Annotated in this window: 83 protein-coding genes and 2 pseudogenes; 65 read left to right on the top strand and 20 right to left on the bottom strand. The window is 33.4% G+C overall.

Translation table 11 applies throughout. The features are described from left to right. Positions 1-357 precede the first annotated feature (357 nt). Positions 358-1,497 carry a hypothetical protein gene (locus tag LQU93_RS05670; protein WP_229932912.1) on the top strand — a complete coding sequence of 380 codons (1,140 nt, stop codon included), beginning with the start codon at positions 358-360 and terminating at the stop codon, positions 1,495-1,497. Here the strand turns inward: LQU93_RS05670 and kdsB are convergent. The 6 genes from kdsB to LQU93_RS05640 are packed head-to-tail and all read right to left on the bottom strand — an operon-like array spanning position 1,494 to position 7,340. Then, entirely contained in the window at positions 1,494-2,201 is a 708-nt protein-coding gene (kdsB, locus tag LQU93_RS05665) for a 3-deoxy-manno-octulosonate cytidylyltransferase (protein ID WP_229932917.1), read from the bottom strand. The two genes, LQU93_RS05670 and kdsB, sit on opposite strands and share 4 nt — an antisense overlap. Then, positions 2,198-3,658, bottom strand: a complete 1,461-nt coding sequence (gene thrC / locus LQU93_RS05660; protein WP_229932911.1) for a threonine synthase — start codon at positions 3,656-3,658, stop codon at positions 2,198-2,200. Before thrC ends, kdsB begins: the two co-directional genes overlap by 4 nt. Positions 3,659-3,667: 9 nt before the next feature. Continuing rightward, positions 3,668-4,513 carry an acetylglutamate kinase gene (gene argB / locus LQU93_RS05655; RefSeq protein WP_229932910.1) on the bottom strand — a complete coding sequence of 282 codons (846 nt, stop codon included), beginning with the start codon at positions 4,511-4,513 and terminating at the stop codon, positions 3,668-3,670. A 26-nt stretch (positions 4,514-4,539) separates the two neighbouring features. Further along, positions 4,540-5,451 (bottom strand): tetraacyldisaccharide 4'-kinase, encoded by a 912-nt coding sequence (locus LQU93_RS05650; RefSeq protein WP_229932909.1) that lies wholly within the window; start codon positions 5,449-5,451, stop codon positions 4,540-4,542. Next, positions 5,444-6,574: a DegT/DnrJ/EryC1/StrS family aminotransferase gene (locus tag LQU93_RS05645; protein ID WP_229932908.1), complete on the bottom strand. Its 1,131-nt coding sequence runs from the start codon at positions 6,572-6,574 to the stop codon at positions 5,444-5,446. The genes LQU93_RS05650 and LQU93_RS05645 overlap by 8 nt, the downstream gene beginning before the upstream one ends. Before the next feature lie 10 nt (positions 6,575-6,584). Further along, a complete protein-coding gene (locus LQU93_RS05640; RefSeq protein WP_418884065.1) occupies positions 6,585-7,340 on the bottom strand; it encodes an NAD+ synthase in 756 nt (251 codons plus the stop codon). Between the two features lie 131 nt (positions 7,341-7,471). Here LQU93_RS05640 and LQU93_RS05635 point away from each other — a divergent pair, with 131 nt between their 5' ends. Both LQU93_RS05635 and LQU93_RS05630 read left to right on the top strand, forming a co-directional pair. Beyond that, positions 7,472-8,077, top strand: coding sequence for an MBL fold metallo-hydrolase (locus tag LQU93_RS05635; protein ID WP_229932906.1), 606 nt, complete (start codon positions 7,472-7,474; stop codon positions 8,075-8,077). A 97-nt stretch (positions 8,078-8,174) separates the two neighbouring features. After that, positions 8,175-10,238, top strand: coding sequence for a TRAP transporter permease (locus LQU93_RS05630; protein ID WP_229932905.1), 2,064 nt, complete (start codon positions 8,175-8,177; stop codon positions 10,236-10,238). A 950-nt stretch (positions 10,239-11,188) separates the two neighbouring features. Here LQU93_RS05630 and LQU93_RS05620 read toward each other — a convergent pair. After that, on the bottom strand, positions 11,189-12,427 hold the full coding sequence (locus LQU93_RS05620; RefSeq protein WP_229932904.1) for a sensor domain-containing diguanylate cyclase: 1,239 nt from the start codon (positions 12,425-12,427) through the stop codon (positions 11,189-11,191). A gap of 141 nt (positions 12,428-12,568) precedes the next feature. Then, positions 12,569-13,837: an O-acetylhomoserine aminocarboxypropyltransferase/cysteine synthase family protein gene (locus tag LQU93_RS05615; protein ID WP_229932903.1), complete on the bottom strand. Its 1,269-nt coding sequence runs from the start codon at positions 13,835-13,837 to the stop codon at positions 12,569-12,571. A 167-nt stretch (positions 13,838-14,004) separates the two neighbouring features. Here LQU93_RS05615 and LQU93_RS05610 point away from each other — a divergent pair, with 167 nt between their 5' ends. The 11 genes from LQU93_RS05610 to acpS all read left to right on the top strand — a co-directional run bounded on the left by LQU93_RS05610 (position 14,005) and on the right by acpS (position 21,857). After that, positions 14,005-14,337 carry a hypothetical protein gene (locus LQU93_RS05610; protein WP_229932902.1) on the top strand — a complete coding sequence of 111 codons (333 nt, stop codon included), beginning with the start codon at positions 14,005-14,007 and terminating at the stop codon, positions 14,335-14,337. Then, complete coding sequence (locus LQU93_RS05605) at positions 14,334-14,960, top strand: HAD family hydrolase (protein WP_229932901.1); 627 nt, start codon at positions 14,334-14,336, stop codon at positions 14,958-14,960. The genes LQU93_RS05610 and LQU93_RS05605 overlap by 4 nt, the downstream gene beginning before the upstream one ends. 16 nt (positions 14,961-14,976) lie before the next feature. Next, the gene (locus LQU93_RS05600; protein WP_229932900.1) at positions 14,977-15,414 is read left to right on the top strand and encodes a hypothetical protein; all 438 of its coding nucleotides are present in this window, start codon (positions 14,977-14,979) and stop codon (positions 15,412-15,414) included. After that, positions 15,407-16,318 (top strand): polyprenyl synthetase family protein, encoded by a 912-nt coding sequence (locus LQU93_RS05595; RefSeq protein ID WP_229932899.1) that lies wholly within the window; start codon positions 15,407-15,409, stop codon positions 16,316-16,318. The genes LQU93_RS05600 and LQU93_RS05595 overlap by 8 nt, the downstream gene beginning before the upstream one ends. Then, positions 16,318-17,571 carry a glutamyl-tRNA reductase gene (hemA, locus tag LQU93_RS05590; RefSeq protein ID WP_229932898.1) on the top strand — a complete coding sequence of 418 codons (1,254 nt, stop codon included), beginning with the start codon at positions 16,318-16,320 and terminating at the stop codon, positions 17,569-17,571. The genes LQU93_RS05595 and hemA overlap by 1 nt, the downstream gene beginning before the upstream one ends. Next, positions 17,568-19,271, top strand: a complete 1,704-nt coding sequence (locus LQU93_RS05585; RefSeq protein ID WP_229932897.1) for a proline--tRNA ligase — start codon at positions 17,568-17,570, stop codon at positions 19,269-19,271. The genes hemA and LQU93_RS05585 overlap by 4 nt, the downstream gene beginning before the upstream one ends. Then, positions 19,265-19,666, top strand: coding sequence for an FxsA family protein (locus LQU93_RS05580; RefSeq protein WP_229932896.1), 402 nt, complete (start codon positions 19,265-19,267; stop codon positions 19,664-19,666). The genes LQU93_RS05585 and LQU93_RS05580 overlap by 7 nt, the downstream gene beginning before the upstream one ends. Next, complete coding sequence (locus tag LQU93_RS05575) at positions 19,644-19,985, top strand: hypothetical protein (protein ID WP_229932895.1); 342 nt, start codon at positions 19,644-19,646, stop codon at positions 19,983-19,985. Before LQU93_RS05580 ends, LQU93_RS05575 begins: the two co-directional genes overlap by 23 nt. Beyond that, positions 19,960-20,898 carry a hydroxymethylbilane synthase gene (gene hemC, locus LQU93_RS05570; RefSeq protein ID WP_229932894.1) on the top strand — a complete coding sequence of 313 codons (939 nt, stop codon included), beginning with the start codon at positions 19,960-19,962 and terminating at the stop codon, positions 20,896-20,898. The genes LQU93_RS05575 and hemC overlap by 26 nt, the downstream gene beginning before the upstream one ends. A gap of 78 nt (positions 20,899-20,976) precedes the next feature. Further along, on the top strand, positions 20,977-21,510 hold the full coding sequence (gene fliL, locus LQU93_RS05565) for a flagellar basal body-associated protein FliL (protein WP_229932893.1): 534 nt from the start codon (positions 20,977-20,979) through the stop codon (positions 21,508-21,510). After that, positions 21,507-21,857: a holo-ACP synthase gene (gene acpS, locus LQU93_RS05560; protein ID WP_229932892.1), complete on the top strand. Its 351-nt coding sequence runs from the start codon at positions 21,507-21,509 to the stop codon at positions 21,855-21,857. Before fliL ends, acpS begins: the two co-directional genes overlap by 4 nt. A 361-nt stretch (positions 21,858-22,218) precedes the next feature. Here the strand turns inward: acpS and dsbD are convergent, their stop codons facing one another. Beyond that, positions 22,219-23,925 carry a protein-disulfide reductase DsbD gene (gene dsbD, locus LQU93_RS05555; RefSeq protein ID WP_229932891.1) on the bottom strand — a complete coding sequence of 569 codons (1,707 nt, stop codon included), beginning with the start codon at positions 23,923-23,925 and terminating at the stop codon, positions 22,219-22,221. An 85-nt stretch (positions 23,926-24,010) separates the two neighbouring features. Here dsbD and ppk2 point away from each other — a divergent pair, with 85 nt between their 5' ends. Continuing rightward, positions 24,011-24,808, top strand: coding sequence for a polyphosphate kinase 2 (gene ppk2 / locus LQU93_RS05550; protein WP_229932890.1), 798 nt, complete (start codon positions 24,011-24,013; stop codon positions 24,806-24,808). 240 nt (positions 24,809-25,048) lie between these two features. On the opposite strand, the gene pgsA is transcribed toward ppk2, so the two are convergent. From pgsA to LQU93_RS05525, 5 genes are all read right to left on the bottom strand, one after another. Next, the gene (gene pgsA, locus LQU93_RS05545) at positions 25,049-25,585 is read right to left on the bottom strand and encodes a CDP-diacylglycerol--glycerol-3-phosphate 3-phosphatidyltransferase (RefSeq protein WP_229932889.1); all 537 of its coding nucleotides are present in this window, start codon (positions 25,583-25,585) and stop codon (positions 25,049-25,051) included. A gap of 355 nt (positions 25,586-25,940) precedes the next feature. Next, a complete protein-coding gene (locus LQU93_RS05540) occupies positions 25,941-26,498 on the bottom strand; it encodes a c-type cytochrome (RefSeq protein WP_229932888.1) in 558 nt (185 codons plus the stop codon). A gap of 626 nt (positions 26,499-27,124) precedes the next feature. Continuing rightward, on the bottom strand, positions 27,125-31,366 hold the full coding sequence (locus tag LQU93_RS05535) for a S6 family peptidase (RefSeq protein ID WP_229932887.1): 4,242 nt from the start codon (positions 31,364-31,366) through the stop codon (positions 27,125-27,127). 182 nt (positions 31,367-31,548) lie between these two features. Further along, positions 31,549-32,979 (bottom strand): type I glutamate--ammonia ligase, encoded by a 1,431-nt coding sequence (gene glnA / locus LQU93_RS05530; protein ID WP_229932886.1) that lies wholly within the window; start codon positions 32,977-32,979, stop codon positions 31,549-31,551. Positions 32,980-33,134: 155 nt separating this feature from the next. After that, positions 33,135-33,914, bottom strand: a complete 780-nt coding sequence (locus LQU93_RS05525) for a histidinol-phosphatase (protein ID WP_229932885.1) — start codon at positions 33,912-33,914, stop codon at positions 33,135-33,137. 119 nt (positions 33,915-34,033) lie between these two features. Here LQU93_RS05525 and LQU93_RS05520 point away from each other — a divergent pair, with 119 nt between their 5' ends. The 16 genes from LQU93_RS05520 to rplS all read left to right on the top strand — a co-directional run bounded on the left by LQU93_RS05520 (position 34,034) and on the right by rplS (position 45,547). Further along, complete coding sequence (locus LQU93_RS05520; RefSeq protein WP_229932884.1) at positions 34,034-34,744, top strand: chemotaxis protein; 711 nt, start codon at positions 34,034-34,036, stop codon at positions 34,742-34,744. Further along, on the top strand, positions 34,741-36,003 hold the full coding sequence (locus tag LQU93_RS05515; protein WP_229932883.1) for a peptidase U32 family protein: 1,263 nt from the start codon (positions 34,741-34,743) through the stop codon (positions 36,001-36,003). The genes LQU93_RS05520 and LQU93_RS05515 overlap by 4 nt, the downstream gene beginning before the upstream one ends. Further along, positions 36,000-36,494: a 5-(carboxyamino)imidazole ribonucleotide mutase gene (purE, locus tag LQU93_RS05510; RefSeq protein ID WP_229932882.1), complete on the top strand. Its 495-nt coding sequence runs from the start codon at positions 36,000-36,002 to the stop codon at positions 36,492-36,494. Before LQU93_RS05515 ends, purE begins: the two co-directional genes overlap by 4 nt. A gap of 10 nt (positions 36,495-36,504) precedes the next feature. Next, positions 36,505-36,975, top strand: a complete 471-nt coding sequence (locus LQU93_RS05505; protein WP_229932881.1) for a DUF3972 domain-containing protein — start codon at positions 36,505-36,507, stop codon at positions 36,973-36,975. After that, complete coding sequence (locus LQU93_RS05500; RefSeq protein ID WP_229932880.1) at positions 36,956-37,366, top strand: hypothetical protein; 411 nt, start codon at positions 36,956-36,958, stop codon at positions 37,364-37,366. Before LQU93_RS05505 ends, LQU93_RS05500 begins: the two co-directional genes overlap by 20 nt. A 440-nt stretch (positions 37,367-37,806) precedes the next feature. After that, positions 37,807-38,661: a glycine--tRNA ligase subunit alpha gene (gene glyQ / locus LQU93_RS05495; protein ID WP_229932879.1), complete on the top strand. Its 855-nt coding sequence runs from the start codon at positions 37,807-37,809 to the stop codon at positions 38,659-38,661. Beyond that, on the top strand, positions 38,661-39,383 hold the full coding sequence (locus LQU93_RS05490; protein WP_229932916.1) for a Nif3-like dinuclear metal center hexameric protein: 723 nt from the start codon (positions 38,661-38,663) through the stop codon (positions 39,381-39,383). The genes glyQ and LQU93_RS05490 overlap by 1 nt, the downstream gene beginning before the upstream one ends. A gap of 15 nt (positions 39,384-39,398) precedes the next feature. Continuing rightward, the gene (locus tag LQU93_RS05485) at positions 39,399-40,109 is read left to right on the top strand and encodes a zinc ribbon domain-containing protein (RefSeq protein ID WP_229932878.1); all 711 of its coding nucleotides are present in this window, start codon (positions 39,399-39,401) and stop codon (positions 40,107-40,109) included. Positions 40,110-40,111: 2 nt separating this feature from the next. Further along, a complete protein-coding gene (waaA, locus tag LQU93_RS05480; protein WP_229932877.1) occupies positions 40,112-41,245 on the top strand; it encodes a lipid IV(A) 3-deoxy-D-manno-octulosonic acid transferase in 1,134 nt (377 codons plus the stop codon). Next, positions 41,242-42,000, top strand: coding sequence for an RluA family pseudouridine synthase (locus LQU93_RS05475; RefSeq protein WP_229932876.1), 759 nt, complete (start codon positions 41,242-41,244; stop codon positions 41,998-42,000). The genes waaA and LQU93_RS05475 overlap by 4 nt, the downstream gene beginning before the upstream one ends. Before the next feature lie 71 nt (positions 42,001-42,071). Beyond that, the gene (gene ffh, locus LQU93_RS05470; RefSeq protein ID WP_229932875.1) at positions 42,072-43,412 is read left to right on the top strand and encodes a signal recognition particle protein; all 1,341 of its coding nucleotides are present in this window, start codon (positions 42,072-42,074) and stop codon (positions 43,410-43,412) included. Between the two features lie 73 nt (positions 43,413-43,485). Beyond that, the gene (gene rpsP / locus LQU93_RS05465; RefSeq protein WP_229932874.1) at positions 43,486-43,719 is read left to right on the top strand and encodes a 30S ribosomal protein S16; all 234 of its coding nucleotides are present in this window, start codon (positions 43,486-43,488) and stop codon (positions 43,717-43,719) included. 3 nt (positions 43,720-43,722) lie between these two features. Beyond that, positions 43,723-43,968, top strand: a complete 246-nt coding sequence (locus tag LQU93_RS05460) for a KH domain-containing protein (protein WP_229932873.1) — start codon at positions 43,723-43,725, stop codon at positions 43,966-43,968. Continuing rightward, positions 43,964-44,494 (top strand): ribosome maturation factor RimM, encoded by a 531-nt coding sequence (rimM, locus tag LQU93_RS05455; protein ID WP_229932915.1) that lies wholly within the window; start codon positions 43,964-43,966, stop codon positions 44,492-44,494. The genes LQU93_RS05460 and rimM overlap by 5 nt, the downstream gene beginning before the upstream one ends. Further along, a complete protein-coding gene (trmD, locus tag LQU93_RS05450; RefSeq protein ID WP_229932872.1) occupies positions 44,491-45,201 on the top strand; it encodes a tRNA (guanosine(37)-N1)-methyltransferase TrmD in 711 nt (236 codons plus the stop codon). The genes rimM and trmD overlap by 4 nt, the downstream gene beginning before the upstream one ends. Further along, a complete protein-coding gene (rplS, locus tag LQU93_RS05445) occupies positions 45,191-45,547 on the top strand; it encodes a 50S ribosomal protein L19 (RefSeq protein WP_229932871.1) in 357 nt (118 codons plus the stop codon). The genes trmD and rplS overlap by 11 nt, the downstream gene beginning before the upstream one ends. Before the next feature lie 2,380 nt (positions 45,548-47,927). On the opposite strand, the gene LQU93_RS05440 is transcribed toward rplS, so the two are convergent. After that, on the bottom strand, positions 47,928-48,176 hold the full coding sequence (locus LQU93_RS05440) for a helix-turn-helix domain-containing protein (protein ID WP_229932914.1): 249 nt from the start codon (positions 48,174-48,176) through the stop codon (positions 47,928-47,930). Between the two features lie 387 nt (positions 48,177-48,563). Between LQU93_RS05440 and LQU93_RS05435 the strand changes: the two genes are divergently transcribed. From LQU93_RS05435 to dnaK, 5 genes are read left to right on the top strand one after another with little or no spacing between them, the layout of a single operon-like run. Beyond that, positions 48,564-49,355, top strand: a complete 792-nt coding sequence (locus LQU93_RS05435) for an HrcA family transcriptional regulator (RefSeq protein WP_229932870.1) — start codon at positions 48,564-48,566, stop codon at positions 49,353-49,355. Further along, on the top strand, positions 49,352-49,888 hold the full coding sequence (gene grpE / locus LQU93_RS05430) for a nucleotide exchange factor GrpE (protein WP_229932869.1): 537 nt from the start codon (positions 49,352-49,354) through the stop codon (positions 49,886-49,888). Before LQU93_RS05435 ends, grpE (LQU93_RS05430) begins: the two co-directional genes overlap by 4 nt. A 1-nt stretch (position 49,889) precedes the next feature. Beyond that, complete coding sequence (gene grpE, locus LQU93_RS10030; RefSeq protein ID WP_472843501.1) at positions 49,890-49,967, top strand: nucleotide exchange factor GrpE; 78 nt, start codon at positions 49,890-49,892, stop codon at positions 49,965-49,967. 13 nt (positions 49,968-49,980) lie between these two features. Then, positions 49,981-50,205 (top strand): hypothetical protein, encoded by a 225-nt coding sequence (locus LQU93_RS05425; RefSeq protein ID WP_229932868.1) that lies wholly within the window; start codon positions 49,981-49,983, stop codon positions 50,203-50,205. A 35-nt stretch (positions 50,206-50,240) separates the two neighbouring features. Next, positions 50,241-52,115, top strand: coding sequence for a molecular chaperone DnaK (gene dnaK / locus LQU93_RS05420; protein ID WP_229932867.1), 1,875 nt, complete (start codon positions 50,241-50,243; stop codon positions 52,113-52,115). A gap of 105 nt (positions 52,116-52,220) precedes the next feature. On the opposite strand, the gene LQU93_RS05415 is transcribed toward dnaK, so the two are convergent. After that, positions 52,221-52,493 (bottom strand): hypothetical protein, encoded by a 273-nt coding sequence (locus LQU93_RS05415; RefSeq protein WP_229932866.1) that lies wholly within the window; start codon positions 52,491-52,493, stop codon positions 52,221-52,223. Positions 52,494-52,671: 178 nt separating this feature from the next. On the opposite strand from LQU93_RS05415, the gene LQU93_RS05410 reads away from it, so the two are divergent. The 7 genes from LQU93_RS05410 to LQU93_RS05380 all read left to right on the top strand — a co-directional run bounded on the left by LQU93_RS05410 (position 52,672) and on the right by LQU93_RS05380 (position 62,204). Continuing rightward, positions 52,672-53,070 (top strand): Rrf2 family transcriptional regulator, encoded by a 399-nt coding sequence (locus LQU93_RS05410; RefSeq protein ID WP_229932865.1) that lies wholly within the window; start codon positions 52,672-52,674, stop codon positions 53,068-53,070. 4 nt (positions 53,071-53,074) lie between these two features. Then, on the top strand, positions 53,075-55,252 hold the full coding sequence (flhA, locus tag LQU93_RS05405; protein WP_229932864.1) for a flagellar biosynthesis protein FlhA: 2,178 nt from the start codon (positions 53,075-53,077) through the stop codon (positions 55,250-55,252). A 13-nt stretch (positions 55,253-55,265) separates the two neighbouring features. Continuing rightward, positions 55,266-56,276: a DHH family phosphoesterase gene (locus tag LQU93_RS05400; RefSeq protein ID WP_229932863.1), complete on the top strand. Its 1,011-nt coding sequence runs from the start codon at positions 55,266-55,268 to the stop codon at positions 56,274-56,276. 2 nt (positions 56,277-56,278) lie between these two features. Beyond that, on the top strand, positions 56,279-56,509 hold the full coding sequence (locus LQU93_RS05395) for a hypothetical protein (protein ID WP_229932862.1): 231 nt from the start codon (positions 56,279-56,281) through the stop codon (positions 56,507-56,509). A 3-nt stretch (positions 56,510-56,512) separates the two neighbouring features. Beyond that, on the top strand, positions 56,513-57,442 hold the full coding sequence (locus tag LQU93_RS05390) for an aspartate carbamoyltransferase catalytic subunit (RefSeq protein ID WP_229932861.1): 930 nt from the start codon (positions 56,513-56,515) through the stop codon (positions 57,440-57,442). A 3-nt stretch (positions 57,443-57,445) separates the two neighbouring features. Next, positions 57,446-58,732 (top strand): dihydroorotase, encoded by a 1,287-nt coding sequence (locus LQU93_RS05385; protein ID WP_229932860.1) that lies wholly within the window; start codon positions 57,446-57,448, stop codon positions 58,730-58,732. Between the two features lie 76 nt (positions 58,733-58,808). Further along, on the top strand, positions 58,809-62,204 hold the full coding sequence (locus LQU93_RS05380; RefSeq protein ID WP_229932859.1) for a DUF748 domain-containing protein: 3,396 nt from the start codon (positions 58,809-58,811) through the stop codon (positions 62,202-62,204). Between the two features lie 618 nt (positions 62,205-62,822). Here the strand turns inward: LQU93_RS05380 and radA are convergent. From radA to LQU93_RS05360, 4 genes are read right to left on the bottom strand one after another with little or no spacing between them, the layout of a single operon-like run. Further along, entirely contained in the window at positions 62,823-64,163 is a 1,341-nt protein-coding gene (gene radA, locus LQU93_RS05375) for a DNA repair protein RadA (RefSeq protein ID WP_229932858.1), read from the bottom strand. Further along, positions 64,138-64,506 (bottom strand): VanZ family protein, encoded by a 369-nt coding sequence (locus LQU93_RS05370; protein WP_229932857.1) that lies wholly within the window; start codon positions 64,504-64,506, stop codon positions 64,138-64,140. Before LQU93_RS05370 ends, radA begins: the two co-directional genes overlap by 26 nt. Then, a complete protein-coding gene (gene ftsY, locus LQU93_RS05365; protein WP_229932856.1) occupies positions 64,499-65,365 on the bottom strand; it encodes a signal recognition particle-docking protein FtsY in 867 nt (288 codons plus the stop codon). The genes LQU93_RS05370 and ftsY overlap by 8 nt, the downstream gene beginning before the upstream one ends. Then, positions 65,365-65,931, bottom strand: a complete 567-nt coding sequence (locus tag LQU93_RS05360; protein WP_229932855.1) for a TlpA disulfide reductase family protein — start codon at positions 65,929-65,931, stop codon at positions 65,365-65,367. Before LQU93_RS05360 ends, ftsY begins: the two co-directional genes overlap by 1 nt. 84 nt (positions 65,932-66,015) lie before the next feature. Between LQU93_RS05360 and LQU93_RS05355 the strand changes: the two genes are divergently transcribed. The 22 genes and pseudogenes from LQU93_RS05355 to LQU93_RS10145 all read left to right on the top strand — a co-directional run. Continuing rightward, positions 66,016-66,684, top strand: coding sequence for a 5-formyltetrahydrofolate cyclo-ligase (locus tag LQU93_RS05355; RefSeq protein ID WP_229932854.1), 669 nt, complete (start codon positions 66,016-66,018; stop codon positions 66,682-66,684). Next, entirely contained in the window at positions 66,617-68,170 is a 1,554-nt protein-coding gene (gene rny, locus LQU93_RS05350; protein ID WP_229932853.1) for a ribonuclease Y, read from the top strand. Before LQU93_RS05355 ends, rny begins: the two co-directional genes overlap by 68 nt. Next, the gene (locus LQU93_RS05345; RefSeq protein WP_229932852.1) at positions 68,167-68,751 is read left to right on the top strand and encodes a lipid-binding SYLF domain-containing protein; all 585 of its coding nucleotides are present in this window, start codon (positions 68,167-68,169) and stop codon (positions 68,749-68,751) included. The genes rny and LQU93_RS05345 overlap by 4 nt, the downstream gene beginning before the upstream one ends. A 2-nt stretch (positions 68,752-68,753) precedes the next feature. Then, the gene (locus LQU93_RS05340) at positions 68,754-69,323 is read left to right on the top strand and encodes a DedA family protein (RefSeq protein ID WP_229932851.1); all 570 of its coding nucleotides are present in this window, start codon (positions 68,754-68,756) and stop codon (positions 69,321-69,323) included. Further along, positions 69,320-70,591 carry a YdgA family protein gene (locus tag LQU93_RS05335; protein WP_229932850.1) on the top strand — a complete coding sequence of 424 codons (1,272 nt, stop codon included), beginning with the start codon at positions 69,320-69,322 and terminating at the stop codon, positions 70,589-70,591. The genes LQU93_RS05340 and LQU93_RS05335 overlap by 4 nt, the downstream gene beginning before the upstream one ends. A gap of 118 nt (positions 70,592-70,709) precedes the next feature. Then, positions 70,710-71,387 carry a F0F1 ATP synthase subunit A gene (locus LQU93_RS05330; RefSeq protein ID WP_229932849.1) on the top strand — a complete coding sequence of 226 codons (678 nt, stop codon included), beginning with the start codon at positions 70,710-70,712 and terminating at the stop codon, positions 71,385-71,387. Positions 71,388-71,498: 111 nt separating this feature from the next. Next, positions 71,499-72,920, top strand: a complete 1,422-nt coding sequence (gene gatB / locus LQU93_RS05325; protein WP_229932848.1) for an Asp-tRNA(Asn)/Glu-tRNA(Gln) amidotransferase subunit GatB — start codon at positions 71,499-71,501, stop codon at positions 72,918-72,920. Then, the gene (locus LQU93_RS05320; protein WP_229932847.1) at positions 72,917-73,807 is read left to right on the top strand and encodes an NAD(P)H-dependent glycerol-3-phosphate dehydrogenase; all 891 of its coding nucleotides are present in this window, start codon (positions 72,917-72,919) and stop codon (positions 73,805-73,807) included. The genes gatB and LQU93_RS05320 overlap by 4 nt, the downstream gene beginning before the upstream one ends. Continuing rightward, the gene (locus tag LQU93_RS05315; RefSeq protein ID WP_229932846.1) at positions 73,804-74,859 is read left to right on the top strand and encodes a glycoside hydrolase family 3 N-terminal domain-containing protein; all 1,056 of its coding nucleotides are present in this window, start codon (positions 73,804-73,806) and stop codon (positions 74,857-74,859) included. The genes LQU93_RS05320 and LQU93_RS05315 overlap by 4 nt, the downstream gene beginning before the upstream one ends. Next, positions 74,856-76,010, top strand: coding sequence for an NAD(P)/FAD-dependent oxidoreductase (locus tag LQU93_RS05310; RefSeq protein WP_229932845.1), 1,155 nt, complete (start codon positions 74,856-74,858; stop codon positions 76,008-76,010). Before LQU93_RS05315 ends, LQU93_RS05310 begins: the two co-directional genes overlap by 4 nt. 124 nt (positions 76,011-76,134) lie before the next feature. Further along, positions 76,135-77,226 carry an aminotransferase class I/II-fold pyridoxal phosphate-dependent enzyme gene (locus tag LQU93_RS05305; protein ID WP_229932913.1) on the top strand — a complete coding sequence of 364 codons (1,092 nt, stop codon included), beginning with the start codon at positions 76,135-76,137 and terminating at the stop codon, positions 77,224-77,226. A 2-nt stretch (positions 77,227-77,228) separates the two neighbouring features. Further along, positions 77,229-79,013, top strand: coding sequence for a nucleoside-diphosphate sugar epimerase/dehydratase (locus LQU93_RS05300; protein ID WP_229932844.1), 1,785 nt, complete (start codon positions 77,229-77,231; stop codon positions 79,011-79,013). Beyond that, positions 79,010-79,900, top strand: a complete 891-nt coding sequence (locus tag LQU93_RS05295) for a PDC sensor domain-containing protein (RefSeq protein WP_229932843.1) — start codon at positions 79,010-79,012, stop codon at positions 79,898-79,900. The genes LQU93_RS05300 and LQU93_RS05295 overlap by 4 nt, the downstream gene beginning before the upstream one ends. Then, the gene (hisH, locus tag LQU93_RS05290; RefSeq protein ID WP_229932842.1) at positions 79,897-80,511 is read left to right on the top strand and encodes an imidazole glycerol phosphate synthase subunit HisH; all 615 of its coding nucleotides are present in this window, start codon (positions 79,897-79,899) and stop codon (positions 80,509-80,511) included. Before LQU93_RS05295 ends, hisH begins: the two co-directional genes overlap by 4 nt. Beyond that, positions 80,508-81,218, top strand: a complete 711-nt coding sequence (gene hisA, locus LQU93_RS05285; RefSeq protein ID WP_229932841.1) for a 1-(5-phosphoribosyl)-5-[(5-phosphoribosylamino)methylideneamino]imidazole-4-carboxamide isomerase — start codon at positions 80,508-80,510, stop codon at positions 81,216-81,218. The genes hisH and hisA overlap by 4 nt, the downstream gene beginning before the upstream one ends. A 69-nt stretch (positions 81,219-81,287) precedes the next feature. Next, positions 81,288-81,653, top strand: a complete 366-nt coding sequence (locus tag LQU93_RS05280; RefSeq protein ID WP_229932840.1) for a chemotaxis response regulator CheY — start codon at positions 81,288-81,290, stop codon at positions 81,651-81,653. Further along, entirely contained in the window at positions 81,653-82,492 is an 840-nt protein-coding gene (locus LQU93_RS05275) for a 50S ribosomal protein L11 methyltransferase (RefSeq protein ID WP_229932839.1), read from the top strand. The genes LQU93_RS05280 and LQU93_RS05275 overlap by 1 nt, the downstream gene beginning before the upstream one ends. A 9-nt stretch (positions 82,493-82,501) precedes the next feature. After that, positions 82,502-84,412: an ATP-dependent zinc metalloprotease FtsH gene (ftsH, locus tag LQU93_RS05270; protein ID WP_229932838.1), complete on the top strand. Its 1,911-nt coding sequence runs from the start codon at positions 82,502-82,504 to the stop codon at positions 84,410-84,412. 15 nt (positions 84,413-84,427) lie between these two features. Next, a complete protein-coding gene (gene pssA / locus LQU93_RS05265) occupies positions 84,428-85,153 on the top strand; it encodes a CDP-diacylglycerol--serine O-phosphatidyltransferase (RefSeq protein ID WP_229932837.1) in 726 nt (241 codons plus the stop codon). A 138-nt stretch (positions 85,154-85,291) separates the two neighbouring features. Continuing rightward, complete coding sequence (locus LQU93_RS05260) at positions 85,292-86,812, top strand: 2-isopropylmalate synthase (RefSeq protein ID WP_229932836.1); 1,521 nt, start codon at positions 85,292-85,294, stop codon at positions 86,810-86,812. A 215-nt stretch (positions 86,813-87,027) separates the two neighbouring features. Next, a pseudogene (locus LQU93_RS10150) lies at positions 87,028-87,130 on the top strand (IS1595 family transposase); the annotation flags it as partial. Between the two features lie 27 nt (positions 87,131-87,157). Further along, positions 87,158-87,349: pseudogene (locus tag LQU93_RS10145) on the top strand (IS1595 family transposase); the annotation flags it as partial. Positions 87,350-87,395 lie beyond the last annotated feature (46 nt).

Here is an 87,395-nt window from a genome sequence, read left to right as displayed (position 1 = left end):
GATTTTCTTTTACGATTACTGCTCTCATTCTTTGGTTTAATGGAAGTTTTTATGCCGAGTGCTTCGCTTGGCTTTTGTCGCTACCATCATTCTTTGGGGCTTGAGAAGTTTCTTAAAGAGAGTACCAAAACACAAGTGGTAATATACAATATAAGGTATATTTTTATTTTGTGTTATTTTAAAAAGCCTTAAATCCAAAGAGTGTTTATTATGTTACATTTTGATATAGATTTTTGTTTGCATGTTTAGATAATAATGATTTGATGATTTTGGTTGGTATTAAATATAAATTTAAGCTATATAAAAGCTTTGTTTAATAAAATTCTTAATTATTATATTTAAATTAAAGTATAGAAAATGGAAAATATATTTTTAGAAGCTTATGACGTTTTTAAGATTTATCCAAGCTCCGGCGGTAAAATTTATACAGATTTTTTGCAAAATAACAAGCGTTACTCAATCACTAGATGTTATTATAATATAGTAATTGACAATGTATTTTTGACATATTCGCATTTGTTGCTTTATGAAGAATGCTTATATATACTTCACTCACAAAACAAACTTATTAAAGGGAATTTTTCATTTAGTATTAAAAAATCTGAGCTTGCTAAAAAATTTAAGACAGATATAACAAAAAGTGCGATTGATACAATTAAAAGATTAAACGAATTAGAGCAGGTAAAGATAAGAATTTTTGTCAAAGATAAAATTGAAAAAGAGCTAAACATAATTGAGTATATAAGTGTCAAGAATAGTGATAAGTATAGTGATATACCAGATGAGATACAGGTTCGATTAAATGCCGAATTTGTTAAATTATATCGTTGTGCATATCTTGATAAGATAGAGTATTTAAATGAATTTTCGCAGGAGCAGGGCGGTTTTGTGAGATATTTTATGCAGCATGAATTAGATGCTGGTGTTAAGACATCTGCTGTTCTTGATAAGATGGGTGTATTTGAGTATGTGCCATTTGGTAGAAAGAAACGTTTTGAGCATGAAATAGCAAATTTAAGCTTTTTTTACAAAAATGAAAGACATTTTGTCAAAGATGGCTATGTGTTGTCTGGTGATAATAATGGCAAATTTGCCAAAAACCAAAATGCTTTTATTATGCTTTATAATATCATCTATGAGCAAGCTAGTAAAAACTACACGAAAAATATCGTGCTTGATGAGAATAATTTAGTTGAGTATTACAAGAGATTTGGGATGTTTTCATCGGCTCAAAGCGTGTTTAAATCGCTTAATAACTTAGAGCTTATGCTAAATAGATCTATTCAAAATGATGAGCTTGATATTGAGTATTTTTCGAGATTTTTTGAGAGTATTGTGTGTAAAAAAGGCAGTAATTTAAAAGTATTTATAGAGCTAAATCAAAAGGGGTTTGAGCATATAATATCTCGTCGTGCAAATTTAGATGCGTGGGATATAGATGCTGCTGAGTATGGCATTAGCACTTATCCCAAAAATGTATCTTGCGTGGTAAATTAAGCAAATTTTGCCAATGCTTTAGCTAAATCATCAGGGCTGTCTATACCTATGCTTTGGCTTTGTATTTGTAACATTGCTATTTTTTTGCCATTTTCTAACGCCCTTAATTGCTCTAGTTTTTCGGTATTTTCAAGCACTGAGTATGGCATCGTGCAAAATTGTTTTAAATTTTTTACCCTATATGCATATATTCCAAGATGTATTTTATAATCGCTAAATTCATCTCTATTAAATGGTATGCGTGAGCGTGAGAAGTATATGGCGTTTGAGTTTATATCTGTGATGACTTTGACTAAATTTTTATCATCTATGTTCTCATTTAAGGCTGATTTATAGCATGAAAACATAAATGCATTATCTATATTTTTGTCGCAAAAGTCCTTAAATTTCTTAATATTTTCAGCCTCTATAAATGGCTCATCGGCTTGAACGTTTATGATTAGCTCATCATCATTTAAGCCTAAAATTTGTGCCGCTTGTCTTATCCTGTCCGTTCCACTTTGATGATTTGTATCTGTCATGACGGCTTTTATGCCGTGTGATGTAGCGATTGATTTTACTTTTTCATCATCTACAGCAACCACTACATCATCGACTTTGCTTACATTTTTGGCTGTTGCAACAAACATCGGCACACCAAATATATCGGCTAAAATTTTATCCTTAAACCTTGTTGAACCAAGACGTGCAGGTATAATTATCATCGTTTTATCCACTCGCTTATACTTGATTTGATCTGATTTTTTTCTACTACGTCAGGGTGTAAAATTTTTGCGTTAAATAGCGAATTTATCGTATGCGGCACCTTTTCTTTATATAAATTTGCTAGTTTGTTTAACCCATCTTTTTCATCTATGGCACTTAATTTGTTTGCTTTTAGCATACTTGGAGCAAATTTTACCCAATGTGCGGTTGAGGTTATGATTGTTGTGTTTTTTGATTTTGCCATTTTAAAGCACGTTGCAGTATGAGGGTCTATCGCATAGCCTTTTTTGGCATATTTTTTTATATATTTTTCACATTTTTTATCACTTGCAAAATCCGCTTCAAAATCTTTTTTGATCTGCTCTAGCTCATCATTGCTTAGTTTGTAAAATTTATTAGTTTTTAAATCGTCCATTAACTCTTTGGTTCTAATTGCTCCAAATTTATCAAAAAGCAGTCTTTCGATATTGGAGCTTATTAGTATATCCATTGCTGGGCTTATAGTTTGAATTAACTTTTTGCCTCTTAGATCATAAATTCCAGTGTTAAAAAACTCAGTTAGGATATTGTTTGCGTTTGAAACGATTTTGATTTTATCAATTTTTGCACCCATTTTTTTGGCATAGTATGCACCAAGTGCGTTGCCAAAATTGCCACTTGGCACGACGATATCGATATATTCGTCGTTTTTTATCACGTTTTGTTTTAATAATCTTGCGTATGCATATGCATGATAGATGATCTGAAACAAAATTCTACCAAAATTTACTGAGTTGGCAGCACTTAAATTTAAGTTTTGCTTCTTTAGAGTTGCCTTAAAATCATCATCAGCAAGAAGTGATTTTAAAGTGCTTTGAGCATCGTCAAAATCGCCTTTTATACCAATTGTTTTTAGGTTTGAGCCTTGCATACATACCATTTGCAATCTTTGAACTTCGCTGGTGCCATTTGCAGGGTATAAACACACTACTTTTATGTTTTTTGCATTAGCAAAAGTTTTTAGCGTAGCTGGGCCAGTATCGCCACTTGTGGCACACATAATTAGATAGTTTTGCCTACTTTTTTGAGCTAGAGAGCTTAAAATTTCGCCAAATGGTTGAAGTGCCATATCTTTAAACGCACGTGTTGGTCCATGATATAACTCATTTACAAAAAGACGCTTTTTAATCTGCTTTAAAGGCACTGGATTTTTGCCATCATCAAAATTTTTATAACGTTTAATGGCCTTTTTAAAAACGCTTTTTTTGATATCAAATTTAAACATTTTTATTATTTTTAGGGCAAATTTTGAGTATTTTAATTCACCTAGTTCTGCCCACAAAGCATCTGTAATGAGTGGAAATTTAGACGGTGCATATAGTCCGCCATGAGCTGAACTTGGCGATAGCAAAGCCTCGCTTAGTTTTACTTTTTGTAGTTTTTCGCCCTTGTTTGCACGTGTTTGAGTTAGCTTCATAATTTCTCCTTACTGTTTTATCATCGTGCCGATTCCATCATCGGTAAATAGCTCCAAAAGCAAAGAATGCGATAATCGTCCATCTAATATATGTGCGTTTGAAACGCCATTTTTCACACACTCTAGTGCCGCATCTACCTTTGGTATCATTCCGCCACTTATTACGCCGTTTTGCTTGAGTTTATCTATCTCTTTTTTATCTAGTTTGCTAATTAATTCGCCGTTTTGGTCTAAAATACCCCTAGTATCGGTTAGAAATATCACTCTTTCTGCTTTTAATGCACTTGCTACTTTTGAAGCACATAAATCTGCATTTATATTGTAACTGTTTGCGTCATCATCTGTGGCTATTGGTGCTATAACTGGCACAAATCCATCTTTTATAAGATTTAATATAAGGGCCGCATTTACATCGGTTATCTCGCCAACATAGCCGTATTTACCGTCATTTAGTGTCTTTGCTTTTAATAAATTTGCATCTTTGCCACTTATGCCAACAGCTCTTGTGCCATTTTTATTTAATAATGCGGTTATCTCTTTGTTTATGGAGCCACTTAATACCATCTCTACGACTTGCATTGCCTCTTTTGTCGTAACTCTAAGCCCATCTATAAATTCGCTTTTAATTTCAAGTTTGTCAAGGTAGTTATTTATCTTTTTGCCACCGCCATGCACGACTACGACTTTTATGCCAACTATTTGAAGCAAGGTGATATCTTTTACAAAATCTTCTTTTAACTTATCGTCTGTTTGTGCTGAACCACCATATTTTATGACAAAAATCTTATCGCGAAATTTCTGAATATAGGGCAGTGCGGATATGATTACGTTAGCAGTTTTAATTTTTTTATGCAAAATTTATCCTTGTTTTAAAGCGGATATTATAAAATTTTTGTCTTTATAAGCTCTTTAAACTCAGGGCTTAAAGTGGTTTTTAGCTTGATGAGTGAGATTGGTAGATTAAATTTTTCTATCTTGACTAAATCTTTTTGTGTTACTAAAAGCGATGTTGCGTCGTATTTGTTTAAAATTTCAACTAGTTCTTGTCGTTTAAAATCATAATGGTCTGGATAAAACTCATGAGCTATACATATCTTTAAATGCTCATTTAACCTACTTGGATTTGCTATAGCTGTTACTAGCACCATCTTTTTGGTTTGATTTTGAATGTGGCTTTTGCGAAAGTGCGTTAGCCCTTCACAAGCGATAAAATCAGCGTATCGATAAAAGCTATGTGGGTATCTATACGCTCCAGCTGGTATGCAAAATTTAAACTTTGGCTCAGGTTTTGGGCGGATTAGTATATTTAATTTTTTGATGTGAAATTTCCCAAATCCATCATCAAGCAAGACGTATTTAGCACCTAGTTCTTTAGCTTTAAGGATTGCTGTGCTACGGTTTTCGCTGACTATTACGTTTGCATTTTTGACATTTTTTGCATACTCCATTGCCTCATCGCCACTTAAATTGACATCTGCTAAAATTTCGCCATGTTTGGCTACAAGTATTAATCCTTTGCTTTTTCTTTTGTATCCTCTAAGCACAACAAAACCGCCACTAAATTCATTTAAAATTGCTATACTAAGCGGTGTTTTGCCACTACCGCCAAGTGTTAAGTTGCCTACGCTAATAACTGGTATATCGTGTGAAATTTCATGTCTAAGTAGAAATTTTAGTTTAATTATTAATGAGTATATAAGACCTAGTGGATAGAGTAAAAAAGCTAGTAAAGTCTCAAAAATATTTGGGCTAAGAAAATATCTCTCAGCCCACTTATGTAGGTTTTTATACACGTGTTTTTGCTATTTGTTTTATCTTATCACAGATATACATTACTTCTTCATCTTTTAGCGAGTTGTATATCGGCAGCGATAGAACTTGCTGGTATGTTTTTAATGCATTTGGATAAGCATTTACCTTTAAGTTATATTTGTTTTTATAGTAGCTTAATAGGTGAATAGGTATATAGTGAAGTGAAGTATGTATGCCATTATCTAGCAATTCACGTGCGAAACTATCGCGGTTTTTGTCTATTTTTATGATATATTGTGTGTATGCGTGATCGCGTTTTTTAATCGGAGTGCTTACGTGTGGGACGTCTTTTAATTCGCGGTTGTAAATTTCAGCGATATGTTGGCGACGTTTTCTAAATGTGTCATATTTTTGTAGCTGAGATAGTGCAAATGCTGCATTTATAGCAGTTATGTCATATTTTAAACCGATATCAACCACATCATACACGTAGCTTAAATTTCCATGACGATCAAGTCCATTTATTAGTGCATGGTTGCGTAAAAGCTGTGCTTTTTGTGCAAGTTCGTCATTGTTTGTTATCATAAAACCAGCCGCTGAGATAGGATTAATAAGCTGTGAATGTATATGAAAACAAGTAAGAATAGACTCTTTTGCTGCTAGTTTTTCGCCATTATAAGTAAGTCCTACTGCCTCGTTTGCATCATCAAGTACTTGTATTTCGTATTCGTCAGCTATTTTTTTTATTTCTGATATCATTGCACTTTGACCTGCAACGTGATTTACAAACACACCCTTTAGTTTTTTGTGATGATTTTTTTGCAAGCACTCTTTTAATGCATTTGGATCGATGTTAAAATCATCTTCGTCTATATCTACAAGTATTGGCTCAGCATCAAAGTGGCGGATAGCTTGTGCTATGCTAGGAAAAGCATTAACCGAGCAGATAAATTTATCTCCGCGTTTTACATCCATAGCACTTAGGGCTAAATGATGCGTTGCGGCGTTTGAACTAGTTGAAACAGCATGTTTTACGCCAAAAAATTTTGTTAAATAACTCTCTAGCTCATGCACGACAGTATTATTTTGGCTACTTAGAGTTTTCTTGATAGCCTCTATATCATTATCATCAATTGTTGGTTTGTAAAATAAAATCTCTTGCATATAGTGTCCTTTATGATATTTTTGCAATTATTGGCATACGACGTTTAAATTCGCTTGAATTTACGCGTTTAAGCACAGTATTTATCAATAGTTCATCGTTGAAATTTTTGATCAAATTTTCATAATTATCGCCATTTACTTCAATAAACTCAAGCACTTTATCAAGCACAGCATAGCTGTATCCAAGATCAGCCTCGTCGCTTTGCCCTTCAAACAAATCAGCACTTGGAGCTTTGTTTATTATTTTCTCATCTATTTGTAAAAATTTTGCAAACTCAAAAATTTCGCTTTTGTAAAGCTCGCCGATAGGATTTAAAGCATATGCCAAATCCCCATAAATCGTCCCATATCCAAGCATTAGTTCGCTTTTATTGCTTGTGCCAACAACCAAGGCATTTATGTTAAACGATGCATCGTATAGTAGGCTCATTCTAATTCGTGCCATTATGTTGCCTAGTCGGTGGTGATTTTTTATATCAAGTGTTGTTTTGTAGGCGTTTAATATATCGTCTAAATTTATCACTTTATGATTTATCTCAAGTGTTTTACATAGGTTGTAAGCGTCATCTAAATTTGTCTGTGATGATGTTGATGTTGGCATTAGTAGTGCATAGGTGGAATTTGGTGCAGCGTGTTTGCATAGTGTAGCTACAACAGCCGAATCAAGACCGCCACTAACACCTAATAAAAATCCATTAGCCCCACTTTTACTAAGATAGTCTTGTAAAAAATTTATAAGTTGGTTTTTTATGTTAGAATAATTAATTTTTCTCATATTTTAAGCCTATGTTAAAAATTTAAACTCTGCGATTATACTAATTTTATTATTAAAGTTATATTTAAAAATAAAAAGATAAAATTCCAAATGAAAATTAAATGTAATGGAAATTCTTAATTATGATGGTATTTAGAAAAACTTTTGGGATATATCAAACAAATTGCTATATCGTGCGTGAAGGCGAACAAGAACTTATAATAGATCCGGGCGAAGGTTCTTGCGAATGGGTTATTAAAAGCGTGAAAAATGCTCGTGCAATACTTCTTACTCATGGGCATTTTGATCACATTTATGATGTGGCGGCATTAAAAAAAGAGCTTAAAGTCCCAATTTTTATACATAAAAATGATGCATTTTTCCTAAGAAGCGATCAAGATTATATGGGATATGAGTGTTGTGAGGCTGATTTTATGGTAGAAGAGGGTGAGTATGTGTATGGTGGATTTAAATTTAAATATCACTATTTTCCAGGGCATACGCCAGGATGCAGTATGATTGAGATAGATGATATGATTTTTAGTGGTGATTTTTTATTTAAAGACAGTATTGGAAGGTGGGATTTTGAGTATTCAAATGGTTTTGATATGCTTAAAAGTGTTGAAAAATGTAAGCAACTTAAAGGCAGATATACCATATATCCTGGACATGGCGAAAGCACAACATTAGAGCGTGAAAGGGAAAATTTTGACGCATATATAAGATATATAAAATCAACCTTAAAGTAAAAATTTACAAAGCCATCGCAAATATAAGCTAATTAAAAATTTTATTTAGTTATAATCTAAACATTTACAAGTAATAAGCAAATATTGGGGAGGTTTAATGAGCGAAAACGTCGAAAAAGAAGAATTTGTTGAGGTCAAAACCCGCGAGATTGATGGCAATTTTTATAATTATTTGGTGGTTTTTATATGTTTTTTATGGTCTGCTTTTCAGCTTTATATAGCTTATTTTCCGCTTAACACAACCATATCTCGTTCTATACACTTAGCTTTTGGTCTTGGTCTTATATTTTTGCTATATCCAGTTAAATTTCACAAATCGGCACATTTTAAGATGCCTTTTTATGATATTGTGTTGTTTGTTTTGGGTGTTTGTTGTGTGCTTTATCCTGCGGTTGATTTTTACGGACTTGCACAAAGACCTGGTGATTATTTACAGCGTGACATTATAGTTGCTTGTATTGCAATTATCATCGTGCTTGAGGCTGGCAGACGTGTGCTTGGACCAGCACTTGGCATAATCTGTGCTATATTTTTAGCATATGATTATTTTGGGCAATACATGCCTGATATCATTTCTCATCAGGGTGCTAGTTTGCAAAAATTAGCAGGTCATATGTTTTTGACTACTGAGGGTATTTTTGGTGTTCCGCTTGGCGTTAGCGTGAGTTTTATATATCTTTTTGTATTGTTTGGTTCTTTGCTTGAACGTGCTGGAGCAGGGCAGTATTTTATAAATGTTGCGTTTGCTATGCTTGGTAAATTTCGTGGAGGACCAGCAAAAGCATCAGTTATAGCAAGTGGTCTTACTGGCATGGTAAGTGGAAGCTCAACAGCAAATGTTGTAACTGTTGGCACTTTTACTATACCGCTTATGAAAAAAGCGGGTTTAAGCAGGACAAAGGCTGGAGCCATTGAAGTTGCGGCTGGGGTTAATGGACAGCTTATGCCACCTATTATGGGAGCGGCTGCTTTTATTATAGCTGAGTTTTTAGGCATGAGTTATTCAAATGTCATGATGGCGGCACTTATACCAGCTTTTGCTTGTTATATATCTTTGTTTTTTATCGTTCATTTAGAAAGTGTTAAGCTTGGGCTTAAGGGTATAGAAGATAGCAAGTATCAATCTAAACTTAAAATTTTCCTTAGCGGTATACACTATCTAACGCCAATATTTGTGCTTTTATATACGCTTTTAATTGCTAAAGAATCAGCTATATCAGCGGCATTTAATGCGATAGGATTTTTGTTTTTAATAATGATATTTCAAGAGCCTGTAAAAAAATTAGCCACGAGAGAAAAGGTTGGCTTGGATGATATCTTGCTTGGTTTTGCTGACATATTTTGGGCTATGGTAGCAGCTGCTAAAAATATGACGACCATTGCAGCTGCTACTGCACTTGCAGGGATAATAGTAGGCTCTATATCTCTTACTGGATTAGGGCAGGTTTTATCTGAGGTGGTTGAGGCTGTTGCTGGAGATAATATTATATTAATACTATTTTTAACAGCACTTATGTCATTAATACTTGGCATGGGACTGCCTACTACAGCAAATTATATAGTTGTTTCTAGTTTAGTTGCACCAGTTATTTATATGTTGGCACTTAAAAATGGATTTTTGATACCATTAATAGCAGTGCATTTGTTTGTGTTTTATTTTGGGATTTTAGCCGACGATACTCCGCCTGTTGGTATAGCAGCATATGCTGCGGCTGGTATCGCCAAAGCAAATCCCATAACAGTTGGCATACAAGGATTTTTCTATGATTTACGCACAGCGATTTTGCCTTTTGCTTTTTTCTTTAATAGCAAACTCTTGCTAATTGAAAGTGTTGATGCCACAAATCCAAGTGATGCTAAAGGTATAGTTTGGATGAGCAATCCGTTTGAGATAGGTCTTGTTTTTGGTATGGCTTTAATTGGGATGTTTGCTTTTACTTCCGTTTTACAAGGGTATTTTGTTAATAAACTTAGAATGTGGGAGAGAGTGCTACTAATCCCAGTAGTGCCACTAGCCCTAGTGCCAAACGTTTGTGCAAAATATTCCATCATACCAAATGAATATTTTGGATACGTCATCGCTGGTGCCATATATGCTTTTGTTTTTGCTACTCAGTGGATTGATCATTTAAGGCTTAAAAAACTTCAAGCAACATCTTAATTTTGGGGATTTTATCCCCATACATCTTTTTAATTTAATCTATTGCATTGATATGATTTTATACAATTGCAAACACATTCTTGCAGTGTTTAACTCTATAATGAGCTAAAATTTAACACAAGTCCATCATAAATTTTCTAGCTATCAAAGTAGATAATGCTATCATCAAGTTCGCTAAATTTTCTTAAAATTGGCAGTAAATATTTGCATATAGATCATGCCATATTTATTTTAGCTACCTTTTATAGCTACGCTAGCGAAGTAGAAACATTGGTTGTTTTTACTGGTTCCACACTCTCTTTTTCAAAGAGAGTATAAGCACAAGATCACGTATTTTAGCATCAAAGTAACTCTCAATCTTTATTTTACCACTAATTTTAGCTATTTTTTGCATTCATTTGCTATTAAAATTTTATTTGTTTTGGCTCAATTTAACTTAAATCAAATAAAAGCAGCTTTAAGTTATGATTTTGTCGATAAAAATAAGTATATATATCACTCAAAAATTTCAGAAGCGAAATTTAAAGAAATTTTAAAACTGTTTTAAAAAACATTTTTTGCAAAAAATAGATTAAACAAATTTAAAAGCATAAAAAGAGATAACTTTTTGTTACACTTAAAAAAGTGTGAGTTTGGATTTAAAACTTGCAAAAATCTCTATCAAATTTTATTAAAACTAATAAGATAAAATAGGGTTAAGTTAAATTGAGCTTTGTTTAAAATATTTACGTAAAGTTACTTCTAAATTCCTATGATTTTTGATATCTTACTTGTTTTTATACCTATATAAAAATATTTCAAAATTTCTTTAAATTCTTTTTTGAAATTCAGAAACTATATATACTTATTTTTTAACTTCGCTACGCTCGTTATTTTTTAAGAACATTGGCAAAATCACCTCTTTAAGAAAGCTCCTTGTTTGGAGCTTAAGTTAAATTTAACCTTTTAGTTTAAGCCATTTTGCTTTGGGTTTTGTGCTTATACATATGAGTATCGGCTTTATGGATAATTCCTTCTATATCTGGATCTTTTGGATTATTTATGGCGTATCCAACGCTTATACCTAGTTTTGTGTAGTTTTGATTTGTTGCATACGTTTTTTCAAGTATTTTAACTAGCTTATCCGCTTCTTTTTGTAAATCAACATCGCATTTGTCACGTATAGCTATAAACTCATCTCCGCCAAATCTGCCTAAAATATAGCCTTTAAGCTGATCTTTGAGTGTATTTGCAGTAGCCATTAGTGCTTCATCACCGACTACGTGTCCGTATTTGTCATTTACATATTTAAAGTCGTTTAAATCCATAAATAAAATACCAAAATTCTTATGTGAGTTTCTATCCATCCAGTCATATATATAGCGTCTATTATATAAACCTGTAAGCATATCTGTATATGCTATTTTCTTAAGCTGTTTTTTGTATAAAAGCTCTTGTGTGACATCTTTTGCCACACCAATCGTTCCCATGATTTTGCCATTTCTATCATGAATTGGTGCTTTTTTGGTTATTAGACTACGTAGCTCACCAGAGCCAACTTTTAGTGTTTCATTTAGCGTAAGCGTCGCATCAGCTCTCATGACATCTATTTCAGACTCCATACATATAAACTCGCCTTGCTCGTAATCCTCCGGACTTAGCTCCCATATAAACAAATGCCCTCTATTTGTGCATTCTTCGCGTGTTTTTCTGTGTCCATCTGGAGCCGATGGTAGTGCGTCTAAAAAGCTGTTGTTAAAGAGTTTATGCCTTCCTATGGTATCTTTTACCCAGATTAAATCATCGGTTGAGTTTATAATAGTCTCAAAAATTTCTTTTTGCTCAAAAAATCTATTGTTAAATTCAATCGTTTTAATTAACTTTTTAAAATAAAATTTTATATCATTTTTATTAGGTTCGCTTGGCCAAATATCGTGTATATCATCTAAGTTTAGAGTATAAAAATCATCTTTGTTAATACAAAGTGTTAAGATGTCTAAATTTTTATTTAAATTTTGCAATTTATCTGTGATGGTTGTAATCTCATGAATTTCTAATTTTGCTATTATATAATCAGCCTTTTTTAAATCAATATTGTCTAAATTTTCATAATATTTTAACACTAAATCTTTTGGAGCCAAATCCAATATAAGCTTGAAATTTTGTTGTGTTAGACCTATTATATATAGGGTTTGTTCGTGTGCAAACACTTTTAATTCCTTAGTTTATAAAATTTTTAAGTATTGTAATTTTACTAAAAGTAATTTAAAAATATATAGGCTTAAAAACTTATTTGAAAATTATAGACAAAATTCATATTGGGAAATTTATTTAAATTTCCCAAATTTACTCTAGGCTTGTAAGGCGTTATCTAAATCAGTTATTAAATCATCAACGTTTTCTATGCCTATGCTTAGTCGTATTACGCCAGGACCCACGCCTACAGCATTTAGTTCATCATCGCTTAGTTGAAAGTGTGTAGTGCTTGCAGGATGTGTTATTAAAGACTTGCTGTCGCCTATATTTACTACAATTGAAAATAATTTAACTGCATTTATGACACGAGTTGCTAATTGCTTATCGCCCAAATCAAAGCTTATAAGACCACTTGCCTTACCATTTTTTAGATATTTTTGTGCTTTTTCATAACTTGGATTGTCTTTTAAAGTAGGGTAATTTACATTTTTTACTTTTGGATGAGAGCTTAAAAAATTTGCTATTTTTTCAGCATTTTCGCATACTTTTGCCATTCTTAAGCTTAACGTCTCAAGTCCTTGTATCATCATAAAAGCACTATGTGGTGCTAGTGTTGCACCAATGTCGCGCAATAAGCATAATTTTATACGTAAAATATAACAATCTAATTCGTCAGGCAGTTGTGCGTATATTAGTCCATGATAGGTATCGTCTGGTTCGTTAAACCACTCATATCTTGGGTTGTTTTTTATTATGCTATTTAAGTGATTTGATGCTGTGATTAATCCGCCAAGGGCTGTTCCGTTACCATTTATGTATTTTGTCGCTGAATACACCGCTACATCGATGCCGTGAGTGTGTGCATCAAAAAGCACTGGAGTTGCGACGGTATTATCAACTATGGTTATAACTTTGTGTTTTTTTGCTATATCTACTATCTTTTGGATATTTGCAACTGAAATTTGCGGATTTGCTAAACTTTCAAAAAATATTGCTTTTGTTTTATCATCTATTAAAGCTTCTAAATCATCGGCACTATCTGCGTCAAATATCTTAGCTTGTATTCCAAAACGTTTAAAAGTCTTAGTTAGCAAAGAACCGGCATAAATTTTTTGTGCTACGATGATGTTATCTCCAGCTTGTGCTAAATTTGCTATAGCGTAAAATATCGCCGCTTCACCGCTTGAAGTGCTAATAGCCATTTTTGCACCAGCAAAGGCTGCAAATCTTGTTTCTAAAACGTCAAGCGTTGGGTTTGTAAGACGCGAATAAATAGGTCCAAATTCTTTTAATGCAAATCTAGCAGCTGCTGTGTCACTGGAGCCAAAATCAAATGCTGCACTCATATATACTGGTACAGCCATCGCACCTGTTCCGCTTTTGGTGTTGTAACCAAAGTGTGTTGCAATTGTTTCTTGATTCATTTTTACTCCCTTATTTTGCTTAATAATTATTTAAATTTTAAATAAAATCATGCTTACTTAAAATTTCATGATTTTATTATAATTAAAGTAAAAATAACGTAAAAAAAATAAAAATTTTAAATTTAGATTTTTTTGGTATCATTTTACCTAAAATTTTAAGTGAAAATATGAGCAATCAAGACGAAAAAGCAAAAAGAGTAAAATACTTAAGAGCATTGGAAAAATTTGCAAAATCAGCCGTAACAAGCCTAAAAAGAGATGATTTTGACGAGAATGAATTTAGGCTTAGAATGAATAAAAATGCTAAAATTTTTGAAAAAGCACAGGCTGTGTATTTAGACAATGCTTATACAAAAGAGCTTGAAAATTTTGTTAATTTGGTGCTTAGTAATGGCGAAAAAACACAGATGATTAAGAGTGCAAATTTGCTTGATAAGCTAAGAAATCAAAAAACATATAAAAAAGAAAAACATAAAAATAGCTATAAGGACGAACATTGAGTAAGGTTATCATATTTGATATGGATGGCACGATTATAGATAGCTCCAAGGCGATTGAGATAACTATAAATGACATAAGGGCCGATATGGGGTTAGAGCCACTTGCAACGGCGTATATAACACGTGTTATAAATGAGCCAGGTAGAAATTTGGCGTTTGATTTATATGGTTTGCAAAATCCAAGCTCGTCGCTAAAAGCTGGTTTTGAGAAAAATTTTAAAAAAAATTACGACTTATATGCTAGATGCTATGAAGGTATAAAAGATTTGCTAAATAGCTGCAAAGACGCTGGATTTAAGCTAGTTTTAGCCTCAAATGCACCATCGCATACTTTGGCTGAAATTTTAGCTAAAAACGAGATATTGCATCTTTTTGATGAGGTTATTGGTGCAGGTAATGGCGTAGCTGAAAAACCAAATCCACAAATGCTTCACTTAGCCGTTGAAAAAACAGGGGCTTTAAAGGCGGTTTTTGTAGGTGATAGCTTAAAAGATGAGATGGCTGCAAAAAATGCTAAAGTGCCTTATATTCACGTTACTTGGGGTTTTGGCACTGCTAGTTCTAATCCTGATTTTTTAGTTGATACAACTCAAAAAGCGTGGGAGATAATAAAAGAAATTTAATTAAAAGTTTGGTTGCGTGAGAAAATTTTTTATATATTTTGCTTTTTTGTGTGTTATAAATAGTGCTTTTGCTACACCGCCTGATTTTAATCCAAGTCATGAGTTTGAGCTAAAAAAAGATGAGTGGGCAAGAGTTATTATAATAGAAAAAGCAAGTAATATAAAAGAGATTTTTGATTTTAGATGGACGCTTTTTGATACGACAAATATCACGGTTCAAAGCTTTTTTAGGCGATTTCCTAGACACATGAGCATGTCGCTTCGCCATGGGCAAAATAGATACGTGCAAAGAATTTTGCCAGATTTTAATAAGCCACCAAATGATGGCGTAAAGCTATATTTAAGCTTTATTGATTTTAAGAATAAAAAGGCGAAATTTCGCGTAGATATACTAGACATACAAAAAAAGATAGATGTGGAGTTTGTGTCCCCACGTAGGAGTGAAAATGAGTAATGAAAATAGTTTAAAAATGATAGATAAAATAATGTCTGATTTCATAAGTGAGCTTGGATATAGCGTAGCTGATGAGATGTTTTTGCATGTTAGTTCAGGCAAAAAACTTAGATCAAAATTACTTTTAAGTATTGCTGGAGATAGCGATAATTCGCTTAAAATTTGTGCAATTATAGAGCTTATACACTTAGCTAGTTTACTTCATGATGATGTGATAGATGATGCCGATACTAGACGTGGCAAACCTAGCATAAACGCACTTTTTGGCACAAAAGATGCCGTAATGCTAGGGGATATACTTTATTCAAAAGCTTTTTATGAATTAAGCAAAATAGGCACACAAATATCAAGTATCATATCTGACGCGGTTGTTAAGTTAAGTATTGGGGAGCTTATGGATGTTAGGCTTGGCGAGAGTTTTAATGATGATAGTAAAAAATATATGCAAATGATATATTATAAAACCGCGATATTAATAGAGGCTACAGCTAGATGTGGTGCAATTTTGGCTGGATATGATGAGAATAAATTTGGTCTATATGGCAAAAATTTAGGACTTGCATTTCAGATTATAGATGATGTTTTAGATATCACTCAAGATAGCATAAAGCTAGGAAAACCAAGCTTAAATGATTATAAAGAGGGCAAAACTACGCTACCATACATACATCTTTATGAAAATTTAAATAAAGACGATAAAGAAATTTTAAGATCTTATCATTTAAAAGAGTTAGATGATAATCAAAAAGCGTGGATAAAGCAAAAATTTACGGAGTTTAAAAGCATAGAAATTTCAATACAAAATGCTAAAAATCTCGGTAAAGAAGCCATTGAAGCGATAAGCGAATATGAAAATGAAAAGTTAAAAGAGATAATTGTTAGCATGATAGATAGGGAGTTTTAATGTATCATCTAAACGTTAGCTTTACGCATAAAAATACTGATATATCGGTGCGTGAGAAACTTGCATTTGATACTGACGAAAAAAAAGAGCAAATTTTAAGATTAATAAAAGCAAACAAAAATATCAAAGAAGCGTTTGTGTTAAGCACTTGCAATAGAGTAGAGGTTTTAGCATATGTAGATGATACAAAACAGGCTCAAGCACATATACTTAGATGTATGGCAATCAGCTCTGGCGTATTTGAAGATGAGCTTTTTGAAAGGGCTGATATATACGAGGATAGTGGAGCCATTCATCATTTGTTTGCTGTGGCTAGTTCGCTTGATAGTTTAGTGGTTGGCGAAACTCAGATAGTAGGACAGCTTAAGTCGGCGTTTAAATACGCATATGATGCTGGATTTTGTGCTGATGCGTTAAATATTCTTGTTGAGGGTGCTACAAAATGTGCTGCACGTGTGAGAAATGAGACGCAAATATCTAAAAACCCAATCTCTGTTTCAAGTGTGGCTGTTGCAAAGGCCAAAGAGATTTTTGGCTCTTTGGAAAATAAAAAGGTATTGATTGTTGGTGCCGGTGAGATGTGTGAGTTGGCAGCAAAACATCTTATATCAAATGGTGCTAATGTATTGATTATAAATAGAAGCAGTCAGCGTGTTGAAGCATTAGTTGATGAGCTTGGCAATAAAGCAGATTGGGATACGATCTTAAAATTAAAAGAGTATGTAAATTCATACGATTTAATCTTTTCAGGAACATCTGCACCACATGCAATTATAAATGATAGTATTGTAGAAAAAAAGGATTTTAAGCGCTATTTTTTTGATATTGCTGTACCAAGAGATATAAATTTAAATAATCATGAAAATATAGAAGTGTTTTCTGTAGATGATTTAGAAGAGATAGTTCAAAAAAATTTAGCAATGCGAGAAGAGCAAGCAAATATTGCTTACAAGTTAGTTGGTCAAAATACTGCTGAGTTTTTAAAACAAACAAGACTTAATCTAAGCACACCAATCATAAAAGCTATAAGAAAACAGGCTAAATTTGTAGCTAAAAACGAGCTAGATAAAGCTATTAAAAAAGGGTATTTAAAAAACTGTGATAAAGATGAAGCATATAGGTTTATTGATCAGGTTTTTAGGGTATTTTTGCACCCAATGACGATGCAATTAAAGCAAATGCCAGAGTTAAAAAATGCCGATGAAATTAGCAAGGCAATGAGATTAATATTTGATATAAAGGATGAGAGTTGAGATTTTCAAAATTTTATGCACCAACAACCAAAGAAGCACCAAAAGATGCGACTTTACCAAGCCATATTTATTTGGTTCGTGGGGGTTTTGTAGAGCAAAATGGCGCTGGACTTTATAATTTTTTACCGCTTGGCAAAATTATGCTTGATAAAATTTCACGCGTCATAAAAGAGGAGATGGACGAGGCCGGTGCTTTAAATGTCGATTTTAGCGTGGTTACGTCAGCTGAGTTGTGGCGTGATAGTGGTAGATTTGACGTATTTGGAAAAGAGCTTTTAAGATTTAAAGATAGAAAAGAAAATGATTTTGTTATAAGCCCTACAAACGAAGAAAGTGCCGTAGCCATGGTGCGTGGCAAAGTAAATAGCTACAAGCAACTACCACTAAATTTATATCAGATAAATACAAAATTTCGCGACGAGGCAAGACCTAGATTTGGGATATTAAGAGGTCGTGAGTTTGTGATGAAAGATGCTTATAGTTTTCATGCTAGTAGCGATGATTTAAGGCGTGAGTTTGAGCTTATGCAAGATGTTTATGGCAAAATTTTAACACGTTTAGGGTTAGAATATAAAGCTGTAGCTGCTGATAGTGGTGCGATAGGTGGGAGTGGGAGTAAGGAATTTATAGTATTGGCTAAAAACGGCGAAGATGACGTGGTTAGCTGTAATTGCTGTAAATATGCTGCAAATATTGAAGCTGCAAAAAGAAAACCAAGAGTAACCGACGCAGCGGCACCTGAAGCTAATGCTGCTAAATTTCTAACGCCAAATGCTAAAACGATAAAAGATGTGGCTGAGTTTTTTAAAGTGGCTGAGTTTTATTGTATAAAAGCTGTGATAAAAAAGGCAATTTACAAAGAGTATCAAAAAGCTGTTGTGTTTTTTGTGCGTGGTAATGATGAGCTACAAGATGTTAAGGCATTAAATGCTTGTGGGGCTTTAGAGCTTGTTGATGCTGATGAAAATGATGTAAAAGATGCTGGATTGGTGGCTGGTTTTTGTGGTCCAGTTGGATTAAGTGGTGTTGATTTTTATATAGATAATGAATTAAAAAATGCTAATAATATGATATGCGGTGCAAATGAGATAGATTATCACTATGTCGGTGTAAGTGTAAGTAGTTTTAATGATGATAGATTTAAGGATTTAGTATCTGTAAATCATGGCGATAGATGCCCTGAGTGCGGAGGAGTGCTAAGTGTGAGCAAGGGCATAGAAGTAGGGCATGTATTTATGCTTGGTGATAAATACTCATCTGCTATGAATGCTACATTTTTAGATCAAAACGGCAAGGCAAAGCCATTTATGATGGGCTGTTATGGCATCGGCGTTAGTAGGTTAATGGCTGTAATGATCGAGGCTAGTCATGATGAAAAAGGCATGATATGGAAAAAGCAATGTGCTCCGTTTGACTTGATGATAGTTATTTCAAATATGAAAGATGAAAATAGTGTAAATTACGCTCAAAATTTATACCAAGAACTAAAAAAATGTGGTATAAATGTAATGCTTGATGATAGAAATGAGAGATTTGGTGTAAAAATTAACGATTATGAACTTTTAGGGTTTCCTTATGCTTTAGTGGTCGGCAAGGGATTAAATGATGGTGTGGTTGAGATTATTAAACGTGACGGACTTGAAAAATCACAGATTAAAAGCCAAGATGCTCTTAAAAACATAAAAGAACTACTATGTTAATTCGTTTTGGCGGATCGCTATTTTTGCCAGTATTGATTATTGAGTTTATAGTGGCTTATTTTTTTGTGCTTAGTTATGGTTTTGGTTATTTGGTGATTGAAATTTTACTAAGTGCTGCAGTTGGTATTGCTTTGCTTTTTAGTGCTGGTTTTGGTGGTATTGGTGGTTTTAGCTTAACGCCTGTTAAAATTTTTAGTAGTATTGGGTTTGGCTTGGCTGGATTTTTGCTATTTATGCCTGGGATTTTAAGCGATATTTTTGGTGTAATTATAGCAATAGTTTCGTTTGTATTTAAAAACAAAAATAGTAATGACTTAAAAAGTGAAAATTTTAGATATAAAGATGATGAGATTATAGATGTGCAAGTGGTTGATGAGCATATTAGTGTGCGTTAATGTGGCATTTTCATCAGATATTTATACATATTTATCAAAAGTGTATGCTAAAAATGAACGTTTAAAGTTAATAGAAATTAAAACGGATAAGATTATTGAGCTTGTTGATGGATATGAGGCACATTTTGTAAGTGCTAGAGTTGAAATTTTAGGTACAAATAAGCAAATAAAAAAGAGCGAAGTTGTGTTTAAAAAAGGCAACTTAATACTAAGCGATATTATAAATTTAAAAACACAAAAAAGTATGAGAAATGAGCTAACTGGCGAAAATGTAAAGATAAGAAAGGGTTTAGATGAAAAAGCTAACTATTGCGACTAGAAAGAGCATTCTTGCTATGTGGCAAAGCCAACATATAAAAGACAAAATAAAAAATAAACACAAAGAGCTTGAAGTTGAGCTTATAGGCATGAAAACAAAGGGCGATGTGATACTAGATACTCCTTTGGCTAAAATCGGTGGCAAGGGACTATTTACAAAAGAGTTAGAAGAGAGCATGCTTCGCGGAGATAGCGATATGGCCGTGCATAGCTTAAAAGATGTGCCAGTTGATTTTCCAGAGGGGCTTGGGCTGGTTGCTGTGTGTTCTCGTGAGGACGTAAGAGATGCTATGATAAGTCAAAATTATGCTAGTTTTGATGATTTGCCAAAGGGTGCAAGAGTTGGGACAACTAGTTTGCGTCGCAAAATGCAACTATTAATGATGAGACCAGATTTAAACATAATATCGCTTCGTGGAAATGTGCAAACTAGACTTAAAAAGCTAAAAGATGGCGAGTTTGATGCGATAATTTTGGCTATGGCTGGAGCAAATAGACTAAATTTAAAAGATGAAGTAAAGTATATAGTTGCATTTGAAATAGATCATATGATACCAGCTATGGGACAGGGTGCGTTGGGTATAGAGGCTGTGCTTAAGCCTGAAATTTTAGAAAAAATAGAGTTTTTAAATGACGAAAATGCTGTGATTGAAACAACAATCGAGCGTGATTTTGTGGCGAGTTTAAATGGTGGATGTCAAGCACCGATAGGCGTTAGTGCTAGGATAAGTGGCGATGAAATTTTAATAAAAGCAGTTATTGGTATGCCTGATGCAAGTGAGTTTTTAACCGATGAAATTAGCATTAAAAAATCTGATTTTAAATGTGCTGGTGCAGAGTTTGCTAAGAAATTTATAAAACGTGGCGGACGTGAGCTACTTGCAAGAGCTGAAAAAATGGCGAGTGAGAGTTAGTTTGAGCGTGATAATGCGATTTTTCACTACCTAAAATTTAATAAATTTGGTATAATCTAGCATTTTTAAGGAGAAATTATGGCAGATGAAGAAAAAGAAGTAAAAGAGAGTAAAAAAGGTGGCAATGGACTACTGATAGCAATTATAGCGGTAGTTTTGGTTTTGTTGTTGGTAGTTGGTGGTTTGATAGTGTTTTTGCTTTCAGGTGATGATGAAAATGCTCAACAACAGCAAATGGCAATGCAAACACAGCAAAGCACGTCTGTACCAGCTAGGCAACCGGGCAAAAGAAGTAGTGATTATATGAATATGGGACCTATATATCCGCTTGATCAATTTATTGTAAATTTACTTAGTGAAAATGGTTCGAGATTTTTAAAAACTAAGATTGATTTAGAGCAAAGTGCTGAGCCGTTAGCGGCAGAATTAGATAAGAAAAAAGCACTTTTGCGCGATATAATCATACGCACATTATCATCTAAAACCTTTGAAGAAGTTAGCACAGCAAAAGGCAAAGATAAGCTTAAAGATGAGATAGTTGGCATGATAAATGAGGTGTTAAGCGACGGCTATATCAAAAATATATATTTTACCGACTTTGTCGTGCAATGATTGGCGTAGATTTAGTTAAAATTTCTAGAATTTCAAAGCTTAAAGAGCGTTTTGGAGATGATTTTTTAAAACGCTTTTTAAGTGATGATGAGATAAAAAATGTAAAAAATGATGCTAGTATAGCTGGGCTTTGGGCAGCAAAAGAAGCTGCTAGTAAGGCACTTGGCGTAGGCATTGGTGCAGAGTGTGGATTTAAGGATATTTTGATATCTAAAACAAATAAAAATGCTCCGATGCTAAAATTTTCAAGTAAAATTATGCAAGATTTTAGTATAAAATCAACTTCTATTAGTATAACACATGATGGTGATTTTGCCATAGCGGTGGTTGCTTTACAAACTTTTTGAATTATGTATAAATATAGAATTTAGCTTAATTTTTAAAGTTTAAAATTAGTGTATTGCTTTGTTTTCTACTTCGCTAACGCTCGTAGCTTTCCAAGAACTACTTCGCAACTGCTTAGATATAAAGAAAAAATATTTGTTTTTGCTCATTTTTTAAAACAAATAGTGTTTATACAAAGAAATATAGGTTTAATTATTATAATGACTTTAAAATTTGCAAATCTTATAAAACCTGCTAATTATTTGCTTTGTAAATAAAATAATGTCTATATTTAAATTTATTCTTTATTAGCAAATCAAATATAATGCGTATAATTGTATAAAACCAAACATGAAACGTGAATTTGCTAAATCAAGCTTAAATTTAATCTATATCAGATATCTTATTTATAAAATCTTTGGGATTTATATAGCCAATGATGCGTTTTGATTTTAGCTCATTTGTGTTGTTAAAAAATAAAATTGCTGGAGGATCAATTAATGAAAAGTACCTTAAAATTTCTCTATTTTTGGATGAATTTTCAGTTACGTCTATTTTTACAAGGTTAAATTCACTAAGTCTTTTTATTACATCTGGATCGCTAAAAGTCTTATTGTCTAACTCTAAACAACTTACGCACCAACTTGCCCAAAAATCAACCAAAACTGGTTTAGTAGAGCTATTTATAGTGTCTAATAGCTCATCTATGTTTGATATTTTTTGAAATTTTAATTCGCTTTTGTTTGTGCTTGTAGTAATGTTTTCAAGTGGCGATAGTGGATTTTTGCCACCAATAAAACCACCAACTATAAGCATTATAGAGTAGATAAAAATCAAAATTGCAAGTGATTTTTTAAGTTTGATGACGCCACTATTTGCGACATCAAACGCCCCTAAATACACTGCCCAAACTACACCTACTACGCCATAAGCGACTAACTGGTAAAATGGCGGTATTACCCTTGCCAATATCCATATTGACATTAACAGCATAATAAATCCAAATGAAATTTTTATCATATCCATCCACTTGCCAGGACGTGGCAAAATTCTACCAGATGTTGCACCTATTATCAGTAGTGGAACGCCCATTCCAAGTCCCATTACAAATAGCATTATTCCGCCATATAGCACGTTTGCACTTTGTGAAATATATAGTAACGCTCCTGCTAGTGGTGCAGCCACGCAAGGAGATACAACAAGTGCCGAGGCAAAACCCATGATAAATACACCTATAAAACCACCTATTTTGTTTGAGTTTGTATTTATGCTATTTTCAAATTTACTAGGAAGCTTAATATCATAAAATCCAAACATACTAAATGCAAGAATTACAAAAATAAAAGCAAAAAATCCTAAAATATAGGAGTTTTGTAGCATACTGCTAACACCTGAACCAATATATGACGCTATTACCCCAGCTATGGCATATGCAAGACTCATGGCTACAACATATACAAATGAAAGTAAAAATCCATTTTTAACACTCATGCTTTTGTTTTTGGCTATTATTATGCTTGAAAGTATCGGAATCATCGGAAAAACACATGGTGTTAGCGATAGCATCAAACCAAAGCCAAAAAACGTTATTAATGCTACGAAAAATCCACTGTTTAAAAGTGTATTTGCGATACTTTGCTCGTCTGAAATTTCATCATCGTTTAAATTTAACTCTTTTAATGTTATTTTGTCGTAGTTTTGGGTTAGATGAAATTGCTTAAATTGCGGACGATAGCATATTCCATTTTCGGCACAACCTTGATACTCTAAGATTAGTTTATTGTTGCCGTTTTGTATGTAGGATTTTATCAAATTTATTGGTATAAATATATTAAAATCTTGCATATAAATTTCATATTCATTTGAAATTTGCGGTTTTGGCAAATTTAGCATTTTTAGTATGCTTTGGTTTGAAATTTTTACATCAAACGTCTCTTTGTAGATGTAAATGTCTTGCCCTAAACCAAATTTAAACTCAATTCCATCTTTGTCGCTTGTGTATTTTATATCAAATGCCTCGTCCAAATTTAAGACATTAGCATACACAAATGAAAATGATAACACAATATAAAAGATTACTTTTTGTAACATCTTGCTCCCTTTAAATAAGTTATTTTACCGATATAATTTAAATTTGTAGTAAAATTTAAATTATATTTTTCTTAAAGGTATAATAATGATAAAGCGTATGCCAAAAACACAATATCTTAAAGAGTTAAAAACACTGCAAATAGAGCTTTTGAAATTTCAAAATCACGTTAAAAACAATGGTTTAAGAGTGCTTATTATAATGGAGGGGCGTGACGCGGCAGGTAAGGGCGGTTGCATAAAACGCCTAATTGAGCATTTAAATCCACGTGGTTGTCGTGTGGTTGCACTTGAAAAACCAAGTGACGTTGAAAAAACACAGTGGTATTTTCAACGATATGTTGCTCATTTGCCAAGTGCTGGAGAGATAGTGATATTTGATAGGTCTTGGTATAATAGGGCTGGAGTTGAGCCTGTGATGGGGTTTTGTACTCAGGCTGAGCATAAGGAATTTTTACGCGAGGTACCTAGATTTGAAGAGATGATAATAAATTCTGGAATAAAATTTTTTAAATTTTATCTCTCTGTTAGCAAGGAAGAGCAAAAAAGAAGATTTAAAGAGCGTATAACAGACCCTTTAAAACAGTTTAAAATTTCTGCAGTTGATAAGCGTTCTCAAGAATTATGGGATCAGTATTCGGTCGCAAAATACTCAATGCTTTTATCGTCAAACACTCCGATAGCACCATGGACTATAGTTAGCTCTGATGATAAAAAAAGTGCAAGAATTAATATATTTAAGTATATTTTATCAAATGTTGAGTATCCAAATAAGATAGATAAGAAGGCTTTGGAGTTTGATAACCAACTTGTAAGAACTGGCGAAGAGGAGATAAGACGTATAGAAAGCGGACTAAACAAAGAGCGTTTAAAGGACAAAAGATAGCTGTTGTTAATTTATTGCAAAATTTTAATATAATTTCAAAATATTGTATTTATATTAAGATGATTTTGCGATTTTTAAAACTAAATATTTGTTTAAATTTATATAAAAATTGTTTTATTTTTAAAAGATGGCTATTGATGATTTTTGTGCGATAATCTTATCTATGAAAAATAGTTAAAAATTTTAAAAACAATCCTTTTGTTGTTTTAAAATGAGATAAATTTCAGCCGATTGTAAAAATTACTTTTTTTCTTTTATGTAGGCTCTTACATATTCATAGCCTGAATATAGCGTTATTATAACAGATATCCATAGTAAAATTTCAGCACCACGCCATTGCATTATAAGCCAACCAATTGCTATCATTTGGATTACAGTTTTTATTTTGCCAGCCATTGAGGCTGAAACTTCGATACCATCACTAGCCATTACGACGCGAAAACCAGTGATGAAAAACTCACGTATTAATATAAGATATACAGCCCAAGCATTGGCTCTATCCATCATCATTAACCCCAAAAATGCCGCAAGTATGAGCATCTTATCTGCTAGTGGATCAAGCACGGCACCAAGTTTTGTTTTTTGATCCCAAGCACGAGCAATGTATCCGTCAAAAAAATCGGTTACTGAAGCAATAACAAATATAAGTCCAGCAAAGTAATTTATCCAGCTAATGTGTATCTGTGGTGCGATATGTGGCAGATTAATAAGTATAAAAAACATCACAGGTGCAAGCAATACTCTAAAAAAGGCTAAAATATTTGGTAGGTTTATCATCTAGTTCCTTTAATAGTAAAATTTTTATAATTTTAAATTCTATCAAAATTATTGTGAAATTTAAGAATTTTAGCAGATAAAACTACAAATTTAGTATAAAATCTTAAAATTTTTATTTTAGATAGTGATTATTATAAGCTTGCTTTGGTTTAAACTTAAGTCATATTCGTCCATGTTTTGCTTACAGTATAGGCAAATTTAGCAAAACCTATTAGTAATGTAAGACTGCTACAAACACGAGCTAAGACATAAAAGGCTTTTTATAGCTTTTTTGAGTGCAAACAAGATAGAAAGACCTTGTGTTTTGCTAAATTCTTGCTTAAAAAGCCTTATTGATAGCTTAAAGGCGAATTTATTATCTTAGATAACTTCCTTGTTGTTTTTGTGTTGAGACTGGCTTATTTTCGCTCTCATTTATCTCGCTTGCAAATGCATCTTTGCCTTTTAGATGAGCGATTATTGCACCTAAATTGCTGTTTGATATAGTTTTTGCTTTATTTTGCATAACGGTTCTCATGCTTCCGCCAAAGCTAGAGTCGTTACGATACATTATCATGCTATCTTCGATATCTTTGGCACTCATATCTTTTAGAGCAGTCTTGCCCATACGTTTTTCTGCGTTTATACCATGACAACTAGCACAGTCTTTTTCATATAGCTCTTTGCCTAGTGAAGCAGAATAGTGGCCTTTTTTGTTTACTCCTGTTTTTAAAATTCTAGTATCTTTATATTTTCGTGGGTCTTCATCGACGAAAATTTCTACTTTTGTATTATTGTCATTGGCGTATTGTTTTGCTATTTCGCTTAGTTGTTTGCCAAACTCACCGTTTGCCTTGATATAATACACTTCATTTGCTGCAAACGCACTCGCAACAAAAAGACATGCCAAAGATAATGATGTAAATTTTTTCATTTTTTTCCTTAAAATATTAATTTTTGCAAGTTGCATTATATCAAACACAACCATTGATAAAATAATAATCAAAATACAACAATAGTAGATTTTATTATCGCTTGTTTAGTTTAATTTTAACTACCATTTTAATAAGATACATCATTGCTTCATTAAAAAAGTAGCACTAAACTCGATAATAACGAGTTAGCAATATCTACAATTTTGCAATTTTAACAAGGCTAACATCATAAATGCAACTTGTCAAAAACACAATCACTAATGTTTTACAAGCACTATTTGTGGTTTTAGTATCTTATTTTATTTTGCGTGATTATACTAAAAAAAAGTGCAAAGTTATATAAAATTAAAAACTATAAGTAAATAAAACTATACTTGACCAAATGAAAAGCTAAAAATTAGACTATGAGAATAAATGACTTAGACGCTTTTTGTAACTTGTGTTTTTGGTTATTATGATACTAAGTTGTAAAAATTGTATTTGTGATCTATAATGCATAATATGGCAATTTTATTAAATAAATATGGCTTTGCATGAGACTAAAATTTAGCACCATAATCAGGTAACAATTTATTATTAATGGAATTTTAAGCATAAATTGATGCTTAAAATTCATAAACGACTTTTAAAATTTATATTCTAGTTTTATGCCGGCTTTGCCACCATAACTGCCCTTAAAATCAGCACTTGTGCCTAAATTATACTGCAGTATAAAACTCTCACTTACTCTTGTCTCGCCGATATAGTTTAGCTCGTATTTGACGCGACTTGTTTTGTTCTCATACTCAAGATAGTTATTTGCGTGGCTTAAATTTAGCCTTATGTTATCATTTGAGCGATGAATTTGTTTTTTGATGAGCGTTTGTATCGTGTGAGCCTGTGCTTCATTTACAAAAGCATACTCTACGCCAAGCCCTATATTTACGCCAAATTCTTTAAGTTTGTCTTGTTTGTAGTTTTGTGATTTAAAGCCGTCCATTTTAGTGTAGTCAAACTCAGTCAAAACAAGTGGCTTGATACTTTGTTTGTCTGAAATTTCAAAGCGATGTTTGTATTGTGTCAAAAGCAACGTGCCAAAGCCGTTATTTTTAGCCTTTTCATTATTGTTTAAGAGACTAAAATGCTTCTCGCTTTTTATATAAGCCAGGCTTAAATTTGTCGAAAATTCATGTGCATTTGCGCCTTCATAATCTGCATAAATGCCAATATTATAAGCCTTTGAACGATCTTTGTAATTTTTAGCGTCATATTTTGCATTTGTAAATCCGGCCATAACGCCATAAATCATGCTTGCTTGTCCCACATCTATCGTTTTATCATAACCAAAATTTGTATTGTAAAATTTCAAATCCGCACCACTATTTTCGCTAAAATATCCACCACCAAAGTTATACCAAAAGCTGTTTTTGGTTTTGTCTGCTTCAATCGCTTCAAACACTTTTTTTATGTCGTCATTGCCACTGCTTGCTAGAGGGTATTTAAAAGCATTTTGCATAGTTAGACGAGTGTTAAATTTGGCGTGTGCTAGGTGTGAGTTCATTGTTAAATTTGATGAGAAAAGCACGTTATTTATGATGCTTGGTTTTGAGTTTTCGCCGATATTTTTAAGTTCTGTTTCGGTTTTATGCAAAATTTCTTTCATGACTTTTGCATCTTTTGTATATGCTGCTTGCTCAATCTGTGCTGCTAACGTTGGATTTGCACCGCTATTTGCGTGAGATATGATTGCTTTTAAAAGCTCGTTATTTTGATTGTCTGTAAGATTTTTAAGGGCACTCTCGCTTTTTGGATCTTCTTTTGTAAATTGCAAACTTAGCTTATTATCTATCAGTTTGCTTGTTGCAAAAATTCCATCTGATAGCTTAATGTATGGTATTTTGCCACTTATTTTATTGGCTGTAACGATTTCATAATCTTTTTCGTAGTCAATTTTATCAAGACTAGATTTTATGGCATCAGCAAAATGTACATTTATTTTAAGCATATCACCAAAGCTTAAATCATCAAATTTTAGTGTATTGATTTGTAGTGTATCATTTTCAATGGTGCCGACATTGTTTAAAGATACAGAGTTTAAAATCCCTACGTTTGCATTCATGCTTTTTTCGCTTGACATATCAAAACTTAGCTCTTTAAAATTTATTCTTGAATTATTTTGAGTTTTTATCTTGTCTATTTTGTCATCAGCCCAAGTTTTTAGCGTTATTTCACTGTTGTTTTTGGCAGTTATGCTTTGTAGAGTTTGGCTACTTGTAATTTTTGTAAGATCTAGTTTTGAGTTGTCGGTTTGTAAATTTTTCACATCAAATTTTGAGCTGTCGATTTTTAAATTTTCATCTTTAAAATTTTCCAAACTTAAATTCTGTGCAATTAGGCTTGAGTTGTTTGTAAGCTCGATATTTCCGCCGTTTATGCTAAGAGCATCGTTGCCTTGTTGCTCGTAAGTTGAGTTGTTAAGACTTAATCCTTTTAAAGTTGTTGCACTATTTTGCATAACCGAACTAGCGTTTTTTGCAACTAAATTTAGCTCATTAAGATTGCCAATTTGACTATTGTTTAAATTTATGCCTTTAGCATTATCAAGCGTCAATGATTTTGTTATTTTTAGTGTAGCTGTGTTTTCTTTTTGGATCTTGTTGGTTGCATCGGTAATATTTTTAAGGATTAAATTTTCTATTTTGGCATTTGAATTGTCCTTAAAATTCACACTATTGTTATCACTGATTGTTAAATTTTTTGCTATTAAAGTTGCCGTATTTGAAAGTGTCAAAGTCGGACTAAACTCTGTAATACTTGAGTTTATTTTTGTTTGGTCGCTTGCTGTTATTGTGCCAGTGTATTTTATGCTGTCGTTGCCTTGTTCTTGTTCGCTGAGCTTTTTACTTTCGATTTCTTGCTTATAAAGCAGGTCATTGCTGCCGCTTTTTTGTGTGTTGCTGCCATCAAGTTTGTCTATAAAGTAATCAATATCGCCACCAAAATTTACAGCCGAAGTGCCGTTTGCTGTAATGTCTGAGTTAAACTCACTATCTTTGCCAATGCTTAGCGTCGAGTTTTCTAGCGTTATACCTTGTTTGGCTTGAAATTTTACTTTGTCCCAGTCAGGCTGAGTAAGCGTAGATGGACGCTCTAAATCCATATGGGCTGGGATATTTTTGTCATATTGTTTTATTGTTTGTGTGCTTGTATTGCTGGTTTTTACAGCATGTGTGGTTGGGTGTCCGTGTATGGCAACTTTGGAATTTGTAACGCTTAAAGTGCCGTCTATTTGGGTATCTGCGTTAAAAACTAGCGTTTTGTCATTTGTGTTTTGAACTGCTATATTTATCTTGTTTTTATCGCTTCCACCGATGGTTGTATGCACGATAGTATCGGCGTTATCATTGCCTTGTAGAGTTAAATTTGCAGTTGCTGTTGATGAGTTTATGATATTTGCACCAGCGTCGTTTGCAGAGATGTTTTTAGCGGTTATGCTTTTGCCGTTTAGATCAAGCTTTCCGCCACCATTTCCAAAAAACATATTTTCAGTATTAAAATTAGTTATACTCTCTGAAAGCTTTAGTGTTGCCCTACCACTTGTTATATAAATTTTATTAAATGCATTGTCTGTATTTAGGATCACAAGTCCATCGCCAAGTCGTAAATTTGTCCCAGTTTGTGTATTTACATTTAGACTTCCTTCGCCTATTTTATGCAAGTCTTCTTCAATTTTTGTATTTAAATTTACACTTGCATTTTTGGCTATATCAAATCCTGCAAATTTTAAACTCTCATTGCCATTTATTGTGGTTGTGCCACTTTCTACAACGATACCACCATAGCCAAGATCTTTTTTGCTGTCTATACTAAAAGTTTTATCGCCATATATAATGTTGTCTTTATCTTTTAAAAGTTCGTTGTTAGTGTCTATTTTGACTTCATAATTTTTTTTGTAATCATCAAAGTCTTGTTTGCTTACCAAAGATAAATCAATCCATCTAGCGTCATTGCTATGACCTGTTAAAACAGCTATTAAAACCCACTCTTGTTTTTTAGTATCGTATGCATAAAATCCACTTCCGCTATCGCCTGTTGTTGTGTTATTTTGAAAAGTTTCGTCTAATCTAGCACTTAAAACAATGCCTTGTTTAAAATTTTGTACATGTGACATTCTTGTCTTAAAATTCATCATATAATCATTTGTTGATAGTAAAAATATACTACCACCTCTTGATGTATTCCCACTAGCATTTGTAAGTTCAGTAGAGTTGTTTAGTTTTAAAACGCCAGTTCCAGCTTGATAAAGCACAATACGTGCATCGTTGTCATCGTCTATACTTTTTAAATACTGGCTTATTTTTTGTATGTTTTGTTGTGAATTTGATTGATTAATGTTCTTTGTGATATCTAGTGTGGTAATATCAGCAGGGGCGATTTGACCCTCTACAATATATTTTGTTGTTTTTAGATACATTGTGTCAGTTGAATAGTGTTTTGTGGTGTCTGTGCTACCGTGTTGTCCGGTTAAAAATTTATAATTTGTTTGTGAGAATGTAGTAGCATTACCGCCACTTACATTAAAACTATTTGCCCCAAAAACTCTTTGTATATGATTTGCAGTTACAACATAATTTCGTCCAAGCGATGTTATTGAGCCATCTATTGTCCTAGAAGATTGGTTTGGAATTTTAACAAATTTAAATTCACTTTTATCCTTTGCCTTTAAGATGATTTCTTTGTTAGTATTACTAAAAACTCCTTTGTTTTGTCCAAGGTCTAAATAATCTCTATAATAAAAGTTGTTAACATTCATATTTTGTGAAAAAGCACAGGTTGTTAAAACACTTGCAAGAGCAATCGAGAGCATAATTTTTCTGTTTTTTTGCATTATTAAATCTCTTTATTTTTGAATAAAATTTTTGGGATTATAGTAAAAATTATTTTAACAAATAATAAAATAATTTTTTAAATTTTATTAGTCGAAAGTGCTACAGAAAATAAGCTTGTAATTAAAACTGTATTTACTAAATTAAGCTTTGGTCTAGAGGTTTGTCTAGACCAAAGTTGGCTTTAGCATGAGTAGCAAGTTTTAAACTCATAAGCCGTAGGCCTTGCTTCATAAGGCCATACTTGCGTCTCAAATTTGTAGTGTTGGTATGCTTTGATAAATTCGTCTGTCATGACAGGTTTTAGATATGCGTTGTCGCGAATTAAACTCTCTAAACTTCCACGTAAGGTATGAGGTAATTGCTCAATGCCTTTTTCCCTTATCTCATCTAGATGTAAAATAAATAAATTTTCATCCATTGGCCCAACTGGTTCAATCTTATTTTTAACGCCATCAAGTCCAGCCATTAACAGTGCTACAAATGCTAGATATGGATTTGCTGTGCTATCTGGAAAACGCATCTCTGCTCTTACAGATTTTTCACCAGAGCCATATGGTATGCGTACTGAAGCTGAGCGATTTTGGCTTGAGTAGGTTAGAATTGATGGTGCTTCAAAACCAGGAATTAAGCGTTTGTAGCTGTTTGTGCTAGCGTTTGTAAATGCTGCTACGCTTCTTGCGTGTTTTAGTACTCCACCTATATAATGACGTGCAAAGTCACTTAAATTTGCATATCCGCCTTCGCCATAAAATAAATTTTTGCCATCTTTCCATACTGATTGATGCACATGCATACCACTACCATTATCGCCATAAAGTGGTTTAGGCATAAATGTTGCTGTTTTTCCATTTAAGTGAGCTACCATTTTTACTACATATTTGTAAATTTGCACATTATCTGCAGCTTCTACTAGTGTGCCGTATTTTACGCCTATCTCCCCTTGTCCTTGTGCTACTTCGTGATGAACGGCAAAAGTTTCAAGTCCAACTTGCTCTAATACCTGAACCATTTCAGCTCGTAAATCAACCATGCTATCTACTGGCTGACATGGCAGATATCCGCCTTTTTTACGTGGGCGATGACCTGTGTTGTAGCTATCTTTGTAATCTTTATCGTCGTTCCATTCGCCCTCTTCTGTGTCTATTTCATACATTGCACAGTTTGGTTTATCTACTATTTTGACATTGTCAAATACAAAAAATTCATTCTCAGGACCAAAAAATGCCTCATCTCCTATTCCGCTTTGTTTTAAGTGTAGCATTGCTTTTTTAGCAAGTGATCTAGGGCATTTTGCATACATTTCATTATTATATATATCGTAGATATCACAAAATACAACAATTGTAACATCGGCAGTAAATGGATCTAAAAATGCACTTTGTGCTTCAGGCATAAATATCATGTCAGAGCGATGAATTGGTTGCCAACCGCCAAATGAACTAGCATCAAATGGGACGCCTTTTTCAAACATTTCTTTATTTACAGCTTTCACATTATAGCCAAGATGGTGCCAAGTGCCGTTTAAATCAGTAAATCTAAAATCAACAAATTTTACTTCATTTTCTTTGCAAAATTCAAAAAAATGGTCTATATCTTTTACAAATTTTCCCATAAATCTTTCTCCTTGTTTGGTTTAAGTTTTAATATTAAATTGTGCTTAGTTTATCACAACATAGGCACAATAAAAATACCAAAACTACAAAAAATGTAATTCTAGCACAATTATTTTGCTTTTAAGCTAAAACTTATATAAAAATTTAAAGCAAGTTAAAATTTTACATTAAATCTATCTCTGTTTTTGAAGCAAACTGCCTCGCTAAAGCCTATTGATCTAGCTAAATTTACGCAAATATCGCTATTTTGACCTACTTGGCTTGGACTATGTGCGTCTGAGCCAAATGTAATAGGTATGCCCATTTCAAAAACCAATTCTAAAATTTCACGGCTTGGGTATTGCTCTTTAATTGGTTTTCTTAACCCAGCTGCGTTTATCTCTACAACCATATTTGCTTTTTTTATCGCTTTTAATGCCTCTTTTGCTAAAATTTTAATATCAGTTTTTGGCATAAAATTAAAAATTTTTATCAAATCAAAATGCCCAACGATGTCAAATTTTCCACTCTTAGCCAAAGCAATCTCGGTCATAAAGTATTCACGCCATATATCGTCTATGTCTCGATTTTTATATTCGCCGATAAATTCAGGATTATCAAATCCCCAATCGTTTAAAAAATGAACTGAGCCAATTAGATAATCTACTTTTCGCTTAAATAAGCACTCGTGCATATGTCCATTTAGATAATCAACCTCATAACCTAGCAAAATATCAATTTGATCTGAAAATTTTTGCTTACACTCTAGCACCATTTTTTCATAAAAATCCATCTGTGAAAAGCTCATCCTGTATTTTTCGTCGTAATCCATTGGAGCATGATCGCTGATGCCATAAAATTTTGTTTTGTTTTTGATTGCGGCTTGAATATACTGCTCTATTTCGCCTGTTGCGTGGTTGCATAGCTTTGTATGATTATGTAGATCAATTATCATTCTTGTCCTTTTAAAGGCACATTTTAGCTAAAACGAGTTTAAAAAAATATTTTGTTTAAAGTTAGCTTTTAGCACAGTGATAGTATAATCGCACAATTAACATTATACTAGGAGTTTTTATGACCCAAGAAGAACTAGATGCATTAATGGCTGGAGAGTTAGATGATGATATGCTAGGTGCGACAGAGCCAGACACAAAGGCTACCAAGTCAGAAGATGTAAAAAAACAAGAAAGCATACAAGAAGTAAGCATAAATCCAGAAAATTACCGTGTAAATGCTGAAACAGCTTGGCCACCACCTCCTCCAACAGACGACCATAAGATGGTACATCAGCTTGATGACGTTACTCGTGATAGCGAGAAAAAAGCAACCGAGATGTTTGATAAGCTAGAGACTATAAATAATTTTTTCATGGATGCAGAGGGTGGATGTAGTGCGTTAAATGCTGGACTTTATGAAAATATCAAACTTTTTCAAACACTAAGTGAAAAATTTCCAAATGTCAGCGTGTTTGCTGAGGCATTGCAAAGAAACGAAGAGCTAAAGGCGAACGTGGATGATGTGGTTGGAAATTTGCAAATGGGGCAAGATGAGGTTATGATGACTATGGATATGATGCAGTATCAAGACATCCATCGCCAAAAAATAGAGCGTGTTATAAACGTCATGAGAGCGTTAAGTAAATATATGAGTAGCTTATTTGAAGGCAAGATTGACGATGATAAACGAGTTAGTTCGGCTGTTCATATCGCTGGTGATACGACCACTGAAAATTTAGTAAGCAACGACGATATTGAAGCACTAATTGAAAGTTTGGGTAAAAAGTGACAACGCCAGAATTATTATCTCCAGCAGGAAATTTAACCAAGTTAAAAATCGCTATTGAGTATGGTGCAGATGCGGTTTATGCAAGTGTGGCTAGTTTTTCACTTCGAACACGCTCTGCTCGTGAGTTTAGTCTTGAAACCTTTAAAGAAGGCATAGACTACGCACACTCAAAGGGTAAGAAATTTTATGTCACTATAAATGCATTTCCGTTTAATGGGCAAATTGAGCCACTTAAACGTCATTTACAGACAATCTCGCAGATGAAGCCTGATGCGTTTTTAATCTCAACGCCTGGTGTTATGAGCCTAGCAAAACAAATAGCTCCCGAAATAGACGTTCATCTAAGCACTCAAGCAAATGTCATGAACTATCTTGATGCGAAAATTTATCATGATATGGGAGCATCACGTATAGTTGTTGCACGAGAGATGAATTTAAAAGATGTCATAAAAATCAAAGAGCTTATACCGACGCTTGAGATTGAGATTTTTGTACATGGTTCAATGTGTTTTGCGTATTCTGGTCGTTGTTTGGTCTCAGCAGTGCAAAGCGGACGTATGTCAAACCGCGGAAGTTGTGCGAATGATTGCCGTTTTAAGTATGAACTTTATGCTAAAAATCCAGAAAGTGGGACGCTGTTTAGACTAGAAGAAGACCCAGAGGGTGGAACTCACGTGATGAATGCTAAAGACTTAAGTTTAATTAGCCATATTAATGATATAGTTAAATCTGGTGTGATTGATAGTTACAAAATCGAAGGCAGAACCAAGAGTGAATATTACGTCGCTTGTGCTACACGTGCTTATAGAATGGCTATAGATGACGCTATGACTGGAAAATTTCAGCAAGAAAAATATGAATATGAAATAGCAACCTTGAAAAGTCGTGGTTATACGGATGGGTATTTGGTGTCGCGTCCTTTTGAGAGAATCGATACGCAAAACCATACAAGTAGCCTAGAAGAAGGCACTCATCAGGTTCATGCTATAAGCGAGGATGGTGAGTATATAAAATGCAAGTATAAAATTACGCCAAATCAAGCATATGAAATAGTCGCTCCACTTGATAAGAGTATAAAAACCTGTGATAACGAGATAGGTAAAATTTATAATGAAAATGGAAAATTTTGGCTTGAGTTTAAACAGCTTGTTAGCAAAAAAGGTAAGGTGTTTGATGAAATCCATAGTGGAAACGAAAATGAAATAAAATTACCTATAAATTTACCGAAGTTTAGTTTTTTAAGAAAGGAAAATTTATGAAATTTATTTCTATAGTAATGGGTAGCATGAGTGATTATGATATAGTTAGTGAAGCGGCAAAATTACTTGAAAAATTTGATGTTAAATATGAACTTATCATAAGCTCAGCACACAGAAGTCCAGAAAGAACCCATGAATATATAAAAACTGCTGAGGCAAAAGGTGCAAAAGTGTTTATAGCAGCAGCTGGCATGGCAGCACATTTAGCAGGTGCCATAGCCGCAAATACAACAAAGCCAGTAATTGGAATACCTATGAGTGGTAGTGCGTTAAATGGAATGGATGCACTTTATTCAACCGTGCAGATGCCTAGCGGTATGCCGGTGGCTACACTTGCGATTGGCAAAGCTGGTGCGATTAATGCAGCGTATCTTGCAATGCAAATTCTAGCACTAAATGACGACACTTTGGCACAAAAGCTACTTAACGATAGAGAGAGCAAAAAAGAAGCTTTAAGAGCTGATTCTGCTAAGGTTGAAGTGATACTTTAAGGGGGAATTAATGCAGACTTTTTTAAAGATAGATGAGTTTTGTAAGCTTGTGCATTTAGAGCGTGAAGTCATAGAGGGCATGATAGAGCGTGGCGTTTTAAACACAAAAACAGAAGAAGATGGCGAAATTTACATCGAAGCTAGCCAAGGCACAATGAGCATCGTGCCAACTACAAGTTCAAATTTAAGTGTAAATATGAATGCGTTGCCAGGCGAGAGCTTTGTAGAAAAGACTATCGGCACGATACTAAATTTACACGAGAAAGTCCTTGATGCCAAAGATGAAACGCTTGATGTTTTACGCAATGAGAATAAATTTTTAAAAGAGGCACTTTACTCGATGCAAGAGCTTTACGATGAGGATAGAAAGACCATAGATACGCTAACAGCACAGCTTAAACACTCGCAAGAAGAGATTGAGTTTTTAAAACGAAAATATAAATTAATGTGGAACAAGGCGGTTGAAAATTTCAATGGCTAGTTTGGCAAATTTACATGGCAAAGAGCTTGAAAGCTCGTTTATTCATACTGTTGGCGATGAGATAAATCAGGTATTTTTACAAATCGGTGGCGAGTGGTTTGTGGTCGTTGGCAAAAAAGGTGGCGAGAGTGTAGAATTTATCCCAAGTGCCGATCCTGTCACACTTGATTTGGAGCTTAGAAGAATGCCGATGATTGTGCAGTTTGAAGGATTTGAAATTTCAGCCATCGAAGCTATGGGTAAGGAGTTGGAAGGAAGCGGTTTTGAGATAAAATTTAGTGAGTTTTACGACAAAGGACTGATAATTCAAAGCATTTATAGTGGCACAAAGCCTGAGAATTTTGATGATTGCTTGCGTGTGGGCGTGGCAAATTATATTTTTAAGGTTTAAATAGCATTTTGAAGAGTGGTTTAAAGTAGGCGAGAATTTTGAATTTAAGAAGTTAAAACTTGCACGAAAAACGCAGAAAATATAAGATGAATAAAACCAAAAAACGCAAATTTATGGCAAGAGTTTTTAAGCTCTAGCTACAACTGATTTGATGAAATTTATGCTATTTACTGTGATTATGAGAGCGATTTTAGTGGATTTTTACACTTTGTATTGACACAAAACTCTTCCGCGAGGTGTTTATGAAAAAGTGAGTGTAAGCGTAGTGCTAAATACGCTTTGTTTGGCACTAACGGCACGAACGTAAAGCTGTGCGAGAATTATGAAGTACGATTTGAAAATTTTTCAAAACTCAAAGCTAGAGCGAGTTTGCAAGAGCGATTTTGAAAAATACTTAAAGATAAAGTTGAAATTTATATATCGATAAAATAAGGATAAAAATGACATTTTCAGAGATTATTTTGACATTACAAAACTACTGGCGTGAGCAGGGCTGTGTGATAGTTCAGCCTTACGATATGCCAGCAGGTGCGGGGACTTACCATCAAGCGACATTTTTAAAAAGTTTAGGCTCTAAGCCGTGGGCGACTGCCTATGTCGCGCCATCTCGCCGCCCAACTGATGGCAGATACGGCGAGAACCCAAACCGCTTGGGTGCGTATTATCAGTTTCAAGTTTTAATCAAACCAAGCCCAGAAAATATCCAAGAGCTTTATCTAAAAAGCTTAGAGCGGCTTGGACTTGATCTTAAAAAGCACGACATTCGCTTTGTCGAAGATAACTGGGAAAGCCCAACTTTGGGTGCTTGGGGGCTTGGATGGGAAGTCTGGCTAGATGGCATGGAGGTGACACAATTTACCTATTTTCAGCAAGTTGGCGGTATAGCGTGTGAGCTAATAAGTGGCGAGATAACTTACGGACTTGAGCGACTTGCTATGTATTTGCAAGATATTGACAGCGTTTATGATATCGTTTGGGATGATAAAAACGGCGTTGTAACCTATGGAGACGTGCATAAACAAGGCGAGTTTGAGTGGAGCAAATACAACTTTGAAGTGGCTGATGTAAATATGCTTTTTGCTCAATTTGAAAACGCATTTAACGAGTGCAAACGCTGCTTAGAGGCTGAGATTTCACTACCTGCGTATGATTATTGTATGCTTGCGGCTCACACTTTTAATGTCCTTGATGCGCGTGGGGCGATTAGCGTAACACAGCGTCAAGACTACATCCTAAAAATTCGCGAACTTGCCAAGTCGTGTGCGATGACCTATTTAAAAAGTCAAGAAAAATGATCAAAATTGGTGAAATTTATAAATTTTTAGATGAGATCGCACCATTTGACACGCAAGAAGCATGGGATAACTCAGGGCTTTTGATTGGCTCGTTTGATGATGAGATTGAACGTATTTATCTTGCACTTGATATTGATAGTGAGTTTTTGCAAAATGCCATGCCAAACTCACTTATCATCGCACATCATCCGCTAATTTTTAAGGGCTTAAAGTCGCTTGATTTTACTCGCTACCCAAGCAATCTTATAAATTTAATGATTAAAAAAAATATAAGCTTAATTGCAGCTCACACAAACTACGATAAAGCCGTGCTAAATGAGTATTTTGTAAGTGAAGTTTTAGGACTTAAAATCACGCAAAAAGATGAGTTTTTGGCTTACACTGATATTGATATGAGCTTTGATGAGCTAGTAAAGTTTGTAAAAGCAAAAATGAACTTAGAAATTTTACGCTGTGTAAGAGCAAAAGAGCGAGTAAAACGCATAGCAGTTTGCACTGGCAGTGGTGGGGATATGATAAATTTAGTTAAAGCCGATGCCTTTTTAACTGGTGATTTAAAATACCACCAAGCTCTTGAAGCAAAGGAAAATTTGCTAAATTTAATAGATATCGGACACTATGAGAGCGAAGCGTATTTTGGGGCATCTTTGGCAAAATATTTGCAAAATTTTAAAATAGAAGTTATAATATCTAATTCAAAAAATCCATTTACTTATTATTAATTCAAAAGGAAACATATGAACAAGTATTTAGAGCAGTTAATTCAGCTTTCTAAATTTGACAAAGAGATTGATGAGTTTATACCGCGTGTTGAAAGTGTTGAAAAAACACTAAGGACTACAAAAGAAAAACTAGAACAAACAAATATTGCAATAGCAAATATAGATGAAAATCTAGAAGAATTAAAATTACAAAAAGCTAAGACAAATACTCATATATCAGAATTTGCAGCAAAGATAAAAGAGGTTGCTAAAAAGGGTTCTCAGGCAAAAAGTGAAAAGGAAATAAAAGCTCTTAATTTAGAAGAGGAGATAGCAAAAGAGCAACTTCAAGCCGCAAATGAAGAGATACAAAGACTTGAAAAAATTGAGGCAAATAAAACAGAAAGTAAAGAGGAGCTTGAAAAAGTAGTGGCTGAAATTTCAAATGAATTGATAAAAATAGAAGCTGAAATTTCATCGGAGTTGCAGAGTATAGAAAAAGAACGCAAAGAAATTTATATGAAAAAAGATAAACTAATTGGCGAAATGAATCAGAAAATTCTTACATTTTATGAAAAAATACGTAAATGGGCTAGAAATACATCTGTTGTTCCTGTTAAAAAACAGGCTTGTTATGGCTGTTTTATGCAAATAAATGATAAAACATATTCGGCTGTAATAAAAGGTGAAGACATAGTTACTTGTCCGCATTGTGGTAGAATTTTATATAAAGAAACACAAGAGTAAATTTGGTAGTAATTTACTATTTTTTAGCCCTATTTTTGTGGTTATTTGGGGCTATTTTTTTACTAATTTTATCTTTAAAACAAAAGTATAAAATTAGTATTCCTGCTAGGTTTTTTTTGTATAAAAATCCTAGTTTTAAACCAGCAAGAGTGCATTTTCATGCATGTAGTTTTGGCGAGATTAGGGCATTAAAGCCACTTTTTGATGAGTTTGATGATAAAGCAATAAGTGTAATAACCAAGACGGGTTTTGATGAAGCGATTAAAATTTGCGAAAATGTGAGATTTTTGCCGTTTGAGATATTTTTGCCATTTTGGTTAAAAAAGAGTAAAATTTTAGTGATATTTGAAGCTGAACTTTGGCTTATGCTGGTTTTTATGGCAAAATTTAAAGGTGCAAAAGTAATACTTGTAAATGCGAGAATTTCAGATAGAAGTTATAAAAGATATTTGAAATTTAGTTTTTTTTACAAGCGTATTTTTAAATATATTGACACAGTTTATGTACAAAGTGAAATTGACAAGAGTCGTTTAGAAAAACTTGGTGCAAACAATATAATTGTAAGCGGAAATATAAAATCAGCAAACACTCCAAGCCCAACAAAAATATACGAAAAACCAAATGGGCGTTTGGTGGTTTTAGCAAGCACTCATAAAGGAGAAGAGAAGCTATTGCTTGATGGATTAGAGCTTGCAGAAAGTGATAGATTGGTTGTTGCACCGCGTCATCCAGAGAGATTTGATGAAGTTGCTGAAATTTTATTAAATTTTTCAAAAATTAATAACTATGAGTTTGCAAAATTTAGCAAAAGTGGAAATTTTAAAACAAAAATAACGCTACTTGATACGCTTGGCGAATTAGTAAATTTATATGCTATAAGCGATGTGGTCGTGCTTGGCGGTAGTTTTGTGCCAGGTGTTGGTGGGCACAATCCTGTTGAGATCGCTGTATTTAATAATGCTTTAATAAGTGGCGAATATATACATAATCAAAAAGCATTATACGCACTTGTTAGCAATGTTTATTTTGCAAAATTTAATGAAATTTCATCGCTTTTAAAGAATGATTTGAAAAAGTGCAAAGTTACACACAAAGCAGATTTAAAAATGATAATAAATGAGATAGGAAAGGCATGAAACAAGAACAAGCATATAAGCTTTTGGCTTTGCAAGAAGGAATATCAAATAATAAAGCAAAAGAGTTAATCGATAGTGGTTTAGTATATGCAAAAGGTCAAAAAATCGCGATTGCAAGAGCCTTAATAAATATTTCTACGAAATTTAACGTGCAAAATTTACCAAAACCAAGAGTTATTTTTGAAGATGAAAATTTAATTGCTATTGATAAACCAGCATTTATTACAAGTGAAAAAATAAGCGAGATATACAAAACGCCTTTACTTCATCGATTAGACAAAGAGACCAGCGGTGTTTTGGTGCTTGTTAAAAATGATGAATTTGCCAGAGTAGCAATAGAAGAATTTAAAAAAATGCGTGTAAAAAAGACATATGTTGCGATCGTACGTGGTATCGTTAGCGAAGATGTTATTGTAAATGAGCCAATTATTACCATAAAAGGCAAATGTGGTGCAATATCAAAAATTTCAAAAGATGGCAAGAGTGCAGTTTCTCGCATTTATCCACTTATGGTTGTTGGTAAAAAAAGTCTTGTAAAAGTATTAATTGATACTGGTAGAACTCATCAGATTAGGGTGCATCTTGCTAGTATAAATATGCCAATAGTAGGCGATGAAAAATATGGCAAAAATAGGTCAAATAGAATGTATTTGCATGCATTTAAGATGGAATTTTTGGGGTATAATTTTAAGTCATATTTGCCTGATGAATTTTCTTCTTTTGGGTTTGAAATTTCAAGAAAGTTTGAAATTTAATAGTTGATAAAGAATATTTTTTGTAAAATACGCCCTTTATACAATAAATTTTAATGAAAAGGTAATGAGTAGTGTTTGAACAAATTAGCGAATCATTTAGACTTGCACTTAGCAAAGTGCGTTTTGTAGATGATGAAAAAGCGATAAAAAATGCTCTTGATGTGCTTAAAAAAGCACTTTTAAAAGCTGATGTTCATCATAAAGTTACCAAGGATTTGTTGTTAAGTATTGAAACCGATATGAAGCAAAAAAGTATCGGACAAAAGCAATTTTTAGATGCAATTAAATCAAATTTAACTCAAATTTTAACAGCCCCAGGAAATCAGGGGTTTGTCTATGCTCAAGTAGCACCAACCATCGTGCTTATGGCAGGACTGCAAGGTTCTGGTAAAACAACGACTACTATTAAGCTTGCAAATTATTTAAAACTCCGTAAAAAAAAGGTTTTGGTTGCGGCTTGTGACTTGCAACGTTTAGCTGCTGTTGAGCAACTTCGTCAGCTTTGCGAAGCAAACGAGATAGATCTGTTCTTTATAGAAAATGAAACAAATCCGATAAAAGTAGCAACCGAGGCGTTAAATAAGGCAAAAACTGGACTTTATGATGTTCTTTTGGTTGATACAGCTGGTCGTTTAGCAATAGATGAAGCCCTAATGAGTGAGATAAAAGATGTAAAAACAGCTTTAAATCCGCATGAAATTTTTTATGTTGCTGATGCGATGAGTGGTCAAGATGGTGTTAAATCAGCTTCTAAATTTAATGACGTTTTACAAATTAGTGGTGTCATACTTTCAAAATTTGACTCAGATAGCAAGGGTGGCGTAGCTATAAGTATAGCAAAACAGCTTGGTATACCGCTTAGATTTGTTGGTATAGGCGAAAAAGTAGCTGATTTGGAGAGTTTTATACCTGATCGAATTGTAAGTCGCATTATGGGTGAGGGCGATTTAGCTACTCTTGTTGAAAAAACAAGTATGATTATTGACGAAAAAGAGGCAAAAAGATTAAATCAAAAGATAAAAAAAGGTCAGTTTAACTTTAATGACTTTTTAGAACAAATGGAGAGTGTTAAAAAATTAGGCTCTATGAAGTCGCTTATTGGTATGATACCAGGACTTACAAATGTAGCTAATCAGATAAAAGATATCGATTTAGAAAACTCAAAAGAGATAGTTCATATCAAGGCTTTGATTAATTCTATGACAAAAAAAGAGCGTGAAAACCCTGATTTGCTTAATAATAGTAGAAAAAGACGTTTGGCGGCTGGTGCTGGTCTTAGTCAAATGGAGGTAAACCGCTTTTTAAAACAGTTTGAAAATGCTTCAAAATTAGCTAAGAAATTTTCAGGCAAAGGTGGAGCGAAGGGCTTAGCAAATATGTTAAGTCAAGCCAATATGAATAGACCTAGATAAAATGGGTTTAAATTTTAGTATTTTGATGTATTAAAATTTAAGCCTTATTTAAAAATTTAAAGGAGAAGATGATATGGCAACAGTAGTAAGACTAACAAGAATGGGACGCAATAAAAGACCATTTTATCGTATAGTTGTAACAGATAGTAGAAAAAGACGTGATAGTGGATGGATTGAGAGTATTGGATACTATAATCCAATGGTTGAGCCAGAGGTTGTAAAATTTGATGCTGAAAGACTGGCATACTGGAAAGGTGTTGGTGCTAAACTTAGCGATAGAGTAGCTCAAATTACAAAAGATAAATAATAAATGGTTGAAAATTTTCTTTTAGAATATGCAAAACTCATAGCTGATTTTCCAGATAAAGTAAGTGTTAAAAGAATTGAACTTGATGAAAATTTTGCTGAAGTCGTTATTACTGCCGATAAAATAGATACAGGCAAACTTATTGGAAAAGATGGTAAAATGATAAACGCCATAAAGACTGTGATTCTTGGTTTTAAAGCCAAAGATACTACAAGCTATAGAGTAACGGTAAAAGCACTTGAAAATTAATGATGAATTGTTACAAGTTGCTACTCTTGGCAAGAGTGTAGGACTCAAGGGGTATCTAAAACTTCATAACAAGAGTGACTTTATACAGCAATTTAAAAGTGGTGCCATCTTTTTTGATAAAGATGGCAAAGAATTTACTATAAAGGCATATGATAAAATAAATCAAAGTGTTCTTTTTTATGACTATGAAGATGTAGATTTAGCTAAAACACTAACAAATAAGATTTTATTTACAACAAAAGATATAACACGAAAAACATGTAAGCTTAAGGATGGCGAATATTTTTATTTTGATATTTTGGGGCTTTGTGTTGTTGAGAATAACGAAATTTTAGGCGTAGTTAAGGACATAGATGATAATACAAGCACTTATTTGTTGGAAATCTCGACAGATGCCAATTTAGTAAAGCAAAATTTACCAAAGTCTTTTTATATTCCTTATCTTGATAACTTTGTGGTTGATGTAAATTTAAAAGATAAAAAAATATATACAAAAAATTCAAAGGCAATTTTAGAAAATTCATGAAATTTAGTTTTGTTTCACTTTTTCCAGAATTGCTTTGCTCGTATTTTGATGCTTCGATTTTATATCGTGCAATAGAAAAATCATTAATAAGTATTGACTATGTAAATCCGCGTGATTTTTCTATTGATAAGCACAAAAGAGTTGATGATTATATGATCGGTGGTGGAGCAGGATTACTAATGATGGCTCAACCATTAAATGATGCATTGACACATGTAAATTTTAAAAACAAAGCAACTCATTTTATATTTTTAAGTCCAGTTGGCAAAAAGTTTAAGCAAAATGATGCAAAACGATTGGCTAAAAAGGAACATCTTTGTTTTGTTTGTGGTAGATACGAGGGTGTGGATGAGCGCGTGATAGAGACATGGGCTGATGAAATTTTTAGTATTGGTGATTTTATATTAACTGGCGGCGAAGTTGCGTCCTTGTGTTTAGCTGATGCTATATCTAGAAACGTAAATGGAGTGCTTGGAAATATAAAAAGTCTTGATATTGAAAGCTTTGAAAACGAAATTTTAGAAGCACCATCTTTTACAAAACCAAATATTTTTCAAGGTTTGGAAGTTGTTTCAGAGTTTTTAAAGGGAAATCATGCTAATATCCGAACTTTAAAAAAAACTATGGCACTTTGTAAAACAAGGTACTTTCGCCCTGATTTATACCAAAAAATAATGCCAAAAACTAAGGAAACACATGAGAAATAAATACATTGAAGCATTTGAAAATGCTCAAATCGCAAGCAAAAATGTGCCTGATTTTCGTGCAGGAGATACACTTCGTGTTGCTATCCGCATAAAAGAGGGCGATAAAACTAGGGTTCAAAATTTTGAAGGTGTCTGTATAGCTAGACGTGGTAGTGGTACTGGCGAGACTTTTATTATTAGAAAAATTGGTGCAAATAGCGTAGGCGTTGAGAGAATTTTTCCAATATACAGTGAAAGTATTGAAGAGATAAGTGTTCTTAGACGTGGTCGCGTTAGACGTGCTAAGTTATTTTATCTACGTAATTTACGTGGCAAAGCGGCTAAAATCCGCGAACTTAGAAAATAATCCACATTGCTTGAAAGTTTTTCTTTCAAGCTTTTTTCTATTTTATAGTAGCTTAAATTTATAGTAATACAAGTAATATACGATGTAGTGTATTTTACTTGTTTTATTCTTTGTGATACTTCTTAATATTTACTTGTTAATTTTTTGTTTGGGTTATTTTCAGTGTTTATTTTTTAAATCACGTTGTTACAAAGTGCGTTTTTAAAGCCCAAGATAAGGTCATTAAATCTTAACCACAACTTCATCTTATGATTTGCAAGTTTTATTGTAAATTTCGCTAAATTTTACCTTAGATCAACTCTAATATTTTAAAGCACTTTATTATTTTTTAATTATATGATAAAGATTTATATTTATGTGTAAATTTAGCTTTTAATATAAGACTATTTTAAAAATAGGTCTTAAAATAAATTTTAAATCTATATAATTTATATTGCAACTTGCTTATAGTAATTAGCAAAAACTATCAGTATTTTATTATTCATTCGTATTTGTTTTTAGTTGGTTTTAAATTTAGCGTAAGTAAGCTATAAAATTAGATTTAAATTTAAAAGGCGTATATTTTGCTTTGCTATTCATAATATGATATTTAAATCATTATCAAGAAATTTACCTGCTACTTAGATTTTGTTAATCGTTAAATCCGTGAGAAAGCAAAGAAAATAAGAGCGAAAAATTTTAGCAATAATTTTATGAAAGTATCCAAAGTGAGTAATTTAAGAGTTTTGCTTTTATTATTAAATACAAGAAATTGCTGAACAAAGGTTCTTGTAATTTAAAAGACTACTTTATCATAAAAGTAGTTTAAAATGCTTATAAGACCAAATTCAATGATACTTACAAGCTTTTAAATATTGAAAAAATAGCGAAAAAATTTTATATAAATAGCTAATTTTGCACCAAATTATAAAATAAGGTTGCAATATTTTGGATAAAAAATTAAAAATATTTACAAATACACATTCAAATTTAAAATTTATTATTATTTTAAGCTTTGTTTAAACTATGCATTTTATAACTTTATTTACTGTATGGCAACATTTAGTATATTTAGTTAAGTTTAAAGTTTTCATAATATTTGTTTGTGATTTTTATATAAATTTCTACGTGTTGTCTTTCGAAGCATTTTTATCATTAAGTTATCATGAGACATTATGATATATAAAATGTTTCCTTGAAAACAAGTGAATTGCTCACAAAGTGATATTTTTGTAAAACTTCTCAAGCCCAAAGAATGAGAGTAGTAACCAAAGCCAAGCGGTGCATGGCAAAGATGAAGTAGGTTTGTTTAAAGCTTATGGAGTGAATGTAGCTATAAAAGCCAAGCAAAACACTCTTAATAAAACAATAAGTTATTTTGAGTTGTAATTAGAATAAAACATTTTTATAAAGTAAAATACTTTTTAAAACTTCTTAAGTTAAGGAATAATGATAACAAACACAAGCAAAACTAGATATATTATCTATTTTGCAAAATATTTGTTTTAAAATTTAAATTTTATCTAAAGACTGCTTTTTAAATTTTTAATGTTTTGTTGCGTATTAATGACTTCATTGCTGCATTAACTAAGAGTTTTTTGATTATGGATTTTGTTTGTTTTGATGGATTTATTTTAAAATTTTATTATTGATGGTTTTTGTATTGTTTTGGCACAATTAATTTTTGCTTTTTACATTTTAAACAGCAATCTATCGATGATAAAATGGCTGTAGTACATACGCTAGGCATTGTCACTTCTCTATTAGCCTTAGTTTGTCAAATCATCATTTATTAAAATATTATTTACTATCTTTAATTAAGTCCTGCAAATACAGCAATACTGGTTAAAATTTTTAAAATCGCCAAACCCAATCTTGTCACAAAATAGGCTTTACAAAGCTTCATTGATAGCTAATTAACTATCTTATTGATTACATTTTAGCAATCTTTATCAGGTAGTTGGTGCTAAAGACGGTTTTTAGTAAACTATAATTTTGCATAAGAAATATCATTCTTAAGCTTTACTTAGTTAGTATATCTTTTATTTGCCCAGCGGTATTTTCCTTGCTAATGCTGTATTTGTGTCAAATCTTAAATGGGTATTTTCATTTGAGTTTTGGGTATGTTTTTGGGTTTTAAGTGTTAGATTAAATAAAATTTATGAATTTTTAACATAGTTGCACTGATATGTTAGTTTTGATAGACATAATCTAAATAGTAAATATGTTTAAATTTATTTACGATTTTTTCTTTTAATTTTTAATTTTAAGTTCTTAAGTGCTAAGTTGCCAGTATGGTAAAAATACTTATAAAATGATATAAATCTTGACTCCTTTTTTGTATAAATGGCTGCAAATACGCTCTCAAGCTCTATGCGTTCTTTTTGTGTTAAACCTTGCATTAATTTACTCCGATTAGTTTTTTCATCTTTTTTATTACAAATAACACATCATCATCATCTAATTCGCAAAGTAATCTGCAAACAGCAATGGCGGCTTGCGGTTTTGAGTTACCAAGACGCCAGTCTTGATACGTCCGCATTGATATGCCTAAATGTTTTGCCATATCATTTTGAGAAATTTTCTTTCCCAAATTTTTAGACTCAACAGCATTATGCAATAGATTAAATATGTCATTTGTTTCAATCATTTGCATATTATACGTTAAATAATATTAAATATCTATTAAAATTTATAAAATACATATAAATTAGCATTAAATATAATTTTTATTTGTATAAATAAAAGTTTTATATTATATTTTATACGAAAAAATGTATAAAAAACTAAAATTTTAATGATTTTATAGTTTTAATTTATAAAATCAACTTATAAAAATTGAGCCTATTAGACTAAAAATTTATAAAAAATTTTATTTAGTCTTGACATTGTTATACTCATTTATGTATAATACACTTAGCAATTTAAAATATAGAGTGCTAAAATTTAGAGCAAAGTGTTATCAAGTAGTCATGACACGCTTTGTTTTACGCAAAGCATTTGTTATAAATTTAGAGTAAAAATTAAAGGAGAAGTTGTGAGTAAGCTAAGCAAACGTGATTTGATATTAAAATCAATCATAAAAGCCTATCTTGATGATAATTCTCCTATTGGCTCATCTGAGCTTGGCTCTCGCATGGATGTTGCGATGCCAGCCTCGACCATAAGGGTTTATTTTAAAAAGCTATCAGATGAGGGTGCGATCACTCAGCTTCACATAAGCGGGGGCAGGATACCGACTATTGGTGCAATGAAGCATTACTGGATGGATATTTTTGATGGAGTTGATTTTGCAGATGAGTTGCTAGATATTAATGATGATATTTCGCTTAAAATTTTAGCTGATACTCATGATGTTTATATGATGATTTGTGCTGAGCATGAGCAGAGTTTGGTTGAAATTTTAAATGTAAATGATAGATTTTTGGTATTAAATTTTAGCAAAGATGAGATAGTGCTTAAGTATGATTATAGGGTTGAGAAGTTTTTGCATAATCTTGGTGAAGTTGGTTTAGACAAACTTGAGTTTATCTGTTCTCAAGTTGGTTTAAGCGAACTAAAACGTAAAATTACGGAGCTTAAACGAGCAAAAATTTTATTTTGTGAAAATGAAATTTTAGCTTATAAAATTTTTCAAAACGAGCGTTATAGGACAAATTTTCTAACCCGTATGAGTGATGGACTAAATTTTACTCCGATATTTGCAGATGAGTATATGGGAATAAAAATGAGAGTGAAATTTTGTGGCGAAAACTCTACGATGGTGTGTGCTGGAAGCGTGTATAGTGATTATGTAAAATTAATAAATCAAATAAGGGAGGTAGCGTGAGCGAAGAGATAAAAGAGCAAGACGTTACGCAAGAAATCGATCAAGGCGTGAGTGAAAATATCAGTTTTGATGGGTTAAATGCCGAAAATTCAAAGGTGCTTGAGCTTGAAAAAGAGGTGGCTGAGCTAACTGATAAATATTATAGAGCAAATGCTGATTTTGAAAATTTAAGAAAGCGAGTTGAAAAAGAAAAGGCTGATATTGCAAGTTATGCAAATGAGAAATTTGCACGTGATTTGCTTTCGGTAATAGATGCATTGGAAATGGGCGTAAATTTTCAAGCCAAAGATGATTTTTCAAAAAAGATAAAAGAGGGTATAGAGTTAAGTTTAAGCGAGTTTAAAAAGGCACTTGAAAAGCATGGTGTAACGACTATTAACACAGACGTGGAATTTGATCCGAACATGCATAACGCTATAATGCGCGTTGATAGTGAGGCACACGAAAGTGGTGCGATCGTTCAAGTTATGCAAAAAGGGTATTTGATAAATGGTAGGGTTTTGCGTCCAGCAATGGTTAGTATAGCAAACTAACATCGTTCAAGTTATGCAAAAAGGGTATTTGATAAATGGTAGGGTTTTGCGTCCAGCAATGGTTAGTATAGCAAACTAACAAGGAGTATAAAATGGCAAAAACTAAGCAGAAAAAGGATAGTGGAAAACTTTATTCAAAAGAAGAGCTTGAATGTATTAGGGACTATATGAAAGTAAATGGTGAGTTTCATGATTATGAAACAGCAAATTTATATGCACCATATCATTTTGAAAAAACTGGTAAAGAGCGGTCCGGGCATGCATTGTATATGTGTGCATGGAGAATACTAGATGGCAGATATGATAGCATAATCTAAATTTAGAAATAAAATTTTAATAAAAAGGATAAAAAATGGCAAAAGTTATAGGTATCGACTTAGGAACGACTAACTCTTGTGTTAGCGTTTATGAGCGTGGCGAGAGCAAGGTTATCCCTAACAAAGAGGGCAAAAACACAACTCCTTCTGTTGTGGCATTCACCGACAAGGGCGATGTTTTGGTGGGCGATGTGGCTAAGCGTCAAGCAGTTACAAACCCTGAAAAGACGATTTATTCTATTAAGCGTATTATGGGTCTTATGAGTAACGAAGATGCTGCACGTGAGGCAAAAGAGCGACTTCCGTATCATGTTGTGGATCGCAACGGAGCTTGCGCGATTGAGATTTCAGGCAAAGTCTATACTCCGCAAGAAATTTCAGCAAAGGTGCTAATTAAGCTAAAAGAAGACGCAGAAGCTTATCTTGGTGAGAGCGTTACAGACGCTGTTATCACGGTGCCAGCATACTTTAATGACAGCCAAAGAAAGGCGACAAAAGAGGCTGGAACGATAGCTGGGCTAAATGTGCTTCGTATCATCAATGAGCCGACAGCTGCGGCGTTGGCGTATGGTTTGGATAAAAAAGAGGCTGAGAAAATTTTAGTTTATGACCTAGGTGGTGGTACATTTGACGTAACAGTGCTTGAGACTGGCGATAATGTAGTTGAAGTTTTGGCAACTGGTGGTAACGCGTTTTTAGGTGGCGATGACTTTGATAACCTTGTTATTGACTGGCTCGCAAGTGAGTTTAAAAGCGAAACAGGTATCGATCTAAAAGCAGATGTTATGGCATCTCAGCGCTTAAAAGAGGCTGCTGAAAATGCAAAAAAAGAGCTTAGCTCAGCACAAGAGAGCAACATCAACCTACCATTTATCACAGCCGATGCAACAGGTCCAAAGCACCTTGTTAAAACGCTAACTCGTGCAAAATTTGAAGGTATGATTGATGGTTTAGTGGCTCAAACTATAGCTAAAATCAACGAAGTCGTAAAAGACGCAGGTCTTAGCAAGAGCGATATAAAAGAGATCGTTATGGTCGGTGGCTCAACTCGTGTGCCGCTTGTTGGCGAAGAGGTTAAAAAGGCGTTTGGTAAAGAGCTAAACAAAAGTGTAAATCCAGATGAAGTAGTAGCGATCGGTGCGGCTATTCAGGGTGCGGTTATTAAGGGCGATGTTAAGGATGTTTTACTTCTTGATGTTACGCCACTTAGCCTTGGTATCGAGACTTTGGGCGGCGTGATGACAAAAATTATCGAAAAGGGCACAACTATACCAGTTAAGAAAAATCAGACTTTTTCAACAGCTGAGGATAATCAAAGTGCCGTTACTATCCATGTTATCCAAGGTGAGCGTGAGTTTGCAAGAGACAATAAATCGCTAGGTCAGTTTAATCTAGAAGGTATCCCAGCTGCACCTCGTGGTGTGCCACAAATCGAAGTTGAATTTGACATCGACGCAAACGGAATTTTAACCGTTTCAGCAAAAGATAAAGCCACTGGTAAGGCTCAAAACATCACAATCTCAGGCTCAAGCGGTCTAAGTGATGATGAGATAAATAAAATGGTAAAAGAGGCTGAGCTTCACAAAGAAGAAGATGCTAAACGCAAAGAGGCGGTAGAGGCTAGAAACCAAGCTGATGCACTCGTTCATCAGACACAAAAGAGTCTTGATGAGCTAGGTGAGAAAGTCCCAGCTGATGATAGGGCAAATATCGAAGCGGCTCTAAACGCACTTCGTGAAACTTTAAAAGATGAGAGTGCTACAAAAGAGCAGATCGATGCGAAGGTAAAAGCTCTAAGCGAAGCTAGTCACAAACTAGCCGAAGCGATGTATAAAAAAGACGAAAATGCCGCTGGTGGCGAACAATCTAAGAAAAAAGATGATGATGTAATCGACGCCGAAGTCGAGTAAGGTGTGAAATTTAGCGGAGTAAAATCCGCTAAATTTTAATTAAAATTATTTGTGTATTTTAAACATTTTATAAAAATATCTATCTGAATTTTAACCAAACTACTTTTATTCACACGCTTGCCAGTCTTTGCTACCGCATTTTTCACACTGATAGCCTTTTTCAATAATCCATGCAACAATTTCATCTTTAAAACATAACATTGCTATGCCACCAGTTGCTATGGCGATACAAATAGGCATCGCTAGTCCAGTCCCAGCAAAAAGATAAGTAACCCAAGCATAAAAGCCACCAGCTGGCAGTGAAGCACCGATTATTTTTACAAAAAATGAAACATTTGTCTTTTCTTTATGTCCGCATTTTTTAAATTTTATATACATGTTTTTGTTCCTTTTTGCATAAATTTAAAACGCATTCTACCCCCCCCCATACTTAAAAATAAATAAAATTTTAATGAAATAAAAAATAAGATTGGTTTGTGATTAAATACTTTAATAAAAAATCTAGCTAATTTTGTATAAAATATGTGCTAAATTTTAATACACTTAAGGACTGATTATGCTTTTTACAAAAGCGAGTGAATATGCTTTGCTTTCGCTCATTTATATTTCACAGCAAAACGATCCAGTAGATGTTGATAGTATATCAAATGAGCTAGAGATATCAAAAAGCTTTTTGGCTAAAATTTTACAATCTCTTGCAAAAGATAAAATTTTAAACTCTTTTAAAGGTGCAAATGGAGGTTTTAGCTTAAGTCAAAACGCTTTAGACGTTAGCATAAAACGCATAATTGAATGTGTCGAAAAAAAGCCAATGAGTGTGTTTGAGTGTTCAACTTCAAAAAACGACTGCACAAAGGCCGCAACCTGTCAAGTGTGGAATATGTTTAATACGCTTCAGTTTAAGATAGATGACATGCTAGATAACATAAGCTTAAAAGATATCGTCACAAAGTGAGTAAATGGCAAAAAACAACATAATCACGTTAGTTGCACCATTTTTAGCTCCGATTATAAAATTTAAAAGTCTTAGTATAGTTGGGCTTATAATGGCAATACTTGCTATTATTATCGTGCCACTTCCGTCTGCTGTATTAGATTTTTTTCTTGCTATTTCTGTGGCATTGTCAGTGCTTATCATACTCATATCAATTTATGTGCCAAAGCCTACTGATTTAACCACATTTCCGACGCTTATACTTATTATAACGCTTTTTAGATTGTCTTTAAATATTGCAACTACAAGGATGATATTAAGCCAAGGGCACAATGGACCAGACGCCGTTAGCGAGATAATATCTAGCTTTGGTGAGTTTGTTGTAGGCGGTAATTACGTTATAGGCATTATTGTTTTTAGCATACTTGTGCTTATAAATTTCATGGTTGTAACCAAAGGTTCGACGCGTGTTTCCGAGGTTCAAGCACGTTTTACGCTAGATGCAATGCCTGGTAAGCAAATGGCAATAGATGCAGATTTAAATGCTGGTTTGATAGATGAAAAAACGGCACGTGAGCGTCGTCAAGCAATCATAGGAGAGGCGAATTTTTACGGTGCTATGGATGGTTCGTCTAAATTTATAAAAGGCGATGCAGTAGCTGGTATAATTATCACGATTATAAATATCTTGGGTGGCTTTGCGATAGGAAGCTTTCAGTTTGATTTAGATATGGCAACATCGGCACAAAACTATACTATTTTAACTATCGGCGACGGACTTGTTAGTCAGATACCAGCCCTTATAACATCAACTGCAACGGCTATAATAATAACAAGAGCAAGTAAGGATGATGATAATTTTGCCGAGGGGACACTAAAGCAACTTTTGGGTGATTATAAGACGCTTTTGATAGTTGGATTTATCTTGTTTGTTTTTGCGTTAGTTCCTGGTTTGCCAACGCTTTCGCTTGGGTTTATAGCATTTATATTTTTGGGTCTTGGCTATATGATTAAACAAGCACAAGATGGCAATTTAATCATACCGGATGTAGCTCAAAAAGATGGCATTAAGGCAACGCAAGGCACAAATGCTAGTGCAAACGCCGCATCAAACGCCCCAGCAAAACCACATAAAAAAAGCGATGAAGAGATAGCAAGAGAGGAAGAAACTAAGATAAATGATATATTAAAGCTTGAAATTTTAGAGCTTGATTTGGGATATGGGTTGTTAAAACTTGCTGATGTTGATTTGATAGAGAGAATTCGTGCTATGAGAAGAAATATCGCAACACAACTTGGGTTTTTGATGCCAAAAATTCGCATTCGTGATAATTTGCAACTTCCTCCAAATGAGTATAGATTTAAACTTAAAGGCATTATAATAGGGCAGGGGGAAATTTATGCAGATAAATTTCTTGCCATGGATAGTGGGCTAGTTAGCGAAGATATCGAGGGTATCCCTACAAAAGAACCAGCTTTTGGGCTAGATGCTTTATGGGTTGATGCAAATGTTAAAGAGGACGCTATACTAAGTGGTTACACGATAGTAGATCCAGCCTCTGTTATCTCAACGCACATGAGTGAGCTAATAAAACAAAATGCGGCTGAGTTACTCACTCGTCAAGAGACGCAAAATTTACTTGACAAGCTTAAAAATGACTATCCAGTTATTGTTGAAGATGCGTTTAGAGTGGCTAGTATAGGGCTTATACAAAAGGTATTAAAAGCACTTTTAAAAGACAATATACCTATAAAAGATATGCTAAGCATACTTGAATCAATAAGCGATGTAGCCGAAGTAAGCAAGAATTTAGACATGATTATAGAGCATGTTAGGGCAAGTTTGGCTCGTGTAATAACTTCGATGCATGCAAATGAAAAAGGTGAGTTAAATTTTTATATATTAGAAAATCAGGCTCACCAAAAGCTAATTGATGCTGTTCAGTATAAAGACGGAGCGTATCATTTAATGATAAATGTTGCTCAAACTTCAGCAATAGTTCAGGCACTGCGTATGGCAAAACAAAAGCGACCTATAAGTGAAAATGGTGCGATGATAGTGTGCGTTGAGCCAAGCCTTAGAAAATTTATTGCGGACATAGTGCAAAATTTTAGCATCGATATAGTTGTGCTTAGCTTTGCTGAAATATCTCCAAATACGCCGTTTGAAACAGTCGGCACAATAGAAATAGAAAATTTATAAAACAAGGAAAACAATGAAAATTTACCACCTTTCACATACGGATTTAGATGGATATGGTGCTCAATATATAACAAAACACTATTTTAAAGATGTGCGGTATTTTAATTCAAATTATGGACGAGAAATCGATGAGAAATTTAATCAAATTTTGTCGCTTTTAGATGATGAAGAGGCTATGATTTTAATTACGGATTTAAATTTAAGCAAAGAGCAATGTTTGGATTTTGAGCAAAAAATCAAAGATAAAAATGCAAAATTATTTTTGCTAGATCATCATCAAACTGGTGCTGAGTGTGCTAGTGAGTTTGCATGGTATTTTTTGGATAGTTCGCGTTCAGCTACTAAAATCACATATGATTTTTTTAGCAAAATGCTTGGTGAAGATGCAAAGCTTAAGCTATTTAGCGATGTAGTAAATGCTGTTGATATTTGGCTAAAAGATGATAATTATTTTGAGATGGGAAAGGTTTGCCTAGGATTAATTGCAAATGCAAAGGATATCAACAAAGTCATGTTTGAGGAGCAAAATAGTGATTATATGTTTTATTTGTTAAGTCAGGCTCAGAAATTTTTCAATGACAAAAATGATTATATCGGACTTGATATGCATATCCATGCGATAAAAAAGGATTTTTTCAAAAAAGACAAAGATGATACTTTAAGTAATCTTATCTCGGCTTATGTTGTTGATTTGCTTAGCAAAAATAGGCAAAAATATGAAATTTCATATAAGGAATTTAGAGGAATTTTAACGTATAACATCGGCAATACGTCAGTTATTGGTAATGACTTTTTGGTTGCAAATGACGATTATGATTTTTTTATAGATATTACAAGTAAAAAAACTATGAGTTTTAGAGCAAATGGCAAGGTTGATGTAAGTGCTATGGCAAAGCATTTAGTCGGCGGTGGCGGACATGCAAATGCGAGTGGTGGATTATTTAATGCCTTTAAGGATGGTTTTGAATATGAGAGCATAAAATCACAAGTGGTTGAGCTAATAGATAAAAAAACAAAGGAGTAAAAATGCGTGAAAATGATGTGAGCGTGGAAGAGCTTAGCTATGAGCTTAGTGTTGTTTTAGAGGGGCTTTTATATTATGCTGGAGTTAAAAAATCAAAGTTAGAAGATGCGGCTGAGATGTATGTAAGTGTGATAGATGATGCGTTGCAAGACTCACAAGCTGAGGGCGTTGATGAGGTGATACAGATAGTTGAGTATCTTAAAAAACATCATTCAAAGCTGTTTGAGAAGTAGGATATGGGCTATAAACATAAAGATTTACTTGGGCTTAGTGGGCTTAGTAAGGCTGAAATTTTACACTTTTTAGACTGTGCTGATGAGTTTAAGGCTTTAAACAATCAAGAAATTAAAAAGAGCGATTATCTGCGTGGTAAAACTACCATAAATGCCTTTTTTGAAAACTCAACTCGCACTAGAACTAGCTTTGAGATAGCTGCTAAACGGCTTGGTGCAGATGCTGTAAATTTTTCAGCTTCAAGCTCAAGTGTAAATAAGGGTGAAACTTTAATTGATACCATTAAAAACATGGCAGCTATGAAAAGCGATATAATCGTGCTTCGTCATCCAAACTCTGGAGCCGCTTTATTAGCAGCACAAAACACAGATGCTTGTATTGTAAATGCTGGAGATGGTATGAATGAGCATCCAAGTCAAGCTCTGCTTGATTTATACACTATACGAGAAAATGGCAAATCATTAGACAAAAATACAAGCGTTGCAATTATAGGCGATATAGCTAGATCTCGCGTGGCACGTTCAAATATTTGGGCTATGAAAAATTTCAATATGGATGTTAGGCTGTTTGGTCCAGCCATGATGTTGCCAAAGGATATTGATGTTTTTGGCTGTAAGGTTGCAAAAAATATGGACGAGGCATGTGAGGGAGCAGATGTTATCATGATGCTTCGTATTCAGCTTGAGCGTGGCGATGCGGATGTGGCTTTCCCAAGTAGTCGTGAGTATTGTAAATTTTTTGGTTTAAATAAATATAGGGCAAATTTAGCCAAGCCAGATGCTATTATATTGCATCCAGGTCCTATAAATAGAGGCATAGAGCTAAACTCAGATGTGGCTGATAGCAACCGCTCTGTTATATTAAATCAAGTCGAAAATGGCGTAGCGATACGCATGGCTATTCTTAGCACATTGATTAAAAATAGAGGTTAATTTATGAAAATTTTAATAAAAAATGGCTTGGTTGTAAATGCAGATACCAAAATAAAAGCAAATGTGCTAATTAAAGATGATTTGATTGTATATGTTGGCAAGGATATAAAAGACGCCGACCTAGTAATAGACGCAAGTGGCAAATATATAATGCCAGGACTTATTGATATGCACGTTCATTTTAGAGATCCCGGTCAAGAGTATAAAGATGACATCATAAGCGGCTCGCGTGCTGCAGTTGCCGGTGGCGTGACTACCTGCTTACCTATGGCAAATACAACTCCAGTTAATGATAACGCAAGTATCACTCGTGCAATGATACAAAAAGCAAATAGCGTTGGGCTTATCGACCTACTTCCAATTGGAGCCATAACAAAGGCATTAAAAGGCAATGAGTTAGTTGAGATGGGCGATATGCTTGAGGCTGGTGCTGTTGCTTTTAGTGATGATGGTTTGCCAGTATCAAGCTCAAGCGTGATGAGGGCTGCACTTGAGTATTCGGCTGGGTTTGGCAGTTTTTGCATATCTCATTCAGAAGATTGCTCTTTGTGTCGTCAAGGCGTAATGCACGAGGGAAAAGTCTCTGCAATTCTTGGTTTAAAAGGCATGGCAAGAGAAAAAGAGGAGATATCTGTAAGTCGTGATATGCTTTTAGCAAAACTTACTGGCGGACACGTTCATATCGCACATGTTAGCTCTGAGTATTCGTTAAAAATTATTGATATGGCAAAGCGTGATGGCATAAAAATAACTTGCGAAGCAACCCCACATCACTTTACATTTAGTGATGATGAAATTTTAGCAAACGCATATGATACAAACTACAAAATATCACCCCCGCTTCGTGAAATTTCTGATGTCAAGGCTATACGCAAGGCTTTAAGCTCAGGGCTAATTGATGTCATAGCAACGGATCATGCGCCGCATCACAACGATGAAAAATGTGTCGAGTTTGATCATGCACCATTTGGTATAATTGGACTTCAAACACTAGTGCCACTTACTTTGCGTTTGGTAGATGAAGGTGTGATAAGCTTAGAGCAAATGGTTGCTCTTACTTCTAAAAATCCAGTAAATTTACTTAAAATTTCAAACAAGGGCGAGATAAAAGAGGGATTTTTGGCTGATATTGCAATTATTGATCCAGATATTGAGTATATTTATGATAAAGCTTTAAATAAGTCAAAGTCTATAAATTCTCCGCTTTTTAATAAAAAATTAAAAGGCATGGCGATAATGACTATCAAAAGTGGTCGTATTGTATGGGATTATTATAATCAAAAATTTTAAGTTTGTAAGTTTTGCACACGCTTTGCTATTGGTTTAATATTTTTGGCTACAATCGATGAAAATTTAAAGGCTGTTTATGAGAAAATTTTATGCTAAATATAAAAAGTTATGTATATGTTTTATAGCTTTTATAGGCTTTTTGTTATTTTATACACTTTTTGGATTTTTTGGTGTGCCTTGGATTTTAAAAGATATTGTTCCAAAATTTATAGCCGATAAAAATGCAACACTTACGATACAAACAGCTAAATTTAATCCATATAAATTCGAACTAAATGCAACTGGCATAAATCTAAAAACAACAAGCGATTTAGTTAGTTTGGATGCTGTAGATGCAAAGATGAATTTTAGTAAAATTTTTGCTAAAAATATAAATATAGATATTTTTAGACTTACAAAACCATTTATTAATATTGAACGAAATAGTGATCTAGGCTTTAACTTTGATAATTTTATTTCAAACGATGATAATAACGAAACTTCAAGTGGCGATAGTTTTTTTAACTTTACTCTTAATGTTTTTGAGCTAATAAATGGTGGCATAAGATATAAAGATGATAGCCTAAAGCGTCCTTTTGAAGCAAAATTTAATGGGTTAAATTACACTATAAAAGATATAAACATCAAAAATCATAGCATAGGACTTCATAGGTTTGCAACTGATTCTAATTTGTTTGAAAGTTTTAATTGGGATGGTGGAGTTGATTTAGATCCGCTTACGATTTATGGAGACATTGATTTTAATGGATTAAATTTAGTAAAAATTTGGCAAAGCTATATGAGCGGTAGTGATTTAAATGTCACAAATGGTTTTGTAGATACAAAGCTTAGCTATAACTTAAGCTTAGATGACAATGGTATAAAGGCTAAATTAAAAGACGCTGGTATTAAATTCCACAAAATAAATCTAAAAGATCAAAGTGGTTTGCTAGACTTAAATGAGCTAAGTTTGAATAATGTCGATATAAATGCTACTTTTGCTAACGAGCAAAATATTAATGTAAAACTTGGTGGGATTTTTGTTAATGAACTTGTATTTAATGAAATTTTGATAAAAAGTGCAGAAATTTTTGATATTTTAGCAGATGTAAATGTAAATAATGATTTAAATATAAAGGGTCAAGTTGATAAACTAAAGATTGATAATGCTGCAACTAAGGATATAAATTTAAATACGTTTTTAGTTCAAAATATTGACTTTAATCATGACTTAAATGCAACAAATGCAAACATTGCAAATATAAATCTTGATGATTTATCTTTATTAACTGGCGATTTTTCTGTAAAAAATGAGAAATTTTATATAAATGACACAGATATAAATGTAACAAATGGGTTTAAAAATTTTAATATAGATGTTGATAAATTTGGACTTATTGGATTTGGGGGTAATGGCTTTAATATGCAAATTACCAACTCTGGCATGGATTTTATCAAGCTTAAAACAGAATTAAAGCTTGACTTAAATAATACCGAAATATCTTCTAACTTATCTAAAATAGACATTGGCAGTATTGATATTAGTTCAAATAAAGATAAAATTTTATTTTTAACTGGTGCTAGCATAGATGAGATAGATTTTTTAAATAATATTTTGCATATAAAAGACATAAACTTAAATAAGCTGGTCTATAATGATGAGATAGGTGGCAGTGGGCTAAAATCTATAAATAGTATAGTTGTGCCAAAAACGCAAAAGCAAAGCAACAAAACTACAAATAAGCAAGTTCAAAATGATAGTGACTTTATAGTAAGTGTTGAAAATTTTAAGATTTTAGATGCCAAGTCAAAAATTAAGCAAACATTTTTAAATGAGGCATTAAATCATGAGATAAATATAAAAAATGCTGAAATTTTAGATTTTTCAAGCGACTTTAAAAAGCCATTTTTGCTAAATCTAAAGGCTAATACTGGTGAAAAAATAGATATAAACCTAAATGGCAAAGTGTCACTTAAGCCGTTAAATATCGATACAAATACAAAAATAATACTAAGCGATTTATCAAAATTAAATAAAATAGTAAATCAGTATATAAATGGTGATATTAGTGGTAAAAGCGAGATAGACGCCAAATTTAAGATGGCAAAAACATATAATTTAGATGCTAAATTTAACTTAAGTAATTTTTTGCTTACCGATAAAGCCAAGGATAGATTAGCAAGTGCAAATAGCTTAAAAATAAATAGTATAAAACTAAACGAAAAAGGACTTAGCTTAGATAAAACCGATTTAAATGATGCGTTTATTAAGGCACATTTATACAAAGATAAAAGTTTAAATTTAGCAAACATGTTAAAAAAATCACAAAAAAATGATGACGAAAATTTAAATAACAAACAAGAAGATAAAAAATCAAGCAATAATAATTTTGTAGTTTCGATTTCAAATGTAGCATTAAACAATATGGGTGTTGATTTTAGCGATGATAGTTTGGTGCTTCCATTTTTGTTTAAAATACGTAATCTAAACACTAAGATTGACAAGATAGAGCCAAATATTCAGACATCTATTATTTCTAGTGGCGTTGTTGGAAGTAGCGGTAGTGCAAATATTGATGCTAGAGTTGATGTGTTTGATTTTAAAAAATCAAGCGAATTTAAACTAACATTTAAAGATGTTGAGTTAAACGAAGTTACGCCGTATTCAGCGACGTTTGTTGGACGTAAGATAGATGCTGGCACACTTGATTTATCTCTTGATTATAAGATTAATGATTCAAAAATGGATGGTAAAAACGAGCTAAAAATCGATACTATTGTGCTTGGCGATAGTGTAGAAGCACCAGATGCGATGAGTTTGCCACTTAGTCTTGCCATATCTATACTTAAAGACTCAAATAATATTATTAAGCTAAATTTACCAGTTCGTGGCGATATGGATAATCCTGAGTTTAGCTATGGTGGCATTATATTTAGTGCAATTATGCAAATTTTTACTGATGTTGTGACGTCTCCATTTAGGCTATTAAGTAGTGTGCTTGGTATCGAGGGAGCTGATGAGTTGGCTGATATTGATTTTACGGCCGGAAGTGATGAGATGATGCATTCACAAGCCACAAAAATACAAAAACTAAAAAAGATAACAGACGATAAAAAAGATATTGAGCTAACTATAACACCGGCTTATGATGATGTGGTGGATAGACTGGCTGTTCAAAAGCGACTTTTTGATAGAGATGTAGCAATAATGGCTAGTAGAAGTAGTAAAAGTCATGATGAGATTATAAGGCAAATGGCTGCAAAAATGTTTAAAAAACCGCCAAAAGATGTTTATAATGAGTTAGTTAAAGGGCGTCAAATTTCACAATCAACATTAGAAAATTTAGCAAAAAATAGAGCTAAAAATTTAAAAAATGCGATGCTTAAGGCTGGAATTTCAAGCGATCAAATAAAGCTAAATGACAAAATCCAAAAGGTAAAAGCTCAAATGGATACTTATGTTGGTGTTCCTATGGGCATTATAAATAAATAATGGCGTTTTAAAAGCTTAATTGTTTTGTGCTAAAATGGATTTTATATCCGTTTTTGCCGCATGAATAAAATTTTAAAAACTCTGACTTTGTTAAAAATGAAAATTTAGCAAAGCTACATAAAAGAAATTTGTAAAATTTCAAAATTAAAGTTGATGAAATTTTAAATTTAATGGCGTCTAAATGCTAGGATATCACAAAATTTAAAGCGAGATTATTTTGCGTTGGCTAAAGCAAAATATTGTGCGGTAAGTGCTGTGGTGTGGCAAGTGATTAGTTTTAACTTTGCTTTTTTATATTAAAGCAAGATGGCAAAGTCTATGATTGCAAAAATGAGTTTTAAATGGTAAAAATAACGTAATTGACATATAAATTTTATGGATTTATTACAAAGCTATAAGTAAAATAATAAAAAAAGTAATTTATTGTTGTATTTAAAAGAGTTTGAAGTGAAGCTAGATAAAAGAAAATCTTTATCGCCTACTTGTGGCTAAAGGCTAAACTAAGTAGAAAATTTGCTAAATTTATAAGAGTTCTTATGAAGTAGAAAAAATTACTTGGTTTGGATTAAAGTTTATTTATATAAAGCCTATCAAATGCCATTGGCTTATTTTTGTAATCTAAAACCACTCTAGTACTTGCGTTATCTCTTTTGCATAAAAGCACTTCATGTCGTGTGTTTGTAGTGGTTTGCTAGGTATTATTGCAGTTTTAAACTTTTGCCTTTTTGCCTCTTTTAATCTCTCATCGACATTAAAGACATCTCTTATTTCTCCATTTAAGCTAAGCTCTCCGATGAATACGCTATCTTTGCTCATTGGGCGATTTTTGTAGCTTGAAATTATAGCAGCAACTACAGCTAAATCGGCAGCTGTTTCTGTTATCTTAACTCCGCCTGAGACGTTTACAAACACATCATAATGTCCAAGCGGAATTTCTAATTTTCGCTCAAGCAGAGCCAAAAGCATATCAAGACGATTTTTTTCATATCCGGTTGAGCTTCTTTTAGGATATGCACTTTCGCTTACAAGGGCTTGAATTTCGATACTTAAAGCTCTAGAGCCCTCCATTATGATAGTTATTGCTGAGCCGCTTATTGCGTTGCCACGAGTGAAAAATTTGCTTGAAATTTCGGTTGCCGGAAGCAATCCTTGTGTGCTCATCTCAAATATTCCAACTTCACTAGTTGAACCAAATCTATTTTTAAACCCACGTAGCATTCTAAGCTCACGCGATGCATCTCCTTCAAAATAAAGAACAACATCAACCATATGTTCAAGCACTCTAGGACCAGCTATTTGCCCATCTTTTGTGATGTGTCCGATTATGAAAACGCATATGTTTAGATCTTTTGCGAGCCTCATTAGTTCAAATGTTATCTCTCTTACTTGTGAAACCGAGCCAGGTGCTGATCCGACGCTTTGGCTATATAGAGTTTGGATTGAATCTATTATTAAGACTTTGTATTTTTCTTTTTTTGCTTCATTTAAGATTGTTTCTAAATCGATTTCTGTTAGTAGGTATAAATTTTTATCTATTGCATTTAGTCGCTCAGCTCTCATTTTAATTTGACTTGCACTCTCTTCGCCACTTACGTAAAGTGTTGGTTTTCCACTTTTTGCTAGATTTGATGAAATTTTAAGCAAAAGTGTTGATTTACCAATCCCTGGACTTCCTCCAATTAGCACCAATGAGCCTTCAACTACCCCACCACCCAAAACCAAATCAAGCTCAGTATCGTTTGTGCTAAAACGCGTGATTTTTTCAACTTGCACCTTGTCTATGCTTAAGGCTTTTGATGGCGATGTTGAAATTTTAGCTAGTTCTTGGCTTACTTTGATTTGTTCTTTGCTAAGTTCTATAAAGCTATCCCATGCCCCACAGCTTGGGCATTTGCCTATCCATTTACTTTGTTGGTTGCCACAACTTTGACACTCAAAAACTACCTTTGCTTTTGCCATTTTTTACCCTTTTTGTAATTAAATTTGTTATAAAAATGCAAAATAAAGCACCAAACATAATTCCGATACAATCAGCCACTATATCAAAAAGGCTAAAAAAGCGATTTGGTAGCATACTTTGGACTATTTCTATTTGGATACCATAAGCTAGAAGTATCAATATTTTGCTTAAATTTTTTAGCTTAAAACCAAAGTTTAAAAGAACATACAACACAAAAAACGCCAAGATATGATTTGTTTTATCCCAAAAAACTTCATTTATGGCTATTTGTTTGGATGTTGTTGCAAGAAATTCAACGGCTACAATTGTAATCAAAAATCCAAATTTAAAAAAATTATGCAAAAATCGCATCCATTAAATCATCTAAAAACTCATCTGGATTAAATGCAATTAAGTCATCCATGCTCTCGCCAACACCTATGTAAAGTATAGGCAGTTCTAACTCACGTGCTACACCAAATAATGCCCCACCTTTTGGTGTTCCATCAAGTTTGGTTATAATAACTCCATCGAGTTTAACTATATCATTAAACGCCTTTGCTTGAGCTACTCCGGCATTGCCTTGAGTGCCGTCAAGGATTAAAATTTTACGGTGAGGGGCTTTTTCGTAAGCCTTTGTTGAAATTCTTACAATTTTGTTTAGTTCGTTTGCTAGATTTGTTTGATTTTGAAGTCTTCCGGCCGTATCTAATATAACCCTATCTATGCCCTTAGCAATCGCTGAGTTTATTGTATCAAACGCTACTGCTGATGGATCGTGTCCTTGCTGTGTTGCTACTATTGGCACATCTACACGAATAGACCATTGTTTAAGTTGCTCTATCGCACCAGCTCTAAACGTATCGCAAGCGCCTAAAATTACACTTTTTTTATTTTTTTTGTATAAATTTGCAAGTTTGGCTATGGTGGTAGTTTTGCCAGCACCATTTACGCCAAGTATTAGCTCTACAAATGGCTTATCGTCTGGTATTATTCTCTCTTTTTCGTATATAAAATAGCTTGACATTACATGTCTTAAATCGGCTCTTTTTACTTCATTTTGAGGTGGCAGATAGTAAATTATCTCTTCAACGATATCGTATGTCACATCGGCTTCTAAAAGCAACTCTTCAAGCACATCTTTTGTGATTATTTTATCTTTTTTTGCTTCACTAATTACACCAAAAGTCTTAGCAAAGCCCTTTTTTATCAAGCCAAACATTACTCTACCGCCTTTAAAATATCACGTTGCAGCATCTCTTCAGGCACCAAGCCAACATATGAGCGATAAAGCTCTCCATTTGGCTTGTAAAGTAGTGATGATGGAAGCCCTATAATGCCACCCAAAGCCTTTTCTAGTTTAAAATTTTCATTTCCTACAGCAACTTTGTATTTGATTTTATGTTTTTGCATAAAGTCTTTGATTTGATCTTGTGTTTTGTTTTCTATTAAGACTGCTATTATGTTTAGCTCTTTTTTAAATTTATCATTTAGATTGTTTAAATGTGGGATTTCAGCTCTGCATGGGGCGCACCATGTAGCCCAAAACACAAACAATGTTGCTTTGTTTTTATCAGCTATTTCGATTTTATTGTTTTTTGCTACAACAAACAATGACTGTCCGTTTGTTAGTGTTAAATTTGCATCCTTAACCTGCATTTCTTGGACTTTATTTGATGCTATGCTTTCTTTTGTTGTTTGATTTAAGTCGCTTTTTGTTTCATCTTTTTTATCGCAACCAGTTATAAAAAATAACACAAAAAATATCGATAATAGTTTTAATCTCATTATTATTGCCTTCACTGTTTAAATTTAAAAACAATCATTATATGAAATTTTACTTAAAATTTCGCTCAAATTTTGAGTTTTATTATGCATGATTATGGTATCATATGTGAAAAATATGGAATAAATTTTATGATTAGTAAAAATTTTATACGACAGCAAAATATAAACAAAATGAAAAAATACACAAAAATTTTTGCACCGTCAAGACATTACAAGCTCATATCAACACTTTATAAACTTATAAATTTAAAAAAGCCAAAAAATATTTTATTATTTATGCCACTTCCATACGAGCCAAATGTTTATAGATTAAGAAGAAAATTAGCAAATAAACATAGTATTTTTGTTCCATTTATGGTAGGGCTTAGTTTAAAAATGGTAAAATTAAGGCAGCCATTTAATATTAAGAAATTTAATGTAAAAGAGCCAGTAAATCAGCAATTTGCAAATTTCAAGATAGACATGGCGATAGTTCCAGTAGTTGGGGTCGATAAAGATATGGCTAGAATAGGTCACGCAAAAGGCTATTATGATAGATTTTTTTCGTCATTGCCGTATAGAGTAAGTGATGTTGTTTTTGTGCAAATTTTAGATATGTTCATAGATTTTAAAATTTCTCAGCCACATGATTTAGTTGGAGATTATTACCTAACTACTAAAAAAAATTATGTAAAAAGAGGAAAAAATGATAGAGATTTTAGTAGGATTAGGAGCCGGTGCGGCGGGCATTGGTGTAGGGTATGCAGTAGCTAAAAAGATAAATGATGCAAACTACAATATATTTTTAGCACAGGCAAAAGCAAAAGCAAAAGCAATAGAACATGAAGCTGAGCTAATACTAAAAAATTCAAAAATTTCAGTCCAAGAAGCTGAGTTTGAAGCAAAGAAAAAATATGATGAAAAAAGTATAAAACTTCAAAAAGACTACACAATCAAATTTGATGAATTAAGCAAAAAAGAGCAGACGTTACTAAATGAAACAGAATTATTAAATAGTTCAAAAAGTGCTTTAGAGCGTGAAAAAATAGAGGCACAGACAATATATGAAGAGGGTGTAAATCTAAAAACCATATATCAAAATAAGGTTGCAGAGGCACTTAAGGTGCTTGAACATGCGGCTGGTTTAACAGAAGACGAGGCTCGTGAAGTTGTATTAAAAAAAGTCGAGGAAAAAAGTCGTGCCGAGATAGCACATATAGTAAGAAGGCATGAAGAAGAGGCCAAAAAAGAAGCCAAAAAGAAGGCAAACTACATTTTAGCACAAGCAACTTCTCGTTTTGCTGGAGAATTTGCAGCTGAAAGGCTTATAAATGTCGTTAATATAAAAAATGATGAGTTAAAGGGCAGGATAATCGGCAAAGAGGGTCGCAATATCAAGACGCTTGAGATGGTACTTGGTGTTGATATTATTATAGATGATACGCCAAATGCGATTATTTTAAGTAGCTTTAATTTATACCGAAGAGCAATAGCAACTCGTGTGATTGAACTACTTGTTGAAGATGGCAGAATACAACCAGCACGAATTGAGGATTTGCATAAAAAAGTGACTGATGAATTTGAACAAAGCATATTAGAAGAGGGCGAAAATATAGTAATTGATCTTGGGCTTAATAAAATGCATCCTGAGATAGTAAAGCTAATTGGAAAGTTGAAATTTAGGGCTAGTTATGGGCAAAATGCTCTAGCTCATAGCTTAGAAGTGGCTTATTTGGCTGGTATTATAGCGGCCGAGACTGGCGGAGATGAGAAATTGGCTAAAAGGGCTGGAATTTTACACGATATTGGCAAGGCTTTAACGCATGATTTTGAAGGTTCTCATGTGGATTTGGGTGCTGAGATATGCAAACGCTATAAAGAACATCCAGTTGTGATAAATGCTATATATGCTCATCATGGACACGAAGAGGCAACAAGTGTAGAAAGTGCGGCGGTATGTGCGGCCGATGCACTAAGTGCGGCTAGACCTGGTGCTAGACGAGAGGTTCTTGAGAGCTTTTTAAAACGTGTTGAAGAGATAGAAAATATAGCAAAAAGCAAGGACGGCATAAAACAAGCATACGCTATAAATGCTGGTCGTGAGATACGTGTAATCGCAAATGCAAAGCTTATAAATGACGATGAGGCTGTGCTAGTTGCTAAAGAAATTGCCGCTGAGATTGAGGCAAAAGTGCAGTATCCTGGCGAGATAAAGGTTAATGTCATACGAGAAACTAGGGCTGTAGAGATGGCTAAATGAGAAAAATTTTAATCATTTTTTTATTAGGATTGGTTGCATTTGCTAATGAAGAGCTTATGCTAGATTGTGCAAATTCTTATATAATGTGCAAACGTGCAAACAAAGAAGCACCGTTTTATACTTTGATGTCGCAATCAAAAGCTGTCGTTGTGCTTCCTAGTGTTAAAAAGGTTGGATTTTTGCTTGGTGGCATGGGTGGCAGTGGTGTGATGATAATAAATCCACTCTCTAAAGATAGACGTTTGGTTGGGGTGGATATAAAAGCGGGGAGTTTAGGGCTTCAGGTCGGCTATAAAGATTCTGCTTTGGTGATGTTTATACTTCGTGATAGCATCGTAGCTGATATACAAGATGGAAAATTTACGTTTGGAGTGGAGGCTAGTTTTTCCTTTGGTGATATTAATCGAGGTTTTAATAAAGTTAAAAGTTTTGATTTTTCAAAAGATGTATATGTGTATGCGACAAATGGAGGTTTTTTTGCAGGAGCAAGTTTTGCTGGGGTTGTGCTATCTTCAAATGAGACTAAATTTAAAAATGATGGCTATGCATATTCACAATTAATTCAATCAATAAGTAGGTAAATATGCATGATATGTTAAGTAGTCTTAGCACATATGGTTATGTGGTTTTGTTTTTATACTCTCTTGGTGGCGGAATGGTTGCGATTGTCGCTGCTGGGATTTTAAGCTATATGGGAAAGATGGATATTGGAGTAAGTATAGTTGTGGCATTTTTAGCAAATGCTATAGGCGATAGTGTGCTGTTTTATTTGGCTAGATTTAACAGAGCCGCCGTAATGCCATATTTTAAAAATCAAACGAGAAAATTAGCTTATGCACAAATTTTAATGAAAAAACACGGCGATAAAATGATATTTTTTCAAAAATATATTTATGGGGTAAAGACATTAGTTCCACTTGCGATCGGACTTACAAAATATCCATATGTAAAATTTAACGTTTTAAATTTTATAGCAGCAGCGATTTGGGCATTATTACTTGGATTTGGTAGTTATTATGCTAGTGATGCATTTATAAAAGTGGCTGACTACCTTGGTGATAATAGCTGGATAATGCCAGTTTTTATGCTGTGTCTGCTTGGCGGAACTTGGTTATTTTTAGAAAATAAAACAAAGAAAAAGGAACAAAAATGAAAAAGTTAGTGTTTGTGTTGTTGGTTTTTATAGCACTTGTTTTTGGGTTTATAAAATTTGCTAATGATAAGATTATTAAAGCACACGACACAGCTGTAGAAAAACTGCAAAATAGCACTCATGCTGAAGTTATATATGATACCTTGCAAAGTGAAATTTTAAGCTCACAAAGCACGATTGGGTTATTGTTGCAAACTGCACTTGGCGAACTTAAGGTAGAAATTGTTACACAGGCATCTAAAAACCCATTAAATGTGATTTTGCAAAAAAGTAGTGCTAATTTTGTTGTGAAAATTTTAGAAACAGATGATGATTTTATGCTAAAGTTTATGAGTGATATTTTGGCAACTGGCAACATTAAGGCTGGATTAAAAAATTATGATGTAAGTATGAAATTTCAAGACTTAGATTATGATGGTTTAATTTTTAAAGATATACAGATTGATTCTATAACAACAACTAATTATTTAATGCAATCTGCTAAATTAATGATTGGTGATGTTTTATTAGAGCAAGGTTATGTAAAAAATTTAGTTGCTATCACGCATTCTGATATTCCACTAAGCGTTTATGATTTTTTAAATACAGCATATTATGGAAAATCTGTGATAAAAATAGATGAGATATCAATTGCCGATCAGGACACGATAAAAGATGTATTTTTAGATAGTAAATTTGTTAAAAACGATAAAAGTTTAGGCGATAGCAAAGATATTTTAAAGATAGGTAGTTACACTCATGGTGATATGATTGTTAAAGATATTAGCATGGTTGGTGGTGTTAAAAATTTTGATTTAGTTTCATTTAATGAAATCATGAAGTCATTACAAGAATTAGACACTCAAAGTGATAACTATTTAAATGATGCAAATAAAATCTATCTTGAAAATTTACCTAAATTTTTATCACATGATTTGAAATATGCATTTGAACTAAAAGCTACTAGCAATAAAAATAATAAAATTGATATTGTATTTGATATCTCGATTGATGATTTTGATAAATATAGTGGCGAACTTGGAGAAAGGATACTTCAATCTCTTAAAATGAACTCAAAAATTATATTTAGTCCAAATTTTTCAGAATTTTTCTCAAATTTAGAAAGCTTAAAAGAGATGGAAGATTCTTTAAAGGCACAGGGTTTCATTATAGATGAGAATGGCAAAAGTGTCATAAATCTAGTTTATGATAAAGAGCAGGGTGATGTTATTGTAAATGATACTTTGCCTTTGTGGTCGACGATTTTTATGCTTTTTGCTGGATTTTAACTTAAATTGTGAAAAAATAACTAAAATTTAATAAAATTCTAATGTTATTGAAAAAATTAAAAAATTTTTAATATTCCTTAGGATAAAATTACAACAACATTTTAAAAAGGTGGTTTAAATGAAAGATTTGTTTTTGTTTTCTGATCTTATCGTGCATTCTCACTCATTTGTGTATGCATTTCACTTTTTACTAATTACGCTTATTATTGTGTTTGTAGCACGCATGGCTACTGCAAGGATGCAATTGGTGCCAAGCGGTGTGCAAAATATAGTTGAAGCGTATGTGCTTGGTGTTCTTTCTATGGGCAAGGATACTTTAGGCTGTGAAAAGCTATCTCGTAAGTATTTACCGCTTGTTGCAACTATTGGCATGGTAGTATTTTTTGGTAATGCTATTGGCATAATACCAGGTTTTGAATCTCCAACATCTAGCTTAAATCTTACGCTAACACTTGCTTTGATTGTGTTTATCTACTATCATTATGAGGGTATTCGTGAAAATGGCGTGATAAAGTATTTTAAACATTTTATGGGACCTAGCAAAATTTTGGCTCCATTGATGTTTCCAATAGAAATCATCTCTCACCTATCACGTATTATTTCACTATCATTTCGTCTTTTTGGTAACATTAAGGGTGATGACTTGTTTTTAATGGTTATGCTTACGCTAGCACCATTTATTGCTCCGCTTCCAGCTTATGCACTTCTTACACTTATGGCTGTGCTTCAAGCATTTATCTTTATGATGCTTACATTGGTCTATTTAGCTGGTGCTGTTACAATCGACGAACACTAATATTTAAGGCCGACTTGTTCGGCTTTACTCTTTTTATTTACAAAATTCTCATTTAAAATTTAGTTAATTTTTGATAAAATAGATAAAATTTTACACTTAAGGTTTTATCACATGTTTGAAGTCGTTATCGGACTTGAAGTTCATACTCAATTAAACACTAAAACAAAAATTTTCTGTTCTTGTGCCACGAGTTTTGGTGAAGAAGCAAATACGAATGTATGTCCTACGTGTTTGGCTCTACCTGGTGCTTTGCCAGTTTTAAATAAAGAAGCAGTAAAAAAGGCCATTAGTTTTGGGACGGCTGTGAATGCTACTATTAATAGAAAATCTGTTTTTAATCGCAAAAATTACTTTTATCCAGACTTGCCAAAAGCGTATCAGATATCGCAATTTGAAGTGCCTATTGTTGAAAATGGAGAGTTGATTATTGAAGTAAATGGCGAGAAAAAACGCATAGGCATAACTCGTGCTCATTTAGAAGAAGATGCTGGTAAAAATATCCATGAAGATGGCAGAAGCTTGGTTGATTTAAATCGTGCAGGAACGCCACTACTTGAGATTGTAAGCGAACCTGATTTAAGAAGTAGCGATGAGGCTGTTGCATATCTTAAAAAACTGCACTCTATTTTGCGTTTTTTAAATATATCTGATGCAAATATGCAAGAGGGTTCTTTTCGTTGCGATGCAAACGTAAGCATTAGACCAAAGGGTGATACCAAGCTATACACACGCGTTGAGATTAAAAATTTAAATTCATTTAGATTTATACAAAAAGCGATAGAGTATGAGGTGGAGCGTCAAAGTATCGCATGGGAAGATGGCAAATATGATGAAGAGGTTTATCAAGAAACTAGACTTTTTGATACTGTAAATCTCGTAACTCGCTCAATGCGTGGCAAAGAAGATAGTGCAGAGTATAGATATTTTCCAGATCCTGATTTGTTGCCGGTTGAAGTTAGTGATGAGATGTATAATGAAGCGATCAAGATACCAGAGTTAGCCGATGAAAAAGTCACTAGATATCAGCGTGAATTAGGCATAAAAGAAGAAGATGCTTTAAATTTAGTAAGTTCTGTCGAGATGGCAAGATATTTTGAAGCATTAATTGATGATAAAATTTCGCCAAAACTTTGTGTTACATGGGTATTAGTCGAGTTGCTTGGAAGGCTTAAAAATGGCGTAACTATCGAAAATAGTCCTGTTGATGTGGCAAAAATGAGCAAGCTCCTAAAACGCATAGAAGATGGCACAATAAGTGCAAAGGCTGCTAAAGAGGTGCTTGATTATGTTATGGAAAATGACGGTGATATAGATGTCGTGATAGAAAAACTTGGCTTAAAGCAAGTAAGTGATGATGGTGCGATAGAGGCAATAATAGCAAATGTAATAAGTGTAAATGCTGACAAAGTTGCCGAGTATAAAAATGGCAAGGATAAGCTGTTTGGATTTTTTGTAGGACAAGTGATGAAAGAGGGCAAGGGGGCATTTAATCCGGCAAAAGTAAATGAGCTTTTATTAAAGGCTCTTGCTTGAAAATAGCCGTCATTGGTGCTGGGAAGTGGGGAACTGCACTATTTCATGCTTTGTCACAAAATAACGATTGCGTTATTAGCTCACGAACAAAACGCGATATGCAAAATTTTGTCGAGTTAGATGAGGCGTTAGCGTGTGAATATATAGTTTTTTGCCTATCGTCACAGCACACACACTCATGGTTGCGGCAAAATTTTAAGTTTAATAATCAAAAAATATTAGTAGCAAGTAAGGGCATACAAACGAGTACTAAAAGATTTTTAAATGAAATTTATGAAGATTTTTTGCCCGCTGAAAATTTAAGCTTTTTGTCTGGTCCAACATTTGCCAAAGAAGTAGAAAAACAACTTCCTTGTGCCTTGGTTATAAACTCAATAAATGATGAAATTTCAGCCAAATTTGCTTCGTTTTTTCCAAAATACATAAAAGCATATACTTCAGATGATGTTGTAGGTGCTGAGATATGTGGTGCATATAAAAATGTAATAGCCATAGCTGGTGGTATATGCGATGGCTTAGGACTTGGAAATAATGCAAGGGCTAGTTTAATCTCACGTGGGCTTGTTGAAATGGCTAGATTTGGACGCAAATTTGGTGCCAAAGATGAGACATTTTTGGGGCTTAGTGGAGCTGGAGATCTGTTTTTGACGGCTTCGTCGGTTTTGTCTCGCAATTATAGAGTTGGTATCGGACTTGCTAAAAATGAGAGCTTAAATAAAATCTTAAATGAACTAGGTGAAGTTGCTGAGGGGGTTGATACGTCTTATGCTATACGCGATATATCAAAAGACAAGGGTATATACACTCCTATTGCAAATGAAGTTTCAGCTATGCTTGATGGTAAAGATGTGTATGAAAGCGTAAAGGCGCTATTAGAAAAAAGATGAAAAATTTAAAATTTTTAATATTTTTTGTTTTAATTATTTTTGTTAATGCCAAAGAAATAGGTCTAAGAGAGCAAGTTTCTCAAATGATAATTGTAGGCTTTCATGGTAAAAATTTAAATGAAGTCACTACAAAAGCGATGTTAAGCGATCTTAGTTATAATAGATTTGGCGGAGTTCTTTTACTTGGGCGAAATATACAAGATCCTAATCAATTGCAAACCTTGACAAATGAGATAAAAAAGCGTCAAAAAAATGCTTTTATAAGCATAGATGAAGAGGGTGGGGTAGTAACTAGATTTAAAGCTGATAGTTTTAAAATGAACTTTGCAAGTGCCCTAGATGTAGCTTCTAGCGTTGATATAAACGATGCTAAAATACTTTATGATGATATGGCTCAGAAATTAGCACAATATGGAATAAATTTAAATTTTGCACCAGTTTTGGATTTGCATGATGAGCTATCGCCTATAATTGCTTCTAAAAAAAGGGCTTTTAGCAAAAATCCAGCTAAGGTTAGTCTATATGCTAGTGTATTTATAGACGCTATGAGTGAAAATTCAATACTATCTACGATCAAGCATTTTCCAGGTCATGGCAGTGCAAAGCAAGACTCGCACAATGAAAAAACATACATAATGCTTACAAAAGAAGCATTAAATCCATTTAAAACACTCATATCCGAAAATAAAGCAAAACTGGTAATGATAGGACATATTTATGTTAAAAATTTAGATGAAAAATATCCAGCTACTTTATCTAGCATAGTAATCAATGGACTATTAAGAGATGAGCTTGGCTATGATGGTGTGGTTGTAAGTGATGATATGATGATGAAAGGTGTGGCTGGACTTAGCTTAAAAGAGCAAATTATACGCTATATAAATGCTGGTGGCGACATCTTGCTGTTTTCTGAGTTTAAAATAGATGGTAAGCGAACGGCTGATGTGGTATATGAGTATATTAAGCAGGCTGTAAACGACGGAGAGATCTCAAAGCAAAGAATTAAAATTTCATATGATAGAATAATGAAACTCAAAAAGGAATTAAAATGAAACGACCTAAGATTATAGTTATAGGTGCAGGTTATGCTGGGATTGCATTTTTAAAAAGTTTAGATGAAGAGTGCTTTAGGTTAGGGGATTTTACCATTATAAACAAAAACTCATATCATTATCATTCTACAATGCTTCACAAGGTCGCAACTGCTGAGAAAAGTGGAAAAATAATGTTTGATTTGCGTGAAATTTTACATCCTGAAATAAAAATCATCCAGCAAGCTGTTACTGATATAGATGAGATTGGACGTATAGTAACGACTGAACATGGTAAATATGAGTATGATTATTTGGTGTGTGCTGCAGGTTTTGAAAAAGAGAGTTTTAATCTAGAAGGTATTGAAAATGCAATGTTTATTGACTCATATATACAATCAGGCAGGATAGCTGAGACTATAAAGCTTAAATTTGAAAATGCATTGCAAAACAATACCGGCATGAATGTAGTAGTATGTGGAGGCGGGCTTACTGGTATTGAATTTGCTGCTTCATGTGCTGATATGCTTAAGCATAAGTGCAAATTTCATGGCATAAGTGATAAGAATTTTAATGTTCATTTAATAAGCTCTACTCCTAGACTTTTGACTTTTTTTAGTGAAAAATTATCTAAAAAAACAGCAGATAGATTGGAAAAAATGGGCGTAAAGGTAACTCATGGCACCAGAATTGTGTCGCTAGATAAGGGTAGAGTAAATTACGAAGGCGGACATTTAGAGGCTGATTTGATAGTATGGACGGCCGGTGTAAAGGGTGCAAGTATCGTTAGCGATAGTGATGTAGAAAACGATAGAGGGCGTGTTAAGGTTGATGCAAAACTGCATGCCCCAGATCATAGTGAGAGATTTTATATAGGTGATGTAAGTGCTGTGAGTGATGGCAAGGGTGGATATTACCCGCCAACAGCACAGATAGCTTGTGAGCAAGGTGCTTATTTGGCTAGACAATTTAAAGCTATTTTAAATAATGCTTCATTTGATGAAAATTTTAGTTTTAAAAGCAATGGCATTATTTGCTCAATTGGCGATAGTTACGCTACTGCACTTGTTATGGGTTTTGAGATGAGCGGATTTATTCCATCTATTTTAAAGACTATTGTTAAGAAAAAGTGGAATGTCAAAGTCTTTGGTCTAAAGGGTGCTATTTTATAATCGCATTGTGATTTGTTGTTGTGTTTGGGTTTATAAAACGATATTTTAAAAATAATGTTGTGAGTTTAAAAGACTAATTTAAATATTAAGTGCTAAAATTCACGTAAATTTTAAAGGATATACCATAGATAGGGTTTTTTTATCGCCACCAAATATGAGTGGCAAAGAGCAAGAGTATATAAAAGAGGTTTTTAAAAGTAATTACATTGCTCCGCTTGGTAAGCATGTTAATAAGTTTGAAAATAGCATAAAAGACTATACTGGTGCAAAGAATGCACTTGCTCTTAGTTCTGGGACATCTGGGCTTCATCTAGCACTTAGGGTTTTGGGTATTACGCAGGGCGATGTGGTGCTTGCATCTAGTTTTACATTTATGGCATCAGTTTCGCCGATACTTTATGAAAAGGCAACGCCTATTTTTATAGATTGTGATGAGAGCTGGAATTTAAGTCCAGAGTTGCTTGAAAAAGCGATAAAAATAGCCCCTAAAAAACCAAAAGCTCTAATTTTAACCCATCTTTATGGACAAGCATCAAAGATGAAAGAAATTTGTCAAATTTGCAATGAAAACGACATTGCTTTAATTGAAGATGCTGCTGAAGCACTTGGTGGATTTTATGACAATAAGGCACTTGGGACGTTTGGACGGCTTGGTATTTATAGCTTTAACGGAAATAAGATAATTACAACAAGCGGCGGAGGAATGCTTGTTGGTGATGAAAAATTAGTTGAGAAGGCTCGTTTTTACAGCACTCAAGCACGTGAGCCATTTTTACATTATGAGCATAATGAGTATGGATATAATTACAGATTAAGCAATATTTTAGGTGCTGTTGGCGTAGCACAAATGGAGGTTTTAGAGCAAAGAGTTTTGGCAAAAAGGGCTGTTTTTGAAATTTATGAGCGTGAGCTTAGCGATGTGATCGAGTTTATGCCAGAGCTTGAAAATTCCCGTGGTAACAGATGGCTAACAACCGGTGTTTTTAAGGACAAAGGCACACATTTGCGTGTTATAGACGCACTTGCAAAGCAAAATATCGAAAGTCGTCCATTGTGGAAGCCGATGCATTTACAACCTGTATTTAATGGTGCCTTAAGCGTAATTGATGGCACTAGCGAGAATCTTTTTGAGCGTGGTATTTGTCTTGCAAGTGGTAGTTGTTTGGATAAAAATACACAACAAAAAATCATACAAATAGTAAAGGATAATATTTAAAGATGTTTTATGCTACAAAATTAAAACGTCTAATTTTCTTTTTGATCTGTGATGTAACTATATTTTTATGTTCTATTTATTTTTCATACTTGCTTAGATTTAATGGAAATATACCTGAAATCTTCTATCAAGGATTGATTTTTACTCTTGTTTTGATGTGTATAATTAAATTAAATTTTATGTGGTATTTTAAGATTTATAGAGTGCCTTGGAGATTTTTTGGACTAAATGAAGCACGTAAAATTTTCATGGTGCATATTTTTTCTTTTTTGATTTTTAGTATTTTGTTTTTTATATTTGAAGATCTTTTTAATCCGTTTCCAAGAAGTATTTTATTTATAGATTTTGTTATGTCATATTTGCTTATTGGTGGGCTTAGGATCTCAAAACGCATGTTTATTGACTTTTCAAAACGCGGACAAAAAGGGGAGCCATGCATTGTGCTTGGTGCTACAAGCAAGGCACTTCATGTTTTAAAGGGGCTAAAAAGTGGCTATTTAAATTATTATGCTGTTGGTGTTGTTGATGGTAGAAGTGAGCTTGTGGGAACATATTGTGATGGGCATATGGTTCAGTCTAAAAGCGAGATAGTAAATCTCATTAAAGAGTATGATGTTAAAACTGCCATCATAGCTTTTAGTATAGAGCAAGATGAGTTAAAAGATCTATTTGATGAGCTTATAGGCTATGGTATTAGGGATATTAAAATTTTCTCACTAATTGAAAATGAACCGATTAAGGATGTTTCGATAGAAGATTTATTAGCTAGAAAACCAAAGGATTTAGATAAACAAGTTGTTAAGAATTTTATAAACAACAAGGTTGTCTTAGTAACTGGAGCAGGCGGCAGTATTGGTAGTGAAATAGTAAAACAGTGCTTAAGTTATGGGGCTAGTAAGTTGGTTATGGTTGAAAATAGTGAGTATAATTTGTATAAAATTTCAGAAGAAATAAGCGATCGGCGAAGTATCGCAAAAATGATAAATATATTAAATTTTAATGAACTTGATGAAATTTTTGCCATGCATAAGCCAGATATAGTAATTCACGCAGCAGCATATAAGCATGTACCACTTTGCGAGCTAAATCCACACCAAGCTGTAGAAAATAATATCATTGGCTCAAAAAATGTAGTTGATATATCCAAAAAACATTCAGTCAAAAAGGTGGTTATAATTTCTAGTGACAAGGCTGTGCGTCCGACAAATATCATGGGTGCGACAAAACGAGTTTGTGAGTTATATGCACTTAACTCAAATGACGATAAGACAGAGATAGTTTGTGTGCGTTTTGGTAATGTTCTTGGTTCAAGTGGATCTGTTATACCTAAATTTAAATCCCTGATTGCACAAAATAGACCATTAAGTGTTACTCACCCTGATATTACAAGATATTTTATGCTAGTTAGTGAAGCTTGTCAGCTTGTGCTTCAAGCAGCATCTATAGCACGAGGTGGTGAGCTTTTTGTGCTTGATATGGGTGAGCCGATAAAAATATTGGATTTGGCTAAAAAGATGCTTTTATTATCAAATAAAGAACATCTTGGCATAGAATTTACAGGTCTTAGAATGGGAGAAAAGCTTTATGAAGAGCTGTTGATTGATGAAAATGATGTTAAAACTGAATTTAAAAGCATATTTGTTACTAGTTCAAATCCTTATGAAATTTCAAAATTAAATGATGAAATTTTAAATTTACTAACACTAAAAGATATCGAAATCCCAACTGCATTAAAGGCTATAGTGCCAGAATTTAATCATAAACTAAATTTAAAAGGACAAAATTGATAATCAAAGATATACAAAATTTTAGCTCAGTTCGTTATAAGGCTAGGGCTTATATGACGTATCTATTTGAGAAAAATATACCAAATTACTCGCCAGCTGTAAGTTTAGAAAATATAAAGCTAGGCTTTGAAAAAATGGCTCATGAAATCGATAGCATAGATGCTTTTTATGTGCTTGATAAAAGTGGTGTGCAAATAGGCAATACAACAAGTTTGCAAGAGTGTTATGTGTTTGGAGATGGCGAAAATCGCTCAAATAGAGCCTACTACTACCTAGCTGTAAAGGAAAAAAGATTAGTTATAACCGATCCATATCCTTCTAGTTTAAACGGTAAGCTTTGTGTGACGGCTAGTTTGCCAGTTTATGATGAAAAAAATGAGCTTATATACGTTGTGTGCGTGGATATATCTCTTAAAAATTTATTAAGCATTGCCCATCCAGGACGACTTGATAACTACTTTGGTGTATTTTTGCGCTCTGTTTATACTGCATTTTGCTTGGCACTATTTATGGTGTGTGCATTTTTGTTTTGGCATGGAGTTAAGAGCTTTATTGAGCATACTTCAGATATCGAAATAGAGCATATTTTTGAATCAACTATTATTTTAACACTTGCACTTGCTATTTTTGATTTGGTTAAGACTATTTTTGAAGAAGAGGTTATAGGTAAAAGTCGAAATGACTCAAGTGTGATGTATAAGACTATGGTTAGATTTGTTGGCTCTATAATAATTGCACTAGCAATCGAAGCTCTTATGCTTGTGTTTAAATTTGCCATAACTGCACCTGAGAATATCATAAATGCTATCTATTTAATAGGTGGCGTTGCGGTATTAATGATAGCACTTAGTGCTTATTTATTTAGCGTAAAAAGAAACGAAGTATGAGTAAAATAGGCATAATTGATTATGGTGCAGGAAATATACAAAGTGTTATAAATGCATTTAATTTTATTGGCAAAAGGGCTGTTTTAATAAGCAAGGCTAGTGAAATTTTTACTTGTGACAGGGTTGTTTTGCCAGGAGTTGGTGCATTTGCGCATGCCATGACTAGATTAAAAGAGCGTGGATTTGATAGTAGTATACGTGAGTTTGTGGCTAGTAAAAAACCGTTTTTAGGCATTTGTCTTGGTATGCAACTTTTATTTGATAAAAGCTATGAATTTGGAAAATGTGCTGGTTTGGGACTTATTAGCGGAGATGTTGTGAAATTTAACGAGAATAAAATAGATCTTAAGATACCACATGTTGGTTGGAATAGCATGAAATTTCATCAAAAAACACCTATAAATTTTGATTTAAATCAAAGTGAGTATTTTTATTTTGTTCATAGTTTTCATGCCGTTTGTGATGATAAATTTGTTCTTGCTACAAGCGAGTATGGATATGAGTTTGTTTCGGCGGTTGCCTATGAGAATATCTATGGTTTTCAGCCTCATCCAGAAAAAAGTCATGATGTTGGGCTAAAAATTATTAAAAATTTTACGGAGATAGCATGATAATATATCCAGCAATTGATTTAAAGCAGGGCAATGCTGTAAGATTAAGCAAAGGCGAGATGAGTTCGGCTAAAATTTACTCACATACACCTTGGGATTTGGCACAAAATTTTCAAGATATGGGTGCTACTTGGCTTCATGTTGTTGATTTAGACGGAGCATTTGCAGGCGAGCCACTAAATTTAAAAACAATAAAAGCAATTGTCAAACATACAAATTTAAATGTTCAAGTTGGTGGTGGAATTCGTGATGAAGAGCGTATAAAAACTTATCTAGACATGGGTGTTACCCGTGTTATATTAGGCTCTGTTGCACTTAAGGATCCAGATTTTGTAAAAAAAATGGCACAAAAATATCCTATCGTTGTTGGCATAGATGCTAAAGATGGCTACGTGGCAACCGAGGGCTGGGCTGATGTAAGCAAGATAAAAGCTAGTGATTTGGCTTTAAAATTTGCTGATGCTGGTGTTTGTGGCATAATTTGCACCGATATTTCAAAAGATGGAATGCTTGGTGGGGTTAATGTTGATTTTACTCTTGAAATTGCACATGCTAGTGGTGTTGAGACTATAGCAAGTGGTGGTGTTAGTGGATTTGATGATATTTTATGCTTAAAAAACACAAAAGAGATTTCTGGAGTAATAGTTGGCAAGGCGTATTACGAAGGAAAAATTGATTTAAAATATGCTTTTAGTCAAGTTTTATAAATTTTAAAGCTTTAATAAATAAAAATTTGCTAGAATAGAGCATTTTTACTAAATTAAAAAGGATTTTGAGTGAAAATTTTAGTTGTAGATGATAGCTCAACAATGAGAAGAATTATAAAAAACACACTGCAAAGACTAGGTCATCAAGATATTTTAGAGGCCGAACATGGTGTAGAAGCTTGGGGATTACTTACGCAGCACCCTGATGTACAAGTTTTGATTACTGACTGGAATATGCCTGAGATGAATGGTTTGGAGTTGGTAAAAAAGGTTCGTGCTGAAGAAAAATATGTAGATATGCCTATTATAATGGTAACCACAGAAGGTGGTAAAGCTGAGGTTATTACCGCTTTAAAAGCTGGTGTTAATAACTATATTGTTAAGCCATTTACTCCGCAAGTATTAAAAGAAAAACTTGAGGACGTTCTTGGTTAATGCAAGATAGTATTTTAAATGATAACTATTATGAGTTGAGTGTAAAGACTCATAATTTTTACGATAATATTATAGATCTTATTTTTTCATTAGGCTTTGAGAGTATTCAAGAGCGTGATAATGAGATAATATTACGTGATGAGAGTGATTTGGTTGATGTGGAATTTGGCATAAACGAGTATGCCAAAGCTCTTGCGAATGCTTTAAATTTACAAAATGACTTAACTACAAACATTACAATTTGGCAAAATAAAGACTGGATTAATGAGTATAAAAAAGCAGTAAAACCAATAATGGTGGATAATATTTATATCCATCCAAGTTGGGAAGAACCGGTAAAAAATGCAATAAATATTATCATAGATCCAGCTCTTGCTTTTGGTTCAGGGCACCATGAAAGCACAAACATGTGTTTGGGTCTAATTCAAAAATATGCAAAATCTAATATGAATGCCATTGATGTTGGTTGTGGAAGTGGGATACTAAGCATAGCTCTAGCAAAGCTTGGTTGTAATGTTAGTGCGTGTGATACCGATGAGCTGGCTATTCAAAGCACATTAGAAAATACAAAATTAAATAACGTCAATATAGATAAAATTTGGACTGGATCAATTGCTGGATTGGATACCAAATATGATATAGTTGTTGCAAATATAATTGCCGATGTTATATTTATGCTTCAAAATGATTTAAAGAAAATTTTAAAACCTAACGGATATTTGATTTTATCTGGGATTTTAAACAAATATGATGATAGAATTAAGAGACAGTTTGGAGAATTTGAGCTTGTTCAAAAATGCGAATTAAATGATTGGATAAGCTTTGTATTTAAAAATTAAGAGGAAATAATGAATAAAAATGAAAACAATAATAATGGATTTTTTAACAAAAATCCAATTTTGATTTTTGCTGTTTTTGCTATTGTGATTGTGGTGTTGTTTAGAAGTTTTAGCGATTCTGAATTTGGCTCAGATATGATATCTGCAAATACTCAAACAAAAAATTTGGCTTATTCTGATTTTAAAGATTATATTAAAAAGGGGCAAATTTCTCAGGTAGCAATAGCCGAAACTACAATAAAGGCTGTCGGCACAGATTATAGTGTATATATGATAAAACGCGTAAATGATCCTACTTTAGTTCCAGTACTTGAAGAAGCAAAAGTTCAATACACTGCTTTTAGTGAAAGAAATTGGCTTAGTGATTTGCTATTTTCATGGGTATTGCCTGTGTTTATATTCTTTGGTATATGGATGTTTCTTGCTTCTCGTATGCAAAAAAATATGGGTGGTGGACTGCTTGGAGTTGGAAGTGCAAAAAAGTTAATTAACTCAGAAAAACCAAAAGTAACATTTGCTGATGTGGCTGGTGTAGAAGAGGCAAAAGAAGAAGTTGAAGAGATAGTTGATTATCTAAAAGATCCTGATAAATATTTGCGCCTTGGTGCAAAAATACCAAAAGGAATTTTGCTAGTAGGCCCTCCTGGTACCGGCAAGACACTTCTTGCTCGTGCTGTTGCTGGAGAGGCAAACGTTCCATTTTTTTCTATGTCGGCCTCTAGTTTTATTGAGATGTTTGTTGGGGTTGGAGCATCTCGCGTTAGAGATTTATTTGAAAACGCAAAAAAAGAGAGTCCTGCTATTGTTTTTATAGATGAAATAGATGCAATTGGTAAAAGTAGAAATTCTGGGCCGATGGGCGGAAATGATGAAAGGGAGCAAACACTAAATCAATTGTTATCTGAAATGGATGGTTTTGATGCTGATAAAGCACCAGTTATAGTCATAGCGGCCACTAACCGTCCTGAAATTTTAGATGCTGCACTTTTACGACCTGGTCGCTTTGATAGACAAGTGCTTGTTGATAAACCTGATTTTAAGGGTAGGATTGACATACTTAAGGTACATATGAAGGATGTTAAAATTTCAGACAATGTTGATTTGCAAGAGATTGGGCGACTTACAACTGGACTTGCCGGTGCTGATTTGCAAAATGTGATAAATGAGGCAGCGCTTTTAGCTGGTAGAAAATCAAAAAAAGTTGTAGAGCAGAGCGATTTAATAGAAGCCGTTGAGAGATCCATAGCTGGGCTTGAGAAGAAATCTCGTCGTGTAAATAAAAAGGAAAAACGAATTGTTACATATCACGAAAGTGGTCATGCACTAATAGCGGAACTAACAAAAGGTGCAAAAAGAGTGAGTAAAGTCTCAGTTGTGCCACGTGGTTTAGCAGCACTTGGATATACTTTAAACACACCTGAAGAGAATAAGTTTATGATGCAAAAGCATGAACTTATAGCTGAAGTTGATGTGCTTCTTGGTGGGCGTGCCGCTGAGGAAGTATTTATAAAAGAGATTTCAACCGGTGCTAGTAATGATCTAGAAAGAGCAACAGACATCATTAAATCAATGGTTAGTATTTATGGTATGAGTGATGTGGCTGGGCTTATGGTTTTAGAAAAACAAAGAAACAATTTTCTTGGCGGACAGACCATAAAAGACTATAGTGACAAAATGGCTGAGAAAGTTGATGAGTTTGTAAAAACAATGCTTTCACAACGATACGAAGCTGTTCTTGATACATTACGTGCATATTCTGGTGCTATTGAAAATATGGTTTTAGCATTATACGATGAAGAGACTATTGACGGAGCCAAAGTGCGTGAGATTATTAGAAATTATGAAGAAGCAAATGGTTTAGAAACACGTTTGGTTGAACATGAAGAAGATGATGATATTAAAAAACAACTTGAAAAATAAGTATAAGGTATAGTGATGAAAAATTTACAAAAATTGCAACTAATGTATATATTGCCAAATCTATTTACGGCTGCTAGTGCTTTTATGGGTATTATTAGCGTTATAGCCGCAATTAATGGACAATATTTTAAGGCAATTTTGTATATTTTTTTATCGCTTATATTAGATGGGCTTGATGGCAGAGTTGCTAGACTTACAAAAACTACTAGTAAATTTGGTGTTGAGTTTGATAGTTTGGCGGATTTGGTTGCTTTTGGAGTAGCTCCAGCCATACTTTTTTATCTTACTATTGGTGCTCAGTTTGGCAAACTTGGTGCATTGATGAGTGCTATGTTTGTAGTATTTGGAGCTATTAGATTGGCTAGATTTAATATCACTACAGGCACATATGAGCCAAATGTTTTTATAGGGCTTCCTATTCCAACAGCAGCAGTTGTGAGCGTGGTTTGGGTTGGATTTTATCTAGATTATGAGTTTTTACGTGGATATGAGTGGCTGTTTTTGATTTTGCAAGCTATTTTGGCTATATTAATGGTTAGCAACATACGTTATCCTAGCTTTAAAACAATAAATTTAAAACAAGCTCATGTTTTAAGGATTTTAGTAATTTTAATTATTGCATTTTCTATGATATATTTATACCCTATCGAGAGTGCTACGCTTGTTATGAGTGCGTATGTTATTTATGGGCTTGCTCGTGCTTTTATAATGTTTAAATTTTCAAAAAAGGAAGAGTCGTGAGCATAGGGGTTATAAAAGCTATAAAATTTCTTCCAAAAATTGAAATAAAAAACCTACTACTGCTACTTAGGTAGCAACAAAATTTAAACTTAACTCATTATAATTACCAAAAAATAAAAATTGTCAAAAGGAAATATGATGAACGATAATAAAATTATAATATTTGATACAACATTGCGTGATGGAGAGCAAAGCCCTGGTGCTTCTATGAATACGGCTGAAAAGTTGCAAATTGCACTTGCACTTGAGCGTTTGGGGGTTGATGTTATGGAGGCTGGATTTGCTGCAGCTAGCGCTGGGGATTTTGATGCGGTAAATCAGATAGCAAAACAAGCGTCAAATATCACGGTTTGCTCACTATCTCGTGCGTTAGAAAAAGATATAAAAACGGCTGCAGATGCGATAGCACCAGCAAAGAACAAACGCATTCATACATTTATCGCAACAAGTCCTATTCATATGGAGTATAAGCTTAAAATGAAGCCAGATGAAGTTATAAAAAGAGCAGTTGATGCCGTGATGTATGCCAAGAGTTTTTGTGATGATGTTGAGTTTAGCTGTGAAGATGCTGGACGAAGTGAGATATCGTTTTTAAAAGAGATATGCGATGCAGCTATAGGTGCTGGTGCTAAAACCATAAACCTTCCTGATACGGTTGGATATAGATTACCATTAGAAATTTCGGCTATGATAGAACAAATGGTGAAATTTATAGATGGTAGAGCCATAGTTTCAGTGCATAATCACAATGATCTTGGTTTGGCCACATCAAATTCACTAGCTTCTATTGTGGCTGGTGCTAGACAGGTTGAATGCACAATAAATGGCATTGGAGAGCGTGCCGGAAATGCTGCACTTGAAGAGATAGTTATGGCTATTAAAACACGCCAGGATATATTTGCACCGCTTTATACCGATATAATTGCAAAAGAAATTTATCCAATATCTAGACTAATTGCCACCATTACTGGTATTGAGCCGCAGCCAAATAAGGCAATAGTTGGCAAAAATGCTTTTGCTCACGAGAGTGGCATACATCAAGATGGTGTTTTAAAGCATAAAGAAACTTATGAGATTATATCTGCTGAAAGCATAGGTCTTGAGAAAAATTCTTTAGTTTTAGGCAAACACAGTGGTCGTCATGCATTTAAAGATAAGCTTATCTCTCTTGGATTTGAGCTTGATGGTGACGCATTAAATACGGCATTTGAGAAATTTAAGGATTTAGCGGATAAGAAAAAAGATATTTTTGATGATGACATAAGGGCGTTAGTATCGCAAGAGATAACAAAAATCCCACAAGCATATGAAATAGTAGGATTGCTTCAAAGTAGTGGAGGAGATCTTGCTAGTGCATCAATTAGCATTAAACACAATGGCGAGATCATTAGCGATTCTGCTCTTGGAAATGGCACGGCCGATGCGATATTTAAGGTTATTGATAGGATAAGTAGCATAAGTGGCGTCTTAAAAGATTACAAGGTGATTGCTGTATCTCAAGGCAAGGATGCTTTAGCTAAAGTTGATGTTAAAGTTGAGTTTGAAGGCTCACATGCTGTTATGGGGCATGGGCTAGATATAGATACTATGATGGCAAGTGCAAAGGCGTATGTTGCGGCATTAAATAGCTATATACGAATTAAGTCATTGCAAATTTAATTATTGATGCTTTAGGTTTTATACCTTAATGGTCAATTTAACTTAAAGCTCATTTTATTTGCTTTAAGTTATGATTTTACTGATGAAAAACAAGTATATTTATCGTTATTAATTTCAGAAGCCAAATTTAAAGAATTTTGAAATATTTTCACACAAACCTGTCTCGTTTCACTCGCCATCACTTCGCAGTGGCAGGTTTCTTGCGTAGCAGAGTAAAAACGCCTGTATTTGGCTTACTTAAAAGAGACGGTAAAGTTTATACTCGTAAAAGTTAAAAACTACTCTACAAGTGAGCTTTTACTGATACTTAAAAAGTTTATGACGGGCTTGTTGATTATGCTGCATTGTGCTCATTATAGGGTTAAGCATTGTAAAAATGAATTTGCTAATGGTAAAAACCATATAAATAAAATTGAGAGTTTCCCTACTTTTGCTAAACATAGATTAAGCAAATTTAAATGTGTAAAACGAGATAACTTTTTGTTACACTTAAAAGAGTGTGAATTTAGATTTAATAACCATGACAATCTCTATTAAATTTTATTAAAATTGATAAGAGAAAATAGGGTTAAGTTAAATTGAG

This window comes from Campylobacter majalis, assembly GCF_905120465.1.
GTDB lineage: Bacteria > Campylobacterota > Campylobacteria > Campylobacterales > Campylobacteraceae > Campylobacter_A > Campylobacter_A majalis.
This window is presented reverse-complemented; position numbering and strand designations above follow the sequence as displayed.

What these genes read in the sequence shown, in the direction of transcription:
- LQU93_RS05670 (WP_229932912.1), top strand. Translation starts at nt 358, where the DNA reads ATGGAAAATATATTTTTAGAAGCTTATGACGTTTTTAAGATTTATCCA.
- kdsB (WP_229932917.1), bottom strand. Translation starts at nt 2,201, where the DNA reads ATGATAATTATACCTGCACGTCTTGGTTCAACAAGGTTTAAGGATAAA.
- thrC (WP_229932911.1), bottom strand. Translation starts at nt 3,658, where the DNA reads ATGAAGCTAACTCAAACACGTGCAAACAAGGGCGAAAAACTACAAAAA.
- LQU93_RS05645 (WP_229932908.1), bottom strand. Translation starts at nt 6,574, where the DNA reads ATGCAAGAGATTTTATTTTACAAACCAACAATTGATGATAATGATATA.
- LQU93_RS05635 (WP_229932906.1), top strand. Translation starts at nt 7,472, where the DNA reads ATGATGGTATTTAGAAAAACTTTTGGGATATATCAAACAAATTGCTAT.
- LQU93_RS05630 (WP_229932905.1), top strand. Translation starts at nt 8,175, where the DNA reads ATGAGCGAAAACGTCGAAAAAGAAGAATTTGTTGAGGTCAAAACCCGC.
- LQU93_RS05615 (WP_229932903.1), bottom strand. Translation starts at nt 13,837, where the DNA reads ATGAATCAAGAAACAATTGCAACACACTTTGGTTACAACACCAAAAGC.
- LQU93_RS05610 (WP_229932902.1), top strand. Translation starts at nt 14,005, where the DNA reads ATGAGCAATCAAGACGAAAAAGCAAAAAGAGTAAAATACTTAAGAGCA.
- LQU93_RS05595 (WP_229932899.1), top strand. Translation starts at nt 15,407, where the DNA reads ATGAGTAATGAAAATAGTTTAAAAATGATAGATAAAATAATGTCTGAT.
- hemA (WP_229932898.1), top strand. Translation starts at nt 16,318, where the DNA reads ATGTATCATCTAAACGTTAGCTTTACGCATAAAAATACTGATATATCG.
- LQU93_RS05580 (WP_229932896.1), top strand. Translation starts at nt 19,265, where the DNA reads ATGTTAATTCGTTTTGGCGGATCGCTATTTTTGCCAGTATTGATTATT.
- LQU93_RS05575 (WP_229932895.1), top strand. Translation starts at nt 19,644, where the DNA reads ATGAGCATATTAGTGTGCGTTAATGTGGCATTTTCATCAGATATTTAT.
- hemC (WP_229932894.1), top strand. Translation starts at nt 19,960, where the DNA reads ATGAAAAAGCTAACTATTGCGACTAGAAAGAGCATTCTTGCTATGTGG.
- fliL (WP_229932893.1), top strand. Translation starts at nt 20,977, where the DNA reads ATGGCAGATGAAGAAAAAGAAGTAAAAGAGAGTAAAAAAGGTGGCAAT.
- acpS (WP_229932892.1), top strand. Translation starts at nt 21,507, where the DNA reads ATGATTGGCGTAGATTTAGTTAAAATTTCTAGAATTTCAAAGCTTAAA.
- dsbD (WP_229932891.1), bottom strand. Translation starts at nt 23,925, where the DNA reads ATGTTACAAAAAGTAATCTTTTATATTGTGTTATCATTTTCATTTGTG.
- ppk2 (WP_229932890.1), top strand. Translation starts at nt 24,011, where the DNA reads ATGATAAAGCGTATGCCAAAAACACAATATCTTAAAGAGTTAAAAACA.
- pgsA (WP_229932889.1), bottom strand. Translation starts at nt 25,585, where the DNA reads ATGATAAACCTACCAAATATTTTAGCCTTTTTTAGAGTATTGCTTGCA.
- LQU93_RS05540 (WP_229932888.1), bottom strand. Translation starts at nt 26,498, where the DNA reads ATGAAAAAATTTACATCATTATCTTTGGCATGTCTTTTTGTTGCGAGT.
- LQU93_RS05535 (WP_229932887.1), bottom strand. Translation starts at nt 31,366, where the DNA reads ATGCAAAAAAACAGAAAAATTATGCTCTCGATTGCTCTTGCAAGTGTT.
- glnA (WP_229932886.1), bottom strand. Translation starts at nt 32,979, where the DNA reads ATGGGAAAATTTGTAAAAGATATAGACCATTTTTTTGAATTTTGCAAA.
- LQU93_RS05525 (WP_229932885.1), bottom strand. Translation starts at nt 33,914, where the DNA reads ATGATAATTGATCTACATAATCATACAAAGCTATGCAACCACGCAACA.
- LQU93_RS05520 (WP_229932884.1), top strand. Translation starts at nt 34,034, where the DNA reads ATGACCCAAGAAGAACTAGATGCATTAATGGCTGGAGAGTTAGATGAT.
- purE (WP_229932882.1), top strand. Translation starts at nt 36,000, where the DNA reads ATGAAATTTATTTCTATAGTAATGGGTAGCATGAGTGATTATGATATA.
- LQU93_RS05505 (WP_229932881.1), top strand. Translation starts at nt 36,505, where the DNA reads ATGCAGACTTTTTTAAAGATAGATGAGTTTTGTAAGCTTGTGCATTTA.
- glyQ (WP_229932879.1), top strand. Translation starts at nt 37,807, where the DNA reads ATGACATTTTCAGAGATTATTTTGACATTACAAAACTACTGGCGTGAG.
- LQU93_RS05485 (WP_229932878.1), top strand. Translation starts at nt 39,399, where the DNA reads ATGAACAAGTATTTAGAGCAGTTAATTCAGCTTTCTAAATTTGACAAA.
- LQU93_RS05475 (WP_229932876.1), top strand. Translation starts at nt 41,242, where the DNA reads ATGAAACAAGAACAAGCATATAAGCTTTTGGCTTTGCAAGAAGGAATA.
- rpsP (WP_229932874.1), top strand. Translation starts at nt 43,486, where the DNA reads ATGGCAACAGTAGTAAGACTAACAAGAATGGGACGCAATAAAAGACCA.
- LQU93_RS05460 (WP_229932873.1), top strand. Translation starts at nt 43,723, where the DNA reads ATGGTTGAAAATTTTCTTTTAGAATATGCAAAACTCATAGCTGATTTT.
- trmD (WP_229932872.1), top strand. Translation starts at nt 44,491, where the DNA reads ATGAAATTTAGTTTTGTTTCACTTTTTCCAGAATTGCTTTGCTCGTAT.
- rplS (WP_229932871.1), top strand. Translation starts at nt 45,191, where the DNA reads ATGAGAAATAAATACATTGAAGCATTTGAAAATGCTCAAATCGCAAGC.
- LQU93_RS05440 (WP_229932914.1), bottom strand. Translation starts at nt 48,176, where the DNA reads ATGATTGAAACAAATGACATATTTAATCTATTGCATAATGCTGTTGAG.
- LQU93_RS05425 (WP_229932868.1), top strand. Translation starts at nt 49,981, where the DNA reads ATGGCAAAAACTAAGCAGAAAAAGGATAGTGGAAAACTTTATTCAAAA.
- dnaK (WP_229932867.1), top strand. Translation starts at nt 50,241, where the DNA reads ATGGCAAAAGTTATAGGTATCGACTTAGGAACGACTAACTCTTGTGTT.
- LQU93_RS05415 (WP_229932866.1), bottom strand. Translation starts at nt 52,493, where the DNA reads ATGTATATAAAATTTAAAAAATGCGGACATAAAGAAAAGACAAATGTT.
- LQU93_RS05410 (WP_229932865.1), top strand. Translation starts at nt 52,672, where the DNA reads ATGCTTTTTACAAAAGCGAGTGAATATGCTTTGCTTTCGCTCATTTAT.
- flhA (WP_229932864.1), top strand. Translation starts at nt 53,075, where the DNA reads ATGGCAAAAAACAACATAATCACGTTAGTTGCACCATTTTTAGCTCCG.
- LQU93_RS05400 (WP_229932863.1), top strand. Translation starts at nt 55,266, where the DNA reads ATGAAAATTTACCACCTTTCACATACGGATTTAGATGGATATGGTGCT.
- LQU93_RS05395 (WP_229932862.1), top strand. Translation starts at nt 56,279, where the DNA reads ATGCGTGAAAATGATGTGAGCGTGGAAGAGCTTAGCTATGAGCTTAGT.
- LQU93_RS05390 (WP_229932861.1), top strand. Translation starts at nt 56,513, where the DNA reads ATGGGCTATAAACATAAAGATTTACTTGGGCTTAGTGGGCTTAGTAAG.
- LQU93_RS05385 (WP_229932860.1), top strand. Translation starts at nt 57,446, where the DNA reads ATGAAAATTTTAATAAAAAATGGCTTGGTTGTAAATGCAGATACCAAA.
- LQU93_RS05380 (WP_229932859.1), top strand. Translation starts at nt 58,809, where the DNA reads ATGAGAAAATTTTATGCTAAATATAAAAAGTTATGTATATGTTTTATA.
- radA (WP_229932858.1), bottom strand. Translation starts at nt 64,163, where the DNA reads ATGGCAAAAGCAAAGGTAGTTTTTGAGTGTCAAAGTTGTGGCAACCAA.
- ftsY (WP_229932856.1), bottom strand. Translation starts at nt 65,365, where the DNA reads ATGTTTGGCTTGATAAAAAAGGGCTTTGCTAAGACTTTTGGTGTAATT.
- LQU93_RS05360 (WP_229932855.1), bottom strand. Translation starts at nt 65,931, where the DNA reads ATGAGATTAAAACTATTATCGATATTTTTTGTGTTATTTTTTATAACT.
- LQU93_RS05355 (WP_229932854.1), top strand. Translation starts at nt 66,016, where the DNA reads ATGCATGATTATGGTATCATATGTGAAAAATATGGAATAAATTTTATG.
- rny (WP_229932853.1), top strand. Translation starts at nt 66,617, where the DNA reads ATGATAGAGATTTTAGTAGGATTAGGAGCCGGTGCGGCGGGCATTGGT.
- LQU93_RS05345 (WP_229932852.1), top strand. Translation starts at nt 68,167, where the DNA reads ATGAGAAAAATTTTAATCATTTTTTTATTAGGATTGGTTGCATTTGCT.
- LQU93_RS05340 (WP_229932851.1), top strand. Translation starts at nt 68,754, where the DNA reads ATGCATGATATGTTAAGTAGTCTTAGCACATATGGTTATGTGGTTTTG.
- LQU93_RS05335 (WP_229932850.1), top strand. Translation starts at nt 69,320, where the DNA reads ATGAAAAAGTTAGTGTTTGTGTTGTTGGTTTTTATAGCACTTGTTTTT.
- LQU93_RS05330 (WP_229932849.1), top strand. Translation starts at nt 70,710, where the DNA reads ATGAAAGATTTGTTTTTGTTTTCTGATCTTATCGTGCATTCTCACTCA.
- gatB (WP_229932848.1), top strand. Translation starts at nt 71,499, where the DNA reads ATGTTTGAAGTCGTTATCGGACTTGAAGTTCATACTCAATTAAACACT.
- LQU93_RS05315 (WP_229932846.1), top strand. Translation starts at nt 73,804, where the DNA reads ATGAAAAATTTAAAATTTTTAATATTTTTTGTTTTAATTATTTTTGTT.
- LQU93_RS05310 (WP_229932845.1), top strand. Translation starts at nt 74,856, where the DNA reads ATGAAACGACCTAAGATTATAGTTATAGGTGCAGGTTATGCTGGGATT.
- LQU93_RS05300 (WP_229932844.1), top strand. Translation starts at nt 77,229, where the DNA reads ATGTTTTATGCTACAAAATTAAAACGTCTAATTTTCTTTTTGATCTGT.
- hisH (WP_229932842.1), top strand. Translation starts at nt 79,897, where the DNA reads ATGAGTAAAATAGGCATAATTGATTATGGTGCAGGAAATATACAAAGT.
- hisA (WP_229932841.1), top strand. Translation starts at nt 80,508, where the DNA reads ATGATAATATATCCAGCAATTGATTTAAAGCAGGGCAATGCTGTAAGA.
- LQU93_RS05275 (WP_229932839.1), top strand. Translation starts at nt 81,653, where the DNA reads ATGCAAGATAGTATTTTAAATGATAACTATTATGAGTTGAGTGTAAAG.
- ftsH (WP_229932838.1), top strand. Translation starts at nt 82,502, where the DNA reads ATGAATAAAAATGAAAACAATAATAATGGATTTTTTAACAAAAATCCA.
- pssA (WP_229932837.1), top strand. Translation starts at nt 84,428, where the DNA reads ATGAAAAATTTACAAAAATTGCAACTAATGTATATATTGCCAAATCTA.
- LQU93_RS05260 (WP_229932836.1), top strand. Translation starts at nt 85,292, where the DNA reads ATGAACGATAATAAAATTATAATATTTGATACAACATTGCGTGATGGA.